Source organism: Micromonospora sp. RL09-050-HVF-A (genome assembly GCF_019374995.1).
Lineage (GTDB): Bacteria > Actinomycetota > Actinomycetes > Mycobacteriales > Micromonosporaceae > Micromonospora > Micromonospora antibiotica.
On sequence record NZ_JAGKQP010000002.1, the window covers coordinates 6,631,897 to 6,747,239 of the forward strand.

Annotated in this window: 58 protein-coding genes and 6 pseudogenes (2 of these 64 only partly in view); 40 read left to right on the forward strand and 24 right to left on the reverse strand. The window is 73.1% G+C overall.

All coding sequences use genetic code 11. The features are described from left to right. From J7462_RS33470 to J7462_RS29345, 5 genes are all read left to right on the forward strand, one after another. Positions 1-523, forward strand: partial view of an acyl carrier protein gene (locus tag J7462_RS33470; protein ID WP_219469029.1) — the 3' portion only. Its footprint begins 281 nt before the window's first position; the window shows 523 of its 804 coding nt (coding positions 282-804); its start codon lies beyond the left edge, outside the window; its stop codon occupies positions 521-523. A gap of 48 nt (positions 524-571) precedes the next feature. Next, complete coding sequence (locus J7462_RS29330; RefSeq protein ID WP_219469031.1) at positions 572-1,609, forward strand: ketoacyl-ACP synthase III family protein; 1,038 nt, start codon at positions 572-574, stop codon at positions 1,607-1,609. An 81-nt stretch (positions 1,610-1,690) separates the two neighbouring features. Next, the gene (locus J7462_RS29335) at positions 1,691-2,548 is read left to right on the forward strand and encodes an alpha/beta fold hydrolase (protein WP_219469034.1); all 858 of its coding nucleotides are present in this window, start codon (positions 1,691-1,693) and stop codon (positions 2,546-2,548) included. 42 nt (positions 2,549-2,590) lie between these two features. Next, on the forward strand, positions 2,591-16,720 hold the full coding sequence (locus tag J7462_RS29340) for an SDR family NAD(P)-dependent oxidoreductase (protein WP_219469037.1): 14,130 nt from the start codon (positions 2,591-2,593) through the stop codon (positions 16,718-16,720). A gap of 62 nt (positions 16,721-16,782) precedes the next feature. Next, positions 16,783-18,417 carry a DHA2 family efflux MFS transporter permease subunit gene (locus J7462_RS29345; protein ID WP_219469041.1) on the forward strand — a complete coding sequence of 545 codons (1,635 nt, stop codon included), beginning with the start codon at positions 16,783-16,785 and terminating at the stop codon, positions 18,415-18,417. A gap of 77 nt (positions 18,418-18,494) precedes the next feature. Here the strand turns inward: J7462_RS29345 and purU are convergent, their stop codons facing one another. Together purU and J7462_RS29355 are read right to left on the reverse strand one after the other, a co-directional pair. After that, complete coding sequence (gene purU, locus J7462_RS29350; RefSeq protein ID WP_219469045.1) at positions 18,495-19,346, reverse strand: formyltetrahydrofolate deformylase; 852 nt, start codon at positions 19,344-19,346, stop codon at positions 18,495-18,497. Positions 19,347-19,476: 130 nt separating this feature from the next. Continuing rightward, positions 19,477-19,965: a helix-turn-helix domain-containing protein gene (locus J7462_RS29355; protein WP_208569094.1), complete on the reverse strand. Its 489-nt coding sequence runs from the start codon at positions 19,963-19,965 to the stop codon at positions 19,477-19,479. A gap of 88 nt (positions 19,966-20,053) precedes the next feature. Between J7462_RS29355 and J7462_RS29360 the strand changes: the two genes are divergently transcribed. Next, entirely contained in the window at positions 20,054-20,902 is an 849-nt protein-coding gene (locus J7462_RS29360) for an alpha/beta fold hydrolase (RefSeq protein WP_219469047.1), read from the forward strand. A gap of 110 nt (positions 20,903-21,012) precedes the next feature. On the opposite strand, the gene J7462_RS33475 is transcribed toward J7462_RS29360, so the two are convergent. The 6 genes and pseudogenes from J7462_RS33475 to J7462_RS29385 form a co-directional block, all read right to left on the reverse strand. Next, a complete protein-coding gene (locus tag J7462_RS33475) occupies positions 21,013-21,579 on the reverse strand; it encodes an RICIN domain-containing protein (protein ID WP_308291069.1) in 567 nt (188 codons plus the stop codon). After that, a pseudogene (locus J7462_RS29365) lies at positions 21,564-22,685 on the reverse strand (glycoside hydrolase family 27 protein); the annotation flags it as partial. The gene J7462_RS33475 and the pseudogene J7462_RS29365, both read right to left, overlap by 16 nt. A 169-nt stretch (positions 22,686-22,854) precedes the next feature. Further along, positions 22,855-23,292 carry a hypothetical protein gene (locus J7462_RS29370; protein WP_219469051.1) on the reverse strand — a complete coding sequence of 146 codons (438 nt, stop codon included), beginning with the start codon at positions 23,290-23,292 and terminating at the stop codon, positions 22,855-22,857. Positions 23,293-23,388: 96 nt separating this feature from the next. Beyond that, complete coding sequence (locus tag J7462_RS29375; protein ID WP_219469055.1) at positions 23,389-25,647, reverse strand: catalase; 2,259 nt, start codon at positions 25,645-25,647, stop codon at positions 23,389-23,391. A 181-nt stretch (positions 25,648-25,828) separates the two neighbouring features. Beyond that, entirely contained in the window at positions 25,829-26,272 is a 444-nt protein-coding gene (locus J7462_RS29380; protein WP_219469057.1) for a hypothetical protein, read from the reverse strand. Between the two features lie 79 nt (positions 26,273-26,351). Then, entirely contained in the window at positions 26,352-26,840 is a 489-nt protein-coding gene (locus tag J7462_RS29385; protein WP_308291070.1) for a hypothetical protein, read from the reverse strand. Positions 26,841-27,112: 272 nt separating this feature from the next. Here J7462_RS29385 and J7462_RS29390 point away from each other — a divergent pair, with 272 nt between their 5' ends. From J7462_RS29390 to J7462_RS29400, 3 genes are all read left to right on the forward strand, one after another. Then, a complete protein-coding gene (locus tag J7462_RS29390) occupies positions 27,113-28,396 on the forward strand; it encodes a cytochrome P450 (RefSeq protein ID WP_219469059.1) in 1,284 nt (427 codons plus the stop codon). A gap of 170 nt (positions 28,397-28,566) precedes the next feature. Next, a complete protein-coding gene (locus J7462_RS29395; RefSeq protein WP_208569101.1) occupies positions 28,567-28,827 on the forward strand; it encodes an acyl carrier protein in 261 nt (86 codons plus the stop codon). Between the two features lie 139 nt (positions 28,828-28,966). Continuing rightward, the gene (locus tag J7462_RS29400) at positions 28,967-30,190 is read left to right on the forward strand and encodes a beta-ketoacyl synthase (RefSeq protein ID WP_219469063.1); all 1,224 of its coding nucleotides are present in this window, start codon (positions 28,967-28,969) and stop codon (positions 30,188-30,190) included. A 47-nt stretch (positions 30,191-30,237) separates the two neighbouring features. On the opposite strand, the gene J7462_RS29405 is transcribed toward J7462_RS29400, so the two are convergent. From J7462_RS29405 to J7462_RS29415, 3 genes are read right to left on the reverse strand one after another with little or no spacing between them, the layout of a single operon-like run. Beyond that, the gene (locus tag J7462_RS29405) at positions 30,238-31,560 is read right to left on the reverse strand and encodes a glycosyltransferase (RefSeq protein ID WP_255597945.1); all 1,323 of its coding nucleotides are present in this window, start codon (positions 31,558-31,560) and stop codon (positions 30,238-30,240) included. A 43-nt stretch (positions 31,561-31,603) separates the two neighbouring features. Next, positions 31,604-31,885 (reverse strand): phosphopantetheine-binding protein, encoded by a 282-nt coding sequence (locus J7462_RS29410; protein ID WP_307799566.1) that lies wholly within the window; start codon positions 31,883-31,885, stop codon positions 31,604-31,606. A gap of 52 nt (positions 31,886-31,937) precedes the next feature. Further along, positions 31,938-32,660, reverse strand: coding sequence for a 4'-phosphopantetheinyl transferase superfamily protein (locus J7462_RS29415; protein WP_219469066.1), 723 nt, complete (start codon positions 32,658-32,660; stop codon positions 31,938-31,940). Positions 32,661-32,738: 78 nt separating this feature from the next. On the opposite strand from J7462_RS29415, the gene J7462_RS29420 reads away from it, so the two are divergent. Continuing rightward, positions 32,739-34,136: a condensation domain-containing protein gene (locus tag J7462_RS29420; protein ID WP_219469067.1), complete on the forward strand. Its 1,398-nt coding sequence runs from the start codon at positions 32,739-32,741 to the stop codon at positions 34,134-34,136. Between the two features lie 15 nt (positions 34,137-34,151). On the opposite strand, the gene J7462_RS29425 is transcribed toward J7462_RS29420, so the two are convergent. Together J7462_RS29425 and J7462_RS29430 are read right to left on the reverse strand one after the other, a co-directional pair. Next, positions 34,152-35,357: a cytochrome P450 gene (locus J7462_RS29425; protein WP_219469069.1), complete on the reverse strand. Its 1,206-nt coding sequence runs from the start codon at positions 35,355-35,357 to the stop codon at positions 34,152-34,154. Between the two features lie 36 nt (positions 35,358-35,393). Then, positions 35,394-36,569, reverse strand: coding sequence for a nucleotide disphospho-sugar-binding domain-containing protein (locus J7462_RS29430; protein WP_219469072.1), 1,176 nt, complete (start codon positions 36,567-36,569; stop codon positions 35,394-35,396). A gap of 198 nt (positions 36,570-36,767) precedes the next feature. Here J7462_RS29430 and J7462_RS29435 point away from each other — a divergent pair, with 198 nt between their 5' ends. After that, positions 36,768-37,940: a cytochrome P450 gene (locus J7462_RS29435; RefSeq protein WP_208569107.1), complete on the forward strand. Its 1,173-nt coding sequence runs from the start codon at positions 36,768-36,770 to the stop codon at positions 37,938-37,940. 21 nt (positions 37,941-37,961) lie between these two features. Here J7462_RS29435 and J7462_RS29440 read toward each other — a convergent pair whose 3' ends face one another. Next, positions 37,962-38,825: a TauD/TfdA family dioxygenase gene (locus J7462_RS29440; protein WP_219469074.1), complete on the reverse strand. Its 864-nt coding sequence runs from the start codon at positions 38,823-38,825 to the stop codon at positions 37,962-37,964. A gap of 170 nt (positions 38,826-38,995) precedes the next feature. Here J7462_RS29440 and J7462_RS29445 point away from each other — a divergent pair, with 170 nt between their 5' ends. From J7462_RS29445 to J7462_RS29470, 6 genes are all read left to right on the forward strand, one after another. Continuing rightward, a complete protein-coding gene (locus J7462_RS29445) occupies positions 38,996-40,021 on the forward strand; it encodes a methyltransferase (RefSeq protein ID WP_219469079.1) in 1,026 nt (341 codons plus the stop codon). A gap of 231 nt (positions 40,022-40,252) precedes the next feature. Beyond that, complete coding sequence (locus tag J7462_RS29450; RefSeq protein WP_208569110.1) at positions 40,253-41,272, forward strand: polyprenyl synthetase family protein; 1,020 nt, start codon at positions 40,253-40,255, stop codon at positions 41,270-41,272. Next, positions 41,269-42,306, forward strand: a complete 1,038-nt coding sequence (locus J7462_RS29455) for a UbiA family prenyltransferase (RefSeq protein ID WP_219469082.1) — start codon at positions 41,269-41,271, stop codon at positions 42,304-42,306. The genes J7462_RS29450 and J7462_RS29455 overlap by 4 nt, the downstream gene beginning before the upstream one ends. Then, positions 42,303-43,910, forward strand: a complete 1,608-nt coding sequence (locus J7462_RS29460; protein WP_305072060.1) for a prenyltransferase/squalene oxidase repeat-containing protein — start codon at positions 42,303-42,305, stop codon at positions 43,908-43,910. Before J7462_RS29455 ends, J7462_RS29460 begins: the two co-directional genes overlap by 4 nt. Before the next feature lie 88 nt (positions 43,911-43,998). Beyond that, the gene (locus J7462_RS29465; protein WP_219469084.1) at positions 43,999-45,288 is read left to right on the forward strand and encodes an NAD(P)/FAD-dependent oxidoreductase; all 1,290 of its coding nucleotides are present in this window, start codon (positions 43,999-44,001) and stop codon (positions 45,286-45,288) included. Further along, complete coding sequence (locus J7462_RS29470; protein ID WP_255597946.1) at positions 45,285-46,310, forward strand: histidinol-phosphate transaminase; 1,026 nt, start codon at positions 45,285-45,287, stop codon at positions 46,308-46,310. The genes J7462_RS29465 and J7462_RS29470 overlap by 4 nt, the downstream gene beginning before the upstream one ends. 58 nt (positions 46,311-46,368) lie before the next feature. On the opposite strand, the gene J7462_RS29475 is transcribed toward J7462_RS29470, so the two are convergent. After that, positions 46,369-47,382: a 2-hydroxy-acid oxidase gene (locus J7462_RS29475; protein ID WP_219469089.1), complete on the reverse strand. Its 1,014-nt coding sequence runs from the start codon at positions 47,380-47,382 to the stop codon at positions 46,369-46,371. Positions 47,383-47,464: 82 nt separating this feature from the next. After that, positions 47,465-48,412, reverse strand: coding sequence for a 3-oxoacyl-[acyl-carrier-protein] synthase III C-terminal domain-containing protein (locus tag J7462_RS29480; RefSeq protein ID WP_208569114.1), 948 nt, complete (start codon positions 48,410-48,412; stop codon positions 47,465-47,467). 180 nt (positions 48,413-48,592) lie between these two features. Between J7462_RS29480 and J7462_RS29485 the strand changes: the two genes are divergently transcribed. From J7462_RS29485 to J7462_RS29500, 5 genes are all read left to right on the forward strand, one after another. Then, positions 48,593-49,420, forward strand: coding sequence for a glycosyltransferase (locus J7462_RS29485; RefSeq protein WP_255597947.1), 828 nt, complete (start codon positions 48,593-48,595; stop codon positions 49,418-49,420). Continuing rightward, on the forward strand, positions 49,402-49,773 hold the full coding sequence (locus J7462_RS32765; RefSeq protein WP_308291071.1) for a glycosyltransferase: 372 nt from the start codon (positions 49,402-49,404) through the stop codon (positions 49,771-49,773). The genes J7462_RS29485 and J7462_RS32765 overlap by 19 nt, the downstream gene beginning before the upstream one ends. A 78-nt stretch (positions 49,774-49,851) precedes the next feature. Beyond that, entirely contained in the window at positions 49,852-50,832 is a 981-nt protein-coding gene (locus J7462_RS29490) for an ATP-binding cassette domain-containing protein (protein ID WP_208569116.1), read from the forward strand. Positions 50,833-50,855: 23 nt separating this feature from the next. After that, positions 50,856-51,620, forward strand: coding sequence for an ABC transporter permease (locus J7462_RS29495; protein WP_208569117.1), 765 nt, complete (start codon positions 50,856-50,858; stop codon positions 51,618-51,620). A gap of 211 nt (positions 51,621-51,831) precedes the next feature. Continuing rightward, complete coding sequence (locus tag J7462_RS29500; RefSeq protein WP_219470832.1) at positions 51,832-53,445, forward strand: class I adenylate-forming enzyme family protein; 1,614 nt, start codon at positions 51,832-51,834, stop codon at positions 53,443-53,445. A gap of 538 nt (positions 53,446-53,983) precedes the next feature. On the opposite strand, the gene J7462_RS29505 is transcribed toward J7462_RS29500, so the two are convergent. Together J7462_RS29505 and J7462_RS29510 are read right to left on the reverse strand one after the other, a co-directional pair. Continuing rightward, entirely contained in the window at positions 53,984-59,449 is a 5,466-nt protein-coding gene (locus J7462_RS29505) for a carboxyl transferase domain-containing protein (protein ID WP_219469092.1), read from the reverse strand. A gap of 204 nt (positions 59,450-59,653) precedes the next feature. Continuing rightward, entirely contained in the window at positions 59,654-60,343 is a 690-nt protein-coding gene (locus J7462_RS29510; RefSeq protein ID WP_219469095.1) for a YoaK family protein, read from the reverse strand. Between the two features lie 116 nt (positions 60,344-60,459). On the opposite strand from J7462_RS29510, the gene J7462_RS29515 reads away from it, so the two are divergent. From J7462_RS29515 to J7462_RS29595, 13 genes and pseudogenes are all read left to right on the forward strand, one after another. Then, positions 60,460-60,732 (forward strand): hypothetical protein, encoded by a 273-nt coding sequence (locus J7462_RS29515; RefSeq protein ID WP_219469098.1) that lies wholly within the window; start codon positions 60,460-60,462, stop codon positions 60,730-60,732. Then, positions 60,729-61,742, forward strand: a complete 1,014-nt coding sequence (locus J7462_RS29520; RefSeq protein ID WP_219469103.1) for a cupin-like domain-containing protein — start codon at positions 60,729-60,731, stop codon at positions 61,740-61,742. Before J7462_RS29515 ends, J7462_RS29520 begins: the two co-directional genes overlap by 4 nt. 184 nt (positions 61,743-61,926) lie before the next feature. Next, the gene (locus J7462_RS29525; RefSeq protein ID WP_219469105.1) at positions 61,927-62,448 is read left to right on the forward strand and encodes an SRPBCC family protein; all 522 of its coding nucleotides are present in this window, start codon (positions 61,927-61,929) and stop codon (positions 62,446-62,448) included. Positions 62,449-62,648: 200 nt separating this feature from the next. Continuing rightward, the gene (locus J7462_RS29530) at positions 62,649-63,737 is read left to right on the forward strand and encodes an NYN domain-containing protein (RefSeq protein WP_219469109.1); all 1,089 of its coding nucleotides are present in this window, start codon (positions 62,649-62,651) and stop codon (positions 63,735-63,737) included. A 76-nt stretch (positions 63,738-63,813) separates the two neighbouring features. Then, on the forward strand, positions 63,814-64,032 hold the full coding sequence (locus J7462_RS29535) for a hypothetical protein (RefSeq protein WP_091251726.1): 219 nt from the start codon (positions 63,814-63,816) through the stop codon (positions 64,030-64,032). Positions 64,033-64,356: 324 nt separating this feature from the next. Continuing rightward, positions 64,357-65,604, forward strand: coding sequence for a glycoside hydrolase family 16 protein (locus J7462_RS29540; protein ID WP_307799570.1), 1,248 nt, complete (start codon positions 64,357-64,359; stop codon positions 65,602-65,604). Between the two features lie 346 nt (positions 65,605-65,950). Then, positions 65,951-71,400: pseudogene (locus J7462_RS32770) on the forward strand (SDR family NAD(P)-dependent oxidoreductase). Positions 71,401-71,446: 46 nt separating this feature from the next. Beyond that, positions 71,447-80,491 carry a type I polyketide synthase gene (locus tag J7462_RS29555; RefSeq protein ID WP_219469112.1) on the forward strand — a complete coding sequence of 3,015 codons (9,045 nt, stop codon included), beginning with the start codon at positions 71,447-71,449 and terminating at the stop codon, positions 80,489-80,491. Between the two features lie 40 nt (positions 80,492-80,531). After that, the gene (locus J7462_RS29560) at positions 80,532-85,292 is read left to right on the forward strand and encodes a type I polyketide synthase (RefSeq protein WP_219469115.1); all 4,761 of its coding nucleotides are present in this window, start codon (positions 80,532-80,534) and stop codon (positions 85,290-85,292) included. A gap of 59 nt (positions 85,293-85,351) precedes the next feature. Then, a pseudogene (locus J7462_RS33775) lies at positions 85,352-93,388 on the forward strand (type I polyketide synthase); the annotation flags it as partial. Between the two features lie 140 nt (positions 93,389-93,528). After that, a pseudogene (locus J7462_RS33780) lies at positions 93,529-94,410 on the forward strand (polyketide synthase dehydratase domain-containing protein); the annotation flags it as partial. Positions 94,411-94,455: 45 nt separating this feature from the next. Beyond that, positions 94,456-101,540 (forward strand): annotated as a pseudogene (locus J7462_RS33785) (SDR family NAD(P)-dependent oxidoreductase); the annotation flags it as partial. A gap of 23 nt (positions 101,541-101,563) precedes the next feature. After that, complete coding sequence (locus J7462_RS29595) at positions 101,564-102,469, forward strand: proline iminopeptidase-family hydrolase (RefSeq protein WP_208569129.1); 906 nt, start codon at positions 101,564-101,566, stop codon at positions 102,467-102,469. A 112-nt stretch (positions 102,470-102,581) separates the two neighbouring features. On the opposite strand, the gene J7462_RS29600 is transcribed toward J7462_RS29595, so the two are convergent. Beyond that, entirely contained in the window at positions 102,582-103,025 is a 444-nt protein-coding gene (locus J7462_RS29600) for a helix-turn-helix domain-containing protein (protein ID WP_219469121.1), read from the reverse strand. 120 nt (positions 103,026-103,145) lie between these two features. On the opposite strand from J7462_RS29600, the pseudogene J7462_RS29605 reads away from it, so the two are divergent. Beyond that, a pseudogene (locus tag J7462_RS29605) lies at positions 103,146-104,011 on the forward strand (aldo/keto reductase family oxidoreductase). A 65-nt stretch (positions 104,012-104,076) separates the two neighbouring features. Here J7462_RS29605 and J7462_RS29610 read toward each other — a convergent pair. Beyond that, on the reverse strand, positions 104,077-104,331 hold the full coding sequence (locus tag J7462_RS29610) for a phosphopantetheine-binding protein (RefSeq protein ID WP_088642125.1): 255 nt from the start codon (positions 104,329-104,331) through the stop codon (positions 104,077-104,079). Positions 104,332-104,489: 158 nt separating this feature from the next. On the opposite strand from J7462_RS29610, the gene J7462_RS29615 reads away from it, so the two are divergent. Further along, entirely contained in the window at positions 104,490-106,085 is a 1,596-nt protein-coding gene (locus tag J7462_RS29615; RefSeq protein WP_219469128.1) for a D-alanine--poly(phosphoribitol) ligase, read from the forward strand. A gap of 141 nt (positions 106,086-106,226) precedes the next feature. Here J7462_RS29615 and J7462_RS29620 read toward each other — a convergent pair whose 3' ends face one another. From J7462_RS29620 to J7462_RS29635, 4 genes are all read right to left on the reverse strand, one after another. Continuing rightward, positions 106,227-107,771, reverse strand: coding sequence for an AMP-binding protein (locus tag J7462_RS29620; RefSeq protein ID WP_219469133.1), 1,545 nt, complete (start codon positions 107,769-107,771; stop codon positions 106,227-106,229). A 25-nt stretch (positions 107,772-107,796) separates the two neighbouring features. Further along, positions 107,797-108,726 (reverse strand): ACP S-malonyltransferase, encoded by a 930-nt coding sequence (locus J7462_RS29625; protein ID WP_219469136.1) that lies wholly within the window; start codon positions 108,724-108,726, stop codon positions 107,797-107,799. Positions 108,727-108,794: 68 nt separating this feature from the next. After that, on the reverse strand, positions 108,795-110,051 hold the full coding sequence (locus J7462_RS29630; RefSeq protein WP_219469139.1) for a pyridoxal phosphate-dependent aminotransferase: 1,257 nt from the start codon (positions 110,049-110,051) through the stop codon (positions 108,795-108,797). Positions 110,052-110,079: 28 nt separating this feature from the next. Continuing rightward, positions 110,080-111,426 carry a KamA family radical SAM protein gene (locus J7462_RS29635; protein WP_219469141.1) on the reverse strand — a complete coding sequence of 449 codons (1,347 nt, stop codon included), beginning with the start codon at positions 111,424-111,426 and terminating at the stop codon, positions 110,080-110,082. A 357-nt stretch (positions 111,427-111,783) separates the two neighbouring features. On the opposite strand from J7462_RS29635, the gene J7462_RS29640 reads away from it, so the two are divergent. From J7462_RS29640 to J7462_RS29650, 3 genes are all read left to right on the forward strand, one after another. Continuing rightward, positions 111,784-112,971 carry a cytochrome P450 gene (locus J7462_RS29640; RefSeq protein ID WP_208569136.1) on the forward strand — a complete coding sequence of 396 codons (1,188 nt, stop codon included), beginning with the start codon at positions 111,784-111,786 and terminating at the stop codon, positions 112,969-112,971. Next, the gene (locus J7462_RS29645) at positions 112,968-113,204 is read left to right on the forward strand and encodes a ferredoxin (protein ID WP_208569137.1); all 237 of its coding nucleotides are present in this window, start codon (positions 112,968-112,970) and stop codon (positions 113,202-113,204) included. Before J7462_RS29640 ends, J7462_RS29645 begins: the two co-directional genes overlap by 4 nt. Before the next feature lie 160 nt (positions 113,205-113,364). Next, a protein-coding gene (locus tag J7462_RS29650) for an SDR family NAD(P)-dependent oxidoreductase (RefSeq protein WP_374197595.1) crosses the window boundary here: on the forward strand, positions 113,365-115,343 show its 5' end (the start). 19,279 nt of this gene lie beyond the right edge of the window; only the first 1,979 of its 21,258 coding nucleotides appear in the window; it begins with the start codon at positions 113,365-113,367; the stop codon falls past the right edge of the window.

Below are 115,343 nucleotides of genomic sequence, written 5' to 3' on the forward strand. Positions count from 1 at the left end.
CGACGCGACGGTCACCAGCGCCACCCCGACCGTCGCGCTGCTGCGGGAACGGCCCGCCGGGGACCTGTCACCCGACGAGCTCGTCCTCGTCGAGGCGGCCTGCCGCGTCGGCGGGTCACTGGTCGTCGCGGCCGGGGCCGGCGCCTGGTCGCGGTCCCCCGACGCCCCGGCGCTGCTGCGGTCGTTGGCCCCGGCCGGCACCCGCCGCACCGCACGGGCCGTCGCCGACGCCCCGGCCGGCCTCAAGCAGCGGCTGGTGCTCGCCCCCGAGGGCGACCGGGACCAGATCCTGCTGGAGCTGGTACGCCGCAACGTCGCGGCGGTGCTCGGCCTGGCGTCGGCCGAAACCGTCGAACGGGACCGGCGGTTCCGGGACGCCGGGTTCGACTCGCTCTCCGCCCTGACGGTCCGCAACCTGATCAGCACGGAGACCGACCTGCGGCTCGCGCCCACGGTGGTCTTCGACCACTCCACGCCCGACGCCCTGGTGCGTCACCTCAGGCAGGAACTGCTCGGCTACTGACGATCCGCCGGCCTGCGGCGGAACACAGCTGAAGAATGGAGGGACCCCGTGCGAGTCGAAGGTGTCTATCTCGACGGGATCGGCCACCACCTACCCGACTGGGTGAGCGCCGAGGACGCGGTCGCGGACGGCCGGTACCGGGCGGAGGTCTTCGAGGCGAGCGGCCTGACCGGCACGCACATCTCGACGAAACTGCCCGCCCTCGACATGGCGGTGCTGGCCGCCCGGACCGCGCTGGAACGGTCCTCGGCCGGGACCGCCGACGTCGAGTCGCACATCCACGCGAGCGTCTACTACCAGGGGCCCGAGGGGTCCTACCCACCCGGCTACATCCTGCGTGAGCTGGGAGTCGCCGGTGCCGGCTCCCTGGAGATCCGGCAGGGGTGCAACGGGCTGCTCGCCGCGCTGGAGATCGCCGTCGGGCAGCTCACCGGCGTGGCCGAACTCGCCGTGGCTCTGCTGACCACCGCCCAGAACTTCGAGACACCGCTGGTCGACAGGTGGCACGGCTTCGGCGACTCGTACATCCTCGCCGACGGTGCGGCGGCGGCCGTCGTCACCACCGAACCCGGCTTCGCCGAGGTCCGGTCGATCTGCTCCGGCACCCTGCCCGGGCTGGAACGGTGGCACCGCGGCGACGGCCCGTTGACCCCGCCGGTCGAGCAGAGCGCCGAACAGGTGTCGATGACCGCGCGGGCGGCCGCCTTCACCGACGACGAGATGCCGCTGGCCCGGGCCGTGGAGAGCCTCAGCGAGTTCGACGTCGGCATCATCCGCCGGGCGCTGGTCGACGCGGACCTCAACGTCGCCGACCTGGCCCGGGTGATCACCATCAACGAGGACGCCCGGATGACCGAGTTCACCACCCTCGGCCCGCTCGGCATCGACGTGTCTCTATCGACATGGGACTATGGTCGGTCGGTCGGCCACGTCGGCGCCGCCGACCTGGTCATCTCACTGGACCACCTGCTCGACACCGGGCAGGTCCACCCCGGCGACCACCTCCTGCTGGTCTCCCAGGGCCCGGGATGGCTCTGCTCCGCCGCCGTCCTCACCCTGCTGGAGAAGCCGTCCTGGCTGGAGTGAAGTGCCGTTTTAGATGCGTTCTAGGCCCTCTGTCTAGCGTCGAACCGTCACACGTTCCGAGTGCGCAACGGAGGGGATTCAGTGGACGCGATCGTGGCCGACGATGTCGATGCCGGGACCTTTGGCGTACCCGGAGCACGTCTGTATTACGAGGTCCAGGGCCAGGGGCCGGTGTTGCTGGTCCTCCAGGCCGGTGAGGGTGACGCCGGCCGGACCAGCTATCTCGTACAGCAACTCGCCGACCGGTACACGGTGGTGACCTACGACCGGCGCGGCCTGTCCCGCAGCAAACTCGACGGGCCACCCGCAGCGCTGACCATGGAGACCCACGCCGACGACGCGGGCGCCCTGCTCGCCCACCTCACCGACCAGCCGGCCCACGTGCTCGGCTCCGGCTACGGTGCGGCGATCGGGCTCTATCTCTCGCTGCGCCACCCGGAGCAGGTCCGCACCCTGGTCGCACACGAGGCCCCCACCCTGCGACTGCTGCCGGCGGCCACCCGCGAGCGGGTCGTACGGGGGGTGGCCGCGGCCGAACGCGCCTACCACAACGACGGTTGGGGCCCCGCCATGAAGCAGATGGCGGCACTCAGCGGCATCGACCTGACCACGCTGGAGATGGAACCGGGCGTCGACTTCCAACCGATGACGGTCGACCGGGCCGCGAACATCGAGTTCTTCGTCAAGTACGACGGCCCGGCCTTCCGCAACTGCCAGCTCGACGCCGACGACATCTCCCGGCTCAAGCAGACCGGCATCCGGGTGGTCCCGGCCGGCGGCTGCATCTCACAGGACATCTGGGCGTACGTCTGCGCGGAGGCACTCGCCGACGAACTCGGCACGGCGGTGGTGGAGTTCCCCGGTGGCCGCAACGGCCACACCACCCACCCCCGCGCCTTCTCGGCACGCCTGCACGAGGTGCTCGCCGCCGTCGCCTGACTTCCGCGCCCGACACCCAACCTCGAACAGGGACGGCCATCCATGGGAAGCACTGCCCCCGCGTACCAGGACGCCATCGCGGTCATCGGAATGTCCTGCCGATTCCCCGGCGCCGCCTCTCCGGACGAGTTCTGGGACCTGTTGGTACGCGGGGAGGAGGCGATCCGGGAAGCGCCGGCCGACCGCTGGTCCGGCGACCCGGGCACGGTCCGTCGTGGCGGCTTCCTCGACGACGTGGCCGGCTTCGACGCCCCGTTCTTCGGGGTGTCGCCCCGCGAGGCCGCCGCGATGGACCCGCAGCAGCGGCTGATGCTGGAACTGGCCTGGGAGGCGCTGGAGCACGCCGGCGCCGACCCGACGCCGCTGCGCGGCTCGTCGACCGGGGTGTTCATCGGCACGATCCAGGACGACTACGCCACCCTGACCCGGCGCGGAGGCGGCGACCCCGGCCCGCACACGCTGACCGGGCTGCACCGCAGCGTCATCGCCAACCGGGTCTCCTACCGGCTGGGCCTGGCCGGGCCGAGCATGGTGGTCGACACCGGCCAGTCGTCGGCCCTGGTGGCGGTGCACCGGGCGATCGAGTCGCTGCACGCCGGCGAGTGCACGATGGTGCTCGCCGGCGGAGTCAACCTGATCCTCACCGGGGAGAGCACCGATGCCGTACGCGGCTTCGGTGGCCTGTCACCCACCGGGCGTACCCACCTGTTCGACGCCCACGCCGACGGCTACGTCCGCGGTGAGGGCGGTGGCCTGGTCGTGCTGAAGCGGCTCGCCGACGCGGTCGCCGACGGCGACCGGATCTTCTGCCTGATCCACGGCGGTGCCGTCAACAACGACGGTGGCGGCGACGGCCTGACCACGCCCAGCCAGGCCGGCCAGGAGCAGGTCGTCCAGCTCGCGCACACCCGGGCCGGCACCGACCCGGCCGACACCGGGTACGTGGAACTGCACGGCACCGGAACCCCGGTGGGTGACCCGATCGAGGCCGCCGCACTCGGTGCGGTGGTCGGCGCGGCACTGGCACCCGGTGACCGGTTGCTGGTCGGCTCGGCCAAGACCAATGTGGGCCACCTGGAGGGCGCCGCCGGGGTGGTGGGGCTGATCAAGACGGCGCTCGCCCTGCGGCACGGGCTGATTCCCGCCTCCCTGCACCATGAGACGCCCAACCCGGCGATCGACTTCGCGGCCACCCGACTGACCGTGCAGACCACCCTCGCGGTCTGGCCCGTCACCCGGCCCTTGGCCGGCGTCTCGTCGTTCGGCATGGGCGGCACCAACTGCCACCTGGTCCTCGGCCCGTGGCCCGCGCCGCCCGCCGCCGTTGACGCCCCGACGTCCGTCGACGGGCCCGGGACGCCGTCGGGCACCCCGGTGGCCGCACCCGCCGTCGCCCGGGTCGTCTGGCCGCTGTCCGGTCGTACCCCGGCGGCGCTGCGCGCCCAGGCGCACCGCCTGCACCACCATCTCACCGACCGGCCCACGGTGCCGATCGGCGATGTCGGCCGTTCGCTGGCCGGCCGCAGCGGCTTCGACCACCGGGCCGTCGTGGTCGGCCGCGACCGTGCGGAACTGCTCGCCGGGTTGGCCGACCTCGCCGACGGCCGTCGCCGGGCGGGACTGGTCACCGGTCGGGCCGACACCGGCACCCTGGGCTTCCTGTTCACCGGGCAGGGCGCGCAACGCCCCGGGATGGGACGCGACCTGTACGACGCCTCGCCGGTCTTCGCCGAGGCGTTCGACGAGGTGTGCGCGGAACTCGACAGGCACCTGGACCGGCCGCTACGCGAGGTCGTCTGGGACGATCCGACCGCGCTGGACCAGACCGGCTACACGCAACCCGCGCTCTTCGCCCTCCAGACGGCGCTCCACCAGCTCACCGTCTCCTTCGGGGTACGCCCCGACTACCTGCTCGGTCACTCGATCGGTGAACTGTCCGCCGGGTACGCCGCCGGGGTCTGGTCCCTGCCCGACGCCTGTCTGCTCGTCGCCGCCCGTGGTCGACTGATGCAGGCCGCGCCGGCCGGCGGCGCGATGCTGGCGATCGCCGCGCCGGAGGACGTGGTGACCGCCCACCTCGCCGACTTCGCCGCACGGCTGGACCTCGCCGCCGTGAACGGCCCGAACGCGGTCGTCGTCTCCGGCGACGCCGACGCCGTCACCGACCTCGCCGCCCGCTTCGACCAACTCGCCGTCAAGACCCGACGGCTCCGGGTCAGCCACGCCTTCCACTCCGCCCACATGGACCCGGCGCTGGACGAGTTCACCCGCGTCGCGGCCGGCATACCCGCCCGGACGCCCCAGGTGCCGGTGGTGTCGAACGTGTCCGGGAAGCTGGTGCAGGCCGAATACACCGACCCGACGTACTGGGCGGCGCAGATCCGTCGACCCGTCCGTTTCCTCGACGGCCTGCGTACGCTGCGGTCGGCCGGGGTCACCGCGTTCCTGGAACTCGGCCCGGACCCGGTGCTGACCGGGCTGGCCGAGGCGGAGCACGACGCCGGCTCCGGCAGCTCCGACGACACGGCGTACGCCGTCCTGCTGCGGCGGGACCGCGACGAGCCGACGACGGCGTTGACCGCGCTGGCCCGGCTGCACTCCCACGGTGTGCCGGTGAACTGGTCCCCACTGTGGCCGGACGCGGACCGCGCCGACCTGCCGACCTACGCGTTCCAGCGGCGACCGTACTGGATCGACACCGCCGCCTCCTCCGCCGGCACCGCCTCCACCGCCACCGCCACCGCCTCCACCGCCGGCTCCGCCGTGCCGGTCGACGTGCCTCCGTCGACCGCGCCGGAGGCACCCGCGACCGGGGCGGCGGAGGTCGACCCGGCCAGCTGGGCTGGGCGGCTGTTGGCGCTGCCCGAGCACGAGCGCCGGCCCGCCGCCGAACTGCTCGTACGTCGCCTGGTGGCCGAGACGCTCGACTATGCCGACCTGGCCGACGTCGACGGCAGTCTCACCTTCAAGGAACTCGGCATCACGTCGCTCACCGCCGTGGAACTACGCAACCTCGTGACCGCCGAAACCGGCCAGTCGTTCTCCGCCTCCATGGTCTTCGACTTTCCGACTCCGGTGTTGGTGGCGGAGCGGTTGGTGGGTTTGGTGGTGGGTGGGGTTTCGGGTGTGGGTGTTTCGGGTGTGGGTGTGGGTGAGGCGGTGGCGATTGTGGGGATGGGGTGTCGTTTTGGTGGTGGGGTGGGTTCGCCGGGGGATTTGTGGGATGTGGTGTTGGGTGGGGTTGATGTGGTGGGTGGGTGGCCGGTGGATCGTGGGTGGGATGTGGAGGGTTTGGTGGGTGGTGGGGTGCCGGGGTGGGGTGGGTTTTTGGAGGGTGCGGGGGTTTTTGATGCGGAGTTTTTTGGGGTGTCTCCGCGTGAGGCTGTGGTGATGGATCCGCAGCAGCGGTTGGTGTTGGAGGTGGTGTGGGAGGCGTTGGAGGGTGCGGGTTTGGGTGTTGGTTTGGATGGTGTTGGGGTGGGGGTGTTTTTGGGGGTGATGGGTTTGGAGTATGGGCCGCGGTTGTGGGAGGCGGGGGAGGGTGTTGGTGGGTATGTGTTGACGGGTTCGGCGGGGAGTGTGGTGTCGGGTCGGGTGGCGTATGTGTTGGGTTTGGGTGGTCCGGCGGTGTCGGTGGATACGGCGTGTTCGTCGTCGTTGGTGGCGGTGCATCAGGCGGTGGGGGCGTTGCGGTCGGGTGAGGTGTCGTTGGCGGTGGCGGGTGGGGTTGCGGTGATGGGGTCGCCGGGGATGTTTGTGGAGTTTGCGCGTCAGGGTGGGTTGTCGGGGGATGGTCGGTGTAAGGCGTTTTCGTCGTCGGCGGATGGTACGGGGTGGGGTGAGGGTGTTGGTGTGGTGGTGTTGGAGCGGTTGTCGGATGCGCGGCGTAATGGGCATCGGGTGTTGGCGGTGGTGCGGGGTAGTGCGGTTAATTCGGATGGTGCGTCGAATGGTTTGACGGCTCCGCATGGTCCGTCGCAGGAGCGGGTGATTCGTCAGGCGTTGGCGAATGGGGGGTTGTCGGCGGGTGAGGTGGATGTGGTGGAGGCGCATGGTACGGGGACGAGGTTGGGTGATCCGATTGAGGCGCAGGCGTTGTTGGCGACGTATGGTCGGGAGCATTCGGCGGAGCGTCCGTTGTTTTTGGGTTCGTTGAAGTCGAATGTTGGTCATACGATGGCGGCGGCGGGTGTTGCTGGTGTGATCAAGATGGTGTTGGCGATGCGTGCTGGGGTGATGCCGAAGACGTTGCATGTTGATGTGCCGACTCCGCATGTTGATTGGTCGTCGGGTGGGGTGGAGTTGTTGACTGAGGCGCGGGTGTGGGGGGGTGTGGGGCCGCGTCGGGCGGGGGTGTCGTCGTTTGGGATCAGTGGGACGAATGCGCATGTGGTTCTGGAGTATGCGCCGGAGTTCGAGCCGGAGCCGGTGGCGGTGTCGGGTGACGATGAGCCGGTGGGGCCGGTGCCGTTGGTGTTGTCGGCGCGGTCGGTGGAGTCGTTGCGGGCGCAGGCGGTGCGGTTGGCGGGTTTTCTGGGTGGTGTTGGTGGTGGGGTGTCGTTGTCGGATGTGGCGTGGACGTTGGCGGGTCGTGCTGGGTTTGCGCATCGTGCGGTGGTGGTGGGTAATTCTCGGGCGGAGTTGGTTGCGGGTTTGACGGCGTTGGGTTCTGGTGCGGATTACGTGTCGTCTCTGGCTCCGACTTCGACCACGTCTCCGGTTCCGACTGCGAATGCGACTGCGTCTCCGTCTCCGAATGCGGCTCCGACTGCAACTTTGGCTTCGACTGCGGATTCGGTTCCTGCTTCGGTATCGGTTCCTGCTTCGGTTTCGGGTTCGTCTTTGGTTCCGGTTCCGGTTTCTGTTCCGGGTTCGGGTTTGGTTCCGGGTTCGGGTGTGGTGTCGTCGGGTGTGGTGTCGGGTGGTGTGGTGTCGGGTGGGACGGTGTTTGTGTTTCCGGGTCAGGGGTCTCAGTGGTGGGGTATGGGTCGGGAGTTGTGGGAGTGTGATGCTGTTTTTCGGGGTCGGTTTGAGGAGTGTGTGGGGGTGTTGGGTGGGTTGGTGGATTGGGATGTTCGTGGGGTGTTGTTGGAGGGTGGGGAGGAGTGGTTGGGGCGGGTTGATGTGGTGCAGCCGGCGTTGTTTGTGTTGATGGTGTGTTTGGCGGAGGTGTGGCGGGCTGCGGGTGTGGTGCCGGATGCGGTGGTGGGGCATTCGCAGGGTGAGTTGGCGGCGGCGTGTGTGGCGGGGGTGTTGTCGTTGGAGGTGGCGTTGGGTGTGGTGGTGGGTCGGTCGCGGTTGGTGGGGGAGCGGTTGGCGGGGTTGGGGGGGATGGTGTCGGTGGGGTTGTCGGTGGGGGAGGTGGGTTCGTGGTTGGTGGGTTTTGGTGGTGAGTTGGTGGTGTGTGTGGTGAATGGGCCGGGGTCGTGTGTGGTGGGTGGTCCGGTGGGTTTGTTGGGTGAGTTGGTGGGGTTGTTGGAGGGTGGGGGTGTGTGGTGTCGGTGGGTGCCGGTGGATTATGCGTCGCATCATCCGGTGGTGGATGTGGTGCGGGATGAGTTGTTGGGTTTGGTGGGTGGTGTGGTTGGTGGTGTGGGGGATGTGGTGGTGTATTCGTCGGTGCGGGGTGGTGTGGTGTCGGGGGTGGAGTTGGGGGGTGGTTATTGGTTTGAGAATTTGCGGTCGGTGGTGCGGTTTGATGAGGTGGTTGGGGTGTTGTTGGGGGATGGGTTTACGCGGTTTGTGGAGTGTTCTCCGCATCCGGTGTTGTCGGTGGGTTTGCGGGAGTCGTTGGGTGTGGTGGGTTCGGGTGGTGTGGTGGTGCCGACGTTGCGTCGGGGTGAGGGTGGTGTGGGTCGGGTGTTGTTGTCGTTGGGTGAGGCGTTTGTTGCGGGGGTGGAGGTTGATTGGCGTGGGGTGGTGGGTGCGGGTCGGTTGGTGGATGTGCCGACGTATGCGTTCCAGGGGGAGCGGTACTGGTTGGAGGCACCCCGCAACACCGGCGACGACACGACCGCCACCGGCCATGCGCTGCTCAGTGCCGCGGTGGAGTTGCCCGGCTCCGGCGGGGTGGTACTGACCGGCAGGGTGTCCCTGACCGACCAGCTGTGGCTGCGTGACCACGCGGTCGGCGACACGGTCGTCCTGCCCGGCACGGCCTTTCTCGACATGGCACTGCGCGCCGGTGACGAGGTCGGCTGTGGCCACGTCGACGAGTTGACCCTGCACCAGCCGCTCGTCCTGACCACCGGTTCCGTGCAACTGCGCGCCGTGGTCGACGCCGCTGACGACGCCGGTCGCCGGCCGGTGTCCATCTTCGCCCGGAGCGGCTCCGGCGAGACGGACTGGACGACGTGCGCCGCCGGTGTCCTCTCCGACAGTGACGACCGGGCACCGGCCGAGGGCCTGGCCGACACCTGGCCGCCGGCCGACGCGGAACCCCTCGACTGCGTCGAGCTCTACTCCGACCTGGCTACCCGGGGCTACCACTACGGCCCGGCCTTCCAGGGCGTACAGGCCGCCTGGCGGCGCGGAAACCAGGTCTTCGCGGAGGTGACGCTCGCCGCCGAGCAGCACGCCGAGGTGACCGCCTTCGCCATCCACCCGGCGCTGCTCGACGCGGCCCTGCACGCCGGCCTGACCGACCCGGAGGCACCCGCCGCACCGGTGGAGCTGCCCTTCGCCTGGTCCGGCGTCGCGCTGCACCGCACGGCGGCGACCACGGCCCGGGTCCAGCTCACCCGGACCGCACCCGGTGTCCTGCACCTGGTCGTCACCGACCCGACCGGCGCGGCGCTGGCCACCGTGGACACGCTCGTGATGCGGCCCATCCCCGGCGGCCTGCGGGGACCCGCCACCGACGGCGGCCTGTACGCCATCACCTGGTCACCCTCCGGTGACCGGGAGCCCGCTGCGGCGGACCCGGCGGATGCACCCGACCGGCAGGTGCTGGACCTGACCGACCGGGGGGTCGGCACCACCACCGACGGCGACGCCGCCGAGGCCGCCCGGTTGCTCGTGCACGAGGTCCACACCGAGGTCACCCACTGGCTGACCGGGGCCGGCACCGACGGGTCCCCGGGCGGGGCCCACCCGTCGAAGCTGGTCGTGGTGACCCGTGGCGGGGTCGCGGTCGGGCCCGACGAGGACGTCGACCCGGCTGCCGCCGCCGTGTGGGGGTTGCTGCGTACCGCCCAGATCGAGCACCCGGACCGGATCGTGCTGATCGACCTGGACGCCGACGAGCGCTCCCGGGCCGCCGTCACCGTCGCCGGGTTCGGCACCGAGCCGCAGCTCGCCATCCGCTGCGGCGTCGAGCACCGGGCCCGGCTCACCCGGCTCGCCCCACCCGGCGACGCCTCGCGGGCCACCGCCGGGACGCGCAACGACGGCACCGTCCTGATCACCGGTGCCTCCGGGGTGCTCGGTGGGGTCTTCGCCCGTCACCTGGCCACCCGGTATCCCACCCAGCGGCTGCTGCTCGTCGCCCGGCGCGGTGCCGCCGCACCCGGGATGGCCGAGTTGACCGCCGCGCTGGGCGACCTCGACGCCCGGGTGGAGGTGGCGGCCTGCGACGTGACCGACCGGACGCAGCTCGCCCGGCTGCTCGACGCGATCCCCGCCGCGTACCCGCTCACCGCCGTGGTGCACGCCGCCGGGGTGCTGGACGACGGACTGCTCACCTCCCTGCGCCCCGAGCAGCTCGACGCCGTCCTGCGGCCGAAGACCGCGGCGTGGCACCTGCACGAGTTGACCCGCGACCTCGACCTGGCCGAGTTCGTGCTCTTCTCGTCGGTGACCGCGACCCTGGGCAACGCCGGTCAGGCCAACTACACGGCGGCGAACGGCTTCCTGGACGGCCTGGCCGCTCACCGACGCGCCCACGGCCTGCCGGCCACCAGCATCGCCTGGGGCCTGTGGGCCACGGCCTCCGGCATGACCGCCCACCTGAGCCGGACCGACCTGAACCGGCTGGGCCGCGACGGGATCGGCGCGTTGGACGAGGCGGCGGGCCTGGCGCTGTTCGAGGCGGTCCGGGCGGGCCACCCGACCGGCCCGGACCCGTTGCCGGCGACCGTGGTCGCCGCCCGGCTGGACGAGGCCGCGCTCCGCGCGAAGGCCACCGCCGGGCTGCTGCCCGCCCTGTTCGGGGACCTGGTCCGGGTCGCCCCACGCCGGGTGCGGGCGACCGCCGGTGTCGACGCCGGTCAGTCCTGGGAGCGGCGGATGGCGGCGCTCCCTGCGGCCCGGCGTCGGGAGGCGGTCACCGAGCTCCTGCGCGGCGCGGTGCTCACCGTCCTCGGACACGACCCGGCCGGGACGATGGAGGCCGACCGCACCTTCAAGGACTTCGGCTTCGACTCGCTCAGCGCGGTCGAGCTGCGCAACCGGATCGGGGCCGCCACCGGGATCACCCTGCCGGTCACCCTGGTCTTCGACCACCCCACCCCGGCCGCGCTCGCCGAACACCTCGACCAGCGGGTCTCCGGCGGCACCGGTCCCGCCCCGACGCCGGTCGCCCCGACGGTCGGGCCGGCCGACGAACCCATCGCGATCGTGGCGATGGGCTGCCGCTACCCGGGTGGTGTCGAGTCCCCGGAACAGCTGTGGCGGCTCGTCGCCGACGGTGTGGACGCGGTGGGCGGGTTCCCCCGCAACCGGGGCTGGGACATGTCCGGTCTGCTCGACTCCGGCTCGGACGGGCCCGGCACCAGCCACGCCGACCAGGGTGGTTTCCTCTACGACGCCGACCGGTTCGACGCCGACTTCTTCGGCATCAACCCCCGCGAGGCCGCCGCGATGGACCCCCAGCAACGGCTGCTGCTCCAGACCGCCTGGGAGACGTTCGAACGGGCCGGCCTGCCGTCGGCCACCCTGCGCGGCAGCCGTACCGGCGTGTTCGTCGGGGTGATGTACGGCGACTACGGGGCCCGGCTCGCCACCGCTCCCGAGTCCTCCGAGGGCTACCTCTACAACGGCAGTGCCGGCAGTGTCGCCTCGGGACGCATCGCGTACACCTTCGGGTTGGAGGGGCCGGCCGTCACCGTCGACACGGCCTGCTCCTCGTCGCTGGTGTCGGTGCACCTGGCGGCGCAGGCCCTGCGTCGGGGCGAGTGCACGATGGCCCTCGCCGGTGGTGTCACCGTGATGGCCACCCCCAAGACGTTCATCGAGTTCAGCAGGCAGGGCGCGCTCTCCACCGACGGCCGGTGCCGGGCCTTCTCGTCGTCGGCGACGGGCACCGGATGGGCCGAGGGGGTCGGTCTGCTGCTGCTCGAACGGCTCTCCGACGCCGAACGCAACGGGCACGAGGTGCTCGCCGTGTTGAGCGGCTCCGCCGTCAACCAGGACGGGGCCAGCAACGGGATGACCGCGCCGAACGGGGCGGCCCAGCGTGCGGTGATCCGGCAGGCGCTCGCCTCGGCCGGGCTCACCGGCGTCGACGTCGACGCGGTGGAGGCCCACGGCACCGGCACCCGGCTCGGCGACCCGATCGAAGCCGAGGCCCTCATCGCGACGTACGGCGTCGGACGCTCCCCGCAGACGCCGCTGTGGCTCGGCTCGCTCAAGTCCAACATCGGCCACGCGCAGGCCGCCGCCGGGGTGGGTGGTGTGATCAAGATGGTGCTCGCGATGCGCCACGGCACCCTCCCGCGCACCCTGCACGTGCAGGAGCCGACGCCGCACGTGGACTGGTCGGCCGGCGCGGTCCGCCTGCTCGACGAGGCCCGGGACTGGGTCGCGGTGGCCGACCGTCCCCGCCGGGCGGGCATCTCGTCGTTCGGCATCAGCGGCACCAACGCCCACGTCATCGTCGAAGCTCCCGCGCCGGCCGGACGCCCCGGCGACGACGTCCCGGACAGCCCGTCCGCCGACGCGGGGAAGGAACCGGCCGGGGTAGCGCCGGGCACGGACGACGGCGGTGCCGGGGCGTCGGCCCTCCCGGTCCTCGTTCCCCTCTCGGCGCGTACCGCCGAGGCACTGCGCGGTCAGGCCCGCCGGTTCGCCGCCGCCCTGGCCGACCTGCCGCCCGGCTCCGACGGGCAGCGGGCGCTGGTCGCGGACACGGCGTACACCCTGGGTCGGCGGGCGGTGTTCGCGCACCGCGCGGTGCTGGTCTGCCGGGACCACGACGGCCTGCTCGCCGGCCTGTCCGCGCTCGCCGACGGCGGCGTGGCCGGCGGCGTCGTCACCGGGCGCGGCACACCCGGCGGGTTGGCCCTGATGTTCACCGGGCAGGGCAGCCAGCGTCCCGGCATGGGCGCCGAGTTGTACGCCACCGAACCCGTCTTCGCAGCGGCCTTCGACGCGGTCTGCGCCCACCTCGACCCCTACCTGGACCGTCCCCTGCGCGCAGTGGTCTTCGCCGCCCCCGACTCGGCCGACGCCGCGCTGCTGGACCGGACCCGCTACACCCAGGCGGCCCTGTTCGCCGTGCAGACGGCGCTCTACCGGCTGGTCGAGCGGGCCGGCATCGTCGCGGACCGGCTGATCGGCCACTCGATCGGTGAGGTCGTCGCCGCGCACGTGGCCGGGGTGCTCACCCTGCCCGACGCGTGCCGGCTGGTGGCGGCCCGCGGCCGGCTGATGGAGTCGGCCCCCGAGGGCGGCGCGATGATCTCGATCCGGGCCGACGAGGCCACCGTGACCGCCCTGCTCGGGCCGGACGCGCACCGGTTGAGCATCGCCGGGATCAACGGCCCGGAGTCGGTGGTCGTCTCCGGCGACGCCGACGCGGCGCAGCGGGTCGCCGAGCGGTGCCGGGCCGACGGCCTCGGCACCCGGCAGCTGCGCGTCAGCCACGCCTTCCACTCCGCACACATGGACGGTGTGCTGGCGGAGTTCGTCCGCCTCGCCGGCGAGTTGACCTTCCACGAACCCGAGATCCCGATCGTCTCCAACGTCACCGGTCGCACGGCCACCACCGAGGAACTGACCTCACCCGACTACTGGGCCCGTCACCTGCGCGGCACGGTCCGGTTCCACGACGGGGTCCGCACCCTGCACGCCGACGGGGTCCGGATCTTCGTCGAGCTGGGACCGGACCCGGTGCTCGCCGCGATGGTGCAGGGCAGCATCGGCGGTGCGGAGCCGGCACCGGTGACCGTGGCCGCGTTGCGGACCACCCAGCCGGAGCAGGACACCTTCGCGGCGGCCGTGGCGACGGTACTGGCCAACGTCGAACACCCCGACCCGGTGGCGGTGCTGGCCGCGCGCAATCCGGCCGGCCGGCTGGTCGCGTTGCCCACCTACCCGTTCCAGGCCACGCGGCACTGGCTCGACGCCCCGGCCCCGGTCGGGGACACCCGCGCCGCCGGCCAGGACACCGCGGGTCACCCCCTGCTCGGTGCCGTGGTCGAGTTGGCCGACGGGGCGGGTGAGCTGCTCACCGGTCGACTCTCGGTGGCCGACCAGCCGTGGCTGGCCGACCACGCGGTCGGCGGGGTGGTCACGCTGCCCGGCGCGGCGATCGCCGACCTGGCCGTCCGGGCTGGCGACCAGGTCGGGTGCGGGCGGGTCGACGAGCTCACCTTCCGGACGCCGATCGTGCTGCCGGCGCAGGAGGCCGTCCGGCTCCAGGTCACCGTCCGGCCGGCCGACGGGTCGGGGCGTCGGGCCTTCACCGTGCACACCCAGCCGCAGGACCGCTCCACGCCGTGGCGGCTCAACGCCGACGGAGTGCTCGGCACCGAGGCGGCCACGCCCGCCGGGTGGCCCGAGGGCGACGCGCCGTGGCCGCCGCACGGGGCGTCGCCGGTGGACCCGGACGCCCTGCACGCCGACCTGGTGGCCGCCGGCCTGGCGGTCGGCCCGGCCTTCGCGGGCGTACGGGCGCTGTGGCGGGCCGGTGACGTCCACTACGCCGAGGTGGCCCTGCCCGACGAGGTGTCGTCCGACGCCGCCGGTTTCGGCCTGCACCCGGCGCTGCTCGATGCGGCACTGCGCGCCGTCGCGTTCGGCGTCCCACCGACCGACCGGCTGCACCTGCCGTTCACCGTCGCCGGTTTCGCCCTGCACGCCGGCGGCGCGACCACCGCCCGGGTACGGCTCGCGCCGGGCTCCGGGGCCGGCACCGTCTCCGTGTCGTTGGTGGACCCCGCCGGTGCGCCGATCGCCGACATCGACGAGTTGACCCTGCGGCCGTACCAGCCGGACAGCGGGCCGACTGGTGGCCTCTACCGTCTCGACTGGCACCCCGTGGCGCTGCCGGCCGTCGACCCGAGCCCGCACCCCCGGTGGGCGGTGCTCGACGACGGTCGCGTCCTGGCCGACTCGGCGGCGGAGCTGCTCGGCCCGGCAGCCCTCTTCGTCGACATGACGGCCGTCCACGAGGCGGTGACGAACGGGGCCCCGCCGCCGTCGGTGATCGTGGTCGACGCGGTCTCCTCGATCGCCACGAGCCGGGCGATGGCCGCGCTCGCACCGCCGTTGGCCGCCGAACGGGCCGTCGCCGACACGCTGGAGTTGTTGCAGCAGTGGCTGGCCGACGACCTGCTCGCGGACGTCGGTCTGGTGGTGCTCACCGAGCTGGCGGTCGCCGCGCGCCCGGGTGAGACGCCCGATCCGGCGATGGCCGCGGTGTGGGCGATGCTCGGTAGCGCGCAGAGCGAGCACCCGGGCCGGATCACGGTGGTCGACGTGGACGGCACGCCGGCCTCGATCACCGCACTGCCGATGGCGCTGGCCGCCCGGGATCCCCGGCTGGCCCTGCGTGACGGCGTCGCCCTCGCTCCCCGGCTCGCCCCGCTTCCCGCCCCGGCCCGGACCGCCGGGGACCGGCCGGACCCGACGGCCACGACGGGTGACCGGCTCGACGCCGACGGCCCCGTGCTGATCACGGGTGCGACCGGCGCGGTGGGGGCCGTGCTCGCCCGGCACCTCGTCGCACAGGGTGTCCGTCGGCTGGTGTTGACCGCCCGGCGCGGCCCGCAGGCGCCCGGCGCGGCGGAACTGCTCGCCGACCTGACCGCCGCCGGTGCCACCGCCACCGTCGTCGCCTGTGACGTCGCCGACCGGGACCGGTTGGCCGAGGTGCTCGACGCGTACCAGCCGGGTGCGGTCTTCCACGCCGCCGGTGTGCTCGACGACGGGGTGCTCACCGGGCTGACCGCGCAACGCTGTGCCGCCGTGCTGCGCCCCAAGGCCCGGGGCGCGTGGAACCTGCACGAACTCACCCGGGGTCGACGCCTCTCGGCTTTCGTGCTGTTCTCGTCGGTGGCCGCCACCGTCGGGACCGCCGGTCAGGCCAACTACGCGGCGGCCAACGGTTTCCTGGAGGCGCTGGCCGGGCAGCGTCGCGCCGAGGGACTTCCCGGCCTGGCCGTCGGGTGGGGGCTGTGGGGCACCGGCGGTATGGCCGGCGAGCTGGGCGCGGCGGACCGGGCCCGGCTGGCCCGCATCGGCATCTCCCCGATGGCCGCGGCCGATGCGCTGGGCCTGCTCGACGAGGCGCTCGCCGGGGTCGACCCGTACCTCCCGCCGGTCGTGGTGGCTGCGGCGTTCGCGCCGGCGGCACTACGCGCGGCGGCCGGGGCCGGTGGGCTGCCGGACGTCCTCACCGCACTGGCTCCCGTGGTGCCCGTGCCGGCCCGCCGGGCGGCGGCCGTGAGCTCCGCCCCCGGGAACGACCCGGGCAGTCTCACCGACAGCCTGGCCGCCCTGTCGACCCAGCAGCGTGGCGAGCGGCTGCTGGACCTGGTCCGCACGGAGATCCGCGGCGTCCTGGGTTACACCGACGCGGAGGTCGTGGACGACGAGCGCAGCCTGCGCGACATGGGTTTCGACTCGCTCACGGCGGTGGAGCTGCGCAACCGGCTGAACACCGTCACGGGACTGCGGCTGCCGACCACGCTCGTCTTCGACTTTCCGACCGCGGTGGCGCTGTCGGAGCAGATCGGCACCCGTCTGGTGCCGGAGACCGGTGAACCCGCCGGAGCGGTGCTGGCCGTGCTGGACCGGCTGGACGCTCTGCTGGCCACCCGCGACATCCCCGACGGGGAGGAGGACGACATCGGTGAGCGACTGAGGAATCTGCTGTGGAACTGGCAGGGCCGGCAGGGCGGCGACGAAGCCGCCGGGGGCGCCGACGAACTCGACACGATCGACGACGACGACCTGTTTCACACATTGGACCGGGAGCTCAGCGGTCCGCATCCGGATCGGCTCCCCTGACCGGCACGCGACCGTGTGGTCGGCACCGGCAACCGCATCATGAGGCATGGAAGGGAAATATCTTGAATAGGCTGCGCGGAAACCCGTGGGCGGTGCTGGCGACACTGTCGATCGGTTTCTTCATGACCCTGTTGGATCTCACGATCGTCAACATCGCCATCCCGGACGTGATGTCCGACCTGGGCGCCTCGTTCAACCAGGTGCTCTGGGTGATCAGCGCGTACTCGCTGGTCCTCGCCGTCCTGTTGATCACGACCGGGCGGCTCGGTGACCTGAAGGGACCACGGCTGCTGTTCCTCACCGGTACGGCGCTCTTCACCCTGGCGAGCGTCTTCTGCGGTGCGGCACAGAACCCCGGCCAGCTCATCGGGGCGCGGGCCGTGCAGGGCATCGGCGCGGCGATGATGGTGCCGCAGACCCTCGCGATGATCATCGGTATCTTCCCGCCGCAGCGGCGGGGCACGGCCATGGGCGTCTGGGGTGCGGTCGCCGGTGTCGCCACCATTTCCGGTCCGACCCTCGGCGGTCTGCTGGTGTCGACCTTCGGCTGGCGGTCGATCTTCTTCGTCAACGTGCCGTTGGGCATCGCCGTGCTGGTGCTGACCCCACTGCTCATCCCCAACATGAAGCCGGACCGCAAGCACCGCTTCGACGTGGTCGGCGTGCTGATCGCCACCGCGGCGCTGTTCTGCGTGGTGTTCGCCCTCAACGAGGGGGAGCGTTACGACTGGAGCGCGAAGATCTGGGCGTTGCTCGCGGTCGGGGTGGTGTTGATCGGCGTCTTCATCGCCCACCAGCGCACCAAGCAGGACGACGAACCGCTGGTGCCGTTCGCGTTGTTCCGGGACCGCAACTACACGATCATGAGCATCAACGCGGCCGTCGTCTCGATGGCGATGCTCGGACTGGTCCTGCCGATGAACCTCTACCTCCAGCAGGTCCTGGGGATGGACGCGTTGCACGCCGGCCTGACGCTGGCACCCTCGCCGCTGGTCGCGATCATCGTGTCCCCGTTCGCGGGTCGGCTGTCGGACCGTATCGGCGGCAAGTTCGTCCTGCTCTTCGGTCTGACCATGTACGCCATCGGCATGGTCATCCTGGTCAGCCTGGCCCAGTTGGACAGCAAGTGGTACACCTTCCTGCCCGGTCTGCTCGTCGCCGGCGCCGGCACCGGGTCGTTGCTGGCGCCGATGGCGACCGAGGCGATGCGCGGGGTCAACCCGCGGCTGGCCGGAGCGGCGTCCGGGCTGAACAACACGGTGCGGCAGCTCGGTTCGGTGCTCGGTCTGGCGATCGTCGGCGCGCTGATCCAGAGCCGGCTCGCCACCACGGTCCGGGAGGAGGCGACCGCGCAGGCCGGGCAGTTGCCGGCGGACGTGCGTGACCGGTTCGTCGACGCCGGGGTGCAGGCCGGGGCCGGTGGTCCCGGTGGCATCTTCGGCCACCTGCCGGGCGACCTGCCGGACCAGCTCCGGGCCCAGATCGCGACGGTCTTCACCAACGTGTACGACCATGCCTTCCTGTCCATGTTGAAGACCAACTTCCTCTTCCCGATCGCCATCGTCGTGGTCGCGGCGGTGCTCACCACGTTCGTCCGGCGGCGGCCCCCGGCCCCGACCCCGCCGGGCACCGCGGTGCCCGCACCGGCGCCGGCCGCTGCGGCTGCGGTGGCCCCGACCGAGGCAAGCCGTACGTAGCACGGCTGACACCCGAGACGACGTGTCCCCGGTCCGCAGTCGCGGCCGGGGACACGTCGTTTCGGGTCGGGCGGGGTTCAGAAGACCAGCACCCGGTTGTCGTACTGGAGCAGCCGGTCGGCGCAGTGCCACTCGACGGCTCTGGCCAGGACGGTCCGTTCCACGTCCGCGCCGAGCCGGACCAGGGTGGCGGTGGTGTCCCGGTGCGAGGTGCGGATCACGTCCTGCTCGATGATCGGCCCTTCGTCCAGCGCGGCGGTGACGTAGTGCGCGGTGGCGCCGATGAGCTTCACGCCGCGCTGCCGGGCCCGCTCGTACGGGCCGGCGCCGGGGAACGCTGGTAGGAACGAGTGGTGGATGTTGATCACGGGGACGCCGACCTTCTCCAGGAACCCGCCGCTGAGGATCTGCATGTAGCGGGCCAGCACGATCAGGTCGCACTGCCCGGCCAGCAGGTCGGCGAGGGCACCCTCGGCGGCGTCCCGGGCGCCGGGCCGGACCGGGACCTCGTGGAAGGGCACGCCGAATCCGGTGACGGTGTCGCGCAGGACGGGGTGGTTCGAGGCGACCAGGGTGACGTCCGCGGCCAGCTCTCCGCGCCGCCACCGCCAGAGCAGGTCGACCAGGCAGTGGTCGGCCCGCGAGGCCAGGATCGCGATCCGCTTGACCTGTCGGGCGTCGCTGAACCGCCACCGCATGCCGAACGGCTCGGCGATGGCGGTGGCGAACTGGTCGCTCAGGCCCGCCCGTCGCTCGGGTGCGATGGTGAACTCGGTACGCAGGTAGAACTGACCGCCGCTGGGTTCGCTGGTGTACTGGTCCAGCTCCACGATGCTGGCTCCCCGCAGGTGCAGGAACCTGGCCACGGCGGCGATGATCCCCGGCTGGTCGGGGCTGGACACGATGAGACGAAGGGTGTCGACCGACATCTGCTCTCCTCGACGATCTCGGGGTGCCCGGGAAGGTGACACCCCGACGCCGAGCCTGCCCTGCGGACCTAACGCGGATCCTGCGTCGTGCCGTCGTGCCGTCGTGCCGTCGTTCACCCGTCCGTCGGGCTCATCCGTCGCTCGCCTCGGTGCCACCGCGGAGCCGCAGGAGCGCCTGCGGGGTGAGGCTGCGGGCGAGGGTCTCCAGGGCGGCGGTGATCTCGGCGATCCGCTGCGGGTCGTCGGTGCCGAGTGCCGTGGCCAGCGCGCCGTCGATCGAGGCGGCCCTGATCTGGACGACCCGGTCGGAGACCTGCTGTGCGGTGTGCAGCAGCAGCCGTCGCCGGTCGTGGGGGTCGGCCACCGCGTCGATGGCACCGGCCTTGCGCAGGCGTGCGGCGCAGACCGACACCTTGCTCTGCGGGAAGCCCGTCCGCTCGGCGATCTCGCTGACCGAGGTGCCCGGATGGGCCCGGATGTCGCTCGCCACGATGAGCACCGAGCGGTGCAGCGCCGGGTGGGGGTCTACCCCCTCGGTGGGGATCGCCTCTTCGCCGATCTTCATGAGGGTGCGCCCCAGGAGGAACAACTCGATGCCGTTCACCCGTTCAGAGTACATCAGAAACGATCCATCATTCGAGATGCATCTGATACGATGCTTTTATCGGCGCGGGGCCCGCCCGTCCGTCAAGCGCATGGAGATGCACATGTCCGCAACCGACACCCTCCGGACCGGTACGCTCGCCGTCGCCGGCGCCCGCCTCTACCACGAGGTCCGGGGCAGCGGCCCGGTCCTGCTGATCGGCCAGAGCGGTGAGGGTGACGCCCGCCGGACCGCCGACCTGGTCGCACAGCTCGCCGACGCGTACACCGTGGTGACCTACGACCGGCGCGGGCTGTCCCGCAGCGCGCTCACCGACCCCGACCGGCCGGTGACCCTGGCCGACCACGCGGACGACGCCGCCCGTCTGCTGGCCGCCCTCACCGACGAGCCGGCCGCGATGCTCGGGTGCAGCCTCGGTGCCTCGATCGGGCTCCGCCTGGCCGTCCACCATCCCGGTCGGCTGCACACGCTGGTCGCCCACGAACCGGTCTCGCCCCGGCTGCTGCCCACCGGCGAGCGGACCCGCCACGAACGCGAACTGCTCGACGTCCAACGCCTCTACGCCGCCCGTGGACTGACCGAGGCCATGCGCGAGATCGCCCGGGTGCTCGGCATCGATCCGACCTGCCAGCAGGCCGAGCCCGACCTCACCCCGCAACCGTTCACGCCGCGCCGGGTCGCCAACTTCGACACGTTCATCCGCCGGGACTTCACCGCGATCGTCGGCGACGACCTGCGCCCGGCCGACCTGCCCGGCTGCGGCACCCGGATCGTCCCGGCCGTCGGTGCCCGCACCGCACCGGAGGTCTTCGACCGCCGGTGCGCCGACCGGCTGGCCGAGCTGCTCGGGACCGCACCGGTGGTCTTCCCCGGCGGCCACAACGGCAACACCACCCACCCCCGGGGGTACGCGGCCACGCTGCGCCGGGTCCTCACCGCCGCGCAGCGCTGACCGGCGGAGCCGACCACCCACCGTGCGGCGTGGCACCGGGGCGCCGACCACCCGCGGTGCGGTCCCGCGTGCCGGTGGCGCATCGGCGGCCGGTGCCGGGGTGGGACGGTTCAGCCGCGACTCCACCGCTGGCTGGTCGCGCCGTTGCAGTCCCAGATCTGGGTACGGGTGCCGTTGGCCGTGCCGTTGCCCACCAGGTCCAGGCACCGGCCCGAGCCGACCGCCGTGACGGTGCCGTCGGCGTTGAAACGCCACTTCTGGTTCGACTGGCCGTTGCAGTCCCAGATGATCACCGACGTGCCGTTGGCGGTGCCGGCGTTGTTGACGTCCAGGCACTTGGTGCCGTAGACCCGCAGCTCCTGGCTGCCGGTCGAGGTCCACGACTGGTTGGTCTGGCCGTGGCAGTCCCAGACGATGGCGGTCGCGCCGTTGGTCTGCGTCGCGCCGTTGACGTCGAGGCACCGGCCGGCGGAGACGCTGCGTACGGCCGACGTCGTGCCCGGCGGGGGCGTCGTCGGTGGGGGAGTGGTCGGCGGCGGGGTGGTCGGGGTGGCGTCGTGGGCGGCGGGGTGGTGGGCGGGGGCGTGCCGCCGCCGGTGACCAGGAACATCGCCGCGCCGTGCGCCGGCACCGAGGCGCTGATCGTGCCGGTCGACGTCGAGCTGCTGTGCGCCCACAGGTCCCGCACCGCGTAGGACGACGCGCTGCCGAGGCCGAGCGCGCTGGCCGTGGTGGTGACCGTGGCCGTGCCGCCGCCCCGGTTGAGCAGCACCGTGGCCACCCCGCCGGAGGACATCGGCTTGCGCCAGACCTCCAGGTCACCGCTGTCACTGATCTTGTAGCCCTGCCGGCCGCCCCAGTCCTGGTTGACCGCGATGACGTCGGTGTTGGTCAGGATGGTCCGGGTGGCCGCCGACATGGTGCGCAGGTCGTTGCCGGCCAGCAGTGGGGCGTTCAGCAGCGCCCACAGGCTGAAGTGGGCCCGCGACTCGGTCTCGGTGGGGCCGTTGCCGACCTCCAGCATGTCCGGGTCGTTCCACGCGCCGGGACGGGCGTACGAGTCCTTGCCGACCTGCTGGTCGAGGATGCCCATGATCGAGTTCCAGTTGCCGCCGATGTCGCCGGTGTTGCGCCAGGAGTTGCCCACCGACGCGCCCCAGGTCCAGACGCTGTCCTGGCCCCAGTTGCACAGGCTGTAGAGGATCTGCCGGCCGGTCGCCGCCAGCGCGTCCCGCATCGCCGTGTAGCGCTGCTGTCCGCTGCGACCGAGGTGGTCGCCGCAGTTGTCGTACTTGAGGTAGTCGACGCCCCAGGACGCCCAGAGGTTGGCGTCGCGCTGCTCGTAGTTGATGCTCGCCGGGTAGCCGGCGCAGGTGGTGGTCCCGGCCGAGGAGTAGATGCCCAGCTTGAGGCCCTTGCCGTGGACGTAGTCGGCGAGCGCCTTCATGCCGCTGGGGAACTTCGCCGGGTCGGCGACCAGGTCGCCGCTGGCGTTGCGCTGTCTGGTCGACCAGCAGTCGTCGATGTTGACGTACTCGTAGCCGGCCGCCGCCATGCCGCTTGTCACCAGCGTGTCGGCGGTCTGCCGGATGAGCGTCTCGTTGACGTTGCAGCCGAACGAGTTCCAGTCGTTCCAGCCCATCTGCGGGGTGCGGGCCAGGCCGTTCTCCAGCGCCTGCGCGGGCGGGGCGCTGCCGAGCACCGCCGCGCCGGTGACCACCGCCGTGCCCAGGGTCGCCGCCAGCAGTACGGGGGACAGCAGGGCGACTCGTCGTCTGAACATGCGCACGCTCCTTGCCGGGGTGCAGGCCACGATTCGTAATACATCGACGTTCGCCAACGTAATTCGTCTGACATCTGACGTCAATACGCGCCCGTCGACCGTACCCGGGGCCGGCCTGCGCCGCCCTCGCCCGGGCCGCACCGCCCGCCGCCCGCCGTCCGGGGGTCGGTCACCGGACGTCCGGGCTGCACACCTTCCAGTCGCCGTCCTGCCGCTCGACGTTCAGCCCCACCGTCCGGGGTGCCTGGTCCGAATAGGTGACCTCGGCGGTCACCCACCGCAGGGTCGGTCCCTCGCTCAGGCGCTTGACCGTCACGTCGGTGATCCGGAACCCGGTCACCCCGTACCCGGCCGCAGGACGGTCCAGCCAGTCCGCCCGCGACTCGCGGCGTCGGTCGGCCGCACACAACATGTCGTACGCGCCGTTGTCGTCATGCCTGACCACTGCGGACAGGTAGGCGTCGGCGGCGGCGCGGATGCCGGGCTCCTCCCTCGCGTCCTTGTGGGACAGGTAGAAGCCGGCGGCCGGTGTGCCACAGCAGAGCAGCACGCCGACGCCGACGATAGCGATGACGAAACCCCGGTCGGAGAGGTCCTTCTCGGCCACCGCACCGACGGTACGGGCCGGCGGCAAGGTGCCCACCGGCCCGGCCGCGACGGGTGTCCACCGTGCACCACGGCGGACACCCGTCGACAGCCCCCGTCAGGAGACCGAGGCGGGGAACCGGTCCCACACCCGGTGCGCGGCCAGCAGGGGCTGCGCGTCGGCGAGCACGCCGCTCGGCGAATCACCGGCCACCACGCCCGCCGCGCCGGCCACCCCGGCCAGCTCCAGCACCCGCACGCCGTCACCCCACGCGCCGATCACCTTGGCGTGCCGCCAGCACTCCTGCACCAGCAGCAGCACCCGGGGGTCGACCACGGTGGCGTCCGCCGCGCCCGCCTTGGCGTCCCGGGCCGGCAGCGCGTCGGGGGCCGGCGCGGGGGCCCCGGCCAGCAGCAGCGCGTCCAGCTCGACCGAGCGGCCGGTGGCGAAGGTCCGCTGCACCGTCAGGCCGCCCACCGTGCCGCCGTGCGCGGCGATCACCAGCGGCACCATGCCGGCGGCGGACACCTCCCGGCGTACCTGCTCGACGTCGTCGGTGTCGGCGTCCGCGTCGACCACGATGCCGACCGTCCGGCCGTCGGCCGGCCAGACGCGGCCGAGCTGGGACAGCGCCGGGCTGGGCGTGACGTCGGCCAGCGGCACGGTCGGCTCCGGTGCCGGCAGGCCCAGGCCGGTGGCCACCTGCGCGCAGAGCACCGGGTCGATGTTGGCCAGGCACTGCAACTGCCGTTCCCGAATCGCCTGGTGGTAGCACTTGCCCAACTCGAAGGTGTAGGCCCGGACGATGTGCTCCCGCTCCACCGGCGACATGCTCAGCCAGAACAGCCGGGCCTGGCTGAAGTGGTCGTCGAAGGAGGCCGGGTTGGCGCGGACCTTCGGGGCCTCGGCCACGGTGACCGGCACGTCGACGAACGCGTTCTCGGCGTCCCCGGCCGGGAACGGGTTGCCCCCGTCGAGCGAGTTCGGCCGGTACGGCGCGACCCCGGCGTGCACGGCCTGCTGGTGGAACCCGTCGCGGAGCATGTCGTTGACCGGCGCGTGCGGCCGGTTGATCGGGAGCTGCGAGAAGTTCGGCCCGCCCAGCCGGGTGAGCTGGGTGTCGACGTACGAGAAGAGCCGCCCCTGCAACAGCGGGTCGTTGGTGACGTCGATGCCCGGCACCAGGTGGCCGAGGTGGAAGGCGACCTGCTCGGTCTCGGCGAAGAAGTTCGTCGGCGTCCGGTTGAGCACCAGCTTCCCGACCGGCTGCACCGGTGCCAGCTCCTCCGGCACGATCTTGGTGGGGTCGAGCAGGTCGATGCCGGCGAAGGTCTCCTCCGGGGTGTCCGGGAAGACCTGGAGGCCGAGTTCCCACTCCGGGTACGCGCCGGCCTCGATGGCGTCGTAGAGGTCACGCCGGTGGAAGTCGGGGTCCATGCCGCTGAGCAGCTGTGCCTCCTCCCAGTCCAGCGAGTGCACGCCCAGCTTCGGCTTCCAGTGGAACTTCGCCAGCACCGTCGCCCCGGCGGCGTCGACCAGCCGGAAGGTGTGCACCCCGAAGCCCTCCATGGTCCGGTACGAGCGCGGGATGCCCCGGTCGGACATGTTCCACAGGGTGTGGTGCTGCGCCTCGGTGTGCAGCGAGACGAAGTCCCAGAAGGTGTCGTGGGCGCTCTGCGCCTGCGGGATCTCCCGGTCCGGGTGCGGCTTGCCGGCGTGGATGATGTCGGGGAACTTGATCGCGTCCTGGATGAAGAAGACCGGCATGTTGTTGCCGACCAGGTCGAAGGTGCCCTCGTCGGTGTAGAACTTGGTGGCGAATCCCCGGGTGTCCCGGACGGTGTCGGCCGAGCCCCGGGACCCCAGGACGGTGGAGAACCGGACGAACACCGGCGTTTCCTTACCCTTGCGCAGGAAGCCGGCCCGGGTGACCTCTTCGGCGCCGTACCCGGTGAAGACGCCGTGCGCGCCCGCGCCCCGGGCGTGCACCACCCGCTCCGGGATGCGTTCGTGGTCGAAATGGGTGATCTTCTCGCGGAGGTGGTGGTCCTGGAGCAGCGTCGGCCCGCGCGGACCGGCCTTGAGTGAGTGGTCGGTGTCGCGCAGCCGGGCCCCCTGCGCGGTGGTGAGGAACTCGCCCTGCTGGCCGTTGGCGACGGCCGGTGCGCCGGTGGCCGCGCCGGTCGGGGTACGGGTCTGCGGTGCGCCCTGTTCCTTCTTGGGTGGCAGCGGACCGTGCGGGGTGGTGGGCTCCTCGACGGTCGGCGGGGCGGTGCCCGGTGCGCCGGGCACCTCGGGGGTGATCAGGTGGGACACCTTCTCGGCTGCGGCGTCCACCACGTCCTTGACGACTTCGGTCGGCTTGCGGGATTCCATCTGGGTGGCACCTCTTTGTGCGGAGCGGGGAACGGGTCTTCTTCCCCTACCCGGGCATCCCACCGCAAAACACACAGGGCCGTCCGGTACGCCGCCGCCCGCCGCCCGCCGCCCGCCGCCCGCCGCCCGCCCGCCGCCCGCCGCCCGCCGGTGGCCCGGGCACCGCGCTGCCGCCGTGGGGTCAGCGCAACGCGCGGAGGGTGACGGCGGTGACCGCGCCGTACGCCAGGTGCGGGACCAGGTCGGCTACCCAGTCGGTGGCCGACCAGGTCCGCGGGTCGGTGACCCGTAACAGGGTCAGCGGGCCGTTGGAACCGATCATCGCCAGGCCGGTCAGCGCGAGGGTGGACACGCCCAGCGGCAACCGGCGACCACCGGCCGCCATGTAGCCGACGGCGGCGGCCACCGAGGTGACGTAGCCGAGCAACGGCCCGAGCCCGGACCGCCGGTTGGTGGCGGTCCGGGCGTCCCCGAGGTCGACGTGGGCCAGTTCGGCCAACCGGCCGGCGCTGTCCTCGGCGGTGCTGCTGGCCTGCCGGGCCCGGACCACCATGTCGAGGTAGGTGACGGCGTTGAGGGCGGACGCGCCGGCCGCACCGGCGATCAGGGCTCTGCTGGTCGGCATCATCCCTGCCGCGTACCCGCCTGAGCGGCGGTGACACCCCGGACCACCGCCCGCCAGCCGGGACACCGGCCGCCGCCGGTCAGGAGACCGCTGCCGTCACCAGTTCCCGGACCCGCTTCTCCACGGTAGGGCTCCAGGTACGCAACGCGTACGACACCGGCCAGAGGTCACCGTCGTCGAGGTGCGCCGCCTCCTGGAAACCCAGGGTCGAGTACCGGTAGTTGAACTTGCCGGCGTCCTGGAAGAAGACGACGATCTTGCCGTCCTCGTTCGCGTACGCGGGCATCCCGTACCAGGTCTTCGGGGACAGCTGCGGAGCCGCCGTGACCACCGTCAGGTGCACCCGCTCGGCCAGCGCCCGGTCCGCCGGGGCCATCTGGGCGATCCGGTCCAGTACCGCCTGCATCCCGTCGGCCTTCTTGGCGCCCTTCTTCCCCTCGGCACGCAACTCGGCGGCGCGTTCCTGCATCGCGGCGCGCTCCTCGGCGCTGAACCCGCCGGCATCGGCCCCGGCGGCCTCCCCGGCGCTGTCGCCGCCGGACGCGGTGGTCGGTTTCTTCGTGGACACGCTGTCTCCCTCACTGGGTGGACGAGGCGCGGCGTCCTGCCGGCCACCTGGGAAAAGGCTATGGTCCGGTGCCGCCGCCCGCTTCTCGATTCCTGACCAACGGCAGGCGGCCGGATGATCCCACCGTGGGGCAGGACCGGGCTGCGCCGGTCCACCCGGGTTGGCGGCCGGCCGGCGGACCCGTCGTCGGGGGTGCCGGTCGTGGACACGTCGCCGTCGATGCGTCTATGGTCACCGCATCCTCCGCCCGTGCCCGTCGTCCGAGGAGCGCCATGGGTTTCCCGGTATCCCTCGACGACCTGCTCGGCGACGAGGTACGCCGCGACCCGTACCCGTACTACGCCCGGCTGCACGAGCTGGGGGAGGCCGTCGCGCTCGCCCCGACGGCCCCGTACGCCGCGGTGGTCCACGGGTACGACGCCGCCCACCGGGTCCTGCGTGATCCGGTGTTCCGGGTGCTCGACGCGGACCACCTGGACCGGGCCGGCCTGCGCTGGCGGGACCACGCGGTGATCCGGACCCTGCAGGCCAGCATGTTCAACGCCCCGCCCGACGACCACGCCCGGATACGCCAGTTGTTCGGCCAGGCGCTGACCGCCCGCCGGGTCACCGCGTTGGAACCGGCGATCCTGCGCATCGCCGACCGGCTGCTCGACGGGCTCGCCCGGGAGGGCGCGGACGGCCGACCGGTGGACTTCATGGCCGCGTTCGCGTTGCCCCTGCCCAGTGCCGTCGTCGGCGAGCTGCTGGGGGTGCCCGAGCGGGACCGGGGGTGGTTCCCGGCGCGGGTGCGGGCGTTCGACGCGGTGCTGGAGATCGGACCGCGTTCGTTCCGGGAGATCCGGGCCGCCAACGTCGCCGCCGACGAACTGACCGCCTACTTTACCGACCTGCTGGCCGTACGCCGGGCGGAGCCCCGCGACGACCTCGTCTCGGCGCTGGCGGCGATCCGGGACGGACGCCCCGACCAGCTGTCGGAGGCCGAGCTGCTGGCCAACCTGATCGTCATGTACAACGCGGGGTTCCGGACCACGGCCAACCTCTTCGGCACCGGGCTGACCCTGCTGTTGGCGCGGCCGGCGGCGTTGGCCGCGTTGCGCGCCGACCACAGCCTCGCCCCGGCCTACGTGGAGGAGATCCTGCGGTACGAGCCACCGGTGCACTTCGCCGTGCGCTACGCCGCCGAGGACACCGACATCGCCGGAGTCGCCGTCCCCCGTGGACGGTCGGTGCTGGTGCTGACCGGTGCGGCCAACCGCGACCCCCGACGGTTCCCCGACCCGGACTCCTTCGACCCGTCCCGCCCGGACAACCGGCACCTGGCCTTCAGCGCCGGGCCGCACTACTGCGTCGGCGCGGCGCTCGGCCGGGCGGAGGGGCGGCTCGTCCTGCCCCGGCTGCTGGACCGGTTCCCGGCGCTGGCGCTCGCGGCGGAGCCCGGCGAACGGCGGCAACTCATGCTGCGGGGTCACGACCGGCTCCCGGTGCGGCTCGTCGCTGCGGACACCGATCGGTCCGCCGGCACCGTCCGGGTGGACCTTGCGAATCGGTCTTGATTGAGTAAGGTCGATTCACACGGAGCGGCTGCTCCGGTGACCAGAACGGCGACGGTCACGCCGACGTCGTACCCGGTCTCCGGCCGCGTCCCCGGCCACCTGTCACGCCTCCCGCGCCCCACCGGCTGCCGGGCCCGCCGACGCCGACCTCCGGAAAGGAAACAACGGCCATGACCGACGAGATCCGCGCGTTCCTCTTCGCCGCGCTGACCGAGATGAAATACGACATCGAGGGCGCCGACGACGACACGGTGTTCGGTCCGGCCGGCCTCGACGTGGACTCGCTCGGCCTCGCCGAGCTGGCCGTCCGGGTGGAGGACCGGTTCGGGGTGGCGTTCGACGACGACGAGGCCGAGGCCCTGGCGATGATGACGGTCGGCGAGTTCTGCGGCGCGGTGTCCCGGCGCATCCAGCCCGCCTCGGCGCACTGACCGTGCCCGCCGCGCCACCCGCCCGGACGCCCGTCGACCGGTCGGCTGACCGGGCCCGGTGCGGTCGGGCCCACGGTTGTCGTCGGTGCGGCCGGGGTGTCGCCGGGACCGGGCGGGAGGGACGCGCGTGCGTGCGGGTGTGACGGTTACCGGGATCGGGCTGGTGAGCCCCGTCGGCAGCACCGTCGCCGAGGTGTTCGACGCGGTCTGCGAGGGCCGCTCCGGCCTACGCCGACCACCCGGGGGGCACCCGGTCGACGGGGTCGTCGACGTCGCGGCGTTCAGCCCGGACATCGACCCGGCCAGTGTGCTGCCCGGCCCCGAGTCCCGGGTGGTGGACCGCTCGATCGTGATGGTCCTGCGGGCCGCCGAGGACGCGTTGGCCGACGCCGGTGTCGAGGTGGGCCGGGACGTCGACCCGTACCGCGTCGCCGTCATCGTCTCCGGCGTCGGCGGCCTGTCGACCCTGGCGAGCCAGGTGCTCGCGCGGGCCGAGCGGGGCCGGTTCGGGGTCAGCCCGTACCTGCTGCCCGGGACGCTGCCGAACATGGGCGCGGCACGGATCGCCATCCGGTTCGGCATCCGGGGCTACACCTCGTCGATCGGCACGGCGTGCGCGTCAGGTGCCCAGTCCCTCGGCGAGGCGCTGCGGATCCTGCGCGCCGACGAGGCCGACATGGTGGTCTGCGGGTCCAGCGAGGCGCCGCTCTTCCCGGCCTTCGTCGACGCGTTCGGCAACGCCCGCGCGCTCGCCCACGGCTGGTCCGACCCGACGGCCGCGAGCCGTCCGTTCGACCGTCGCCGCAACGGTCTCGTCCTCGGCGAGGGGGCCGGGGTGTTCGTCCTGGAGCGCACCGCGCACGCCGTGGCGCGCGGCGTCCCCCGGTACGCCGACCTGCTCGGGTGGGGGGCGAACAACGACGCCTACCATCCCACCACCCCGCGCCCCGACGGGTCCGGGGCCGCGCACTGCATGCGGGCGGCGCTGCGCGACGCCGGTCTGCACGCCGACGAGATCGGCTACCTCAACGCCCACGGCACCAGCACCAAGGCCGGTGACACGGCCGAGATCGCCGCCCTGCGTGACGTCTACGGCACGGCCACCCCGCCGGTGAGTTCCACCAAGGGCGTCACCGGGCACCTGCTCGGCGTCTCCGGGGTGGTCGAGGCGGCCATCGGCATCGAGGCGCTGCGCCGCGGTCTGCTGCCGCCGACGCACAACCTCGACGACCCGGACCCGGCCGACGAGGTCGACCACATCCGCAAGCAGCCCCGGGCCGTCCCGGTGACCACCGTGATGTCCAACTCGTTCGGCTTCGGCGGCCACAACGTCAGCCTGGTGTTCGGCCCCGCCGGGGGCTGACCGGCCGGGGCCGCCCGAGCGGGCACCGGCCGGCCGCACCGGGCGGTTCAGCGGATCGTGAGCACCGTCGCGGTGTCGTGTACGCCGACCGTGACGTCGAAGTGCTGGTGCAGCATGTCGGTCAGGTAGTCGAGGTCCGCCACGAGGGGCACCGGCAGCATCGCCCGCTGGTCCGGGACGGCGTGGGTGGCGACCAGCTCGATCCGGTCGGCCTTGAGCAGCCCCCGGGTCAGGAAGGCCGGCAGGTCCTCGGGGAGGAGACAGCGCCACAGGTCGACGTTGACGATCAGATCGAGCGCACCGGCCTTGAACTGCTGGAGCACGGTGCCGAGCAGGTGCGCGTTGGTCGGGCCGGGCGGCGCGTCGTGGTCGAAGGTCTGCGAGTCGGGGCCCAGCTCCAGGGTGGACACCCCGTTGCCGATGACCAGGGCCGCGCGGGTGGCCAGCTCCGCGCGCAGCGCGGCGGGCAGCACCGCCGGCCGCCCCAACCCCGCCCGCCGGTACGCGTCGATGGCCTGGCCGTAGAGCCGGATCCGGCCCAGGTGCCGCCCGAACGTGTTGATCGAATACAGCACCTCGACGTCGTAGCGCAGGTGCTTGCGCAGCAGGTACTTCATGTTGTCCATCGAGGCGAGCCCGTTGGACGTCTTGCGGAAGTGCGGCAGATGGTAGGACGTCGCCTCGACGTCCAGTTCGAACAGGTCGGGCCGGGCCCCGTGCAGGTGGAAGATCCGGTAGAAGAACTCCAGATCCTCGAACCCCCACTTGACGATCGTCTCGTCGAAGCCACCCACCCGCAGGAACGACTCCCGGTCCACCGACGCGTTGTGGGTCAGCCCGAGCACCCAGGGCGCGCTGGGGAAGTCGTGGATCCGTTGCGGGTGGGAGATGTCCTCCAGCCGGGGGTCGCCGCGCTCGGCGTCGAGCAGCTCCGCCCCGATCGGCTCACCCCGGCGCAGCGCGTCCGCACCGGCCCAGTCGAGGTCGTACCGCTGACCCAGCAGCACCCCGGGCCGGCCGTCGAGGGCGTCGTGGTGGGCCCGGTGCCGGGCCAGCAGGGTCGGGTGGGCCACCGTGTCGGCGTCCAGGAACAGCAGGGTGTCGGCGTGGGCGCGGGCCGCCGCCGCGTTGCGGTTGGCACTGCGGCCCCGGTTGGCTTCGCTGCGTACGCAGTCGATCCGCAGCCGGTCGGCATAGCTCCCCACGAGAGCGGTGAGCGGTTCGGCCGAACCGTCGTCACCGACGATGACCTCGAATTCCTGTGGCGGCAGGGTTTGCCGGGTCAGGGACGTCAGCGTCGTGTCGAGCGCCGTGCCGTTGTTGTGGGCGGGGATCACCACGCTCAGCCGGGGCTGGTCCATGGTCGGCATGTGACTCCTTCGCGAAACGCCGGCCAGGCCCCGTCGCGGGCCGTCAGCGGGGGGTGCAGTGCGCGGTGATGTAGTCGGCCAGGTCGGCGACCGTGGTCATCTGGTCCTCGTCCAGATCCTCCACGTCGATCTGGATCTCCAGCTCGTCCTCGATCTCGAGCAGCAGCTCCAACGCGAGGGAGGAGCTGAGGCCCAGCTCGTCCATCAGCTGGGTCCGTTCGGTGACCGGGGCCGGCGGCCTGAGCATCCGGGTCAGCAGCGTGGTCATGCTGTCGACGACCTGCGCACGCAGCTGCGGCGCAGTGGCCGTGTCGGACTCTGTCACGGGACCCTACGCTCCACCATGGAGCCATCAGAGCAAACGTGATCGTCGGGTGTCAACGGGTGCGACGATCTTCAGCCGGGGTGCCGGCGGGACGATCCGTCCACCCGGTCGGACCGTACGACGTCGCGACGTCGAACGGCGGCTCGCCGGCGAGCGCCACCGCGACCCGGTACCCGCCCGGGGTGGCGACGTCGGTGACCCGGTGCACCCCCACCGGGTCGCCGCAGCGCACCACGTCGTCGCGGTGCACCGGCAGCGCCAGCTGGGGCCAGAGCCGACCCCCGGCGGCCTTGACCACCGCCTCCTTACGGGCCCACAGCCGGGCGAACTGGTCGGCCCGGGCGGCGGCGTCGGGCCCCGAGCGGACCAGCCGCGCCTCCTCGGCGGCGAAGAACCGGTCGGCCAGCGCCACCGGGTCCAGCCCCGGCGTCGGATGCTGGATGTCCACCCCGACCGCCCGGTCGCCGGCCACGGCGATCGCGACGAGTTCGTCGGAGTAGGACAGGCTCGTCTGCGGGCCACCCCGGGGGTGGGTCAGCGTCGGTTTGCCGTGCCGGCCCCGCCGCCAGCTGAGCCGCTCGGGTGACAGGTCCATCGCCCGGCCCACCAGGACGCGCAGCGCGCCGTGCGCCACGGTGAACCGGTCCCGGGTGGCCGCCTGGGCGAGCGTCGCCGCGCGGGCCCGCTCGTCGGCGTCGAGCAGCGCCCGGTACCGGGCCAGCTCGTCCGGGGACACCCGGGCCGACACGATCCAGATCCGGACGGCGTCGGGCATGGCCGTACCCTAACGCCACCGCGGCGGCGGCGATTTGTGACGTTGACACGTGCCGATTCGCGTTGCTCTGATGGACCGATGTTCGCGCAGACCGCCGAGGCGCAGGTGCTCGTCCCGTTCGCCGGCCCGGGGGCGGGCACCGCGCCGCTGACCTGGGGTCAGCTCGCGATCATGCAGGACATGCGGGAGACCGGGTGGACGCACAACGTCAGTGGCGCGCACCCGGTGCCGGCCGGGGTCACCGTGGCGGAGGTGGCGGCGCAACTCGGCGACCTGATGAGCCGGCACCCGGCGCTGCGGATGCGGCTGGGCGCCGACGAGCACGGCGAACCCTGCCAGGTGGTGTCCGCCGCCGGGGAGGTCGCCCTCGACGTGCTGGACGTCCCGGACGACGCCGACCCGGCCGACGTGGCGAAGTTCGCCTACGAACTGGGCCACGCCCGGCTGCTGGCCCACTACGACCTCTACCGGGACTGGTCGGTGCGGATGGCGGTGGTCCGGCACCGGGGTGCCCTGGTGCACCGGGTGCTGACCCTCGACCACCTGGTGGTCGACGGCACCGCGACCGCCCTGCTGATGGCCGATCTCGGGCTGGTCGACCTGACGGCCCGGCGGGCGCCCGACCCGCGTACCGTGCAGCTGCTCGATCTTGGCCGGCGGGAGCGCACACCGCCACTGCGCCGGGTCAGCGACCGGGCGGTCCGGCACTGGGAGTCGCACCTGCGCGACATCGCGCCGTCGACCTTCGGTGCGGTCACCAACCCGGCCGGGCGACACGGCCGGCGGTTCTGGCACGGCCGGTTCAGCTCACCCGCGGCCTACCTGGCGGTGCAGGCCATCGCCCGACGGACCAGGACGGACACCTCCCGGGTGCTGCTCGCGGTGATCGCCGTGGCGGTCGGCCGGGCCACCGGGGTCAGCCCGCTGACCGCCAAACTCATCGTCGGCAACCGGTTCCGGCCGGGGTTCGCCGAGGCCATCGCCCCGCTGAGCCAGAACGGCGTGCTCACCGTGGACGCCACCGACACCACCGTGGACGAGGTGGTGGCCCGGGCCCGCAAGGCCTCCGTCGCCGCCGGGATGTACGCCTACTACGACCCGGTGCAGCTCGCCGAGGCCAGCGCCCGGCTCGACGACGAACGCGGGTACCCGGCCCGGGTCACCTGCCGGATCAACGACCGTCGGGTGGTGACCCGGCAGGCGGCGGACGACGGCGCGCGTACCGAGGAGGTGACCCCCGAGCAGATCCGGCGGAAGGCGGCCGAGACGTTCCTGGTCTGGGACGGCACCCTGGACCACCTGCCAGAACAGGCGTTCATCACCGTCGAGGACCAGCCGGAGACCATCTTTCTCCAGGTCATCTTCGACCTGGGCTGTTTCACCGAGACCCAGGCCGAGGCGCTGCTGCGCGGGGTGGAGGAGGTGGCCGTCGAGGCGGCGTTCGACCCGACGGCCCCCACCCGGATCACCGGCTGAGCGCCGGGTCGACGGTCACCCGTCGACCCGGTCCCAGGTCACCGGCAGTGTCTCCAGGCTGCGTACCACCAGGCCGGGCTTGAAGCGCAACTCCTCCTCGGGTACGGCCAGCCGCAGGCCGGGCAGCCGGCGCAGCAGCGCGCCGAGGGCCTCCTGCAACTCCATCCGGGCCAGCGCCGCGCCGAGGCAGTGGTGCGGGCCGGCCCCGAACGCCAGGTGCGGGTTGTCGACCCGGCTCAGGTCGAGGGTGTCGGCCCCGGCGAACACCGAGGCGTCCCGGTTGGCCGACGCGATCGCCGGGAGCACCGGGGTGCCCGCCGGCAGGCACACCCCGCCGAGTTCCACCTCCTCGGTGGTCACCCGGGGCAGCAGCACCCCGTTGTCCCCGAGCTGGATGAACCGGGACAGCTCCTCCACCGCGCGGGCCACCGCGACCGGGTCGTCACCGCGCAGGCCGGCGAGCTGCTCGGGGTGCCGGGCCAGCACCAGCAGGAACAGGTTGAGCTGGTTGGTGGTGGTCTCGTGGCCGCCGACGAAGATGCCGGCGGTCACCGAGACGAGTTCCCGTTCGGTGAGGTCGTCGTGTTCGTCCCAGGCGTTGATCAGGGCGCTCATCAGGTCGTCGCCGGGCTCGCGGTGACGTTCGACGATCATCTCGCCGAACGCGTCCAGGGCGGCCTGCGGGGCGGCCGGGTCGGCGTCCCAGTCACCGACGAGCGCGTCGGACCACTCGCGTACCCGGTCCTGGTCCTGCTCGGGGATGCCGAACAGCTTGCTGATCACATAGATCGGCAGCGGCGCGGACAGGTGCGGGATCAGGTCCGCCGGTGGTCCCGCCGCCACCATCCCGTCGATCATCCGGTCGATCAGCGCGGCCACCGTCGGGCGCAGAGCCTCCACCCGGCGGACGGTGAACGCGTGCGACACCGCCCGGCGCATTTTGGTGTGCCGGGGCGGGTCCATCCCGATCAGCGAGTCCTCGGCCAGCGAACCCAGCTCCCGGGTCGGACGGTCGGGCCCGGCCGCGGCGGCCCGGCTGAACCGCTGGTCGGTGAAGACCCGGCGGACGTCCGCGTGCCGGGTGGCCAGGTAGGCCGACGCCCCGTCGGGCAGCGCGACGGGCGCCACCGGGCAGGTCTCCCGCAGCCGGGTGTAGTCCGGTGACGGGTGGTAGATGGTGGGAGCCGGGGCGAGCGGGTACGGAATGGGCTCTTGCGTCATCGACGACTCCTAGGGTGGTCCGACAGGCCGGTGGGCTCAGCTGCGGGGGTGCGCGGCGAGGGCCACCAGCGCCGGCACCACCTCGGCGGGGGTGGGCATCGCGCTGACCCGCTCGCGCATCGACGTCGCGGCGTCGCGCCAGGGGCCGTCGCCGATCAGCTGGCCGACCAGCTCGCGCAGCGTGTCGTCGTCGGCCCGCGCGGGCGCCAACCAGGTCCCGGCGCCGGTGAGCGCCAACCGCTCGCCGTTGAAGTGCTGGTCGCTGACCTGCGGCAGGATCAGTTGCGGCACCCCGAGGCTGAGCGCCGTCATCGTGGTCCCCGCGCCGCCCTGCTGCACCAGCGCGGCGCAGGTCGGCAGCACCAGCCGCAGCGCCAGCGGGCCGTCGACCAGTCGGACGTTGCCCGGCAACGGGCCCAACCCGGCCTGCTGGGCCCGTTCGACAAGCACGACGACCTCGACGTCCAGCCCGGCGACCGCGCGGATGACCCGGGGGAGGCCCAGCCGGTCGCTGAGCCCGGCACCGGCCATCATGGTGCCCGCCGTGACGCAGACCCGGGGCCGCTGCGGCGGGTGGTGCAGCCAGGACGGCAACACGGCCGGGCCGTTGTACGGCACGTACCGGATCGGTCGTCCCGGGCGGGTCATCGGCACCTGCATCGGTGGTGGCACCGGGTCGAGGGTCAGCCCGCCGGTGAGGTCCACGTCGGTGGCGGCGAGCCCGAACCGGCCGGCGAGCGGGCCGAGGACCTCCTCCGGGTCGAGCCGGAGGGTGACCGAGGAGTCCGGCCCCCACAGGTGCTGCACACCGGGCACGCCGAGCGCGGCGGCGGCCACCGCGGCGGCGAGGTTGAACGGCTCCCAGACCATCAGGTCGGGCTGCCAGTCCCGGCCGAAGGTGACCAGGTCGTCGAGGAGGGCGTCGGCGAACCGGACCACGCCGCCGTCGGCGGTGATCGCCGGCTCGACCGCGTCGACCGGCTCGGCGGTGCGGGTGGCCCCGTCCAGCGCGCCCACCGCGCCGATCCGGCCCGCGAACGCCTCGGCGAAGTCGAGGTCCGCACCCAGCGGCACCGCCGCCAGGCCGGCCGCGGTGATCGCCGGCACCAGCGTGGGATGGCTGGCCACCCGCACCTCGTGGCCGGCCGCCTGGAGGGCCCAGCCGAGCGGGACGAGGCCGTAGAAATGCGACCGCCAGCCCCACGTCGACATCAGAATCCGCAAAGCCGCAGTCAAGTCCGACCCATCCGCGCGCGTCACCGGGCAGTCCTGGTGCACAGATGCTAGGCGATGGATGTCGGTACCCGGAAGATCGTCGGTCGACCCAATGGATATTGACGACGACGCACCGATGGCCGAGTCTTACCGGTGCCCGATGTGGACCGCCGACCGACAGGTGGGTAGCTCGTCATGACCGTCGTCTCCGAGCTGCGGGACTATCCGTTCGAGCCGTTCACCGGTGACCTGCCGGCCGAGCTGCTCGACATGGTGGTGTCCGACCCGGTCAGCCGGGTGCGACTGCCCGACGGTCGGCCGGCCTGGCTGGTGCTCGGCTACCAGGACTGCTGCACCGTCCTGGCCGATCCCCGGTTCTCCCGGCTTCCGCCGGGCGCGACCGCGACCCCCGACGGCGTCGGCCCGCGCGAGCTGAACATGGACGGTCCGGCGCACGCCGTGGTCCGCCGGGTGGCCAGCCGGGCGTTCACCGCCCGCCGCATCGACACCTTCCGCCCCCGGGTGCGTCGGCTGGTGGACGCGCTGCTCGACGACCTGCTCGCCGGCCCCCGGCCCGCCGACCTGGTGGCGGCCCTGGTGGCGCCGCTGCCCGTGTACGTGGTCTGCGACGTGCTGGGGGTCCCGGTCGCCGACCGGCCCCGGTTCTACGGGTGGATCGAGGGCCTCAACTCGGTCACCGCGTACGGTTCGGCCGATGCCGCCACCGCGCAGGCCCAGCTGCGGGACTACCTGGCCGGGCAGTTGGCCGACAAGCGGGTGAGCCCCGGCGACGACCTGCTCTCGGCCTGGGTGCTCGGCAGGGACGCGCACGAGCTGGTCGACGCCGAGCTGGTGGAGCTGGCGATGGGGGTGCTGCTCGGCGGGCTGGAGATCAACTCCACCAGCGCCGGGCTGCGCGCGCTGTTCCAGCACCCCGAGCAGTTGGCGAAGCTGCGGGCCGACCCGGGCAAGCTGTCCTCGGCGACCGACGAGATCCTGCGCTACACGTCGGTGAGCAGCATGTTCCGGGTCCAGGTGGTGCAGGAGGACCTGACCCTCGGCGGGGTGGCGATGCGCGCCGGGGACTGCGTGATGGCGATCCCGTGGGCGGGCAACCGCGATCCCCGGGTCTTCCCCGACCCCAACGTCTTCGACATCGACCGGGTGCCGACCGCGCCGCACCTCACCTTCGGCTTCGGGCCGCACTTCTGCCTGGGCACCGCGCTGGGCCGGATGCAGGTGGAGCTGTCGATCGGCGAGCTGCTGCGGCGGCTGCCGGGGCTGACGCCGGCGGTGCCGATCGAGCAGATCCCGTGGCGGCACGACCGGATGAACGGCGGCATCGCGTCGTTCCCGGTCACCTGGTGAGCCGCCGGGGTGGCCCGGCGGTCAGTAGTTGTCCACCGCGTTGACCCGGTCCGGCCAGTAACGCTGGCCGGGTGCGGCGACGTAGTGGTCCCACCGGGGCGCGTCACCGGTCGGGTGGTCACCGAGCACCGTGATCCGCTGACCGCGCCGCAGGCCGTCGTAGTCGTTGATCGCATAGTGCTGGGTGACCCGGTTGTCCCAGATCGCCACGTCGCCGACGCGCCAGCGGTACCGGCAGGTGAACTGCGGGCCCTCGGAGAACGCGAACAGGTACTCCAGCAGCGCGTCGCTCTCGTTGCGGCTCAGCTGCGGGATGTGCGAGGTGAACAGCCGGTTGACGTACAACGAGCGGCGGCCGGTCTCGGGGTGCACCCGGACCACCGGGTGCTCGGCCCGGCTGGTGAACTCGGTGCCGATCCGGATGACGTGGATGGCGGTCAACCCGTCGAGCAGGTCGCGCATGGGCGCGGACAACGCCTCGTACACCTTGCACTGGTTGGTCCACATGGTGTCGCCGCCGGTCTCGGGCAGCTCGACCAGGTGCAGGATGGAGGCGATCGGTGGGCTCTGGTGGAAGGTCATGTCGGTGTGCCAGACGTCGACCTTCCCACCGTGCTCGGAGTCGATGAGGACGATCTCCGGATGCCCCTGGAGCCGGGGCAGGTACGGGTGCAGCTCGACCTCGCCGAAGCGCCGACCGAAGGCGATGTGCGCCTGCGGGGTCAACCCGGTCTGCCCGGCGACGAAGACCACCTGGTGCGCCAGCAGCAGCCGGTGCAGGTGGGCGAAGCCCTCGTCGGTCAGGGTGTTCAGGTCGATGCCGTGGACCTCGGCGCCCAGGGCGCCCGCGACGAGCCGTACCTGCGGCACGAGGGAAGTGGTCATCGGTGCTTCCTCCGGTCTGGGCCCCGGGCCCGTCGGCGCATTGTTCCACGACGGTGAATGGGATCTCCACCGTCGATGTTGACGCCGTCACGCCGCCCTTGGGAACATTCGGGCCGCCGGACGACGGCCACGGCCATCGTGGACGCGTGGCGCGACAGGAGGCTGTCCGGGTGACGATCGAGACCCCGACCGATGACGACGCGGCGGCCCGGCTGGGCCGGCTGACCGACCTGGCGACCCCGTTCGCGGTCCGCACGGCGGTGACGCTGCGGGTCCCGGAGCGGATCGCGGCCGGTACGACCCGCCTCACCGAGCTGGCCGACGGGTGCGACGCCGACCCGGACGCCCTGGGCCGGTTGCTGCGCTACCTGGTCCACCGGGGCGTCTTCGTCGAGCCGGCGCCCGACGAGTTCGCGCTGACCGACGTCGGTGAGCTGCTCTGCGACCGTGACGGCGGCGGGCACGGCGGCTACCTGGATCTCGACGGTCTCGGGGCCCGGATGGACCTCGCCTACACCGGGCTGCCGACGGCGATCCGCACCGGCGGGCCCGGCTACCAGGCGGTGCACGGGCGGGACTTCTGGGCCGACCTGGACGCCCACCCGTCCTACCGGGCCTACTTCGACGCGTTGATGCTCAGTCAGCAGCGGTTCACCGCACCCCAGGTGGCGGCGCTCTACCCGTGGGAGCGGGTGGGTCACGTCGTCGACGTCGCCGGGGGTGCCGGCGGGCTGCTGCGGGAGCTGCTGACGACCCACCCGCACCTGCGGGGCACCCTGGTCGACCGGGCCGAGCCGGTGGCCACGGCGGCGGGCACGTTCGCCGAGCACGGGCTGACCGGGCGGGTCGACACGGTGGTCGGGGACTTCTTCGCCGAGTTGCCGGCCGGCGCCGACGTCTACGTGGTGTCCCGGGCGTTGACCGACTGGAGCGACACGCACGCCACGGCGATCCTGCGCCGGTGCGCCGAGGCGGCCGGCAAGACCGGACGGGTACTGGTGGTGGAGGTGCTGCCGACCGACCCGTACGTGCCGCACCGGTCCCCGTACGACCTGCAGATGCTGGTGTTGGTGGGTGGCCGGGAGCGGGGCGTGGCCGACCACACGGCGTTGGCCTCGGCGGCCGGTCTGGCACCGGTCGGGACCTATCGCGGCACCGACGGACTGACCCTGTTGGAGTTCGCGGCGGACGCCTGATCCGGCGGCGGGTGATCTGACTTTCGTACCTGATTCCGGCTATCGGTGTGACACACGGTGAGCAGGTCAGCGGATTTCTCTGGGCATCAACCGATTTGATGGTGAATTGGTTCGTGACATTCGTGTTTCTCCATCGCCGGGGCGGTTTTCCGATGGTTGTTCAGGGCGGGACCGGCAGGTAACGTCTCGCGTGGCGGCTGGGCCGAGCCTTTGCGAAAGGGTCGACACGCTATGACGGTTACTGGCTTTACGCGTTTTCCGCCCTTCATCGACGACCTTGCCCGCAGTGAATCCGGGCGGCTGCTGCACGCGGAGTTCGAGCGTCGGTGGCCCGAGACGACCGACCAGTTGGTGGGGATCGCCCGGTACGCCCTGTTGCCGGCGGGCAAGCTGCTGCGTCCGATGATGACGCTGCACGCCGCCGAGGCGGTGGGCGGGTCGCCGTCCCGGGTGCTGCCGGCCGCGCTGGGGATGGAGTACCTGCACGTCGCGACGCTCGTGCACGACGACATCATCGACGCCGACACGCTGCGGCGGGGTCGCCCGGCGGTGCCGGTGGCCTTCGGGATTCCCAGCGCCATCGTGGTGGGTGACCACCTCATCTTCACGGCCTTTCAGTCCATTGTGGAATCAGGGGTGACCGCACCCCCGGGGCACGTCGCCGCCGCCGTCGCGGCCCTGGCCGAGGCGGGCCGGGACCTGTGCCGGGGCCAGATGCTCGAGACGCAGCTCGTCGGTGACCTGGACGCGGGCGCCCGGTGGTACCCGGAGATGATCCGGCTCAAGACCGGCGCGCTGTTCCGCGCGGTCTGCCACGTCGGCGCGCTGCTCGGCGGAGCCGACCCGCAACTCGCCGCCGGGCTGGCCCGCTACGGCGAGCACCTCGGCATCGCCTTCCAGATCCGCGACGACCTGCTGTCCTACGTGGCCACTCCCGAACAGACCGGCAAACCGGCCACCAGCGACCTCAACAACGGCCGGCCGACCCTGCCGCTGCTGCTCGCCTACGACGCGGCCACCGACACCGCCCGGGTCGAGCTGATGGCGGTGCTGCACCGGCGCGGCGCCGGCCCGGGGGACGTCGAGTGGGTCGCCGCCCTGCTCGACGAGGTCGACGCGGTGCAGGCGGCCCGGCGGCAGATGGCGGAGCACGCCGAGCAGGCCCTGGCGGAGCTGACCGCGCTCACCCCCTCCGCCAGCGCCGACGTGCTCACCGGCATCGCGCACTGGATGACGAGCGAGACGGCGTGAGCACAGCCGGTGCCGTACGCGCGCTGCGCGCCCACATCGAAACCTGGCGGCCGTACACCCTGTGGTATGTCGGGCTGGTCGGGCTCGCCGGCGCGGCCCTGGCCGACGGCCCGCACCACCCGTGGCTGCTGGTGTCGGCCTGGGCCGCCCCGACCGCCGGCTGGCTGGGCGGCCACTACCTCGGCGACTACTTCGACCGGGACCTCGACGCCGGCAGCAAGCCGCACCGGCCGATCCCGTCCGGCCGGCTGGCCGCCCGCACGGCGCTGTGGTGCGGCGGGGTCTGCTTCGCGGTCCTCGCGCTGCTGGCGGTGCTCGGCGGCTGGGGCACCACCTCGGCCGCCGTGCTCGCCGCGTTCGGCATCGTCGCCTACAGCCGCTGGTGCAAGGCGCGCGGCGTCGCCGGGAACCTGGTCCGGGGCGCACTCGGCGCGATCGCGCTGCTCTACGGGGCGCTGGCCGTCGGACTCTCCCCGGACCCCCCGTCGGCGGTGCCGGTGCTGCTCGCCGCGATGGTCGCGTTCTGGTCGCACGACACGATGTCCAACCTGGTCGGTGCGTTGCGCGACATCGACGGTGACCGGGCCGGCGGCTACCACACGCTGCCGGTACGCCGGGGTTCGCCGTTCGCGGTACGCACCGTGCTGGCCCTCTACGCGGTGACCGTCGTCGCCGCGCTCACCGCCGGGCTGCTGGCCGGGCCGGACGGCCGGACCGGCTACCTGGCCACGCTGATCGTGGTCCTGGTGCTGGGGGTCGTCGCCCTCGCCCCACTGGTCGCGCACCGCGCCGACATGCCCGTCGTGGTGGCGCTGCGGGCGCACTCCGTCCTGGTCGTCGAGCGGGTGGTGCTGGCCTCGGCCCTGGTCGGGCTGCGGCTGGGTATCGGCCTGCAACTGCTGCTGGTGCTGCCGATGGTCGGGTTGACCTGGTGGGCCCAGCACCTGATGCGTGCCCGGCACGAACTCGGCACCGGCCGACCGGCACTGGCCCTGGCCACCCCCCGCCGAGCCGCCATGGAGGACGTGTCATGACCGTTGTGCCCACCGAGGCCCTCGACCGGGCCATCAGCGACGGCGCGGAGGCGCTGCTGCGCCGGCAGCGCCCCGACGGGGTCTTCGGCGACGACCCACCGGCCTCGGTGCTGGGCACCGCGGGTACGGTCGCCGCCCTGCACGCCGCCGACCCGGGGGGCAGCGCCGACCTGGTCGACGCCGGCACCTCATGGCTGCGCCGGCAACAGCACGACGACGGCGGTTGGGGCGGCGTGGTGGGGGCCGACAGCGAGGTCGTCGCCACCGCCGTCGCGGTCGCCGCCCTGGCCCTGACCGCACCGGAGGCCAGCGCCGAGGCGATCACGGCCGGCCGCGCCCGGCTGGCCGCGATGGGGGGTGTCGACACGGTCACCGACCCGGCCATCTCGCTGCTCTGCCGGCAACTGCTCACCCTGGCCGGGATGACCGTCGAGGCGGGCCCGCTGCGCCGGCTGCCGTTGGAGATCGTGCTGTTCGACCGGGTCCGCCGGCAACGGCTGTCGTTCCGTACCTCGCCGTTCATCGGGCTGGCCCTGATGCAGGCCGACCTGCTGCCCACCGGCCGACTGCGCCGGGCCACCCTGCGCCGGGCCCGCCCGGCGGCCCTGCGGCTGCTGCGCGCGATCTACGACCACGAAGGCCGGACCGGCGCGCTGAGCGAGGACCCGTGGCCCGCCGCCCTGGTGCTGCTCGGCCTGGCCCGCTCCGGCGAGGCCCCGGACATCGCCACGGCCGTCGTCGGCTGGCTGCGTCGCGCGGTCCGCCCCGACGGCGCCTGGGACGCGGTGACCAACCTCGACCTGACCCGCTCCGGCTACGCGGTGACCGGGCTGGCCGCCGCCGGCTACGCCGCCGACCCCCGGTTGGCCCCGACCCGGGACTTCTTCCACGCCACCCAGAAACCGACCGCGTTCACGGTGCTCGACGTGCCGCCGGGCGGATGGAGCTACTCCAACGTGGGCGGCTGGCCGGTGACCCTGGAGTCCGCCGAGATCCTCTCGGCGCTCGCCGGCTACCCCGACGCCGACACCGACCCGGTGCTGCGCAGCGGCCTGACCTGGCTCATCGGCCGGCAGGACACCCGGGGCTCGTGGAGCCTGTGGGTGCGCGACACCAAGCTCGCCAACGACGGGCCCTGCCCCGCCATCACCAGCCAGGCCGTCCTCGCCCTGCACGACACCGGCCACCCCGACGACCACCCGGCGGTCGCCGCCGGGGCGGCCTGGCTGCTGACCGCCGGACGCCCCAACGGCAGCTACGAGAACCTCTGGTACCGCGACCACACCTCCGGCACGGCGGTCGTGGTGACGGCGCTGTCCCGGGTCGGCCACGCCCGGCACGACGTGGTCCGCCGGGCGGCCGGCTGGCTGCGCGACACCCAACTGCCGGACGGGTCGTGGGGGCCGGGCGACGGCACCGCCGGGTCGGTCGAGGAGACCGGCTGGGCCGTCCAGGGGCTGCTGGCCACCGGCGACCCCGCGCACGCCGACGCGGTCGACCGGGGGTCCGCTGGCTGCTCGCCGCCGCCGGGCCCGACGGCGGCTGGCCGGCCACCCGGGTCTGCAACTACATCCGCCACCACCTGCGCTACCCCAACGCCGTGATCACCCAGGCGGTCGCGCTGCGGGCGCTCGGCGAATACCGGCGTACCGTCGCCGGGCGGGCGGGCGTCACACCCGGCGCGGTGGCCCGATGAGCGCCGACGTCGTCGTGGTCGTGGTCGGGGCCGGGGCCGGCGGCCTGGCCGCAGCCCGCGCGCTCGGCGCCCGCGGGCTGCGGGTGGTCGTGCTCGACCGGCAACGCACCCCCGCGTCGATCGCCAAGGGCGAGATCCTCCAACCCGAGACGGTACGCATCCTCGACGGCTGGGGCGTGCTCGACGCCCTGCGGGCCACCGGCGCGCGTCCGGTCGACCAGCTGGCCATCCGCGACCCGCAGGGCCGGGCACTGCTCGCCCTCGACTACGGCACCCTGCCGGGCAGCCACCGGCAGATCCTCTGCGCCGACTACGGCGACCTGCGCGGCGTCCTCGCCGACGGGCTGCCCGGCACCGTCGAGCTCCGCTGGGGGCAGCGGGTCACCGGCCCACTGCGCGCCGCCGACGGCCGGGTCACCGGGGTCCGGGTCACCGGCGGCGACGGCGAGCAGGACATCCCGGCGGCGCTGGTGGTCGCCGCCGACGGGATGTCCTCACCGCTGCGCAAGGCCGTCGGCATCGACGTCGAGCGGCGGGAGTACCCGCACGGCCTGGTCGCCTTCGACGTGCCCGGGGTGGAGGTGGCCGACGAGGTGTCGGCCTACCGCACCGACCGGGGGCTGTGCCTGGTCTACCCGCTGCCCGGCGGGCGCTGCCGGGTCTACGTCCAGGTGACGCCGGGCGAGTTCCGCGGCCACAGCACCGCCGACCTGGCCGCCTGGTGCGACCGGCTGCTCGTCGGGGTGCCCGCCATCCGGCCGCTGGGGTCGGCGTTGCGGGCCAGCCTGCACCGGCGGCAGCTCCTCGCCGTCTACCGACTGCGCGCGGCGCAGCTGACCGTGCCCGGCCTCGCCCTCGTCGGCGAGGCCGCCCACGCGGTGCACCCGATGGCGGCGCAGGGCGTCAACAGCTCACTCGCCGACGCCGAGACCCTCGCCGCCACCCTCACCGCCGACGGGGACCGCCCGGACGCCGCCGGGGTGGACCGGGCACTGCGGAACTACGACACGGCCCGCCGACCCCAGCTCGACCACATCGCCACGGTCAGCCACAACGCCGCCCGCATGATCACCAGCGTGTCGGGGCTGCCCCGGCTGCTCGGGGCGCGGATGATGCGGCGCACCGCGGCCAACCCCCGGCTGCTCGGGCTCACCGCCGGCAACCTGTCCGGCACGAACGTCCGACCGCTGTCCCTGGTCGACCGGATCTACCAGCTCGGGCTGCTCACCGACCGGCACGCCCACCCGCCCGTCCCGCCGGCCCCGCAACGAAGTGAGCGACGATGACCACTGCCACCACCGTCGGCACCCAGCCGCCGGCCGACCTGTCGATGAACGAGACGCCGTACCCGCCGCTGCCGAGCATCCGACGGATCGTCGAGGACGGGGCCGCCGCCCTCCAGCGGTACCCGGACCGCACCGCCGCCGCACTGCGGGGCACCCTGGCCGCACGGTTGGGCGTGGGACCGGAGGCGATCCTCGTCGGGCCCGGCTCGGCCGGGCTGTGCCAACACCTCGTCCAGGCGCTCGGGCCGCGCCCCGAGGTGGTCCACCCGGCACTGTCCTTCGAGGGCTACCCGCTGATCATCAGCAACGTCGGGGCCCGGGGCGTGCCGGTGCCGATGGACGGCTACCGCCACGACCTGCCCGCCATGGCCGCCGCCGTGACCGACCAGACCCGGTGCGTGCTGCTGTGCAACCCCAACAACCCGACCGGGGCGGTGCTGCACCGCGACGAGATCGACGACTTCCTGGCCCGGATCCCGGCCGACGTACCGGTGATCATCGACGAGGCGTACCGGGAGTTCGTCACCGACCCGCAGGTGCCCGACGGGATGGACCTCTACCGCGCCCACGACAACGTCTGCGTCCTGCGCACCTTCTCCAAGGCGTACGGGCTGGCCGCGCTGCGCGTCGGCTACGCGGTGGTGCCACCCAGGGTGACGCCGCTGGCCGGCATGGTGGGCGCGGTGTTCTTCCCGAACAGCCTGGCCCAGGCCGCGGCGGTGGCGAGCCTCGACGAGGCGGTCACCCCCGAACTGACCCGACGCTGCGCCGAACTGGCGGCGTCGCGTACCCGGCTGATCGACGAGCTGCGCGGACTCGGCCTCACCGTGGCGGACAGCGAGGCGAACTTCGTCTGGCTGCCGCTGGGGGAGCGGGCGGTGCCGTTCGCCGAACGGGCCCGCGAGGCCGGCATCCTGGTGATGGCCCTGCCCGGCGCGGGGGTGCGGATCACCGTCGGCACGGACGAGGCGAACGACCGGCTGTGCGCGTTCGCCCGGACCGCCCTGGCCGCCGGGCTCTGACCGGCCGGTGCGGCGTGCCCACCGTCCGGGCCGCCGCCGGCCCGTCGGGCCGGAGTAGTCACCGGTCGGGCCGTCCCTCGCCGGTCGGATCGGCGTCGTCCCAGCTGACCAGGCAGAGGTAGCGCAGGTCGGGGTCGTAGTCGGCGGCCACCACCGGCCGGGACCGGTCCGGGTCGGCGAGCCGGTCCAGCAGGGTCCACCACAGGCCGGTGACCGGCTGCCCCGGCGGCGTGACGTGCACCCCCTCGACGGGGTGCGCCGGCCAGGCAGTGGCGAGGTCGGCGCTCAGCACCACCCGGCCGTCGGTGCGGCCGGCCGACAGCGCGGCCAGTTCGGACCCGGCCAGCGCGGCGACCTCGTCGGCGGCCACGTCCGGGTGCTGGCGTACGACGTCCACCCGGGCCGTGACGTCCAGGACGTCACCGGTGGAGCCCGCCGGGCCGGTGGTGCCGGGTCCACCTCGTACCCCGGCGGCCACCGGCTCCTCCGCTGCGGCGGGAGCCGCGGGCGGCACCGGGCCCGGTGTGGGGACCGGCCCGTTGGCGCGGTAGAGCAGGGCGACCCCCTGGTGCCGGGCCGGAGCGAGGGCGGACGTGTCGTAGGGCACAACGGTCTGTTCGACGACGATCAGCAGGACCCGTCGGCACCCGCCCGACGACGCGTACGCCCGGGCGAGCCGCAGCGCGCTGAAGGCCGCCGCCGAGCCCTGGTCGCAGACGGCGAACGACAGCGGGGTCCCCGGGCAGACGTGGCTCAGGTAGGTGGCGGTGGCCCGGCCGGGCAGCATGTCGTGTCGGGAGAACGCCAGGACGAGCAGGTCCACCGGTTCGTCCGGCGTGACGAGCGCCCGGATCAACGCCTCGGCCATCTCCGCGTAGGACTGCCCCAGCGACCCGGACGCCGTGTCGAACAGGCCGACCGGCACCTCCCGCCCGTCCTGGCGGGCCAGGTCCGTCAGGTAGCGCCGGGACTGCTCCCGGTGGGCCGGGTCGTGCAGCAGCGCGGCCGGCCCGGGGAAGGCCCGCCGGGCGGCCCGGATCAGGTGCAGGTCGGTCGGCGGGGCTGCCGGCACGGTTCTCCTTCCTCACACCGGTCGGCACGCACCGATCGGCTTCACACCGGTCGGCACGCACCGACCGGTTCCTGCGGCGCGGTCAGTGGGCGAAGACCATGGCGGCGAAGGTGGCGCCGTCCCCGGCCCCGACGGCGGCGACCAGGTAGCGGTCACCGGGGTCCAGCAGCCCCCGCTCGCGCGCCGTCAGGTAGTTGGCGAACGCGTCCGCGCAGAAGACGTGACCGGTGTCCCGGACGTTGTCCAGCAGCACCCGGTCGCGGGGGAGCCCGATCAGCCGGCACAGCCGGTGCCACGTCACGACGTTGACGTTGTGCGGCAGCACCAGCCGGATGTCGTCCAGGGTGACCCCGGCCACCGCCAGGGCACGCCCGATCACCTCCGCCAGCGCCGGCCGGTACTCGCGCTGGAACTGGGCCCCGGAGGCGCCACCGGCGACGTCGAACTCGCCCCGCTGCGCGCACGCGTAGCCGAGCAGCCGGTCCCGGGGCCCGTCGGCGCTGACCAGGCACGCGGACGCCCCCTCACTGAAGACCGAGGTCTCCGGGATGAACTGGGCGTCCCGGGTGAACGCCTTCTCCCCGGTGAGGACCAGCGCCAACGGACCGTCGCCCGGCCCGTGCCGGCCGGGTGGTTCGGCGGCCAGCAGCCGGCCGGCCATCTCGATCGCGAGCAACGCGCTGGCACACGACTGCTGGGTCAGGGTGAAGGCGACCGCGTGGCCGAGCCCCAGCGCGCGGCAGACGTCGTGCAGCGGGTTGACCGGGTACGGCGTGACGACGGGAAACGCCCGCCCGTACAGGACGAACCGGACCCGGTGTTCCTGCCCGCGCAGGGCGGTGAGCCCGGTCGCGGCGTGCAGCAGCAGGTCGTGCAGCGACAGGTCGGGGTCGCGGCGCACCTGGTCCAGGCCGTGGAACCGGCGGAACAACCGGACCTGCATGTCGGTCAGCTCCAGCGGGCCGGCCAGGCTCTCGATCGGGACCCGGCGCTGGGGGAGGTGGACCGCGACCGCGTCGAGGGCCGTCATGCCGACGGTGCCGACCGTGGCCGGTCGGCGGCCGGCGCCCGGCGTCGGCCGGCCACCACGACGGTCGGCCCGTCACCGAACACAGTGGACGACGCCGCCCGGTGTCGTTGCTCGTCGACCGCCACGCGTCGAATCCCATCAGCGGCGTCCGTCGCTGTCAACGCGTGCCACAATATCGACGTGGCCCGCTTCCTGTTCGTCGTCCTGCCGGTGGCGTCCCATCTCAACGCCCCGCTCGCCATCGGCCAGGCGCTCCAGGCGGCGGGGCACGAGGTGGCCTGGTGCGGGCCCCGCAGCGACCTGCGACCGCTGATCGGCCCCGACGCGACCCTCTACCCGACCGGCAAGCGGTACTTCCGCCTCGACGGCGAGACCGGCATGGCCTCGGTGCGCAGCCTCTGGGAGGGGCACGTGTTGCCGGTCAACCGGTTCATCCGCGACGCCGCCGACCAGGCCGTCGCACACCACCGGCCGGACGTCGTCGTCGTCGACCAGTACGCGCTGGCCGGCGCGCTGGCCGCGTACCGGCACGGGGTGCCGTGGGCCACCTTCTGCGTCGGCACCCTGGAACTCACCCCGCCGGACCTGCCCGAGTTCGACGAGTGGGTACGCGGCCAGCTCACCCGGGTCTGGGCGATGACCGACCTGCCGGTCGACGAGACGATCGACCTGCGCTTCTCGCCGTACCTGGTGCTCGGGTTGACCAGCACGGCGTTGACGGGCGCGACGCCGCTGCCGGCGCGGTGCGTGCTGACCGGCCCGGCGCTGGGCCACCGGCCCGACGCGCCGGCCTTCGACTGGGACGCCTGGGACCGGTCCCGCCGGCACGTGCTGGTCACCGTCGGGACGATGGCCGAGCACCTGGCCCGGGAGTTCTTCCAGCGGATGCTGGCGGCCACGGCACCGCTCGCCGACCGGGTGCAGGTGGTGCTCACCGCCTCGACCGACCTGCTGCCCGACCCGCCCGCGCACGTGCTGGTGGCCCCCGGGTGCCGGTGCTGGAGCTGATGCCCCACCTCGACGCGCTGGTCTCCCACGGTGGGCTGGGCACGGTGACCGAGGCGCTGGCGCACGGCGTCCCGGTGGTCGTCGCGCCGATCCGGCACGACCATCCGATGGTCGCCCGGCAGGTGACCGACGCGGGCGCCGGCATCGAGGTCTCGTTCGGGTCGGCCACCCCGGCGGAGCTCACCACCGCGCTCGCCGCCGTCCTCGACGGGCCGGGCTACCGGGCGCAGGCCCGCCGGGTCGGTGAGTCGTTCGCCGCGGCCGGTGGCGCGACGGCCGCCGCCCGGCACCTCGCCGCCCTGGCCGGTCGACCCATCGACCATTGTCCTACGGGTACGCCCACACTAGCCTGACCTGACGCACCCGCACGGGTGTCGCCGTCCATGGTCGACACTCCCGTGGCCCGGCGTCGTCCCGCCCGAGGAGGCTCGATGATCGAGGCCACCGGCCTGCGCAAGTCCTACCGGGTCGGGCGTGGCCGCAGCGCCGGTACGGTCGAGGCGGTGCGCGGGGTCGACTTCGCGGTGGCCCGCGGCGAGATCGTCGGCTTTCTCGGCCCCAACGGCGCGGGCAAGTCCACCACCATGCGGATGCTGGCCACCCTGATCCGCCCCGACGGGGGTCGGGCGACGATCGCGGGGGTCGACCTGCTGCGGGCACCCGCCCAGGTCCGCCGGCAGATCGGCTTCGTGGCCCAGGCCAGTGGCACCTACGACGACTCGACCGCCCGCCGCGACCTGGTGCTCCAGGCCCGGCTGTACGGCTTCGGCAAGGCCGAGGCGCAGCGCCGGGCCGAGGCGGCGATCGGGGCGTTCCAGCTCGGCGACTTCGCCGACCGCCGGATCAGGACCTACTCGGGTGGGCAGCGGCGGCGGCTCGACGTGGCGCTCGGGGTGATCCACTCGCCGCAGGTCATCTTCCTCGACGAGCCGACCGCCGGGCTGGACCCGCCCAGCCGGGTGCGGATGTGGCAGGAGGTCCGGCGGCTGCGGGCGGAGGGGATGACCGTCTTCCTCACCACGCACTACCTCGACGAGGCCGACACCCTGTGCGACCGGGTGTCCATCATCGACGGCGGCCTGATCGTCGCCGAGGGCACCCCCTCGGATCTCAAGCGGGAGATCTCCGGGGACGTGGTCGCGGTCGACCTCAACCGGGCCGGTGTGGTCGACGACGTCACCGACAATGACCTGCCGGTCGCCACGAAGCTGCTGACCGAGCAGCCCTACGTGCACTCGTCCGAGGTGGTCGACGGCACCCTGCGGCTCTATGTGGACAGTGCCGCCACCGCCATCCCGCAGATCATGCGCACCCTGCTGGGCCGGGGGATCGAGCCCGGGGCGATCGAGGCCCGCCGACCCAGCCTCGACGACGTCTTCCTGGCCAAGACCGGCCGCTCGCTCGAGGAGTGACCACCGGTGCGAGAGGAGCCGCAGTGAAACTGGTCCGCGACACCTGGCTGATCTTCCAGCAGGAGGTCGGCCTGATGGTGCGCAACCCGGTGATGGTGGCGTTCAGCCTGGCCCAGCCGATCACCTATCTGGTGCTGTTCGCCCCGTTCCTCAAGGTGGTGATGGTCGACCGGGGCGCCTCCTCGTACGCGGACGCGTACCGCATCTACGTGCCCGGACTGTTCGTGGCGATGGGCCTGTTCGGTGGGCTGTTCGCCGGCTACGGGCTGCTCAGTGCCCTGCGTGCCGGCATCATCGACCGGTGCCGGGTGACCCCGGTCAGCCGCACGGCGCTGCTGCTGGGGCGGGCCCTGATGCACGTCTGCCTGAACGTGGTGCAGGCGGTGATCATCACGCTGGTGGCGTTGCCGTTCGGGTTGCGGGTGCACCTGGGCAACCTGCTCATCTCCTACGCGTTGCTGTCGGTGATGGTGCTGCTGAGCACCTCGATCTCGTACGACATCGCGCTGCTGGTGCGCAACGAGAACAGCCTCGGTGTGCTGGTGAACACCGTCGGCCAGCCGATCTCGCTGCTCGCCGGGGTGCTCATCCCGCTGGTGCTGGCCCCGCTGTGGATCCAGCAGGTCGCGGTCTGGAACCCGTTCGCCTGGGCCACCAACGGCATGCGGGCGCTGTTCAACGGTCAGATCGGCCAACCCGTGGTCTGGCAGGGTGCGCTCATCATGATCGGGTTGGCGGCGGTCAGCCTGGTCTGGTCGTCGCACCTGTTCAACCGTGAGGTCTCCTGACAGGCCGCCGCAAACCGGCCGGGCGGCACGGGCGGTCACCGCCGTGGTCGTACCCGAAATTGATGTTGGCCATTGTCTGCCGGTGGTCCGCGCTCTAGCCTGAGCGTGTCCCAGATCGGCCGTCGCGCCGAGGTGCGGTGACCGTGAGCGTGTCAGGTGAGGAGACAACTCGTTGGGTGCCGACAACTTCCGGGCGACCCTGGCGGCCGACATGGAGCTGGGGGCCGGAAACGTCCTGCTCCGGCTGGCCGAACACGGTGCCGACCCGGACCTGCCCCGGGTGACCTTCGACGTCGACGTGGACGGGATCCCCGCCTGGACGCCGCTGTCGCTGGCCACCCTGACCGAGCGGGTCGCCGCCCGCGCCGACTGGTTCCGGCGGCGCGGCATCGGCCGGCGTGACCCGGTCGCGGTCTACGTGACGTCCGCGCCCGACGTGTTCCTCAACTTCCTGGCCCTCAACCGGCTCGGTGCGATCCCGGCCCTGATGAACGGCAACATGCCGATCGAGTTGGCGGCCGAGTTCATCAGGCGGCTACGCGGCGTCGGGGTCGTCGTCGACGCCGACCATGCCGCGCTGCGTGAGCACGACCTCGGGGTGCCGATCCTCGGCGACGCCGCGGAGACCGGCACCGGCGACCCCGACCAGGCCCCGCCGCACTACCGCCACCACCCCGAGGACCCGGTCGCCATCACCCACTCGTCGGGGACCACCCGGGTGCCGGCCGCGATCGTCCACTCGCACCACGGGCTGTTCGCCGCCATCCGGGCGGTCCGGCTCACCGAGTCCCGCCCCTACGGTGAGGTACGGGAGCTGTCCGTCCTGCCGGCCGCGCACACCGCCGGCATCATCACCGTCAACCAGGCGCTCTGCAACGGCTACCAGCTGCTCTACCTGTCGGCGCAGGGTGGCCCGTTCGCGCGCAGCGCCGAGACGATCCTCGACGCCATCGAACGCTGGCGGCCGACCGGCGTCTTCGGTTTCGCGGTGACCTGGTCGGAGCTGGCCCGCCACGACCTGACCGCCCGCGACCTGAGTTCGGTGCGCAACTGGTTCAACACCGGCGACTGCGCCCACGAGTCGCACATCCGGCGGCTGGTGGCCGTCGGCAGCCACCCGGCGTACACCCGGCAGGGCATGGTGGACGTGCCCGGTTCGAAGTTCGTCGACATGCTCGGCTCCACCGAGATGGGCCACGGCGCGTTCCGGATCAGCCACCGCCTCGGCAGTGACCGCTACGACCGTTGCGTCGGCAAGCCGTACCCGTTCGCGCAGATCGCCCTGCTCGACGTGGTGACGGGCGAGGAGGTCGCCGAGGGGGAGGTGGGCCACGTCGGGCTCAAGTCGCCGACGCTGGCGATCGGGTACTGGAACGACTCGGTCAACACCTTCCGTACCCGGCTCAACGGCTACTACCTGACCGGTGACCTGATGTACCGCGACCCGGAGGGCAACTACCACCACGTCGACCGGGCCAGCGACGCGGTCGACCTGGGCGACGGCAACTGGCTCTACACGGCGCTGTCCGAGGAGCGCGTCCTGAAGCACTGCCCGGACGTGCGCGACTGCACTGTCATCGCGGTCCGGGAGGACGACGACCGCATCGTCACCGAGGTGCTGCTCCTGCTCGCCGACGACGCCGATCCGGCGCTCGACCGCGCCGACCAGGTCCGCACCGCGCTCGGCCCGGTGGTCGGCGGGACGCTGCGGCGGGTGGTCACCGTGCCCGACGACGGTGTGGTGATGGGCCCGACGGGCAAGGTCCGCAAGTTCCTGATGCGTCAGCGGCTGCTGGCCGACGCCGGGGCACCCGCCACGCGTTGACGCCTGCGCACCGGTCGCTCGGCGGCCGGCTGCGCTCTGGTCGGTCCTGCCGGGCTGCGCTCCGACCGGTCCCGACGGGCTGTCTGGGTGCCGGCGCCCGGCGTCCGGTCCGGGCGCTGCCTCCGCCGCCAGGTGTCCCCGGCGGCCGGCTGCTCTGCTGCCTGCCGCTCCTCACTGCGGCGGCGTCCCCGTCCCGTCCCGACGTCAGGATGCGCAGACAGCGTTATGCCGCAGCGTCATGAATATGACGCTGCGGCATAACGCTGTCCACGACAACCACTCCCAGGCCGGTCGGCTCCGGCAGTTCGGGCCGCAGCTGCGGCCCGTCGGTAGGCCCGCCCGGACCGGCGACCGCCACCGCCGGGTCGACCAGCGACCGCCACCCCGGACTGGCGACGTCACCCCGCCGGATCGACCAGCGACCGCCATACCGGACCTGACGACGTCACCCGGGCGGGTCGGTCAGCGACCGCCACACCGCCGGCTCGGCCGACCGGTCAGCCGACCGGCGGGGCCCACCGGACCCCGCCGGTCGGCGTCACCGCAGTCGGGACTCGATCGCCTCGATGATGCGGGGGCGCAGTTCGGCGGCCCGGATCACCGCGTCGACCGAGCCGACCTCCACCGCCCGCTGGATGTTGTGCACCCGGTCGAACTCCGCCGCCACCTCGCCGAGCTTCTCCGCGCGGACCGCCGCGCGGGTCTCGTCGAGTTCCGCGGTCAGCGCCGCCCGCTCGGTGCCGGTGGCCGCCGCGACCCGCGCCTCCAGGTCGCGCACCCGCAGGTCGGCAGCGGTACGGGCGTTGACGTCGCCGGAGAACACCACCGCCGCCGCCGGGGCGCCGCCGAGCACCGAGGCGAACGAGCCCTCCAGTGCCAGCACCGTCATGTTCGGGTTCAGCGCCTTGGAGAAGACCACGAACGCCCCGCCGTGATAGCGGGAGATCACGCAGAACACGATCGGACCGCGGAAGTTGACGATCGCCCGGCCGATCTCGGCCCCGTACTCCAGTTGCAGTTTGCGCATCGACTCGGGTGAGCCGTCGAAGCCCGACAGGTTCGCCAGCACCACCAGCGGCCGGTTGCCGCTGGCCGCGTTGATCGCCCGCGCGGCCTTCTTGGACGAGCGCGGGAACAGGGTGCCCGCGGTGTAGGTGTCCGGGCCGTCGGTGGGCGGGAAGCCCCGGCGGGGCACCGACCGCGACTCGATGCCGAGCAGGCAGACCGGGATGCCACCGAGGTGGACGTCCTGCACCACCGCGGTCTCCGCGTCGGCCATGCCCGCCCACCGCTCCAGCACCGGGTGGTCCTGGTCGGACAGCGCCCGCATCACCGTACGGATGTCGAACGGCTTCTTGCGGTCCGGGTTCGCCGTGGCGGAGAAGATCTCGCCGACGGTGGTGAAGTCGCTGCCCGCCACGGTGTGCGGGAAGGCGGAGACGTCCCGGTCGGCCGGGTCGGCGGTGGTCGCCCGACGCGGGGCGTCCTCCCCGGGCGCGACGTACGTGTGGTCGTAGTACGACATCAGCACGTCCCGGGCCGCCGTCAGGTTGGGCGCCCAGTACTGCGCCTGCCCGTTGGGGCCCATCACCCGGTCGTAGCCGCCGATGCCGAAGTTGTCCTCGGCGGAGACCCCACCGGAGAAGTCCAGCGACTGCTTGCCGGTGAGCACCATCGCGGCCTCCGGCGTCATCACCAGGATGCCCCGGGTGTGCATGAGCATCGTCGCCTCGGCGTTCCAGTACGGCTGGGCGCCCACGTTGATCCCCGCGACCACGATGTTGATCTCGCCGCCGTCCTGGGTGAACTCGACGATCCGCTTGAGCGCCGCCGCCACCCAGTCCATGTTCTCGGTGCCGGAGCTCATCGAGATCCGCGCGCCGGCCGACAGGGCGTACCACTCCAGCGGCACCTGGAGCCGCTCGGCCAGGTCCAGGGCGGCGATCACCCGCCGGCACTCGGCCTCGGAGAGTGCGCCGAGCGACTTGGTCGGGTCGCCGAGCAGCACCACCCGGGTGACGCCCTGCGGGTGCCGCGGGGTCGGCGTGGTGACCACCCCCGCGACGATCGCCGCCGTGTTGCGGCCCCGGGGCCGGTCCACCGGCACCAGCGCGTGCTCGTCGTCGAGGTCGTGCTCGACGAACTGGCCGAGCATCCCGGTCAACTCGTACGGGTAGACCGTGTTGCGGCTGCTGGCCCGCAGCACCTTCAGCCGGTAGTCGTCGAGCGGCTCGACCGGGTCGGCCGGCGGCTCACCCATGCTCAGCTCGGCCCCGCCGGTGGCGTCGAACGAGATCCGTACCGCGATCTTGGTCAGCTCACCGGTGCGGCGGTCGCGCTGGCGCGCGATGAACAGGATCTCCTCCAGCCCCGCGCCGACGGTCGTCGGGCGGACCCGCCCGGCGATCATCTCCATCTCCTCACGGGTCAGGTCGCTCGGCGGCCAGACGTAGATGACGATCCGGTTGGTGTTGAAGCGGGTCTTGGACGGGCGGCGGGTTTGCGCCCGACGGATCGAGTCCAGGCAGGTGGCGACGATGTCCTCGGCCGTGGGCAGGGCGACCAGCCGACCGTCGTGCTCGCGCAGCGCCGTCAGGTCACGCACCTGGGCGAACGCGACGAGCCGCTCGTCGGACGGGTTCTCCCGGGCGACGGCCTGGAAGAGGTAGACCTCCTCGTCCGACGACGGCAGCCGGGTCAGGTCGAACTTGCGCAGCCGCTCCAACTGCATCCGCTGCGCGATGTACGGGTGCAGGCCCCGGATCAGCCGCTCCTCGCTCATCCCCGTGCTCGACGGGCGGAACGTGAAGTGGTGGTGCATCACCGCGCCGCCACGCCCGGCGACGGTGGTGGTGAGCCGACGGACCTGGGCCGGCAGCGGGTGCGCGTTGACGACCTCCAGCAGCGCGGCGGCCATCGCGTCGAAGTCCTCCGGCTGGTTCTCCCAGCCGAGGTAGATGTCGGCGTCGACGGCGGAGCCGTCCCCGGCCAGCTCGGCGAGCCCGCGCAGCGCGTCGCCCAACGCGTCGAAGCGTACGGCGGCGGAGAGCAGGCTGGAGTCGGCCCGCTCGGCCACCACGAACGTGCAGTCGGCGACCTGGCGGGTGCGGACGTCGGCGAGACCCTTGTTGCCGTAGTACCGCCGGGTCAGCACCTCCAGCATCACCGCGTTGTCGAGGTGGTCCCGGACGAGCCGCTGGCCGAGCACCCGGACCAGGGGTTCGGTGCTGCGGACCATCTCCGCGACCCGCTCGGCTCGGTCCGCCGCGTCCGGGTGCGCGTCCAGGTGACGCAGGTGGCGGCGGACCGAGGCGTACAGCCGGGCGCGGTTGCGCAGCAGCAGCGGCTGGGCGAACCAGGCGAACACCACGCCGCGCGCCAGGTCGGCGACGACCGGGAAACGCACCTGCGTCGCCGCCACCAGCCGCTCCAACGCGAGACCGGCGGGCTCACGCAGCACCGCGTCCGGCGGGGGCTCGCGCAGCCAGGAGCGCAGCAGCGTCGCGACGACCGTGGCGTCGGCGGAGGCCCGCTGCTGGGCCAGGAAGATGCGGAACACGGCGGCTTCGAGAGCGGGGGAGCGGTCCAGCTCGGTGACGCCGTAGTGGCCGAGGGCCTTGGCCAGCTTGGCCTGGAAGGGCGCCGGCAGCCCGGCCCGCTCGACGTCGAGGCTCTGCAGGTAGGTGTGGAAATACTCGCGGGCGCTGGGGACGTGGTTGTCCCCGCTGACGTCCTCACCGGTCAGCCGGTTGCGGGTCAGCTCGGCGAGGTCGGCGAAGACGTCGACGAGGTCGATCTCCTCGGCCAGCGGACGGTGGCCGTCCTCGATGGCGGCCCGCCGTGCGGCGAGGTACTCGTCGAGCACCCGGCCGTCGTCGTGCGGGTCCACGTCGAAACCCAGCAGCAGACCACGGAGGTCCTCTTGGCCGCGCCGGGACCGCTCGACCGCCGGGGCCTGGTCGGGCGCGACGGGAAGGTCCAGGGCGACGGGAGCGGCGGTGGGGGTGTCCGGGGTGTCGTCGGAGTCGTCGGCGAGGGGCTCCAGCCGCAGCAGCGCCGCGCCGGCCTCCACCTGGCTGCCGACGGAGACGCCGCACTCCCTGAGCCGGGCCCGGAACGGTGCCCGCAGCACCGTCTCCATCTTCATCGCCTCCAGCACCAGCACCGGTGCGCCCGCCTCGACCTCGGCACCCACCTCCACCGGCGTCGCGACGACCAGCGCCGGCATCGGGGAGCGGACCACGCCGCCCTCGTCGCGGCCGACCCGGTGGGTCACGCCGTCGACCTCGACCAGGTGGATCGCGCCGTGGGTGCCGGTGAGCAGCCGGTACCGGGCACCGTTGACGGCGATCTGCCCGGTGTGCCGGTCGAACCGGTCCAGCTCGACGTCGGCGGTGTGCACGTCGCCACCGGCCTCGATACCGACCCGGAACCGGTGCGCGCCGACCCGGGCCACCCGCATCCGGTAGCCCACGCCGCGCAGTTTGAGGTCCAACGGCCGGCCGCTGACGTGCTGAACCTGGGGACGCCCGCCGAACGCCGTCGACAGCAGCCGCTGCTGCTCGGCGCGTTCCTGCTCCTCGTACGCCTCGATCGCGGCGGCGGCGAGCGCGACGGCGGAGTGCCGGTGCGAGACGAGCCGGCCCTCGGCGCGTACCCGGTCGATCCAGCCGGTGTCGGCGCTGGCGTCGATCACCTCGGGCTGGTCGAGCAGGTCGAGCACGAAGCTCTTGTTGGTCGCGCCGCCCTCGATGATCACGGTGGTGTTGGCCATCGCCCGCCGCAGCCGGCCGAGCGCCTCGTCGCGGTCCCGCCCGTAGGCGATGATCTTCGCGATCATCGAGTCGAAGTCGGCCGGGATGGTGTCGCCCTCGCTGACCCCGGTGTCCACCCGGATGCCGGGCCCGGCGGGCAGGTCCAGCCGGGCGATCCGGCCGGGGGCGGGCGCGAAGTCGCGGTCCGGGTCCTCGGCGTTGAGCCGGGCCTCGATGGCGTGCCCGCGCTCCAGCGGCGGCACCCCGTCGAGCCGGCCGCCCGCCGCGACGTGCAGCTGCGCCTTGACCAGGTCGAAACCGGTGGTCAGCTCGGTGATCGGGTGCTCCACCTGGAGCCGGGTGTTGACCTCCAGGAAGGCGAACAACCGGTCACCCGGGTGGTAGAGGAACTCGACGGTCGCCGCGCCCCGGTAGCCGACCGCGACGGCCAGCCGTTCGGCTGACGTCTTGAGCTCGACGGCCTGCTCCGGGCTGAGCACCGGGGAGGCGGACTCCTCGATGACCTTCTGGTTGCGCCGCTGCACCGAGCAGTCGCGTACGCCGAGCGCCCAGGCGGTGCCCTGACCGTCCGCGATCACCTGGACCTCGACGTGCCGGGCGCCGGTGACCAGGCGCTCCAGGAACACGATGCCGCTGCCGAAGGCGCGGGCCGCCTCCTGGCTGGTGCGCTGGTAGGCGTCGGCCAGCTCGGCGTCGCTGGTGACGACGCGGATGCCCCGCCCGCCACCACCGGCGGTCGCCTTGAGCATCAGCGGGTAGCCGATCTCGGCGGCGGCGGTGATCGCCGCCTCCAGGGTCTCCACCGCGCCCCGGCTCCACGGCGCGACCGGCACGCCGACCTCCTCGGCGATCAGCTTCGCGCCGATCTTGTCGCCGAGCTTGCGCATCGCGTCCGGGCTCGGCCCGACGAAGGTCACCCCGATCTTCTCGCACAGCTCCGCGAAGGCCGGGTCCTCGGCGACGAAACCCCACCCGACCCAGGCGGCGTCGGCCCCGGTCTCGACCAGGGCGTGCTCCAGCTTCTTGAGGTCGAGGTACGGCCGGGCGGAGGCGGGACCGAGGTCGTAGGCGACGTCGGCCTCGCGGACGAATGTCGCGGTACGGTCGACGTCGGTATAGAGGGCCACGGTTTCGATCCGCGTGTCGGTCTGCGCGGCCAGCTCTCGGACCGCGTGAATGAGGCGCATCGCGGCCTCACCCCGGTTGACGATGGCGACACGGCTGAACACCCGACCGACTCCTCCGGTAGATCCACGAGTACGCGCCGCAAGGCATCGACCCCCGACAGCGATCACCCTTCCGGCTGCCGGCCGGTAGCGCCATGTCGTAATCACCGAACCCTGAGCGGTGACCGTTGTAGGAACCCCACAAAAGTTTTTGGTCCTCCCCGCCCGCGCCGGTGGTGGCGCGGCACCCGCCGCAGGTCGCGGGGGTCAGGCGTCGACAGTCGCCGTCGCGGCCACCTCGCGGCGGCGGATCACCGCGATCAGCGCCGTGCCGACGGTCAACAACGCCCCGGCCACGACCAGCGCCACCGCCCCGTTCACCCGCAACGTCAGCACCGCGGAGACGAACGCGCCCAGCCCCATCGTGGTGATCGCCCCGAACCGGCGCAGCCAGGCCGTACCCGGACCGCCGGCGGCCCGGCTGTCGGTGGAGAGGTTCACCATGGTCATGGTCACCACGACCGTGGAGAGGTCCCGGATACCGATGTGCTTGACCGCTGCGGCCTGCGCGCCGAGCACCAGGGCGAGCAGCCCGGTGACGGTCAGCATCACCCCGTGCGTCGGTGGGCCGGTGGCGAGCCAGAGCCCGGCCAGGGCGAGGGTCAGCACACTGCCGCCGACCAGGATGGCCAGCCCGGCGGCGGGCAGCGCCGCCGGCCCCGACGAGCGCCGGGTCAACCGGGCGGCGAGCACCGCGCCGAGCATGAACGCCAGCAGCGCCACCAGGTTGTTGAGCACCGGCAGGCCGGACACCCCGGCCAGCCCGAAACCGATGAAGAGCACGTTGCCGGTCATGTTGCCGGTGAAGACCCGGTCCAGCGCGAGATAGCTCACGCCGTCGACCGCCCCGGTCGCCGCGGTCAACACCAGCAGCGGCAGCTCGTAGCTTTTCGTCATGGGCCCTTCCGATGATCGTTTCCGGCCGGAGTCTACCCATGACCTGCGGGAACGTCCCGGGCGACCGGGACGGCGGTCCCTGGTGGCCGGGACGTGGCGGCCCGTTGACTGGGCCCATGACCAACGTTCCGGACCACTTCCCCGCCCACGTCAAGGGTTCCTACGTCAACTGCGAGGAGTACGCCCGCGAGGCGCGGCTCACCCCGCCACCGGACCACATCCCCGCCCACGTCAAGAACTCCTACGTCAACTGCCAGGAGTACGCCCGCGAACTGCAGCTCACCCCGCCACCGGACCACATCCCCGCCCACGTGAAGAACTCGTACCCGACCTGCCAGGAGGCGGTCCGCCCGCCCCGGCTCACCCTCGTCCCGGCGGCCGGGGCATGACCACGCTCGTCCCGCCCCGACTCGACCCCGCCTGGCGGGAGTGGCTCGTCGAGAACCTCGCCATGGGCGCGTCGGTGCCGCAGGTGCGGGCCGCCGCCGTCGCCGGGTCCGCCGACCCCGAAGCCGTCGACGCCGAGCTGCGGGACCTGGCCGACCACCCGTACCTCGCGGTGTGCCGCCGGCTCGCGCTGCGCTACGACTGGCTGGAGTCGGTGCTCGACACGTACCGGACGCTGCGCGACAGCGACGGAGGTCGGACCCTGGAACGGCGTGCGGACCTCGACCCCGCCGAGTTCTTCTCCCGCTACTACTTCGGCAACCGGCCGGTCGTGCTCGATGGCCTGATGGCCGACTGGCCCGCCCTCGGCTGGACGCTTTCCGGCCTGGCGGCGGCCTGCGGCGATGCCGTGGTCGAGGTGATGACCGGGCGGGAGGCCAACCCCGACCACGCCTGGCAGTACGACCGGCACCGCACCAGCATGCCGTTCCGCGACTACCTGGCGCTGCTCGGCTCCGGCCGGCGCACCAACGACTACTACATGGTGCCGCGCAACGAGAACTGGTCCGGGGCGCTGCGCCCGCTCGCCGCCGACATCCGGGCGCCGGAGGGGATCGTGGACCCGTCCGGGCTCGGGCACCTGCTGCTCGGGCCGGCCGGCACGGTGACCCCGCTGCACGTGGACAACAGTTCGGTGCTGCTCGGCCAGGTGCTCGGCCGCAAGCACGTCCGGCTGGTCCCGTCGTACGAGCGGCACCTGGTCTATCCGCGCGGCGGCACGTTCAGCGCGGTCGACGCGGCGGACCCGGACCTCACCCGGCATCCCCGGTTCGCCGAGGCGACGGTGCTCGACGTGGTGCTGGAACCGGGGCAGCTGTTGTTCGTGCCGGTGGGCTGGTGGCACTGGGTGCAGGCGCTGGAGGTCAGCGCCACCGTCAGCTTCCACCACTTCCGGGTCCCGGGGCAGAACCACAAGATGGCCACCCCGCCGGCAGCCGGTGTCGACCGGTGACGCCGGGGCGGCCCCGCTCGACCGGAGCGGGGCCGCCCGCTGCCGCCGGTGACCACCTGAGCGTCGGCCACCCCTGCCACCCCTTGCTCACATGCATTATCGTCGATCGGACTGTGGGGTGATCCGGCGAGCCGGATCTTCGATCGTGAAGGTGGCCGTTTTGCGTTATGCCGATGGACCGGGCGTGACCTACGAGGTCTACGTCGAGGCGATTCCGTCCCGGGTCTGGGAACTGGTGACCGACATCCACCTGCCGGCCCGGCTGAGCCCGGAGTTGCAGCGGGTGGAGTGGCTCGACGACACCAACGGCCTGGCCAAGGGGGCCAGCTTCCTCGGCTACAACAGCCATCCACGCATCGGTGAGTGGCGGACCGCGTCGTACGTCACCGAGCTGGACCAGGAGCGGGTCTTCGGGTGGGTCGTCACGGACGTGGACGGCGCGTTCGCCGGCCCGGACGGCGCCGGCCGGGCCGACGTGTCGTCCCCGGCGGCCACCTGGCGTTTCGAGCTGGAACCGGAGGGCGCCGGCACCCGGCTGCGGCAGACCGCCCAGGTCGGTCCGGGCCGGTCCGGCCTCAGCCTGGTGATCGACCAGGCCCCCGAGCACGAGGAGCAGATCGTCGAGTCCCGCCTCGGCCAACTCCGCTCCCACATCGAGTCCGTCCTCGACGGCATCAAGGCCCTAGCCGAAAACCGAACCCCCTAACCCCCCTCCCTCCCCCTCCCCCCGGGGGGCCTCCGGCCCCGCCCGGAGCCTCCCACCCCGCCCGGAGCGTCCCGGTGATCAAGAGGAATGCGTCAGGAACCGCTCGTCGGGTGACGTTTTCCTCTTGATCACCGGGAGTTGGCGGGGTGCTGCGACGTGGCGGGCGTGGTGGGGGGAGGGGGCGGGATTAGGGTGGTGGCGTGGATCAAGAGGATCGGATCGCGCTGTTTCTCGACTACGAGAACCTCGCGCTGGGCGCGCGGGACCACCATGGCGGGCGGGCCTTCGACTTCCGCCCGATCGCCGACGCCCTGGCGGAGCGGGGTCGGGTGGTGGTGCGGCGGGCGTACGCCGACTGGTCGTACTTCGACGAGGACCGTCGGATGCTCACCCGCTCGCACGTCGAGCTGATCGAGATCCCCCAGCGGATGGGTGCGTCCCGCAAGAACGCCGCCGACATCAAGATGGCGGTCGACGCGGTGGAGCTGGCCTTCGAGCGCGGCTACATCTCCACCTTCGTGATCTGCACGGGGGACAGTGATTTCACCCCGCTGGTGCACAAACTTCGCGAACTCAACAAACGGGTCATCGGGGTCGGGGTGGAGAAGTCCACCTCGGCGCTGCTCCCGCCCGCCTGCGACGAGTTCCTCTACTACGACCGGCTGGAGGGCGTCGACGTCCTGCCCGTCCGGGCCCGGCGGGGCCGGCCGGCCCGTGCGGCGGAGCCGCAGCAGGTCGAGACGGTGGAGCAGGAGCAGGCCGAGCCGGAACGCCCGCCGGCCGCCGAGGAGCCGGTCCGCGACGCGGACGCGCTCGCCGTGCTGGTCGCGCAGACCGTGGCCGGCCTCCAGGGCAGTTCCGACGGCGAGGTGACCGCCTCCCGGCTCAAGCGCACCCTGCTGCGCAAGGACCCGACCTTCAGCGAGTCCGACTACGGGTTCCGCACCTTCGGCGAGCTGCTGCGTCACCTCGCCGGGCACAACGTCGTCGAGTTGGCGGAGGGGCCGGCCAAGGGCGACCCCGAGGTGTCCCTGCCCGAGCACGGCGACCAGGAGGTGGCCTTCGCGTTGCTCCGCAGCGTGGTGGCGGAGCTGGCCGGGTCCGGCGGCCCGGTGGCGCTCTCCGGCCTCAAGAACCAGCTCCGCCGGGCCCGCCCCGAGTTCAGTGAGAAGAAGCTCGGCTACCGCAGTTTCCTCCAGTTCTGCAAGGCCGCCGCCACCGCCGGCGAGGTCGCGTTGGCCTGGAGCGCGGAGGCCGACGACTACCTGCTCACTCCCCGGCAGGGGTGACCGGGGCCGGGTCCGTGAGGGATCTCGACGAATTCGTGACTCACGTCCTGAGGCCGATTTGCTATACGGTCGGCAAATGATGGTCGAGGAGCACTGGTGGAACGGTGACCCGAGCCCGCGCGGGCGGCGGGACGTGTACATCCGTACCGACGGGGAGGCCTGGGAGGTCCAGGCGCAGATCGGCGGGGCGTCGGGTCGCTCCCGCGTGCAGCAGTGCCCGAGCCGGGCGGCGGCGGTAATCCTCGCCGACGCCTGGCGCGGCAGCAACCCCTCCTGGCGCGGGCTGCATCACTGATCGGCCGGGCCGGTCGGCGGGCGGTCCGCACCGCGTCCCGCCCGCATCCGGCCCCCGGTGGAGTTTCCCGGGCCCGGTCGAAAGTCATCCGCGCCCGGCTGAGGGCCCCTTCGGGTCGGCCCCCCGACGTTCCCACCGCGCGGAAACGCTGATTACTGAGAGTGAAATTCTCGTTACGAAGGTGTCCTGAGCTGCCCGTGGTCACCCGAGTTAATTGGCAACATTCTTGACAGAAGCGCGGCATATCGACATCCTTCGTGGAGAGCGCTCTCCCCCGGTGCGCGCAACCCACCCGCCCCCGATGTCGTCCCCGAGGAGCCTCCCGTGCTCGCAACCCGACCCCTCACCCGCGCGGCGGTCGCCCTGGTCACCCTTGCCGCCGCCCTCGTCCTGCCGGCCCAGGCCGAGCCCGCCTCGGCCGCCATCGGCGGCATCAGCTGGCAGGACGAGTTCAACGCCGCCGCCGGCACCCCCGTCGACCAGAACAGGTGGCGCTTCGACATCGGCGGCGGTGGCTGGGGCAACAACGAGCGGCAGTACTACACCAACAGCACCAGCAACGCCGTCCACGACGGACAGGGCAACCTGGTGATCACCGCCCGCAAGGAGAACCCGGCCAACTACCAGTGCCACTATGGCCGGTGCGAGTACACCTCGGCCCGGCTGCTCACCGCCGCCACCTTCAACCAGGCGTACGGCCGGTTCGAGGCCCGCATCAAGATCCCGCGCGGGCAGGGCATCTGGCCGGCGTTCTGGATGCTCGGCAACGACATGGGCAGCGCCGGCTGGCCCGCCGCCGGTGAGATCGACATCATGGAGAACATCGGCCGGGAGCCGAACACCGTCTACGGCACCGTGCACGGCCCCGGCTACTCCGGCGGAGGCGGCATCACCGGCAGCCGTACCATCGGCCAGCCCCTCGCCGACACCTTCCACACCTACCGGGTGGACTGGGAGCCGAACCTCATCGTCTGGTACCTCGACGGCGTCGAGTACCACCGCGTCGACCCGTCCCGGCTCGGCGGCAACCGCTGGGTCTACGACCACCCGTTCTTCATGATCCTCAACGTGGCGGTGGGCGGCAACTGGCCCGGCTACCCCGACGGCTCCACCCAGTTCCCCCAGCAGATGCTCGTGGACTACGTGCGGGTCTCCAGCTACGTCCCCGGCGGCGGCAACCCGCAGCCCGGCACCACCCGGCTGCGGGGCGCGCAGAGCGGCCGATGCGTCGACATCCCGAGCGCCAACCCGGTCGACGGCGCGAAACTCCAGATCTGGGACTGCAACACCACCGCCGCGCAGGCCTGGACCTTCGCCACCGACGGCACCGTACGCGCGATGGGCAAGTGCATGGACCCCGCCTGGGCCGGCACCGCCAACGGCACTGAGGTCAACCTGGTCACCTGCAACGGCAACCCGGCCCAACGGTTCACCCTCAACGGCGCCGGGGACCTGGTCAACCTCAGCGCCAACCGGTGCGTCGACGTCCGCGACCAGAACCCCAACAACGGCGGCAAACTGCACCTGTGGGACTGCCTCGGCGTGAGTAGCCAGAAATGGTCCCGCTTCTGACCGCACCCCGGCGGTAGCCCCGCGACGGATGGCCCCTCAGCGTGTGCTGGGGGGCCATCCGTCGTTCCGCCACGATGCCCGCGGTCGGAGTCGCCCGGCCCGCAACCCCAGCCGCCGCGCGGGTGGCCCGGCCGACGGTGACCCACGGTCGAGGTCGGAGCGTCGCGGGCTAGGGGGCGCTCTGGGGGCGGTAGGGGGTTAGTGGTGCGCCGGGCCGCCGTAGGGTCATCGCGAACAACCAACAATCCCCGAAGAAGCTCTCTGTTTCGACAATTGCCGCCGCGCTGACCCGTGAGTCGATATTGACCCGGGTCTGCCCGGCTGGGGCTAGTGGCGGGAGACGTAGATGGAGAACGAGGAGAAGCTTCTCGGGTACCTGAAGCGGGCCACCACGGATCTGCGTGAGGCCCGTCGGCAGTTGCGTCAGGCCGAGCGCCGGGAGTACGACCCGATCGCGATCGTCGGTATGAGCTGCCGCTTCCCGGGTGGTGTGGATGGCCCGGCCGCGTTGTGGCGGCTCCTGGCAGACGGGACCGACGCGGTCTCCGACTTTCCCGACGACCGGGGCTGGAACGTCGAGGACATCTACGATCCCGACGATTCCAAGGCCGGTAAGACGTACGCGAAGACCGGCGGTTTCCTTTCCGACGCCGCCCTTTTCGATCCGGAGTTCTTCGGCATTTCCCCGCGTGAGGCGATCGCCATGGACCCGCAGCAGCGGCTGCTGCTGGAGGCGTCCTGGGAGGCGTTCGAATCGGCCGGTATCGCCCCCGCCTCGGTGCGCGGCAGCCGTACCGGCGTGTTCGCCGGGCTGATGTACCACGACTATTCCAGCCGGCTGCCGGTGGTGCCCGCCGAGCTGGAGGGTTTCATCGGCAACGGCAACACCGGCAGCATCTTCTCCGGCCGGGTCGCCTACGTGCTGGGCCTCGAAGGCCCGGCGATCACCGTCGACACCGCCTGCTCCTCGTCACTGGTCGCGCTGCACCTGGCGATCCAGTCGCTGCGCCGCGAGGAGTGCACGCTGGCGTTGGCCGGCGGCGTGACGGTGATGGCCACGCCTGAGACGTTCGTCGACTTCAGCCGCCAGCGGGGCCTGGCCGCCGACGGCCGGTGCAAGCCGTTCGCCGCCGCCGCCGACGGCACCGGCTGGGCCGAGGGCGTCGGGGTGCTGCTGGTCGAGCGGCTCAGCGACGCCCAACGCCACGGGCACCGGGTGCTGGCCGTGGTCCGCGGCACCGCGGTCAACCAGGACGGTGCCAGCAGCGGTCTCACCGCCCCCAACGGTCCGTCGCAGCGCCGGGTCATCGCCGACGCGTTGGCCAACGCCCGGCTCACCGCCGACCAGGTGGACGCCGTCGAGGCGCACGGCACCGGCACCCGGCTCGGTGACCCGATCGAGGCGCAGGCGATCCTCGCCACCTACGGCCAGGACCGGGAGCAGCCGCTCTGGCTGGGCTCGGTGAAGTCGAACCTGGGCCACACCCAGGCCGCCGCCGGGGTCGCCGGGGTGATCAAGATGGTGCTGGCGATGCGGTACGGCGTACTGCCCCGCACCCTGCACGTCGACCGGCCCACCCCGCACGTCGACTGGACGGCCGGCGACGTACGGCTGCTCACCGACGCCGTCGAGTGGCCGGACACCGGGCGACCCCGACGGGCGGCCGTGTCGTCGTTCGGCCTCAGTGGCACCAACGCCCACGTGGTGCTGGAACAGGCACCCCCGGTCGAGCCCACCGACCCGGCCGAACCCCCCGCCCCGACCGCGGCCACCGGCTCGGCCGTGCCCGTCGCCACCGAGCCGCCGGTGCTGCTCTGGCCACTGTCCGGGCGGTCGACGGACGCACTGGCCGCGCAGGCCGACCGGTTGCGCGGCTTCCTCACTGACGAACGCCCGGTGGACGTCGGGTTCACCCTCGGTGCCGGCCGGTCCGCGATGGAGTGCCGTGGCGTGGCCGTCGGCGCGGACGTGGCTGAACTGGTGTCGGGTCTCGACGCCCTCGCTGCCGGCACCGGCCTGACCGGTCGGGCCGACCACGGCCGCACCGCCGTGCTGTTCACCGGTCAGGGTGCGCAGCGGGTGGGGATGGGTCGTGAGTTGGCGGCGGCTTTCCCGGTGTTCGCGCAGGCTCTGGATGAGGTGTGTGTGGCGTTCGGGCCGTTGCTGGGTGGTGATCTGCGGGAGGTGATGTTCACCGACCCGGACGGTCTCCTGGACCAGACCGGCTGGACGCAGCCGGCGTTGTTCGCGGTTGAGGTGGCGTTGTTCCGTCTGGCGGAGTCGTGGGGGTTGAAGCCGGACTTCGTGGCGGGTCATTCGATCGGTGAACTTGCCGCCGCGCATGTCGCGGGGGTGTGGTCGCTGGCGGATGCGTGTCGGGTGGTGGCGGCGCGTGGTGGTCTGATGCAGGCCCTTCCGGCGGGTGGGGCGATGTTGGCGATCGCCGCCCCGTTGGCGGAGTTGGATCTGGGTGACGTGGACGTGGCGGCGGTGAACGGTCCTCGTGCGGTGGTCGTGTCCGGCACGGAGGAGCAGATCGCCGCGTTGGAAGCCTCCCTTGAGGTGAAGACGCGTCGGCTTCGGGTGTCGCATGCGTTCCATTCGCATTTGATGGACCCGATGCTCGCCGAGTACGGGCAGGTCCTCGACGGGGTCACCGCCAACCCGGCGACCGTTCCGCTGGTGTCGACCGCGACCGGTGATCTCGCCACCGACGAGGAGTTGGGTTCGGTCGGGTACTGGCAGGGTCAGGTGCGGGGGACCGTGCGGTTCGCTGACGCGGTGGCCGCTCTGGCGGCCCGGGGTGTGACCCGGTTCGTGGAGATCGGGCCGGACAGTGTGCTGACCGCGATGGTCGCCGACTGCGTCGAGGACGCCACCGCCATCGCGCTCCAGCGCCGTCGACGCACCCAGGCCGGTCCGGCACAGCAGCCCGACGACAGCGCGCAACAGCACGACGACGGCCAGGTGCCGGCGTACGCGGCCGGGATGGCGCAGGCATGGGCTAGTGGGATCGAGCTGGACTGGTCGGCCGTCGACCCGGGTGGCCGACAGATCGACCTGCCCACCTACGCGTTCCGACACCAGCGCTACTGGCTCGACGCGCCACCCGGGGCCGGCGACACCGCCGGGCTCGGCCAGTTCCCCGCCGACCACCCGATGCTCGGTGCCGTCGTCGACCTGCCCGACACCGGCGGTGTGGTGCTCACCGGCCGGCTCGCCCGCACCGCCCAGCCGTGGCTCGCCGACCACGCGGTCTTCGACACCGTCCTCGTCCCCGGCACCGGGCTGGTCGAACTCGCCCTGCGCGCCGGTGACCAGGTCGGCTGCCCGGTACTCGACGAGTTGACCATCAACGCGCCGCTGGTGCTGCCCACCGACGGCGGTCTGGCCCTGCGGGTCACCGTCGACGCCGCCGACGACAGCGGCGCTCGTACCCTCGGCATCTGGAGCCGGCCCGACGACGCGACCGACTGGACCCGGCACGCCGAAGGGGTCCTGGTCCGGCAGGCCGGGGCCGACCCGGCCGCCGCCGACCTCACCGAATGGCCGCCCGCCGGTGCCGAACCCGTCGACCTCGACGGCCTCTACGACCGGCTGCGTGACCACGGCTACGGCTACGGGCCGGTGTTCCAGGGGCTGCGCGCGGTGTGGCGGCGCGGCGACGGCGACGCCGCCGAGGTGTGGGCCGAGGCGGCGCTGCCCGAGGTGGCCGCCGCCGACGCGCCCCGGTTCCTGCTGCACCCGGCGCTGCTCGACGCGGCCCTGCACGCCAACCTGGTCGACGAGGGCGCGGGCGACACCCCACTGCCGTTCTCCTGGCGCGGCGTCACCCTGCACGCCGCGCACGCCGCCGCCCTGCGCATCCGGATCTCCCCGGCCACCGGCGACAAGCTGGCCGTCACCGTCGCCGACGGGCACGGCAACCCGGTCGCCACCATCGACCAGGTGGTGGCCCGGCCGGTCGCCGCCGACGCGCTCGGCGCCGCCGCCCGCAGCCGGCACCGCCACCTCTACGAGGTGACCTGGCAGCCCGTCCCCACCCCGGCCGCCGCCACCGACGACTGGACCGCCCTCGACATCGACGCGGAACTGCCCGAACCCGCGCCCGACACCGTCGTGGTCACCCTGGACCCGCCCGGCACCCCGCCGGCCGCCGTGCACGAGGCCACCGAACGCCTGCTGGGGCTGCTGCACCGCTGGCTCACCCACCCGGGGTACGCGCACAGCACGCTGGCACTGCTCACCCGGGACGCGGTCGGAGCCGGTGACACCCCGGTCGACCCCGCCGCAGCGGCCCTGTGGGGGCTGGTCCGGGCCGCCGAAGCCGAACACCCCGGCCGGTTCGTGCTCGTCGACACCGACGCACCCGGCACCACCCACCTCGCGGCGGCCCTGGCCACCGGTGAACCCGAGGTGGCCGTCCGGGACGGGCAACTGCTGGTGCCCCGGCTGGCCCGGCTGCCCGTCGACACCACCGCCGACAGCCCGTGGCCCGTCGACGGCACCGTCCTGATCACCGGTGGCCTCGGTGGGTTGGGCAGCCTCGTCGCCCGGCACCTGGTCACCCGGCACGGCGTACGCCGGCTGCTGTTGACCGGGCGCAGCGGCGCGGCCACGCCCGGCGCGGCGGAACTGGTCGCGGACCTCACCGCCGCCGGCGCCGACGTGACGGTCGCCGCCTGCGACGTCGCCGACCGGGACGCGGTCGCCGCCCTGCTCGCCGGGCATCCGCTCGGCGCGGTGGTGCACGCCGCCGGCACCGCCGAGAACGCCCTGGTCGACGCGCTCACCCCCGCACAACTGCACCGGGTGCTGCGGCCCAAGGTGGACGCCGCCTGGCACCTGCACGACCTCACCCGCGACCACGACCTGACCGCCTTCGTGCTGTTCTCCTCGTCGGCCGGCTGGGTGGCCGGGGCGGGGCAGGGCAACTACGCCGCCGCGAACCTCTTCCTCGACGCGCTCGCCCAACGCCGCCGCGCCGACGGACTGCCCGCGACCTCGCTGGCCTTCGGCCTGTGGGCCACCGGCACCGGGATGGGCGGTCACCTCGACGACGCCGACCTGCACCGGATGCGCCGGCTCGGGATGCCCGCGATGACCACCGACGAGGGACTGGAGCTGTTCGACGCGGCCGTCGCCGCCGGCCGGGCCACCGCCGTACCGGTGCGGGTCGACCTGGACGCGCTGCGGCGGCGCACCGACGCGCTGCCGGCCGTGCTGCGCGGCCTGGTCCGCACCCCGGCCCGGCCCACCGCCGGTGCCGCGCCGGCCGGCGGCCCCCGCTGGCGCAGCGGCTCGCCGGGCTCTCCGACACCGACCGGGAGACCCTGCTGCTCGACCTGGTCCGCACGCACGCCGCCGCCGTGCTGGGTTTCCCCGGCCCGGCGTCGGTGGAACCCGGGCGGGCGTTCAAGGACCTCGGGTTCGACTCCCTCGCCGCCGTCGAGTTCCGCAACGTGCTCAGCACCGTCACCGGGCTGCGGCTGCCCGCCACCCTCGTCTTCGACCACCCCGAGCCCACCGCCCTGGCCCGCGCGCTCAAGGCCGAACTGGTGGTGCCCGACGCCGACCCGGCCGGTGCGGTCCTCGCCGACCTCGACCGGCTGGAGAAGGCCCTGGCCGAGGTGCCCGGCGACGAGCACGCCCGGCTGACCGCCCGGCTGGAGGCGGTGCTGCGCGGCTGGCAGGACCGGGCCGGCCGCCCCGACGACGACACCCCGCACGACTACGAGTCCGCCACCGACGAGGAACTGTTCGACGTGCTGGAGAACGAGCTCGGCATCTCCTGACGGCAGTCTCGACGAACCTCCGGCGCGGGAAAGATTGGTGTGAACGATGGCGAACGACGACAAGCTCCGGACCTTCCTCAAGCGCGCCACCGCCGAACTGCAACAGGCCAACCGGCGGCTGCGTGAGGTGGAGAGCCGGGACCAGGAGCCGATCGCGATCGTCGGCATGGGCTGCCGCTACCCCGGTGGGGTCCGGTCGCCGGAGGACCTGTGGCGGCTCGTCGCCGACGGCACCGACGCCATCTCCGGCTTCCCCACCGACCGGGGCTGGGACGTCGACGGCGTCTACGACCCGGAGCCCGGCAAACCCGGCAGGAGCTACACCCGGCACGGCGGTTTCCTCTACGACGCCGCCGACTTCGACCCGGGCTTCTTCGGGATGAGCCCCCGGGAGGCGGTGGAGACGGACCCGCAGCAGCGGTTGCTGCTGGAGGCGGCCTGGGAGGCCTTCGAGTACGGCGGGATCGACCCGACCGCCATGAAGGGCAGCGCCACCGGCGTCTTCGTCGGCGTGATGCACCACGACTACGTCGACAGCACCACCTCCGGCAGCCTCGTCTCCGGTCGGGTCGCCTACAACCTGGGCCTGGAGGGCCCGGCGATCACCGTCGACACCGCCTGCTCGTCGTCGTCGGTGGCCGTGCACCTGGCCTGCCAGTCGCTGCGCAAGGAGGAGTGCGGGCTGGCCCTGGCCGGTGGGGTCGCGGTGATGGCCACCCCACAACTGTTCGTCGAGTTCAGCAGGCAACGTGCCCTGTCCCCGGACGGCCGCTGCCGCTCCTTCGGCGACGGTGCGGACGGCGCGGCCTGGGCCGAGGGCGTCGGGGTGCTGGTGCTGGAGCGGTTGTCCGACGCGCAGCGCAACGGGCACCGCGTCTATGGGCTGATCCGGGGTTCGGCGGTGAACCAGGACGGTGCGTCGAACGGGTTGACCGCGCCGAACGGGCCGGCCCAGCAGCGGGTGATCCGGGCGGCGCTGGCCAACGCCCGGCTCTCCGTCGCCGACGTGGACGTGGTCGAGGCGCACGGCACCGGTACCACCCTGGGTGACCCGATCGAGGCGCAGGCGGTGCTGGCCACCTACGGCCGGGACCGGGAGCGGTCGCTCTACCTCGGCTCGATCAAGTCGAACATCGGGCACGCCCAGGCCGCCGCCGGGGTCGCCGGGGTGATCAAGATGGTGATGGCGATGCGGCACGGCACCCTGCCGCGCACCCTGCACGCCGAGACGCCGTCCCGGCAGGTCGACTGGGGCGCCGGGGACGTGCGGCTGCTCACCGAACAGGTCGACTGGCCGGCGGTGGACCGGCCCCGTCGGGCCGGGGTGTCGTCGTTCGGGATCAGCGGTACCAACGTGCACCTCATCGTCGAGCAGGCACCCCCCGTGGAGGCCGTCGCGGCGGGACCGACGCCACCGGTCACCCTCTGGCCGGTGTCGGGACGCTCCCCCGAGGGGCTGACCCGCCAGGCCGCCCGGATCGCGGAGTTCGCCGCCGGCACCGATGCGCGTCCGGTGGACGTCGGGTTCTCGCTCGGCGCGGGCCGGGCCGGGTTGGAGTTCCGGGGGGTGGCGGTCGGCCGGGAGGGGGCCGAGCTGTCCGCCGGCCTCGACGCCCTGGTCGCCGGCACCGGCCTGTCGGGTCGGGTGACCGGCGGTCGTACGGCGGTGTTGTTCACCGGTCAGGGTGCGCAGCGGGTGGGGATGGGTCGCGAGTTGGCGGAAGCCTTCCCGGTGTTCGCTGCTGCGTTGGATGAGGTGTGTGTGGCGTTCGGGTCGTTGCTGGGTGGTGATCTGCGGGAGGTGATGTTCACCGACCCGGACGGTCTCCTGGACCAGACCGGCTGGACGCAGCCGGCGTTGTTCGCGGTTGAGGTGGCGTTGTTCCGTCTGGCGGAGTCGTGGGGGTTGAAGCCGGATTTCGTGGCGGGTCACTCGATCGGTGAGTTGGCTGCCGCGCACGTGTCCGGTGTCTGGTCGCTGGCGGACGCCTGCCAGGTGGTGGCGGCCCGGGGTGGTCTGATGCAGGCCCTGCCGGCCGGTGGGGCGATGTTGGCGATCGCCGCCCCGTTGGCGGAGTTGGATCTGGGTGACGTGGACGTGGCGGCGGTGAACGGTCCTCGTGCGGTGGTCGTGTCCGGCACGGAGGAGCAGATCGCCGCGTTGGAGGCGTCGCTTGAGGTGAAGACGCGTCGGCTTCGGGTGTCGCATGCGTTCCATTCGCATCTGATGGACCCGATGCTGGCCGACTACGGGCAGGTCCTCCGTGGAGTGACCGCCAATCCGGCGGCGATCCCGCTGGTGTCGACCGCGACCGGTGACCTCGTCACCGACGAGGAACTCGGCTCGGTCGGGTACTGGCAGGGTCAGGTGCGGGGGACCGTGCGGTTCGCCGACGCGGTGGCCGCTCTGGCGGCCCGGGGTGTGACGCGGTTCGTGGAGATCGGGCCGGACAGTGTGCTGACCGCGATGGTCGCCGACTGCGTGGAGGACACCGCAGCGATCGCGTTGCAGCGCCGGGACCGGGACCAGGTCACCGCGTACGCGACCGGGATGGCGCAGGCGTGGACCACCGGCGTCGACCTCGACTGGACGGCCGTGCACCCCGGCGCGCGACAGGTCGACCTGCCCAGCTACGCCTTCGCCCGGCAGCGGTACTGGCTGGCCGCCCCCACCGCCGCCCCGGCCACCGTCACCGACGACTGGCGGTACCGGGTCGTGTGGCGGGGCACCGACCTGCCCACCGGGCCGGAACTCACCGGCGACTGGTGGCTCGTCACCCCGGACCCGCTCACCGACGACCCCCGGATCACCGCCATCGCCGACGCGCTCGCCACCCGGGGCGCCACCGTCACCAAGCTCACCGGCACCGACCTGCTCCCCGGCACCGACCCGCTCGCCGGCCGGGGCACCCCGAGCGGGATCGTCTCGCTGCTCGGCCTCGACGACACCCCGGACCCGTACGACGCCGGGCTGTCCGCCGGGGTCACCGGCACCGTACGCCTGGTGCAGGCCCTCGCCGCCGCTGACATCACCGGCCGGCTGTGGTGCCTGACCACCGGCGGGGTAGCCGTCGACCGGTACGAGGACCTGCCGCACGCCGCACAGGCCGGCCTCTGGGGTCTCGGCACGGTGCTCTCCCTCGACTACCCCGGCTGGTGGGGTGGCCTGGTCGACCTGCCCGCCGACTGGACGCCCGACATCCTCACCCGGCTCGTCGACGTGCTCGCCGACGGCAGCGAGGACCAGGTCGCCCTGCGTACCGCCGGGGTGCTGGCCCGGCGGATGGTGCGCTGGCCCGTCGCCGGCAGCCCCGACCGGCGCTACACGCCCACCGGCACCGTGCTCGTCACCGGCGGCACCGGCGGCATCGGCGCGCACCTCACCGAATGGCTCCTCGACCAGGGCGCCGAGCGGGTGGTGCTGGCCAGCCGGCGTGGCCCCGCCGCCCCCGGCGCCGCCGACCTGGCCGCCCGCCTGCCCGGCGTGCAGGTCGTCGCCTGCGACGTGGCCGATCGGGACGCGGTCGCCGCGCTGCTCGACGGGATCGGCGTCGACCTGACCGCCGTCTTCCACGCCGCCGGGGTGCTCTACGACCCGGCCCCCCTCGGCGAGACCGACCTCGACGACTTCGCCGCCGTGTGCCGGGCCAAGGTCCTCGGCGCGACCCACCTCGACGCCCTGCTCGGCGACCGGCCGCTCGACGCGTTCGTGCTGTTCGCCTCCGGCGCGGCCGTCTGGGGCAGCGCCGGGCAGGCCGCCTACGGCACCGGCAACGCCTGGCTCGATGCGTTGGCCCACCAGCGCCGCCGCCGGGGCCTGGCCGCCACCTCGGTGGCCTGGGGCACCTGGGGCGGCGGCGGCATGGTCGACGACAAGGCCACCGCGCAACTCCTGCGGCAGGGCACCCCACCGATGGAGCCGCGCCTCGCCCTCGGGGCGTTGCGGCAGGTCCTCGACCACGACGAGAGCCACCTCGTGGTCACCGACATCGACTGGGCCCGGTTCACCCCGATCTACACCCTGGCCCGGCCCCGGCCGCTGCTCGCCGCGCTCCCCGAGGCCCAGCAGACCCCGGCCACCGCCGCCCCGACCGCGCCCACCGACACCTCCGTGCTGGCCGGGCTGCCCGACGCCGAGCGGCTGCCGTACCTGCTGGACACCGTCCGCGCCCAGGTCGCCGCCGTCCTCGGGTACGACGCGGCGACCACCGTGGACGTCCAGCGGCCGTTCCGGGAACTCGGGTTCGACTCGCTGACCGCGGTCGAACTGCGCAACGCCCTCGGCGCGGCCGTCGGGCTGCGCCTGCCGGCCACCATGGTCTACGACCACCCGACCCCCGCCGTGCTGGCCCGCCACCTGTACGACGAACTCGTCGGCACCGCTGCCCCGACCCCCGTCGCGTCCGGCGTCGGCGGGTCCGACCCCGACGAGCCGATCGCCATCATCGGAATGAGCTGCCGTTACCCCGGCGGCGTCCGGTCCCCGGAGGACCTGTGGCGGCTCGTCGACAGCGGCACCGACGCGATCAGCGCGTTCCCCGTAGACCGGGGCTGGGACTCCGACGCCCTCTTCGACGCCGACCCGGACCAGCCGGGCACCAGCTACGTCCGCTCCGGCGGTTTCGTCTACGAGGCGGGCGCGTTCGACGCCGAGTTCTTCGGTATCTCGCCCCGCGAGGCGATCGCCATGGACCCGCAGCAGCGGCTGATGCTGGAGGTCACCTGGGAGGCGGTCGAGCGGGCCGGGATGGACCCGGAGGCGTTGCGTGGCAGCCCCGTCGGGGTGTTCGTCGGCTCCGGCGCCCAGGACTACGGTGACCTGCTCGGTCTCGCCCCCGCCGAGTCGGAGGCGTACCTGAGCACCGGCAGTTCCGCGTCGGTGATCTCCGGCCGGGTGTCGTACGCGTTCGGGTTCGAGGGGCCGTCGATGACCATCGACACGGCGTGTTCCTCGTCGCTCGTCGCACTGCACCTCGCCAGCCAGGCGCTGCGGGCCGGGGAGTGCGCGACCGCCGTCGCCGGTGGGGTGCTGGTGATGTCGAACCCCACCCCGTTCGTGGCGTTCAGCCGGCAACGGGGGCTCGCCCCGGACGGCCGGTGCAAGTCGTTCTCCGACGACGCCGACGGCACCGGCTGGGCCGAGGGCGTCGGGGTGCTGATGCTGGAACGGCTCTCCGACGCGCAGCGCAACGGGCACCGCGTCTATGGGCTGATCCGGGGTTCGGCGGTGAACCAGGACGGTGCGTCGAACGGGTTGACCGCGCCGAACGGGCCGGCCCAGCAGCGGGTGATCCGGGCGGCGCTGGCCAACGCCCGGCTCTCCGTCGCCGACGTGGACGTGGTCGAGGCGCACGGCACCGGTACCACCCTGGGTGACCCGATCGAGGCGCAGGCGCTGCTCGCCACCTACGGTCGGGACCGGGACCGCCCTCTGTGGCTCGGCTCGATCAAGTCCAACATGGGTCACGCCCAGGCCGCCGCCGGCATGGCCGGTGTGATCAAGATGGTGATGGCGATGCGGCACGGCACCCTGCCGCGCACCCTGCACGCCGAGACGCCGTCCCGGCAGGTCGACTGGGCGGCCGGCGACGTACGGCTGCTCACCGAGCCGGTCGACTGGCCGGCCGGGGACCGCCCCCGCCGCGCCGGGGTGTCGTCGTTCGGCATCAGCGGCACCAACGCGCACGTGATCGTCGAGGAGGCTCCGCCAGCCGGGCCCACCGCACCGGCCGCGATCCCCGAGCCGCCGGTGGTGCTCTGGCCGCTGTCCGCCCGGTCCGCCGGTGCGCTGGCCGAGCAGGCCGCCCGCCTGCGGGACTTCCGCACCGAGGAACGGCCGGTCGACGTGGGGCACTCGTTGTCCGCCGGTCGGGCGGCCCTGGACCACCGGGCCGTCGCCGTCGGCGGTACGGCCGCCGAGCTGGCCGCCTCCCTGGAGGCCCTGACCTCGGGCAGCGGCCTGTCAGGTCGGGTGACCGGCGGTCGTACGGCGGTGTTGTTCACCGGTCAGGGTGCGCAGCGGGTGGGGATGGGTCGTGAGTTGGCGGCGGCTTTCCCGGTGTTCGCGCGGGCTCTGGATGAGGTGTGTGTGGCGTTCGGGTCGTTGCTGGGTGGTGATCTGCGGGAGGTGATGTTCACCGATCCGGGTGGTGTGTTGGATCAGACGGGGTGGACGCAGCCGGCGTTGTTCGCGGTTGAGGTGGCGTTGTTCCGTCTGGCGGAGTCGTGGGGGTTGAAGCCTGATTTCGTGGTGGGTCATTCGATCGGTGAGTTGGCTGCCGCGTATGTCGCGGGGGTGTGGTCGCTGGCGGATGCGTGTCGGGTGGTGGCGGCGCGTGGTGGGTTGATGCAGGCTCTGCCGTCGGGTGGGGCCATGTTGGCGATCGCTGCGCCGTTGGCGGAGTTGGATCTGGGTGACGTGGACGTGGCGGCGGTGAACGGTCCTCGTGCGGTGGTCGTGTCGGGGACGGAGGAGCAGGTCGCGGCGTTGGAGGCTCGTCTTGAGGTGAAGACGCGTCGGTTGCGGGTGTCGCATGCGTTCCATTCGCATTTGATGGACCCGATGCTGGCCGACTACGGGCAGGTCCTCCGTGGAGTGACCGCCAATCCGGCGGGTGTTCCGTTGGTGTCGACCGCGACCGGTGATCTTGTCACCGACGATGAGTTGGGTTCGGTCGGGTACTGGCAGGGTCAGGTGCGGGGGACCGTGCGGTTCGCTGACGCGGTGGCCGCTCTGGCGGCCCGTGGGGTGACGCGGTTCGTGGAGATCGGGCCGGACAGTGTGCTGACCGCGATGGTCGCCGACTGCGTCGAGGACGCCACCGCGATCCCGCTCCAGCGCCGCAAGCGTGAGCAGGTCGAGGCGTACGCCGCCGGGATGGCGCAGGCGTGGATCAGCGGTGTCGACCTCGACTGGGCGGCCGTCAACCCGGGCGGCCGGACCGTCGACCTGCCCACCTACGCCTTCCAGCACCAGCGGTACTGGATCGAGCCCGACACCACCGCCGGCACCGGCACCGACGAGGCCGACGGCGGGTTCTGGGACGCCGTCGACCGGGGCGACACCGACCTGCTCGCCGACGGTCTCGGCGTCACCCCCGGTGTCGTCACCGAGGTACTCCCCGGCCTCGCCGCCTGGCGCGACCGGCAACGGGACGCGGCCACCGTGGACGACTGGCGCTACCGGGTGGTGTGGCGCTCCACCGAGCTTCCCGACGGCGGCGAACTCACCGGCACCTGGTGGCTCGTCGTACCGGCCGCGTCGACCGGTGACGAGCGGTTGACCGCCCTCGCCGCCGGACTGGCCGACCGGGGCGCCGACGTCGTCACCGTCACCGGCACCGACCTGCCCGCCGGGGACACCCCCGCCGGGGTGCTGTCCCTGCTCGCCCTCGACGACACCCCCGACCCCACCGACGCCGGGCTCTCCGTCGGCGTCACCGACACCGTCGCGCTGATCCAGGCCCTCACCGCCACCGACTTCGCCGGCCGGATCTGGTGCCTCACCGCAGGCGGCATCGCCGTCGACCGGTTCGAGGACCTGCCGCACCCCGCGCAGGGCGCGCTCTGGGGCCTCGGCACCGTGCTGTCCCTGGAGTACCCGCACTCCTGGGGTGGCCTGGTCGACCTGCCCACCGACTGGACCGACGAGCACGTCGCGCGGCTCGCCGACGTCCTCGCCTCCGGTGCGGAGGACCAGGTGGCCGTCCGTACCGCAGGGGTGCTGGCCCGACGGCTGGTCCGCTGGCCCGCCGCCGGCAACGCCGAACGCCACTACACGCCCACCGGCACCGTGCTGGTCACCGGCGGCACCGGTGGCATCGGCGCGCACCTCACCGGATGGCTGCTCGACCAGGGTGCCGACCGGGTGGTGCTGGCCAGCCGGCGCGGCCCGGCCGCCCCCGGCGCGGCCGACCTGACGGCCCGGCATCCGGGTGTCGAGGTCGTCGCCCTCGACGTGGCCGACCGGGACGCGGTCGCCGCGCTCCTGGCCGACCTCGGTGACGAGCTGACCGCCGTCTTCCACGCCGCCGGGGTGCTGCACCAGGAGAGGTCGCTGCCGGAGACCAGCGTGGCGGAGTTCGCCGACGTGTGCCGGGCGAAGGTGCTCGGCGCGGTGCACCTCGACGCGTTGCTGGCCGACCGGCCGCTGGACGCGTTCGTGCTGTTCTCCTCCGGTGCCGCGGTGTGGGGCAGCGCCGGCCAGGCCGGGTACGCCACGGCCAACGCGTACCTCGATGCGCTGGCGCACCGGCGGCGGACCCGGGGTGCGGTCGCCACCTCGGTCGCCTGGGGCAGCTGGGCCGGCGGCGGGATGGCCGACGGGGAGGCCACCGCGCACCTGCGCCGGCAGGGCACCCCGCCGATGGAACCCCGGCTCGCCGTCCGGGCGCTGCGGGAGGCCCTCGACCACGACGAGAGCCACCTCGTCGTCGCCGACATCGACTGGACCCGGTTCACCCCGGTCTACACCCTGGCCCGGCCCCGGCCGCTGCTGGCCGCGCTGCCCGACGCCCAACCCGAGGCCGAACCGGCCGCCCCGGTCGCCGCGACCGCCGACCTCGCCGGCCGGCTCGCCGCGATGCCGTCACCGGACCGCCTGGACACCGTCCTGGCGCTGGTCCGCGACCAGGTCGCCGCCGTCCTCGGGTACGTCTCCGGCGCGGACGTCGACCCGGAGCGGGCGTTCAAGGAGGCCGGGTTCGACTCGCTGACCGCCGTGGAGCTGCGCAACCGGCTCACCACCGAGACGGCGCTGCGGCTGCCCGCCACCCTGGTCTTCGACTACCCGACCCCGACCGAGCTGGCCCAGCAACTGCTCACCGAGCTGGTGCCCGCCGACGCCGGGGGCGTCACCCTGCTCGACGACCTCGACCGGCTCCAGGCGGCGCTGTCCACTCTGGACGCCGACGCGGTCGCCGCGCTCGACGAGAGCACCCGGGCCGGGGTGGGGGAGCGGCTGCGCACCATGCTCGCCGCGTGGACCGCCGGTCAACGCCCGGCCGAGGTCGCCAGCGTCACCGAGGATCTCGACACCGCCTCCGACGACGACCTCTTCGACTTCATCGACAGCAAGTTCGGCACCTCATGATCCGTCCGCTCCGTCGGCGCCGTCCGGGAATGGGTTCCTGATGTCCAACGAACAGAAGCTTCGTGACTACCTGCGGCGGGTCACGGCCGACCTGCACGAGACCAGTGAGCGGCTCCGCGACATCGAGGAGCGCGCCGCCGAACCGATCGCCATCGTCGGCATGGGCTGCCGCTACCCCGGCGGCGTCGACTCGCCCGAGGCCCTGTGGGACCTCGTCGCGGCCGGCACCGACGCGATCTCCGGCATGCCCACCGACCGGGGCTGGGACCTCGACCGGCTCTACGACCCTGACCCGGACCACCCCGGCACCAGCTACACCCGCGACGGCGGATTCCTCTATGGGGCCGCCGACTTCGACCCGACCTTCTTCGGCATCTCGCCCCGCGAGGCCGCCGAGATGGACCCGCAGCAGCGGCTGTTCCTGGAGACGTCCTGGGAGGCGTTGGAACGGGCCGGCATCGACCCGCTGTCGCTCAAGGGCAGCCCCACCGCCGTGTTCACCGGCGTCGTCTACCACGACTACCCGAACAGCTGGGGCGCCGGCAGCATCGTCTCCGGTCGGCTGTCGTACACCCTCGGGCTGGAGGGGCCGGCGGTCACCGTCGACACCGGCTGCTCGTCGTCGCTGGTCGCCCTGCACTGGGCCTGCCAGTCGCTGCGCTCCGGGGAGTCGTCGCTCGCCGTCGCCGGTGGGGTCACCGTGATCGGCACCCCCGACGCGTTCGTCGAGTTCTCCCGGCAGCGGGCGCTGTCCTTCGACGGCCGGTGCAAGTCGTTCGCCGCCGCCGCCGACGGCACCGGCTGGGCCGAGGGCGCCGGGTCGCTGGTGCTGGAACGGCTCTCCGACGCCCGCCGCAACGGACACCCGGTGCTCGCCGTCATCCGGGGCTCCGCGATCAACCAGGACGGCGCGTCCAACGGCCTCACCGCCCCCAACGGTCCCTCCCAGCGTCGGGTCATCCGCGCCGCGCTGGCCAACGCCCGGCTCGCCGGTCAGGAGATCGACGCGGTCGAGGCGCACGGCACCGGCACCCGGCTCGGCGACCCGATCGAGGCGCAGGCGCTGTTCGCCACGTACGGCCGGGACCGGCCCGCCGACCGGCCACTGTGGCTCGGCTCGCTGAAGTCCAACATCGGCCACTCGCAGGCCGCCGCCGGTGTCGGCGGGGTGATCAAAATGGTGCAGGCGATGCGGCACGGGGTGCTGCCCCGCACCCTGCACGTCGACGAGCCCAGCGGTGAGATCGACTGGTCGCCCGGGACCGTCAAGCTGCTCACCGAGCCGGTGGAGTGGCCGCAGACCGGCCACGCCCGCCGCTGCGCGGTCTCCTCGTTCGGCATCAGCGGCACCAACGCCCACGTCGTGCTCGAAGAGGTGGCCCCGGCCGAGGAGGACGAGCAGCCCGCCACCCCGGCGGTGCTGCCGTGGGTGCTGTCCGGGCACACCGACCGGGCGCTGCGGGCCCAGGCGCAGCGGTTGCTGTCGCACCTGGACGCCGTACCGGCCGACCCGGCTGCCGTGGGGCGGACGCTGGCCGGTCGGGCCCGGCTCGACCACCGGGCCGTGGTGCTCGGCGGTGACCTGCCGCAGCTGCGGACCGCGCTCGGCGCGGTCGTCGACGGGCTGCCCGCCGCGACCGCGGTCACCGGCACCGCCGACGCCGCAGGTCGGGTCGTGTTCGTCTTCCCCGGCCAGGGCGCCCAGTGGGTCGGCATGGCCGCCGCGCTGCTGGACTCCTCGCCGGTCTTCGCCGAGCAGATGGGCCGCTGCGCCGCCGAGCTGCGCGCGTACGTCGACTGGGACCTGCTGGACGTGGTCCGGGGGGTGCCCGGCGCACCCTCCCTGGAGTGGGTGGACGTGGTCCAGCCCGCCCTGTGGGCGATGATGGTCTCCCTCGCCGCCACCTGGCGCAGCTACGGCGTCGAACCCGACGCGGTGGTCGGCCACTCGCAGGGTGAGATCGCCGCCGCCTGCGTGGCCGGCGGACTCTCCCTGGCCGACGGGGCGCGGGTGGTGACCCTGCGCAGCCGGGCCATCGGCGAGAAGCTGGCCGGCCGGGGCGGCATGGTCTCGGTCGGGCTGCCCGCCGACCGGGCGCAGGAGCGGATCGCCCGGTGGGCGGGCGACATCTCCCTCGCCGTGGTCAACGGCGCGGGTTCGGTGGTGGTCTCCGGCACCCCGGAGGCGCTGCGGGAACTCATCGCCGAGCTCACCGGGGAGGGGATCCGGGCCAAGCAGGTCGCCGTCGACTACGCCTCGCACTCCGCGCAGGTGGAGCTGCTGGAACACCGGCTGCTGGAGGACCTGGCCCCGATCAACCCGAAGACCGGGACGATCCGGATGCTCTCCACCGTCACCGGCGACTGGGTGGACACCGCCACCCTCGACGCCCGCTACTGGTATGACAACCTCCGCAACACGGTTCGGTTCGACCCGGCGATCCGCTCTCTCGCCGGGCAGGGCTGGACCGGGTTCGTGGAGGTCAGCCCGCACCCGGTGCTCGGCATGGGGATGCAGGAGACGCTGGAGTCGGCGGACCGCCCGACGGTGGTCACCGGCACCCTGCGCCGCGACGACGGCGGCCTGGACCGGCTGCTCACCTCCCTGGCCGAGCTGCACGTGCGGGGCGTCGACGTGGACTGGGCCGTCGCCCTGCCCGGCACCCGCCGGGCGGACCTGCCCACCTACGCCTTCCAGCACGAGCGTTACTGGATCGCGCCGACCGTCACCGCCCCGGCCGCAGGCGGCACCGACGCCGGATTCTGGGACGCGGTGGAACGCGCCGACGTCGACCTGCTCGCCGACGGCCTCGGCGTCGACACCGCACTCGTCGGGGAGGTGCTGCCCGGCCTGACGTCGTGGCGGTCCCGGCAGCGCGACGTCGCCACCGTGGACGGCTGGCGGTACCGGGTGGTGTGGCGGCCGACCGAGGTGCCCACCGGCGGGCAGCTCACCGGCGTGTGGTGGGTGGTCGCCCCGGCGACGCTGGCCGACGACGAGCGGCTGCGTACGCTCGCCGACGGCCTGACCGCCCGGGGCGCCGAGGTGGTCACCGTCACCGGCACCGACCACGCCGGCCGGGAGGCCCCCGCCGGGGTGCTCTCCCTGCTCGCCCTGGACGACGGCCCCGACCCGCTGGGCGTCGGCCTGTCCGCCGGGATCACCGCCACCGTGTCGCTGGTGCACGCGCTGGCCGCGTCCGACTTCAGCGGTCGGCTCTGGTGCGTCACCGCCGGTGGGGTCGGGGTGGACCGGTTCGAGCCGGTCGCCGACCCGGCCCAGGGCGCCCTGTGGGGCCTGGGCACGGTGCTCTCCCTCGACTACCCCGGCTGGTGGGGCGGCCTGGTCGACCTGCCCGCCGAGTGGACGCCGCAGACCGTCGACCGGCTCGCCGACGTGCTGACCGGCGGCGGCGAGGACCAGGTGGCGCTGCGGGCGGCCGGCACGCTGGCCCGCCGGATGATCCGCCACCCGGCGACCCGGGCGCCCGAACGGCGCTACACGCCCACCGGCACCGTCCTGGTCACCGGCGGCACCGGCGGGGTCGGCGGGCACGTCACCGAATGGCTGGTCGGCAACGGCGCGCAGCGGGTGGTGCTGGCCAGCCGACGCGGCCCGGACGCCCCCGGCGCGGCCGACCTGACGGCCCGGCACCCGGGAGTCGAGGTCGTCGCCCTCGACGTGGCCGACCGGGACGCGGTCGCCGCGCTCCTGGCCGACCTCGGTGACGAGCTGACCGCCGTGTTCCACGCCGCCGGGGTGCTGCACCCCGAGGTGCCGTTGGGGCAGACCGGCCTCGACGACTTCGCCGACGTGTGCCGGGCGAAGGTGCTCGGCGCGGTGCACCTCGACGCGTTGCTGGCCGACCGGCCGCTGGACGCGTTCGTGCTGTTCTCCTCCGGTGCCGCGGTGTGGGGCAGCGCCGGCCAGGCCGGGTACGCCACGGCCAACGCGTACCTCGACGCGCTGGCGCACCGGCGGCGGACCCGGGGTGCGGTCGCCACCTCGGTCGCCTGGGGCAGCTGGGGCGGCGGCGGTGGCATGGCCGGCGGCGAGGTCGGGGCACACCTCGACCGGCTCGGCGTCGGCGTGATGGACCCCCGGCTCGCCGTCGACGCGCTCGGGCAGGCCCTCGACCACGACGAGAGCCACCTCGTCGTCGCCGACGTCGACTGGGCCCGGTTCGGCCCCATCTATACGCTGGCCCGGCCCCGGCCGCTGCTGGCCGAACTCCCCGACGCCGCCCCCGAGGCCGCCGAGACCACCGAAACGGGGGCGTCTTCGGCGCTCGCCGACCGGCTCGGCACCCTGCCCGAGGCCGAGCAGCGCGCCCTGCTGCTGGAGACCGTCCGCACCAACGTGGCGGCCGTCCTCGGCTACGGCGACGCCGACCTGGTCGAGCCGCAGCGCGCGTTCAAGGAACTCGGCATGGACTCGGTGACCGCCGTCGAGCTGCGCAACCGGCTCAGCGCCGCCACCGGCGTACGGCTCTCCGCCACCCTGGTGTTCGACCACCCCAACCCGACCGCCCTGGCCGACCAGCTCCGGGCCGAACTCGGCTACACCGGTGACACGGCCGGCGGCCTGCTCGCCGAGCTGGACCGGCTGGAGGTCACCGTGGCCGGCCTGACGCCGGAGGAGATCGAACGCAACCGGGTCACCGCCCGGCTCCAGTCGCTGCTGGCGAAGCTCAACGAAACCCTCAGCACCACCACCGGCGCCACCCTCGTCGACCGGCTCGAAACGGCCTCCGCCGACGACGTGTTCGACCTGATCGACAAGGAACTCGGCATGACCTGAGCCGCCACCGCGCTCCCGGAGCAACGTGTCCCGCTGGCAACGAGTTTGGTGAGGTTCGGATGGCGAACGAAGAGAAGCTCCTCGAGTACCTGAAGCGGGTCACCGCCGATCTGCACCGCACCCGGGAGCGGCTGCGCGAGGTCGAGTCACAGGAGCAGGACCCGATCGCGATCGTCGGCATGGCCTGCCGCTACCCGGGTGGGGTCAACTCGCCCGAGGACCTGTGGCGGCTGGTCGCCGACGGCGTCGACGCCATCGGCGAGTTCCCCACCGACCGGGGCTGGGACACCGCCGCCCTCTACGACGCCGACCCGGACACCGCCGGCAGCAGCTACGTCCAGCAGGGTGGGTTCGTCCACGACGCCGACGAGTTCGACGCCGAGTTCTTCGGCATCTCGCCCCGCGAGGCGCTGGCGATGGACCCGCAGCAGCGGCTGGTGCTGGAGGCGAGCTGGGAGGCGTGCGAACGGGCCGGTATCAACCCCGACACGTTGCGCGGCGGTCCGGTCGGTGTCTTCGTCGGCTGCGGTGGCCAGGACTACTGGGACCGGCTCACCGTGCTGCCCGAACCGGTCGAGGCGTACATGAGCACCGGCAGCTCCGGGGCGGTCATCTCCGGTCGGGTCGCGTACAGCCTGGGGTTGGAGGGGCCGGCCGTCACCGTCAACACCGCCTGCTCGTCGTCGCTTGTCGCGCTGCACCTCGCCGCGCACGCGCTGCGGCAACGGGAGTGCGGGCTGGCCCTGGCCGGTGGCGTCACCGTCATGTCGACGCCCGGCGCGTTCGTCGCGTTCAGCCGGCAGCGGGGGCTCGCCTCCGACGGCCGCTGCAAGCCGTTCTCCGACGACGCCGACGGCACCGGCTGGGGTGAGGGCGTCGGCATGCTGCTGCTGGAACGACTCTCCGACGCCCAACGCAACGGCCACCGGGTGCTCGCGGTCATCCGGGGTTCCGCGATCAACCAGGACGGCGCGTCCAACGGTCTGACCGCCCCCAACGGGGTGGCGCAGCAGCGGGTCATCCTCCAGGCGCTCGCCAACGCCGGCCTCACCTCCAGCGACGTCGACCTGATCGAGGCGCACGGCACCGGCACCACCCTCGGTGACCCGATCGAGGCGGAGGCGCTGATCGCCACGTACGGGCGCGACCGGCCGGCCGACCGGCCGCTCTGGCTCGGCTCGGTCAAGTCGAACATCGGCCACGCCCAGGCCGCCGCCGCCGTCAGCGGTGTGATCAAGATGGTGATGGCGCTGCACAACGGCGTCCTGCCCAAGAGCCTGCACGTGGGGGAGCCGTCCACCCACGTCGACTGGTCCGCCGGCACCGTGCAGCTGCTGACCGAGGCTCGGCAGTGGCCCGACCACGGCCAGCCGCGCCGGGGCGGGGTGTCGTCGTTCGGGGTGAGCGGCACCAACGGGCACGTGATCCTGGAGCAGGCACCCCCGGCGGAGACCGTCGCGTCGGACGAGACCGCCGAGCCGCCGGTGGTGCTCTGGCCGCTGTCCGGGCGGTCGGCGGCGGCGCTCGCCGGGCAGGCCGACCGGCTGCGGGAGTTCCTCACCGACGAGCGGCCGGTGGACGTCGGGTACGCGCTGGGCACCACCCGGGCCGCCGCCGCGTACCGGGGTGTGGTGCTCGGTGACGACGTGGCCGGCCTGGAGACCCTGGCCGCCGGCGGTGGCCTGTCCGGTCGGACCGTCGCCGGTCGTACGGCGGTGTTGTTCACCGGTCAGGGTGCGCAGCGGGTGGGGATGGGTCGTGAGTTGGCGGCGGCTTTCCCGGTGTTCGCGCGGGCTCTGGATGAGGTGTGTGTGGCGTTCGGGTCGTTGCTGGGTGGTGATCTGCGGGAGGTGATGTTCACCGATCCGGGTGGTGTGTTGGATCAGACGGGGTGGACGCAGCCGGCGTTGTTCGCGGTTGAGGTGGCGTTGTTCCGTCTGGCGGAGTCGTGGGGGTTGAAGCCTGATTTCGTGGTGGGTCATTCGATCGGTGAGTTGGCTGCCGCGTATGTCGCGGGGGTGTGGTCGCTGGCGGATGCGTGTCGGGTGGTGGCGGCGCGTGGTGGTCTGATGCAGGCTCTGCCGTCGGGTGGGGCGATGTTGGCGATCGCCGCGCCGCTGGCGGAGTTGGATCTGGGTGACATCGACGTCGCGGCGGTGAACGGCCCCCGGGCGGTGGTCGTGTCGGGGACGGAGGAGCAGGTCGCGGCGTTGGAGGCTCGTCTTGAGGTGAAGACGCGTCGGTTGCGGGTGTCGCATGCGTTCCATTCGCATCTGATGGACCCGATGCTGGCCGACTACGGGCAGGTCCTCCGTGGAGTGACCGCCAATCCGGCGGCGATCCCGTTGGTGTCGACCGCGACCGGTGATCTCGTCACCGACGAGGAGTTGGGTTCGGTCGGGTACTGGCAGGGTCAGGTGCGGGGGACCGTGCGGTTCGCTGACGCGGTGGCCGCTCTGGCGGCCCGTGGGGTGACGCGGTTCGTGGAGATCGGGCCGGACAGTGTGCTGACCGCGATGGTCGCCGACTGCGTCGAGGACGCCACCGCGATCCCGCTCCAGCGCCGCAAGCGTGAGCAGGTCGAGGCGTACGCCGCCGGGATGGCGCAGGCGTGGATCAGCGGCGTCGACCTCGACTGGGCGGCCGTCAACCCGGGCGGCCGGACCGTCGACCTGCCCACCTACGCCTTCCAACACCAACGCTTCTGGCTGGATGCCCCGGCCGACCCCGGTGACGCCACCGCGATGGGTCTGGACTCCGCCGACCACCCGCTGCTCGGCGCGGCCGTCACCCTCGCCAACGCCGACGGGGCCGTCCTCACCGGCCGGCTCTCCCTAGACCGGCACCCGTGGCTCGCCGACCACGCCGTGGCCGGCGCGGTGGTCTTCCCCGGCACCGGCTACGTCGACCTCGCCCTGCACGCCGGCGCGCAGGTCGGCGCCGAAACCGTCGACGAACTCACCATCGAAGCCCCGCTGGTGCTGCCCGAACGCGGCGGCGTGCAGCTCCAGGTCGTCGTCGGCCCCGCCGACACCGGCCACACCCGCACCCTCCAGGTGTACGCCCGCAGCGCCGACACCGACGCCCCGTGGACCCGGCACGCCAGCGGGGTGCTCGCCGCCGGTCGGCGTACCACCGGGACCGCCCTCACCGAGTGGCCGCCCGCCGGTGCGGAAGCGGTGCCCACCGACGACCTCTACCACCACCTGGCGACCGGCGGCCTGGTCTACGGCCCGGTGTTCCGGGGCCTGCGCCGGGTCTGGCGGCGCGGCGACGAGTTCTTTGCCGAGGTCGCCCTGCCGGAGGGGGTGGACGCCGACGGGTTCGGCCTGCACCCCGCCGTGCTCGACGCCGGCCTGCACGCCCTCGGCTTCGCCGACGGTGACACCTTCCGGGGGTTGCCGTTCGCCTGGTCCGGTCTCACCCTGCACGCCACCGGCGCGGCCGGCGTCCGGGTCCGGCTCACCCCGGTCGGCTCCGGGGTACGGGTGGCGGTCGCCGACGCCGTCGGTGCCCCCGTCGCCACCGTCGACTCGCTGGTGCTGCGGCCCGTCCAGGTCACCCGCCCCGGCGGGGTCGCCGACGCGCTGTTCGACCTGACCTGGCAGGAGATCGGCACCCCCACGGCCACGCCCACCCCGCACTGGGCCTACCACCCGGCTGTCCCGGCCACCGGCACCGCACCGGTCCCCGCCGACCCGGCGGCCCCGGCGGGCCGGGTAGCCCCTGCCGCCGACGCCGGCGCCCAGGGGCCGGCGACGTCCACCCCCGAGCTGCTCGTGCTGACCGCCGGCGGTGCCGGGGACGTCACCGGCCCGGAGGCGGTGCACGACGAGGTGAACCGCGTGCTCGGCCTGGTGCAGGAGTGGCTGGCCGGCCCCGACACCCACCGGCTGGCGGTGCTCACCCGCCGCGCCGTCGGCGACGACGGGACCGACCCGACCGGGGCGGCCGTGTGGGGGTTGCTCCGCTCCGCGCAGGCCGAGAACCCCGACCGGCTGCTGCTGGTCGACACCGACCCGGATGCGGACGTGTCCGGCTCCCTCACCGTGGCGGTGGCGACCGGTGAGCCGCAGGTACGGGTCCGCGACGGTGTCGTCTCGGTGCCCCGGCTCACCCGGCAGATCATCGAACCGTCCATCCCGGACGCCCCGCTCTACGGCACCGGCACGGTGCTGGTCACCGGTGCGACAGGTGCGCTCGGCGCGGCGGTGGCCCGGCACCTGGTGACGACGCACGGGGTGACCCGGCTGCTGCTGGTGTCCCGCCGGGGCCCCGCCGCGCAGGGCGCCGACGACCTGGTCGCGGAGCTGACCGGGGCCGGTGCGCAGGTCGAGCTGGTCGCCGCCGACGTGGCCGACCGGGCCCAGGTCACCGCCCTGGTCGACGGCCACCCCGACCTGTCGGCGGTGGTGCACACCGCCGGGGTGCTGGACGACGGCGTGGTGTCGTCGCTGTCCGCCGCCCGACTCTCCGCGGTGCTGCGCCCCAAGGTGGACGCGGCATGGCTGCTCGACGAGCTGACCCGGGGTCGGGACCTGTCGGCGTTCGTGCTGTTCTCCTCGCTGTCCGGGGTGCTGGGTGCGCCGGGGCAGGGCAACTACGCGGCGGCGAACGCGTTCCTGGACGCATTGGCGGTGTCCCGTCGGATGGCCGGGTTGCCGGCGGTGTCGTTGGCGTGGGGGTTGTGGGGTGAGGGTTCGGCGATGACCGACCGGCTCGCCGACGCCGACCGGGAGCGGATGTCCCGGGGTGGGGTGCTGCCGTTGACCACCGCCGACGGGTTGGCCCTGCTCGACGCGGGCGTCGCCAACCCGTACCCGACTGCGGTGCCGGCCCGGCTCGACCTGGCCGCCCTGCGTGCCCTCGGCGACGACCTGCCGTTGCCGTTCCACGGTATGGTCCGCCCGGCCCGGCGCACGGCCGCCCGCGCCGCCACGGGGAGCGCCGCGACCGGGTGGGCGGCGGACCTCGCCGTGCTCTCCACCGAGGAGCGTGAGCGCGCCGCGACCGCCCTGGTCCTCAGCCAGGTGGCCACGGTGCTCGGGCACGCCTCCGCCGAGCGGATCGACGCCGGCCGCGCGTTCCAGGAGCTGGGCTTCGACTCGCTCACCGCCGTGGAACTGCGCAACGGGCTCGCCGTCAGCACCGGCCTGCGGCTGCCCGCCACCCTGATCTTCGACTACCCGTCCCCGCGTGACCTGGCCCGGCACCTGCTCAGCGAGATCGCCGGCCCGGACGACACCGACGCCGTGCGGCAGACCGCCACGACCGTCGCCGACGAGCCGGTGGCGATCGTCGGGATGGCCTGCCGCTACCCCGGCGGTATCACCTCGCCGGAGGACCTGTGGCGGCTCGTCGCCGAGGGCACCGACGCCGTCGACGGCTTCCCGACCGATCGGGGTTGGGACCTGGCCCGGCTCTACGACCCGACGAGCACCCGCCCCGACACCACCTACGTGGACAAGGGTGGATTCCTCACCGATGCCGCCCAGTTCGACCCGGTCTTCTTCGGCATCTCCCCCCGCGAAGCGGTGATCATGGACCCGCAGCAACGGTTGCTGCTGGAGACGTCCTGGGAGGCGTTCGAGCGGGCCGGCATCGACCCGGGAACCCTGCGCGGCTCGTCCACCGGTGTGTTCGCCGGGGTGATGTACCACGACTACGTCTCCGGGCACAGCTCCGGCAGCATCGTCACCGGCCGGGTGGCGTACACGTTCGGCTTGGAGGGGCCGGCGGTGTCGGTCGACACGGCGTGTTCGTCGTCGTTGGTGGCGATGCATCTGGCGGGTCAGGCGTTGCGGTCGGGTGAGTGTGATCTGGCGTTGGCTGGTGGGGTGACGGTGATGGCGACGCCGGAGACGTTTGTGGAGTTTTCGCGGCAGCGGGGGTTGGCGCCTGATGGTCGGTGTAAGCCGTTCGCGGCGGCGGCCGACGGGACGGGTTGGTCCGAGGGTGTCGGTGTGTTGGTGTTGGAACGTCTCTCGGATGCGGTGCGTAACGGGCACATGGTGTTGGGTCTCGTGCGGGGTTCGGCGGTGAATCAGGATGGTGCGTCGAACGGGTTGACCGCGCCGAATGGTCCTTCTCAGCAGCGGGTGATCCGGCAGGCTCTGGCGAATGCCCGGGTGTCGGCGGCTGAGGTGGATGTGGTGGAGGCGCACGGTACGGGCACCACCCTTGGTGATCCGATTGAGGCGCAGGCGATTCTGGCGACGTACGGTCGGGATCGGGAGCGGCCGTTGTGGTTGGGTTCGGTGAAGTCGAATCTGGGTCATACGCAGGCTGCTGCTGGTGTGGCGGGTGTGATGAAGATGGTGTTGGCGATGCGGTACGGGGTGGTGCCGCGGACGTTGCACGTGGATGCGCCGAGTCCGCACGTGGACTGGTCGGCGGGTGAGGTGCGGTTGGCGACTGAGGCGGTCGAGTGGCCTGCCGATGGTCGTCCGCGTCGGGCGGCGGTGTCGTCGTTCGGCATCAGCGGCACCAACGCCCACCTGATCCTGGAGCAGGCCCCCGCCGCCGCGCCGGCGGCCGTACCGTCCGCCACGACGGTGACCGCCCTGGCGGACGCTCCGGTGTCGCTCTGGCCGGTCTCCGGCCGTTCCGCCACCGGCCTCGCCGCCCAGGCGGCCCGCCTCGCCGACTTCCTCACCACCGCCGACCTGCACCCCGCCGACGTCGCGTTGACCCTCGGCACCGGCCGGGCGGCGCTGGAACACCGGGGCGTGGCCGTCGCGGACGGTGTCGCCGGTCTCCGCGCGCTCGCCGCAGGCCAGGGCGTGCACGGCCACCTCACCACCGGACGCACCGCCGTGCTGTTCACCGGTCAGGGTGCGCAGCGGGTGGGGATGGGTCGTGACCTGGCGGCGGCTTTCCCGGTGTTCGCGCAGGCTCTGGATGAGGTGTGTGCGGCGTTCGGGTCGTTGCTGGGTGGTGATCTGCGGGAGGTGATGTTCACCGACCCGGACGGTCTCCTGGACCAGACCGGCTGGACGCAGCCGGCGTTGTTCGCGGTTGAGGTGGCGTTGTTCCGTCTGGCGGAGTCGTGGGGTCTCAAGCCGGACTTCGTGGCGGGTCATTCGATCGGTGAACTTGCCGCCGCGCATGTCGCGGGGGTGTGGTCGCTGGCGGATGCGTGTCGGGTGGTGGCGGCGCGTGGTGGTCTGATGCAGGCCCTTCCGGCGGGTGGGGCGATGTTGGCGATCGCCGCCCCGTTGGCGGAGTTGGATCTGGGTGACGTGGACGTGGCGGCGGTGAACGGTCCTCGTGCGGTGGTCGTGTCCGGCACGGAGGAGCAGGTCGCCGCGTTGGAAGCCTCCCTTGAGGTGAAGACGCGTCGGCTTCGGGTCTCGCATGCGTTCCACTCGCACCTGATGGACCCGATGCTCGCCGACTACGGGCAGGTCCTCGACGGGGTCACCGCCAGTCCGGCGACCGTTCCGTTGGTGTCGACCGCGACCGGTGATCTTGTCACCGACGAGGAGTTGGGTTCGGTCGGGTACTGGCAGGGTCAGGTGCGGGGGACCGTGCGGTTCGCTGACGCGGTGGCCGCTCTGGCGGCCCGTGGGGTGACGCGGTTCGTGGAGATCGGGCCGGACAGTGTGCTGACCGCGATGGTCGCCGACTGCGTCGAGGACGCCACCGCGATCCCGCTCCAGCGCCGCAAGCGTGAGCAGGTCGAGGCGTACGCGGCCGGGATGGCGCAGGCGTGGACCACCGGCGTCGACCTCGACTGGGCGGCCATCCACCCCACCGCCCGGCAGGTCGACCTGCCCACCTACGCCTTCCAACGCCAGCACTACTGGCTCTACGACCCGGCCCTGGTCGGTGCCGGCCTGCTCGCCGCCACCCACCCGCTGCTCGACGCCGCCGTGCCGCTGGCCAACACCGACGGTGTCGTCTTCACCGGCCGCTGGTCGCTGCACACCCACCCGTGGCTGGCCGACCACGCCGTCGGCGGCACCGTCGTGTTCCCCGGCACCGGCCTGGTCGAACTCGCCATCCACGCCGGTGACCAGGTCGGCGTCGGCCTGCTCGACGAGTTGACCCTGCACGCGCCGCTCGTCGTCCCCGCCGCCGGCAGCGTCGAGGTACAGGTAGCCGTGGAGACGCCCGACCCGACCGGCCGCCGCGCCGTCCTGGTGCACTCCCGGGACCGCGACGACGCCCCCTGGACCCGGCACGCCACCGGCGTCCTCACCACCGGGGACACCCCCGGCGTCGCGCTCACCGCGTGGCCCCCGCCGATGCCGAACCGCTGCCGCTGGCCGGCCTCTACGACGACCTCGCCAGTGGCGGGCTCGACTACGGCCCGGTCTTCCAGGGTCTGCGCCGCGCCTGGCGGGCCGGCGACGAACTCTTCGCCGAGGTCGACCTCCCCGACGGTACGCAGACCGACGGCTACGGCCTGCACCCGGCCCTCTTCGACGCCGGCCTGCACGTCCTCACCCGCGCCGACGGCGACACCCCCCGGGGACTGCCGTTCGCCTGGTCGGGAGTGGCACTGCACGCCACCGGCGCGACCAGCCTCCGGGTCCGGCTCACCCCCGCCGGCACCGGGGTACGGATCGCGGTCGCCGACGCGGTCGGCGCACCCGTGGCCACCGTACGGTCGCTGGTGCTCCGCCCGGTGCAGGTCACCGCCGGGACCGGCGTCGCCGACGCGCTGTTCGGCCTCGACTGGCAGCCCGTCGCCGTCACCCCGACGGACACCGCCCCCGCCTGGGCGTGGCACCCCGACACCGCCCGTGCCGGCGACGCCACCTCCGCGACCGCCGCCGGGGGAACCGGTGACAGGCACACCCCGACCGCCCTACCGGGTGGTGGCACGGCGACCGCCGACGGCGCGGCCGAGCTGGTGGTGCTGCGCGCCGGAGGCACCGACGACGTACACGCCGAGGTGCACCGGGTGCTGGGGATCGCCCAGCGCTGGCTGGCCGGGGAGGACCGCGCCCCGCTCGTCGTCCTTACCCGGCACGCCGTCGGTGACGACGTGACCGACCTGGCGGGCGCGGCGGTCTGGGGGTTGCTGCGCTCCGCGCAGGCGGAGAACCCCGACCGCATCCTCCTCGTCGACGCGGACACCGACCGGCTCGACGACATCCTCCCGGCGGCCCTGGCTGCCGGCGACCCGCAGGTGTCGATCCGCGACGGCATCGTCCGGGTGCCCCGGATCGTCAGGCGTCCCTTGCCGGTGACGCCGTCGGACGCCCCGCTCTACGGCACCGGCACGGTGCTGGTCACCGGTGCGACAGGTGCGCTCGGCGCGGCGGTGGCCCGGCACCTGGTCACGGCACACGGGGTGTCCCGGTTGTTGCTGCTGTCGCGCAGCGGTACGGCGGCGGCCGGCGCCGACGACCTCGTCGCCGAACTGACTGGTTCCGGTGCCCGGGTCGACCTGGTCGCCTGCGACGTGGCCGACCGTGACCAGCTGACCGCCGCCCTGGCCGACGTGCCGGACCTGTCGGCGGTGGTGCACACCGCCGGGGTGCTCGACGACGGCGTGGTGTCGTCGTTGACCCCGGACCGGGTCTCGGCGGTGCTGCGGCCCAAGGTGGACGCCGCGACGCTGCTCGACGAGCTGACCCGGGGTCGGGACCTGTCGGCGTTCGTGCTGTTCTCCTCGCTGTCCGGGGTGCTGGGTGCGCCGGGGCAGGGCAACTACGCGGCGGCGAACGCCCACCTCGACGCGCTCGCGGTCACCCGGCGGGCCGCCGGGCTGCCAGGGGTGTCGTTGGCCTGGGGACTGTGGGGCGAAGGCTCCACGATGACCGAAGGACTCGCCGACACCGACCGGGAGCGGATGTCCCGGGGTGGGGTGCTGCCGTTGTCCACCGCCGACGGGTTGGCCCTGCTCGACGCCGCGGTAGCCGGCGGGTCGGCCACCCTCGTCCCGGCCCGGCTCGACGTGCCGACGCTGCGTACCCTCGGCGACCGGTTGCCCCCGGTGCTGCGCGCCCTGACCGGGCCGACCCGGCGCACGGCCACCGCCGCCAGCACCGTCGACCGGTCGGGCAGCGACTGGTTGACCGGCCTGCCGGAGCAGGAGCGCGCCGGTGCCGTCCGGCACCTGGTGCACACCCACGTCGCCGCCGTGCTCGGTCTCGCCGGGCCGGACGCGGTCGAGGCGGACCGCACCTTCCAGAGCCTCGGCTTCGACTCGCTCACCGCCGTCGAGCTGCGCAACGCGCTCTCCACTGCGGCGGGCCTGCGGCTCCCGGCCACCCTGATCTTCGACTACCCGACGCCCGTCGCCCTCGCCGAGTTCCTGCACGGTGAGCTGAGCGGCGCACTCGACGTACCGCAGGCCCGGCAGACCGCCACCACCACGATCGGTGACGACCCGGTGGCGATCGTCGGGATGGCCTGCCGCTACCCCGGCGGGGTGTCCTCCCCGGAGGACCTGTGGCGGCTAGTCGCGGACGGCGTCGACGCCATCGACGGCTTCCCGACCGACCGGGGTTGGGACCTGGCCCGGCTCTACGACCCGACCGGCGTCCGCCCCGACACCAGCTACGCCGACCAGGGTGGGTTCCTGCCCGGCGCGGCCGGCTTCGACCCGGCCTTCTTCGGCATCTCACCCCGCGAGGCCGTGCTGATGGACCCGCAGCAGCGGCAACTGCTGGAGGTCTCCTGGGAGGCGTTCGAGCGGGCCGGCATCGACCCCTCCTCGGTACGCGGCTCCGCCACCGGCGTCTTCGCCGGCCTGATGTACCACGACTATGTGACCGGGCACAGCGCCGGCAGCGTCGTCTCCGGGCGGATCGCCTACACCCTCGGCCTCGAAGGCCCCGCCGTCACCGTGGACACCGCGTGTTCGTCGTCGTTGGTGGCGATGCATCTGGCGGGTCAGGCGTTGCGGTCGGGTGAGTGTGATCTGGCGTTGGCTGGTGGGGTGACGGTGATGGCGACGCCGGAGACGTTTGTGGAGTTTTCGCGGCAGCGGGGGTTGGCGCCTGATGGTCGGTGTAAGCCGTTCGCGGCGGCGGCCGACGGGACGGGTTGGTCCGAGGGTGTCGGTGTGTTGGTGCTCGAACGACTCTCCGACGCCCGTCGGCACGGACACACGATCCTCGGTCTCGTGCGGGGTTCGGCGGTCAACCAGGACGGCGCGTCGAACGGGCTGACCGCCCCCAACGGGCCGGCGCAGCAGCGGGTGATCCGGCAGGCTCTGGCGAATGCCCGGGTGTCGGCGGCTGAGGTGGATGTGGTGGAGGCGCACGGTACGGGTACGACGTTGGGTGATCCGATTGAGGCGCAGGCGATTCTGGCGACGTACGGTCGGGATCGGGAGCGGCCGTTGTGGTTGGGTTCGGTGAAGTCGAATCTGGGTCATACGCAGGCTGCTGCTGGTGTGGCGGGTGTGATGAAGATGGTGTTGGCGATGCGGTACGGGGTGGTGCCGCGGACGTTGCACGTGGATGCGCCGAGTCCGCACGTGGACTGGTCGGCGGGTGAGGTGCGGTTGGCGACTGAGGCGGTCGAGTGGCCTGCCGATGGTCGTCCGCGTCGGGCGGCGGTGTCGTCGTTCGGCATCAGCGGCACCAACGCCCACGTCATCGTCGAGGAGTACCCGCAGCCCGTCGCGGCACCCGAGTCGACGCCGGCACCCGCCGTGGTGCTCTGGCCGCTGGGCAGCCGCTCCACCGCCGGCCTCACCGCCCAGGCGGCCCGGCTGCGCGACTTCCTCACCGACGAACGACCTGTCGACATCGGACACTCCCTGGCCGCCGCTCGGGCCGCCCTGGACCACCGGGGTGTCGTCCTCGGCAGCTCCGCCGACGACCTCGCCACCGGCCTGGAGGCCCTGACCACCGGGGCCGGCCTGTCCGGCCGTATCACCACCGGTCGCACCGCCGTGCTGTTCACCGGTCAGGGTGCGCAGCGGGTGGGGATGGGTCGCGAGTTGGCGGCGGCTTTCCCGGTGTTCGCGCAGGCTCTGGATGAGGTGTGTGCGGCGTTCGGGTCGTTGCTGGGTGGTGATCTGCGGGAGGTGATGTTCACCGACCCGGACGGTCTCCTGGATCAGACGGGGTGGACGCAGCCGGCGTTGTTCGCGGTTGAGGTGGCGTTGTTCCGTCTGGCGGAGTCGTGGGGGTTGAAGCCGGACTTCGTGGCGGGTCACTCGATCGGTGAGTTGGCTGCCGCGCACGTGGCCGGTGTCTGGTCGCTGGCGGACGCCTGCCAGGTGGTGGCGGCCCGTGGTGGTCTGATGCAGGCCCTTCCGGCCGGTGGGGCGATGCTGGCGATCGCCGCGCCGCTGGCCGAGTTGGATCTGGGTGACGTGGACGTGGCGGCGGTGAACGGTCCTCGTGCGGTGGTCGTCTCGGGTACCGAGGAGCAGGTCGCGGCGTTGGAGGCGTCGCTTGAGGTGAAGACGCGTCGGTTGCGGGTGTCGCATGCGTTCCATTCGCATTTGATGGACCCGATGCTGGCCGAGTACGGGCAGGTCCTCGACGGGGTCACCGCCAACCCGGCGGGTATCCCGCTGGTGTCGACCGCGACCGGTGATCTTGTCACCGACGAGGAGTTGGGTTCGGTCGGGTACTGGCAGGGTCAGGTGCGGGGCACGGTCCGGTTCGCTGACGCGGTGGCCGCTCTCGCGGCCCGTGGGGTGACCCGGTTCGTGGAGATCGGGCCGGCCAGTGTGCTGACCGCGATGGTGGCCGACAGCGTCGACGACGCGGTGACCATCGCGTTGCAGCGCCGTGACCGGGACCAGGTCACCGCGTACGCCACCGGGATGGCGCAGGCGTGGATCAGCGGTGTCGACCTCGACTGGGCGGCCGTCAACCCCGGCGGCCGGACCGTCGACCTGCCCACCTACGCCTTCCAACACCAGCACTACTGGATGCAGGACACCGGGGCGGAGCGGGACGTCACCGCCGCCGGGCTGCTCGACGCCGAGCACCCGCTGCTGTCGGCCGTCACCACCCTGCCCGACACCGACGGGCTGATCGCCACCGGACTGCTGTCCCGGCGTACCCAGCCGTGGCTGGCCGAGCACATGTTGGGCGACACGATCGTGCTGCCCGGCACCGGGCTGGTCGAACTCGCCCTCCGGGCCGGGGCCCAGGTCGGCTGTGGCCGGCTTGCCGAACTCACCCTCCAGGCCCCGCTGGTCGTCCCCGACGACGACGGCGTGCAGGTGCAGGTGGCCGTCGGCGGGCCCGGCGACGACGGCGGCCGACAGGTCACCGTCTACTCCCGGCACCGGGACGCACCGTGGACCCGGCACGCCACCGGCCTGCTCACCCCGGCCCCGCCGACCCACCGGCCGACCCGGCGACCGCCTGGCCGCCGGCCGCCGCCACCCCCGTCGACGTCGACGGGCTCTACGAGCGGATGGCCGACGCCGGACTGGTCTACGGACCGGTCTTCCAGGGCCTGCGGGCCGCCTGGCGGCACGGTGACGAGGTGTACGCCGAGATCGCGCTCCCCGCCGACGTGCTCGACGCCGACCGGTTCCACCTGCATCCGGCCCTGTTCGACGCGGCGCTGCACACCATCGGGCTGAGCCGGGGCGAGGGGCGGCCCGGCGTCCCGTTCTCCTGGAGCGGGATCACCGTCCACGCCACCGGTGCCGCCGCGCTGCGGCTCACCGTCACCCCGGCCGGCCCCGACGAGGTCGCCCTCACCCTCACCGACGAGACCGGCGCACCCGTCGCCCGGGTCGACTCGCTGGTGCTGCGGGAGATCGACGCGGGTCAGCTCGCCGCCGCCCGCACCGGCCGGCAGGAACACCTCTACCGGATCGACTGGACCCCGGTGCCGCTGCCCACCACCCCGGCCGACGGCCGCTGGGCACTGGTCGGCGTCGACGAGTTCAAGGTGGCCGCCGCGCTCGACACCGTCGGCCTGCTCGCCGAGACCCACCCCGACCTGACCGCCCTCACCGTCACCCTCGACGCGGGCGGGACCGTACCGGACGTGGTGCTGGTCGCCAGCGTGCAACCCGACTCCCGGGACCTCGCGGCCGGTGCCCGGCACACCACCGGTCAACTGCTCACCCTGCTCCAGGGCTGGCTCGCCGACGAACGGCTGGCGTCGTCCCGGCTGCTGGTGCTCACCCACGGCGCGCAGGGTGACCGGGTCACCGAGCCCGCCGCCGCGGCGGCCTGGGGTCTGGTCCGGTCCGCCCAGTCGGAGAACCCGGGTCGGATCGTCCTGGTCGACCTCGACGACCACGACGGGTCCGCCCAGCTCCTCCCGGCGGTGCTGGCCGGTGGCGAACCGCAGCTGGTGGTCCGCGAGGGCGTCGCGCACGCCGCCCGGCTGGTGCCCGCCGCCGGGCCCGACGGCACCCCCGGCAGCGCCTTCACCGACGGTGGCACCGTGCTGCTCACCGGTGCCGGCGGCACCCTCGGCCGGCTCGTCGCCCGACACCTGGTCGACGCGTACGGGGTGCGGCACCTGCTGCTGGCCAGCCGGCGCGGCCCCGACGCCGACGGGATGGCCGCGCTGCGCGACGACCTCACCGCCCGCGGGGCGGAGGTCACCGTGGCCGCCTGCGACCTGGCCGACCGGGACGCGGTCGCCAGGTTGCTCGCCGCAGTGCCCGCCGGGCACCCGCTGACCGGGGTGGTGCACGCCGCCGGGGTGCTCGACGACGGGATCATCCCGGCGCTGACCCGGGACCGCCTCGACGCGGTGCTGCGCCCCAAGGTCGACGCGGCCACCCACCTGCACGAGCTGACCCGGGACGCGGGGCTCACCGCGTTCGTGTTGTTCTCCTCGGCGGCCGGCGTGCTCGGCGGGCCGGGGCAGGGCAACTACGCGGCGGCGAACGCGTTCCTCGACGCGCTGGCGAGCGCCCGCCGGGCCGCCGGGCTGCCCGCCCAGTCCCTGGCCTGGGGGCCGTGGGCCGGCGGCGGGATGGCCGACGACCTCGGCGGCACCGACCGGGCCCGGATGTCGCGGGGCGGGGTGCAACCGGTGTCCGCCGCGGAGGGACTGGCGCTGCTCGACGCGGCGCTGGCCCGTACCGAGGCGGTGCTCGTCCCGGTCAAGGCCGACCTGCGCACCCCGGCGGGGGACGAGGTGCCGCCGATCCTGCGCGCCCTGGTCACCCCGGCCCGGCGTAGCACCCCGGGGACGAACCGACCCGACCCGGCGGCGCTGCGGCGTACCCTCGGCGGGCTGGACGGCGACGGCCAGCAGGCGCTGCTGGCCGACCTGGTGCGCTCGCGCGCCGCGACCGTGCTCGGGCACGGCCGCCCCGACGACCTCGACCCGGCGCTGCGCTTCGTCGAGCTGGGCTTCGACTCGCTCACCGCGATGGAGCTGCGCAACGCCCTCAACGAGGCGACCGGGCTGCGGCTGGCCACCGGGGTGGTCTTCGACCACGGCAGCGTCGACGAACTCGCCGCGCTGCTGCGCACCGAACTGGCCGCGCCACCGGCCGAGGAACGGGCCGGCACGCCCGACGCCGCCGCCGACACGATGAGCGCGCTGTTCCGCACCGCCGTCAAGAGCGGCCGGGTACAGCAGGGCCTGTCCCTGCTGTACGCGGTGGCCGACATCCGGCCCACCTTCGACGGGCCGGCCGACCTGCCGCAGGTCCCCGCCCCGCGCCGGCTCGCCCGGGGCGACCAGGGGCCGGCGATCATCTGCTTCCCGTCGCCGATGGCGCTCGGCGGCGACCAGCAGTACGCCCGGTTCACCGCCGAGTTCGGTGGCACCCGGGACGTGTGGACCCTGCCGGTGCCCGGTTTCGGCCGGGACGAGAGCCTGCCCGCCTCCGCCGACGCGGCGGTACGGGTCTTCGCCGAGATGGTCCGCCCGATCGCCGAGCAGGGGCCGTACGTCATCGTCGGATACTCCTCCGGCGGCCTGTTCGCCCACGCCACCGCCGGTGAGCTGGAGCGGCAGGGGCACGGCCCGGCCGGGGTGGTGCTGCTCGACACCTACCTCACCACCGGCAGCACCACGGCGACGTTCTTCACCCACATGCTCGACTCGCTGCTGGACCGGGAGGCCACCTTCGGCGAGTTCAGCAGCGCCCGGCTGTCGGCGATGGGCCGCTACGTCCGGCTGCTGCAGAGCTGCCCGGTGGAGGCGATCGACACGCCGGTGCTCTTCGTCCGGCCGCAGGAGTCCATCGTGGCCGGCGGCGACGACGACGGGTGGCGGGCCACCTGGGAAACCCCGCACACGCTCCGGGAGGTGCCCGGCGACCACTTCACCATGATGGAGGGTCGGGTCGGCACGACCGCCGAGGTGGTACGGGACTGGATCGCGCAGTGACGCGCGCCGTGACGACAGCGGGAGTGGACGACATGACACTGGCACCGACCACCAAGGGCACCGTCGAGTTCGGCGAGCACCGGACCTGGTACCGGGTGACCGGCGAGCTGCACGGCGACCGGCCACCGCTGGTGGTGCTGCACGGCGGCCCCGGCAGCACCCACGACTACCTGCTCAACCTGGCCGAGCTGAGCCGCTCCGGCCGGCCGGTGGTGCACTACGACCAGCTCGGCAACGGCGGCTCCACCCACCTGCGGGGCCGGGGCGCCGACTTCTGGACCGTGGAGCTGTTCCTCGCCGAACTGGACAACCTGCTGCGCCGGCTCGGCATCGCCGAGGAGTACGTGCTGTTCGGGCAGTCCTGGGGCGGGGTGCTGGCGGCGGCCCACGCCGCCGACCGGCCCGCCGGGCTGCGCGGCGTGGTGATCGCCAACGCGCCCGCGTCGTACCCGCTGTGGCTGCCGGAACTGGACGTGCTGCGGGCCGCGCTGCCGCCCGGCGTGGACGCGACGCTGCGCCGGCACGAGGCCGCCGGCACCACCGGCAGCCAGGCGTACACGGCCGCGATGATGGTCTTCTACCAGCGGCACGTGTGTCGGCGTAAGCCGCTGCCGCCGGAGCTGATGGCCACCTTCATGGAGATCAACGGCGATCCGACCGTCTACCACGCGATGAACGGGCCCAGCGAGTTCCACATCACCGGTACGCTGCGCGACTACTCGCTGCTCGACCGGCTGCCGCAGATCGACACCCCGACCCTGGTCATCAGCGGCGAGTACGACGAGGTCACCCCGGCCGCGGTGCGCCCCTTCCACGACCTCGTCCCCGGCGCCCACTGGGAGATCATCGAGGGGGCCAGCCACCTGCCCCACCTGGAGACCCCGGAGCGGTTCACCGAGGTCCTCACCCAGTTCCTCGACAAGCTCTGAACCGGCCCGGGACGACCGGCGGCGCATGCTCGACGACGCCCGGCCCACCCGGGGCGACCCGGGCCGATCCGACCCGGGCCGGGCCGCCGGTCCGGTCGGGGCGGCGTCCGGCTCAGGCGGGCCGGGCGTCGTACGTCGCGCGGTGGGCGTGCACCTCGTCCAGATGCGTTTCGGCCCAGCTCTTGAGGGCCCGCATCGTCTCGTGCAGGGAGAAGCCGAGGTCGGTCAGCTCGTAGGTGACCGTGACCGGCACGGTCGCCGTCGCGGTACGGCTGACCAGGCCGTCGCGTTCCAGGGTGCGCAGCGTCTGGGTGAGCATCTTCTGGCTGACCCCGGCCAGCAGGCGGGACAGCTCCGAGTAGCGCATCGGCCGGGGAGTGCCGGCGCAGTCCGCGCCGAACCGGTGCGACCCGTCGGTGCGCAGCGCGGCCAGCACCAGCGCGACCCACTTGTCGGAGATCCGGGCGAGCAGCTCCCGGCTGGGACACTGCGCCACGAACGCGTCGTACGCCACCGCCGTCTCCGCCCGGCGCTCGGCCGCCGTCCTCGTGGTCATCGCCGGTCCTCCCGCAGTCGGTTTGCTACGCACTTTCAGGTGCCTACTTCCCTCCAGAAAGCTACCTCACCGATAGTGGTCGGGTACCACTCCGTTGACCATGAAGGCCGAGGTAACCACATGCTCACCCGCTCTCTGCCCGGCGGCACCTGGACGCTGGGCGACCTGACCGTCACCCGGTCCGGCTACGGCGCCATGCAACTCGCCGGCCCGGGGTGATGGGACCGCCCGCCGACCCGGACGCGGCGCTGGCCGTCCTGCGGGAGGTCGTCGCCCTCGGCATCACGCACATCGACACCAGCGACGCCTACGGGCCGCACGTGACCAACCGGCTGATCCGCGAGGCCCTGCACCCGTACCCCGAAGGGCTGCACCTGGTGACCAAGGTCGGCGCGACCCGGGACGCGCAGGGCGGCTGGCCTGCCGCGCGGGAGCCGGAGCAACTGCGCCGGGCCGTCGAGGAGAACCTGGACAACCTCGGCGTCGAGGCCCTGGACCTGGTCAACCTCCGGCTCGGTGACGCCACGGGGCCCCGGGCCGGCTCCCTCGCCGAGCCGCTCGAGGCGCTCGTCGCACTCCAGCACAAGGGCCTGATCCGGCACCTGGGGGTGAGCAACGTGACGCCCGAGCAGGTCACCGAGGCACAGTCGATCGCCCCGATCGTGTGCGTGCAGAACCTCTACAACCTGGCCTACCGGCAGGACGACGCGCTGATCGACCGGCTCGCCGGGCAGGGGGTGGCCTACGTGCCGTACTTCCCGCTGGGTGGGTTCAGCCCGTTGCAGTCCGCGGCGCTGTCGGCCGTGGCCGCCCGCCGGGACGCGACGCCGATGGCCGTCGCCCTGGCCTGGCTGTTGCAGCGCTCACCCAACATCCTGCTCATCCCCGGCACCTCGTCGGTGGCGCACCTGCGGGAGAACGTCGCCGGGGCGGGGCTGACGCTCACCGCCGACGACCTCGCCGCACTGGACGCGATCGGACGCTGACCGGAGAACCACGAAAAGTGCCCGTGACCAGACCGGTCACGGGCACTGTCCGGAACGGGTGCCGCTCACACGGGAGCGGGCACGCCACGCATGTCGGTCAGCACACTCCACAGCGTCTGCGGGGTGGCGAACGTCTCCATCGACATCGCCTCGTCGACGAAGCGCACGTCGTACTCGCTCTCCAGGGTGGCCAGCAGTTCGACCATGGCGAGGGAGTCCAGGCCGGAGTCGCGCAGGCTGGTGCCGGCCAGCAGCGTCTCCTCGGGGTCGAGGAAGGGCAGGTGCTGGCGCAGGATGGCCTCGAACCGTTGATCCCACATGTCCGCGATTCCTTCCGGTGCAGGGTGAGAAGACGCTAACAACGCCCCACGGGGGCTGACGACCCGGCAATTCCCCAGCCGCCGGCCGGCCCGGGTAAGGGGTCGTTAGGGGGGTCGATGCGGGTGGGGGCCGGCAGGGCCGCCGATACGCTCCGGCCATGAGTCGAGAGAACTTCGCGCGCACGCACGCCTCCGTGGAGACGCTGCACGAGTTCCTGTTGGCGGGTGCCCGGCTGACGCCCGACAAGCCGGCCGTCATCCAGGCCGTCGGCGGCGAGGTCGGCTCCATCTCGTACCGTCAGCTCGCCCAGCGGGTGGACGGCTACGCCGCCGCCCTCGACGAACTCGGCCTCGACATCGGCGACCGGGTGATCCTGGAGTCGGACACCACCCCGACCGCCATCGCGGCCTTCCTGGCCTGCTCCTCGCTGGGCCTGACGTTCATCCCGGTCAGCCCGGAGACCCCCGCCCAGCGGCTCGCGCTGATCGCCGAGAGCACCGCCGCCGCGCTGCACCTGCAACCCGTCGACGGCCGCCGCGACGGCGTACCCGCGTCGCTGGGCACCGCCCGGTTCGGCCCGGACGGCATCCAGGTCGAGCGGACGCCCGCGCCGCGCACCCGGCACCGCCGGGAACTGGTGCCCACCGACCCGGCCTACATGATCTTCACGTCGGGCACCACCGGACGACCCAAGGGCGTGGTGATGAGCCACCGGGGCGTGCTCGCCTTCTTCCGGGGGATGCTGCGGCACGGCATCGTCTCCGCCGAGGACCGGGTCGCCACCACCTCGCCGTTGCAGTTCGACTTCTCGCTGCTCGACATCGGCCTGGCGCTGGGCAGTGGCGCGGCCGTGGTGCCGGTGCCCCGCTCGCTGCTGCGCTGGCCGCGCCGCTTCGTGCAGTTCCTCGCCGACAGCGGCGCCACCCAGGTCAACGGGGTGCCGTCGATCTGGCGGGGGGTGCTGCGGCACGAGTTCGCCGGGCTGGCCGCGCTCGGCGAGCAGATCCGCGGGGTGCTCTACTCAGGCGAGAACTTCCCCCTGCCCGAGATGCGGGAGCTGCAACGTGCCCTGCCGCACGCCCGCGTGGTCAACTGCTTCGGCAGCAGCGAGTCCATCGCCGCGTCCTTCACCGACGTGCCGAACCCGCTGCCCGACGACGCCGACCGGATCTCCATCGGCCACGCCCACCCGGGCGCGGAGATGCTGCTGATCGACGAGGACGGCCGGCCGGTCGACTCCCCGGGTGTCATCGGCCAGATCCACCTGCGCAGCGCCGCCCTGTTCCACGGCTACTGGAACGACCCGGAGGCGACCGCCGCCGCGCTGGTGCCCGACCCGCTCAACCCGGCCACCGGGCAGGTGGTCTTCCGCACCGGCGACCTGGCCTACCGGGGCGAGGGTGGCGAACTCTACTTCACCGGCCGGGCCGACTCCCTGGTCAAGGTGCGCGGCAACCGGGTCGAGCTGGGCGAGGTGGAGCGCCGGGTCCGGGAGTTCCCGGGCATCACCGGGGCCGCCGCGCTGATGCTGCCGCAGGAGGGCAAGGACCCGGTGCTGGCCGCGTTCGTGGTGCTCGACGAGGGCGTCACCGGCGTGGAGGAGATGGAGCTGGGCGCGTTCTGCCTGGAGGCGCTGCCCGACTACATGGTGCCGCAACAGGTCCGGGTCATCGACGAGCTGCCGGTCAACGCCAACGGCAAGGTCGACCGGCGGGCCCTGGCCGACCGCGCGGGACAGCCCGCACAGGGCTGACCCGCCCCGAACGACCCCTGGCCGGTCCCTTCAGGAGGGGGACCGGCCAGGGGTTTTCTGCGCCGCCGCCAGGTCGCTGAAGTGGCGGCATCCGGTCCGTCGGATGCCGCCACCTCGGCGCAACAGCGTCGATCAACCGGGTCAGCTCTCCGCGGCCTCGCGGGCCAGCCGGGCCCGGTCCACCTTGCGGTTGGAGTTCAACGGGAACTCCGGCACGTGCCGATACGAACGCGGCAGCATCCCCTTGGGCAGGATCTGCCGCAGCTGCCGGGACAGCTCGGCCGGGGCGGTCCGCTCCCCGGTGTAGAAGACCACCAGCTCGGTGCCGCCGGCCCCGGAACGGGCCACGGTCACCGCGTCCTCGATGCCGGGGCAGCCGCGCAGGGCGTGCTCGATCTCGGCCAGCTCCACCCGCCACCCGTGCACCTGCACCTGCGAGTCGAGCCGCCCCAGATAGATCAGCTCCTTGTTCTCCAACCGCCGGACCCGGTCCCCGGTGCGGTACCAGCGCCGCCCGTCACGGACCAGGAACCGGCCCTCGTCGTCGGCCGGATCGAGGTAACCGGGGGTGAGCTGCGGGCCGGTGATGCAGAGTTCCCCCTCCACCTCACTGGCCGCGCCGTCGGCGTCGAGCAGCACCCCGTCGTGCCCGTCGTGCAGGGCGCCGATCGGGACCAGGCCGTTGACGCAGAGCCCCGGCGAGGTCTCCGGTGACCAGCGGTGCCCGGTGATCGTCACGGTCAGCTCGGTCGGGCCGTAGATGTTCTCCAACGTCGACCCGGGGGCCGCCGCCTGCCAGTCCACCGCGTCGGCGGCGTGCAGCGCCTCCCCGGCGAAGAAGCTCCACCGCAGCGACGGCATCGCCGCCGCACCGAGGCGACCGGTCCGCCGGACCAGGGTGATCGCGCTCGGGGTGGAGAACCACACGGTCAGGCCCCGCTCGGCGACGAACGCCGGCACGTCCCGGTAGGCCGCCGGCGGCACCGGGTGCACGCTCGCCCCCGCGCCCCAGGCGCAGAACAGGTCGAACATCGCGCAGTCGAAGTTCAGGTCGAACGACTGGGAGAACCGGTCGTCCGGCCCGAAGTCGTACCGGTCGTCCAGCACGGAGAAGTAGTGCCGCAGGTTGCCGTGGGTGATCGGCACCCCCTTGGGCCGCCCCGTCGAGCCGGAGGTGAACAGCACGTAGGCCACGTTGTCCGGGCGGGCGGGGCGGGGCGCGGCCAGTGGCGTCGCCCCGACCACCGGCAGCCGCAGCCCGGTGCCGCTGCCGCGCGGGTCCACCACCGGCGCGAACACCGGCACCCCGGCGACCGCGTCACCCATCTCCGCCCGGACCGCCAGCCCGGCGTCGTCGAGCAGCAGGACGGAGACCCCGCACGCGGTGAGCATCCCCGCCGTCCGGGCCGCCGGGAACTCCGGGTGCAGCGGCACGGCGGTCGCGCCGAGGTACAGGGTGGCGAGCAGCCCGGCGTACGACTCCAGGGTCTTGCCGGCGAGGATGCCGACCACCCGGGGCGGCCCGTCCGGGCCGGCGGCCAACGCCCCGGCCCAGCGCAGCGCGGTGGTGTGCAGCTCCTCGTAGCTGACCGGACCGGTCGGCAGGTGCAGGGCGGTGGCCCGGGGTGCGGCGGCCAGCCCCTGGAGGAACCGGCCGTGCAGGGCGTAGTCGGTGTGCTGGGTCATCTCGTCCTCCGTGCTCTGCCGGCGCTCAGGCGGCCACGGCGCGACGGATCGGCCGCATCGCCCGCCGCGGGTCCACGATGGTGGTCCGGAAGTTGCGGACGGTCGCGCCAACCCGGCCCCAGAGCCGGTCCGGCCCGCAGACGTGCACCGTCTGCACCCCGGACTGCTGGAACGTGGCGACCACCGCCGGCCAGCGCACCGGGGTGACGATCCCGTCGAGCAGCATGGTCCGTACGCCGTCGGCGGTGGTGCGTACCGTGCCGTCCTGGTCGGCGACGACCGGGATCTGCGGATCGGTGAAGTGCAGCGACCCGAACAGCTCCGCCTCCACCCGGTCGCGCAGCGGTTGGAACGCGGCGGCGTGCAGCGGCGGGTCCATCACGTACAACGGCAGCCCGCCGCCGGCCCGCAGCCGCTGCGCCAACCAGTCGGTGCGCCCCTCGTGCAGGGTCACCATCCAGAAGTCGGTGTCGACGTAGCAGGAGATCTCGTACCACTCGCCGGCCTCGTCCAGCTCGGCGAGGATCTCCCGCAGCCGCTCGGCCGGGGTACGGACGAACGACATCGTCACCACGCCCCGCTGCTCGGCGGTGAAGTACTCCGTCTCGATCCGGGACAGCCGCGCCGTCATCCGGACCGCCTCGGCGAAGTCCAGCGCGCCGCTGAACACGGCGGCGGCCTTGCCACCGAAGCTGGGCCCGGCGATCAGGTCCGGCCGTAGGTCCATGGTCCGTTCCGCCCAGCGGGCCAGCGCCACGCAGTTGACCAGGAAGGCCACCTGGGCGTACTCGGAGTAGTCGCTGTCGCTGTCGCGGTAGCTGGCGAACAGGTCGTAGTCCAGGGCGTCGCTGGCTGCGGCGAGCAACTCGCGGGCGTCCCGGTCGATGAGCATGAACTTCGCGACGTCGGCGAAGTCGCACGGGCCCATCCCGGGAAAGACGATGGCGCTGGTCATCTGGGGCGTCCTTGTCGTCGGGGGCCGACCGGCGCGGGCACGGTCGGCGGGGGAGCCGGGCGGGCAGGTCACCGGGGGAGCTTGGCCAAAGCCTGCTCGATGCGGACCAGCGCGTCGGCGACGTGCGGCACCGTCAGCGGGTCGGCGGCGGTCTGGGTCTGCCGCTGCTGCTCCGGGGTGTCGCCGTAGAGCATGCTGGTGGCGGCGCGGAACCGCAGCGCCTCCGGCCGGTCGCCGAAGTGGTGGCCGGACAGCACCGCCACGCCCAGTTCCTCCAGCAGGTGGCGCTGCAACCCGGCGCCGTCGGTGATGCCCTGCTCGGCCAGCGGCTCGCGCAGCGGCGCGAAGTCCGGGTAGACGTAGAACGCGCCGGTCGGCGGCCGGCAGGTGGCGCCCGCCTCCACCATGATCCGGTGCACCGCGCCGGCCACCGCGCCGTGCAGTGCGGCGTCCTCGGTGAGCCGCTCGCGGATCTCCGGCGGCTCGGCGAAGGCGTACCGGGTCACCGACTGCATCGGCCCGGCGAGGGTGGACCAGATCTCACTGGCCACCGCCGCCACGTCGGCGCGGATCCGCTCACCCCACCCGCCGGCCGGGAACCGGGCCGCGCCGATCCGCCAACCGCCGAGCGCCAGGTTCTTGCTCAGCCCGGTGAGCACCACGGTCCGCCTCGGGGCGACCTCGGCGGGGGAGAGCAGGTCCGTGCCCGGGGTGTGCAGGATGTCCCGGTAGATCTCGTCCGAGACGATCAGCAGGTCCTCCTCCTCGGCGATCGCGCACAACTCCCGGACCAGGTCGTCCGGGGCGTGCGTGCCGGTCGGGTTGTCCGGCGAGGTGAGCACCAGGATGCGCGGGTCGTGGCCGAGCACCCGGGCGGCGTGGATCGTCTCCCGCAGCGCCGCCGGGTCGGGCACCCCACCGCACGACTCCGGGATCGGCACCCCCAGTACGGTCTTGCCGGCCAGCCGGGCCTGCGGGGCGTAGGTGACCCAGCTCGGCGCGGCGACGATGGTGTCCCCGCCGACGACCAGTTGCAGGGCCATCAGCAGCGGCTTGCTGCCCGGCGCGATGATCACCTGGTCCGCCTCGGTGGGCAGCCGGCGACGGGAGAAGTACCCGGCCACCGCGTCCCGGGTGTCCGGGTCACCCACCACCGGCCCGTACGCGTTGCGGTCGGCGCCCTCGGTCAGCGCCCGCCGCAGCGGCGCGAACACCGGCAGCCGGGACTCGCCGAAGCCCAGGTGCACGATGGACTCGCCTGCGGCGATGCGCTGCGCGACCAACTGGTCGAGTGCGAGGTTGGGCGAGATCTTCCGGCCGGCCATCGCCAGCTCCCTTCGGGTCGGTGGGTGTTCAGGCGGTGACGGCCGCGCCGGGGCGGGCCGCGCTGGGGCTGACGGCGGCGAGGATGTCCGCCGGGGCAGCCGGGTCGATCTCCAGGTCGCTCAGCCAGGCCGCGTCGGCCGACCAGCGGGCCCGGAACGGCCGGCCGACCAGCCGCCGGTCGCGGGCCTGGATCAACCGGAGCTGGAAGAAGTCGCCGTCCGGGGTCCGTTCGACGCCGTCGACCAGCACCTTGCCGGGGGTGGCCGACATGACCGGCCCGCGCACCGTCCGGGCCAGCCCGGGCAGATCCTGGTACGCGGTGCGGAAGATGTCGGCGGCCCGGGTCAGCGGCACCTGGAAGTAGTCGCGGGGACCGGTGTCCCGCTCGACGAACATGTAGTAGGGCACCGCGCCGACGGCCAGTTCGGCCCGCCACATCTCGCTCCAGGCGCGGGCGTCGTCGTTGACGTAGCGGATCAGCGGGGCCTGGCAGTAGACCACCGCCCCGGTCGACCGGATCCGGGCGATGGCCCGGGTGGCGACCTCGGTGGCCAACTCCCGGGGGTGGCTGAAGTGCGCCATCACCGCGACGTTGCGACCCGACGCGACGACCTGCTCGAACAGCCGCAGCAGGTCGTCGGCGTCGCTGTCGGAGACGAACCGGTACGGCCAGTAGGCGACCGCCTTGGTGCCGAACCGGATGGTGCGCACCGTGTCCACCGCCAGCAGCGGCTCCACGTGGCTGCGCAGCCGCTCCGTCGACATGATCATCGGGTCGCCGCCGGTGACCAGCACGTCGGTCACCGCCGGGTGCCGGTGCAGGTAGCGCACCAACTGCTCCGGGCCGGGCGCGGCGAACCGCAGGTCGGCGTCCCCGACGAACTGCGCCCACCGGAAGCAGTAGGTGCAGTACGCGTGGCAGGTCTGCCCCTGCTGCGGGAAGTACAGCACCGTCTCCCGGTACTTGTGCTGCATGCCCGGCAACTCCTGACCGTCCAGGCTGGGCACGTTGTGCTGCTGCTGCCCGGACGGGTGCGGGTTGAGCCCGGCCCGGATCCGGGCCACCTCACCGCGCAGCCCCTTGCGGTCACCGGCGCGCAGCAGGTCGCCGACGACCCGCTCGTCGTCGGCGGCGAGCATGCCGCGCTGCGGGAACACCAGCCGGAAGATCGGGTCGTCCGGGATGCGGTCCCAGTCGATCAGGTGCGACAGGACGTACTCGTTGACCCGGAAGGGCAGCACCTGGGAAATGGTGCGGACCGCGTGCAGATTGTCGGCCGACAATCCGTACCGGGCGCCCAGCTCATCGATGTGGTGCGGCCCGAAGGAGTGGAACCGCCCCGGATCGGCGGTCGTGGAAACGAGCAGGGACATCAACCATCCTCCATGGGGGGTTGCGCCCACCGACGTGGCGTGACTCAATCACCGGTGCGCGCCCGCGAGAATCGCTCGACGGTCAACAGCGCGTTGCCTCGCCCCCACGCTAGTGGCGGCCCGTCCGCCGGGACCCCTAGCGGAACCCCAGAGCCGCCCCTTAGCGCCGCTGGTAGGGGGAGGCTAGGGGCGTCGCGGGGGTGTAGGTGGATTTCCTTTCCTGATTACGTATCCCTCGCCTGGTCCGGCCGGCGCCCGGCGTGTCGCCCGGATACGCCGTACCGCACCGAGCGGCCGTGCAGACATCGATGCCGGCGCCGGATCACGTGCGCCCGGTGCGACCCGAGGGAGTGCTCCGTGACGATCGATCAGGAGATCCGTAAATATCCGTTCAGCGAGGCGCCCGGGATCGACATCGACCCCGTCTACGGGCTGCTGCGCAGCACCGAGCCGCTGGCCCGGGTGCAACTGCCGTACGGCGAGGTGTCCTGGCTCGCCACCCGGTACGAGGACGTCAAGACCGTGCTGACCGACCCGCGGTTCAGCCGGGCCGCGGCGCAGGGCAAGGACCAGCCCCGTACCCGCGAGGAGATGACCTACGAGGGCATCATCGGCCTCGACCCGCCGGACCACACCCGGCTGCGCAAGCTCGCCGGCAAGGCGCTGACCGCGCGCCGGGTCAACGAGATGCGCGAGGGCGCCCAGCGCATCGCCAACGAGTACGTCGACGAGATGATCGCCAAGGGTTCCCCGGGTGACCTGGTCGAGCTGTTCGCCCTGCCGTACCCGATCACCGTCATCTGCGAGCTGCTCGGGGTGCCGTTCGAGGACCGGGCCCAGTTCCGGATCTGGACCGAGGGGCTGACCAGCACCAGCGAGCAGCTGATGGTCTATGCCGAGCAGCTGTTCGGCTACATGGGCAAGCTGGTCGCCCAGCGCCGTGAGCAGCCCACCGACGATCTGCTCGGCGCGCTGGTCAAGGCCCGCGACGAGGGCGACCGGCTGACCGAGCAGGAGCTGCTCTCGATCGCCGGGGTCGGGCTGCTGCTCACCGGCGTCGAGACGGTCTCCACCCACATCCCCAACTTCGTCTACGCGCTGCTCACCAACCCGGAGCTGATGGCGCAGCTGCGCGCCGACCGGAGCCTGGTGCCGGCGGCCGTGGAGGAACTGCTGCGGATGATCCCGCTGAACCCGGCCGCGATGTTCCCCCGCTACGCGGTGGAGGACATCGAGCTGAGCGGGATCACCGTCCGCGCCGGGGAGCCGGTGCTGGTCTCGCTGCCCGGCGCCAACCGGGACCCGGAGATCTTCGACAACCCGGAGACCTTCGACTTCACCCGCGAGCAGAACCCGCACGTCGCGTTCGGCCACGGCCCGCACCACTGCCTCGGCGCGCAGCTCGCCCGGATGGAACTCCAGGTGGCCCTGCACACGGTCCTGGACCGGTTCCCCGAGCTGAGCCTGGCCGACGGCGACGCGGGCGTGTCGTGGAAGTCCGGCCAGCTGGTCCGGGGCCCGAACAAGCTGCTGGTGGCCTGGTGACCACCGTGGACACCCGCTGGACGGTCACCGTCGACCGGGACGCCTGCATCGGTACCGGGGTCTGCGCCGGCGCGGCCCCCCGCCAGATCGAGATCCGGGCCGGCAAGGCGTCCGCCCTGGCCCCGGAGACCGCGCCCGACGAGGCGGTCATCGACGCCGCCGACATGTGCCCGATGTCGGCGATCACCGTGCGCGACGCCGCCTCCGGCGCGCTGCTCGCGCCCGAGGAGTAACCACCGCCCCGACCGGTGAACTCACCGGTCGCCGCGAGGCCGCCGCGACCGGTCCCCCCTACCGGTCGCGGCGGCCTTGCCGTGATCGGGCGCCGCAAGCCGACACACCGAGCCGGGCGTCGAACCCGGAGACCTAGTGGAGCGTGCCATGAGCGAGTCCGTGAACCCCACCGGTGCCGAGCCCGACGCGCTGTCGGCACTGCGGCGACGGCTGGAGGGCCGCACGGCCGAGGAGCAGGGCCGGGCGCTCACCGCCCTGGTCCGGGAGCAGGCCCGTGACGTGCTGCGGACCGTGCTGCCGGACGGCCCGGACGCCGTCGAGCCGGGCCGCCCGTTCCGCGACCTGGGCTTCGACTCGCTCGCCGCGGTGGAGCTGCACCGTCGCCTCACCGTCGCCACCGGCCTGGACCTGCCGGTCACCCTGGTCTTCGACCACCCGACGCCGCAGGCGGTCGGGCGGTTGCTGCGCACGCTGCTCGGTGGGGACGCCGCGCCCGCGCCGGTCGCCGCGCCGCTGCGCCGGCCCGCCGACGACGACGAGCCGATCGCCGTGGTCGGCATCGGCTGCCGCTACCCGGGGCACAGCACCTCCGCCGACGACCTGTGGCGGCTGGTCTTCGAGGGCCGGCACGTGATCTCCGACTTCCCGACCGACCGGGGCTGGGACACCGACGGGCTCTACGACCCGGACCCGGGCAAGCCCGGCAAGACCTACGTGCGCCAGGGCGGTTTCCTGGAGGGCGCGGCCGAGTTCGACGCGGACTTCTTCGGCATCAGCCCCCGCGAGGCGATGACGATGGACCCGCAGCAGCGGCTGGTGCTGGAGACCGCCTGGGAGGCGTTGGAGGACGCCGGCATCGACTCGGCGTCGCTGCGTGGCAGCCAGACCGGTGTCTTCATCGGCGCCGAACCGCAGGAGTACGGCCCCCGGCTGCACGAGGCCCCGGAGGGCCTGGACGGCTACCTGCTCACCGGCAACGCGCCGAGCGTGGTGTCCGGCCGGCTCGCCTACACGTTCGGCTTCGAGGGCCCGACGCTGACCGTGGACACCGCCTGCTCGGGTTCGCTGGTCGCCCTGCACCTGGCCTGCCAGGCGGTGCAGCGTGGGGAGTGCACCACCGCGTTGGCCGGTGGCGTCGCGGTGATGGTGCACCCGGGCGCGTTCACCGCGTTCAGCCGGCAGCGTGGCCTCGCCCCGGACGGGCTGTGCAAGCCGTTCGCGGCGGCGGCCGATGGCACCGGCTGGGCCGAGGGCGTCGGCATCCTGGTGCTGGAGCGGCTCTCCGACGCCCGCCGCAACGGCCACCGGGTGCTCGGGGTGATCCGGGGCTCGGCGATCAACCAGGACGGCGCGTCCAACGGGTTGACCGCCCCGAACGGGCCGTCCCAGCAGCGGGTGATCATGTCCGCGCTGGCGTCGGCCGGCCTGGCCCCCGCCGACGTCGACCTGGTCGAGGCGCACGGCACCGGCACCCGGCTCGGCGACCCCATCGAGGCGCAGGCGATCATCGCCACCTACGGCCGGGAACGCCCCGCCGACCGGCCGCTGTGGCTCGGCTCGCTGAAGTCCAACATCGGTCACTCGCAGGCCGCCGCCGGGGTCGCCGGGGTGATCAAGGTGCTGATGGCGATGCGGCACCGGGTGCTGCCGCGTACCCTGCACGTCGACGCGCCCACCCCCAACGTGGACTGGTCCGCCGGCACCGTCGCGCTGCTCACCGAGGCCCGCGAGTGGGACGCCGCGGGCCGGCCGCGCCGCGCCGGGGTCTCCTCGTTCGGGGTCAGCGGCACCAACGCGCACGTCATCGTCGAGGAACCCCCCGCGGTCGACGACGAGACCGTCACCGACGTACCGCAGCTGCCCAGCGAGGTGCTGCCGGTGGTGTTCTCCGCCCGGAGCGGGACGGCGCTGCGCGACCAGGCCGCCGCGCTGCTGGCGGTCGTGGACACCGACGGGGACGCCCCGGAGCTGCTCGACGTCGCCTATTCGCTGGCCACCACCCGGACCGCCCTGGAGCACCGGGCGGTGCTGGTGGCCCGGGACCGGGCGGGTGTCGTCCGGGACCTGGCCGCCCTCGCCGCCGGCGGCAGCGTGCCCGGCGTACACCTGGGGCAGGCCGACGGCGGTGGACTCGGTTT

Bases quoted from the DNA above. Each gene is read 5' to 3' on its own strand.
- J7462_RS29630 (WP_219469139.1), bottom strand. From the start codon at position 110,051: ATGGCCGGCCGGAAGATCTCGCCCAACCTCGCACTCGACCAGTTGGTC.
- J7462_RS29620 (WP_219469133.1), bottom strand. From the start codon at position 107,771: ATGACCCAGCACACCGACTACGCCCTGCACGGCCGGTTCCTCCAGGGG.
- J7462_RS29425 (WP_219469069.1), bottom strand. From the start codon at position 35,357: ATGACGCAAGAGCCCATTCCGTACCCGCTCGCCCCGGCTCCCACCATC.
- J7462_RS29360 (WP_219469047.1), top strand. From the start codon at position 20,054: ATGTCCGCAACCGACACCCTCCGGACCGGTACGCTCGCCGTCGCCGGC.
- J7462_RS29625 (WP_219469136.1), bottom strand. From the start codon at position 108,726: ATGACCAGCGCCATCGTCTTTCCCGGGATGGGCCCGTGCGACTTCGCC.
- J7462_RS29415 (WP_219469066.1), bottom strand. From the start codon at position 32,660: ATGCCCGACGCCGTCCGGATCTGGATCGTGTCGGCCCGGGTGTCCCCG.
- J7462_RS29460 (WP_305072060.1), top strand. From the start codon at position 42,303: ATGACCGTTGTGCCCACCGAGGCCCTCGACCGGGCCATCAGCGACGGC.
- J7462_RS29470 (WP_255597946.1), top strand. From the start codon at position 45,285: ATGACCACTGCCACCACCGTCGGCACCCAGCCGCCGGCCGACCTGTCG.
- J7462_RS29435 (WP_208569107.1), top strand. From the start codon at position 36,768: ATGACCGTCGTCTCCGAGCTGCGGGACTATCCGTTCGAGCCGTTCACC.
- J7462_RS29510 (WP_219469095.1), bottom strand. From the start codon at position 60,343: ATGACGAAAAGCTACGAGCTGCCGCTGCTGGTGTTGACCGCGGCGACC.
- purU (WP_219469045.1), bottom strand. From the start codon at position 19,346: ATGTCGGTCGACACCCTTCGTCTCATCGTGTCCAGCCCCGACCAGCCG.
- J7462_RS29430 (WP_219469072.1), bottom strand. From the start codon at position 36,569: ATGTCGACGTGGGGCTGGCGGTCGCATTTCTACGGCCTCGTCCCGCTC.
- J7462_RS29440 (WP_219469074.1), bottom strand. From the start codon at position 38,825: ATGACCACTTCCCTCGTGCCGCAGGTACGGCTCGTCGCGGGCGCCCTG.
- J7462_RS29635 (WP_219469141.1), bottom strand. From the start codon at position 111,426: ATGTCCCTGCTCGTTTCCACGACCGCCGATCCGGGGCGGTTCCACTCC.
- J7462_RS29380 (WP_219469057.1), bottom strand. From the start codon at position 26,272: ATGCCGACCAGCAGAGCCCTGATCGCCGGTGCGGCCGGCGCGTCCGCC.
- J7462_RS29340 (WP_219469037.1), top strand. From the start codon at position 2,591: ATGGGAAGCACTGCCCCCGCGTACCAGGACGCCATCGCGGTCATCGGA.
- J7462_RS29520 (WP_219469103.1), top strand. From the start codon at position 60,729: ATGACCACGCTCGTCCCGCCCCGACTCGACCCCGCCTGGCGGGAGTGG.
- J7462_RS29420 (WP_219469067.1), top strand. From the start codon at position 32,739: ATGTTCGCGCAGACCGCCGAGGCGCAGGTGCTCGTCCCGTTCGCCGGC.
- J7462_RS29405 (WP_255597945.1), bottom strand. From the start codon at position 31,560: ATGCCGACCATGGACCAGCCCCGGCTGAGCGTGGTGATCCCCGCCCAC.
- J7462_RS29615 (WP_219469128.1), top strand. From the start codon at position 104,490: ATGAGTCGAGAGAACTTCGCGCGCACGCACGCCTCCGTGGAGACGCTG.
- J7462_RS29390 (WP_219469059.1), top strand. From the start codon at position 27,113: ATGGGTTTCCCGGTATCCCTCGACGACCTGCTCGGCGACGAGGTACGC.
- J7462_RS29560 (WP_219469115.1), top strand. From the start codon at position 80,532: ATGTCCAACGAACAGAAGCTTCGTGACTACCTGCGGCGGGTCACGGCC.
- J7462_RS29555 (WP_219469112.1), top strand. From the start codon at position 71,447: ATGGCGAACGACGACAAGCTCCGGACCTTCCTCAAGCGCGCCACCGCC.
- J7462_RS29355 (WP_208569094.1), bottom strand. From the start codon at position 19,965: ATGTACTCTGAACGGGTGAACGGCATCGAGTTGTTCCTCCTGGGGCGC.
- J7462_RS29465 (WP_219469084.1), top strand. From the start codon at position 43,999: ATGAGCGCCGACGTCGTCGTGGTCGTGGTCGGGGCCGGGGCCGGCGGC.
- J7462_RS29395 (WP_208569101.1), top strand. From the start codon at position 28,567: ATGACCGACGAGATCCGCGCGTTCCTCTTCGCCGCGCTGACCGAGATG.
- J7462_RS29600 (WP_219469121.1), bottom strand. From the start codon at position 103,025: ATGACCACGAGGACGGCGGCCGAGCGCCGGGCGGAGACGGCGGTGGCG.
- J7462_RS29535 (WP_091251726.1), top strand. From the start codon at position 63,814: ATGATGGTCGAGGAGCACTGGTGGAACGGTGACCCGAGCCCGCGCGGG.
- J7462_RS29450 (WP_208569110.1), top strand. From the start codon at position 40,253: ATGACGGTTACTGGCTTTACGCGTTTTCCGCCCTTCATCGACGACCTT.
- J7462_RS29515 (WP_219469098.1), top strand. From the start codon at position 60,460: ATGACCAACGTTCCGGACCACTTCCCCGCCCACGTCAAGGGTTCCTAC.
- J7462_RS29500 (WP_219470832.1), top strand. From the start codon at position 51,832: ATGGAGCTGGGGGCCGGAAACGTCCTGCTCCGGCTGGCCGAACACGGT.
- J7462_RS29480 (WP_208569114.1), bottom strand. From the start codon at position 48,412: ATGACGGCCCTCGACGCGGTCGCGGTCCACCTCCCCCAGCGCCGGGTC.
- J7462_RS29610 (WP_088642125.1), bottom strand. From the start codon at position 104,331: ATGTGGGATCAACGGTTCGAGGCCATCCTGCGCCAGCACCTGCCCTTC.
- J7462_RS29375 (WP_219469055.1), bottom strand. From the start codon at position 25,647: ATGGAATCCCGCAAGCCGACCGAAGTCGTCAAGGACGTGGTGGACGCC.
- J7462_RS29490 (WP_208569116.1), top strand. From the start codon at position 49,852: ATGATCGAGGCCACCGGCCTGCGCAAGTCCTACCGGGTCGGGCGTGGC.